79 protein-coding genes are annotated in these 85,242 nt (G+C 69.3%); 35 read left to right on the forward strand and 44 right to left on the reverse strand.

The annotated features are described in order from the left end of the window. Positions 1–486, reverse strand: a 486-nt coding sequence (locus tag AB7F93_RS09325; RefSeq protein ID WP_428302629.1) for a dimethyl sulfoxide reductase anchor subunit family protein, incomplete at its 3' end; no start/stop codon positions are given. A gap of 9 nt (positions 487–495) precedes the next feature. Further along, on the reverse strand, positions 496–1,266 hold the full coding sequence (locus AB7F93_RS09330; protein WP_428302630.1) for a 4Fe-4S dicluster domain-containing protein: 771 nt from the start codon (positions 1,264–1,266) through the stop codon (positions 496–498). Positions 1,267–1,392: 126 nt separating this feature from the next. Between AB7F93_RS09330 and AB7F93_RS09335 the strand changes: the two genes are divergently transcribed. Further along, a complete protein-coding gene (locus AB7F93_RS09335; protein ID WP_428302631.1) occupies positions 1,393–2,571 on the forward strand; it encodes an acyl-CoA dehydrogenase family protein in 1,179 nt (392 codons plus the stop codon). A gap of 11 nt (positions 2,572–2,582) precedes the next feature. Here the strand turns inward: AB7F93_RS09335 and AB7F93_RS09340 are convergent, their stop codons facing one another. From AB7F93_RS09340 to AB7F93_RS09350, 3 genes are all read right to left on the reverse strand, one after another. Next, the gene (locus tag AB7F93_RS09340; protein ID WP_428302632.1) at positions 2,583–5,444 is read right to left on the reverse strand and encodes a molybdopterin oxidoreductase family protein; all 2,862 of its coding nucleotides are present in this window, start codon (positions 5,442–5,444) and stop codon (positions 2,583–2,585) included. Between the two features lie 117 nt (positions 5,445–5,561). Further along, on the reverse strand, positions 5,562–6,902 hold the full coding sequence (locus AB7F93_RS09345) for an aromatic ring-hydroxylating oxygenase subunit alpha (RefSeq protein ID WP_428302633.1): 1,341 nt from the start codon (positions 6,900–6,902) through the stop codon (positions 5,562–5,564). Between the two features lie 66 nt (positions 6,903–6,968). Continuing rightward, positions 6,969–7,160, reverse strand: coding sequence for a YdcH family protein (locus AB7F93_RS09350; RefSeq protein ID WP_428302634.1), 192 nt, complete (start codon positions 7,158–7,160; stop codon positions 6,969–6,971). 89 nt (positions 7,161–7,249) lie between these two features. Between AB7F93_RS09350 and AB7F93_RS09355 the strand changes: the two genes are divergently transcribed. The 7 genes from AB7F93_RS09355 (at position 7,250) to AB7F93_RS09385 (ending at position 14,186) form a co-directional block, all read left to right on the forward strand. Continuing rightward, positions 7,250–8,131, forward strand: coding sequence for an ABC transporter ATP-binding protein (locus AB7F93_RS09355; protein ID WP_428302635.1), 882 nt, complete (start codon positions 7,250–7,252; stop codon positions 8,129–8,131). Between the two features lie 19 nt (positions 8,132–8,150). Beyond that, positions 8,151–9,173: an ABC transporter permease gene (locus tag AB7F93_RS09360; protein ID WP_428302636.1), complete on the forward strand. Its 1,023-nt coding sequence runs from the start codon at positions 8,151–8,153 to the stop codon at positions 9,171–9,173. 30 nt (positions 9,174–9,203) lie between these two features. Continuing rightward, entirely contained in the window at positions 9,204–10,700 is a 1,497-nt protein-coding gene (locus AB7F93_RS09365) for an MFS transporter (RefSeq protein WP_428302637.1), read from the forward strand. A 31-nt stretch (positions 10,701–10,731) separates the two neighbouring features. Beyond that, entirely contained in the window at positions 10,732–11,592 is an 861-nt protein-coding gene (locus AB7F93_RS09370) for an alpha/beta fold hydrolase (protein WP_428302638.1), read from the forward strand. Between the two features lie 22 nt (positions 11,593–11,614). Further along, entirely contained in the window at positions 11,615–12,526 is a 912-nt protein-coding gene (locus AB7F93_RS09375) for a sulfotransferase domain-containing protein (RefSeq protein ID WP_428302639.1), read from the forward strand. 220 nt (positions 12,527–12,746) lie between these two features. Then, a complete protein-coding gene (locus AB7F93_RS09380; protein ID WP_428302640.1) occupies positions 12,747–13,499 on the forward strand; it encodes an FRG domain-containing protein in 753 nt (250 codons plus the stop codon). A 324-nt stretch (positions 13,500–13,823) separates the two neighbouring features. Next, positions 13,824–14,186 (forward strand): hypothetical protein, encoded by a 363-nt coding sequence (locus AB7F93_RS09385; RefSeq protein WP_428302641.1) that lies wholly within the window; start codon positions 13,824–13,826, stop codon positions 14,184–14,186. 517 nt (positions 14,187–14,703) lie between these two features. Here the strand turns inward: AB7F93_RS09385 and AB7F93_RS09390 are convergent. From AB7F93_RS09390 to AB7F93_RS09405, 4 genes are all read right to left on the reverse strand, one after another. Beyond that, positions 14,704–16,119 (reverse strand): hypothetical protein, encoded by a 1,416-nt coding sequence (locus AB7F93_RS09390; protein ID WP_428302642.1) that lies wholly within the window; start codon positions 16,117–16,119, stop codon positions 14,704–14,706. Positions 16,120–16,345: 226 nt separating this feature from the next. Then, entirely contained in the window at positions 16,346–17,062 is a 717-nt protein-coding gene (locus tag AB7F93_RS09395) for an NrdJb (RefSeq protein WP_428302643.1), read from the reverse strand. A gap of 43 nt (positions 17,063–17,105) precedes the next feature. Next, the gene (locus tag AB7F93_RS09400; RefSeq protein WP_428302644.1) at positions 17,106–17,600 is read right to left on the reverse strand and encodes a hypothetical protein; all 495 of its coding nucleotides are present in this window, start codon (positions 17,598–17,600) and stop codon (positions 17,106–17,108) included. A gap of 20 nt (positions 17,601–17,620) precedes the next feature. Further along, positions 17,621–19,771, reverse strand: a complete 2,151-nt coding sequence (locus AB7F93_RS09405; protein ID WP_428302645.1) for an adenosylcobalamin-dependent ribonucleoside-diphosphate reductase — start codon at positions 19,769–19,771, stop codon at positions 17,621–17,623. 499 nt (positions 19,772–20,270) lie between these two features. Here AB7F93_RS09405 and AB7F93_RS09410 point away from each other — a divergent pair, with 499 nt between their 5' ends. From AB7F93_RS09410 to AB7F93_RS09425, 4 genes are all read left to right on the forward strand, one after another. Continuing rightward, entirely contained in the window at positions 20,271–21,395 is a 1,125-nt protein-coding gene (locus tag AB7F93_RS09410; RefSeq protein ID WP_428302646.1) for a cache domain-containing protein, read from the forward strand. A gap of 8 nt (positions 21,396–21,403) precedes the next feature. Further along, a complete protein-coding gene (locus AB7F93_RS09415; protein WP_428302647.1) occupies positions 21,404–22,411 on the forward strand; it encodes a methyl-accepting chemotaxis protein in 1,008 nt (335 codons plus the stop codon). 166 nt (positions 22,412–22,577) lie between these two features. Further along, positions 22,578–23,417, forward strand: a complete 840-nt coding sequence (locus AB7F93_RS09420) for a transporter (protein ID WP_428302648.1) — start codon at positions 22,578–22,580, stop codon at positions 23,415–23,417. Between the two features lie 297 nt (positions 23,418–23,714). Further along, positions 23,715–25,340 (forward strand): methyl-accepting chemotaxis protein, encoded by a 1,626-nt coding sequence (locus AB7F93_RS09425; RefSeq protein WP_428302649.1) that lies wholly within the window; start codon positions 23,715–23,717, stop codon positions 25,338–25,340. A 40-nt stretch (positions 25,341–25,380) separates the two neighbouring features. Here the strand turns inward: AB7F93_RS09425 and yrfG are convergent, their stop codons facing one another. Genes yrfG through AB7F93_RS09450 form a run of 5 tightly spaced genes read right to left on the reverse strand, consistent with a single transcriptional unit; the run spans position 25,381 to position 28,441 of the window. Then, positions 25,381–26,037 carry a GMP/IMP nucleotidase gene (gene yrfG, locus AB7F93_RS09430; protein WP_428302650.1) on the reverse strand — a complete coding sequence of 219 codons (657 nt, stop codon included), beginning with the start codon at positions 26,035–26,037 and terminating at the stop codon, positions 25,381–25,383. After that, a complete protein-coding gene (locus tag AB7F93_RS09435) occupies positions 26,034–26,339 on the reverse strand; it encodes a DUF167 domain-containing protein (protein WP_428302651.1) in 306 nt (101 codons plus the stop codon). Before AB7F93_RS09435 ends, yrfG begins: the two co-directional genes overlap by 4 nt. Then, positions 26,336–26,929: a YggT family protein gene (locus tag AB7F93_RS09440; protein ID WP_428302652.1), complete on the reverse strand. Its 594-nt coding sequence runs from the start codon at positions 26,927–26,929 to the stop codon at positions 26,336–26,338. Before AB7F93_RS09440 ends, AB7F93_RS09435 begins: the two co-directional genes overlap by 4 nt. Positions 26,930–26,939: 10 nt before the next feature. After that, the gene (gene proC, locus AB7F93_RS09445) at positions 26,940–27,755 is read right to left on the reverse strand and encodes a pyrroline-5-carboxylate reductase (protein WP_428302653.1); all 816 of its coding nucleotides are present in this window, start codon (positions 27,753–27,755) and stop codon (positions 26,940–26,942) included. 23 nt (positions 27,756–27,778) lie between these two features. Beyond that, entirely contained in the window at positions 27,779–28,441 is a 663-nt protein-coding gene (locus AB7F93_RS09450) for a YggS family pyridoxal phosphate-dependent enzyme (RefSeq protein WP_428302654.1), read from the reverse strand. Between the two features lie 150 nt (positions 28,442–28,591). Between AB7F93_RS09450 and AB7F93_RS09455 the strand changes: the two genes are divergently transcribed. Further along, a complete protein-coding gene (locus AB7F93_RS09455) occupies positions 28,592–29,629 on the forward strand; it encodes a type IV pilus twitching motility protein PilT (protein WP_428302655.1) in 1,038 nt (345 codons plus the stop codon). Positions 29,630–29,681: 52 nt separating this feature from the next. Continuing rightward, a complete protein-coding gene (locus tag AB7F93_RS09460) occupies positions 29,682–30,869 on the forward strand; it encodes a PilT/PilU family type 4a pilus ATPase (RefSeq protein ID WP_428302706.1) in 1,188 nt (395 codons plus the stop codon). Positions 30,870–30,878: 9 nt separating this feature from the next. On the opposite strand, the gene AB7F93_RS09465 is transcribed toward AB7F93_RS09460, so the two are convergent. The 3 genes from AB7F93_RS09465 to AB7F93_RS09475 are packed head-to-tail and all read right to left on the reverse strand — an operon-like array spanning position 30,879 to position 33,688. After that, entirely contained in the window at positions 30,879–31,832 is a 954-nt protein-coding gene (locus tag AB7F93_RS09465; protein ID WP_428302656.1) for an NAD(P)H-dependent flavin oxidoreductase, read from the reverse strand. A gap of 3 nt (positions 31,833–31,835) precedes the next feature. After that, positions 31,836–32,330, reverse strand: a complete 495-nt coding sequence (locus AB7F93_RS09470; RefSeq protein WP_428302657.1) for an aromatic-ring-hydroxylating dioxygenase subunit beta — start codon at positions 32,328–32,330, stop codon at positions 31,836–31,838. Continuing rightward, complete coding sequence (locus AB7F93_RS09475; protein ID WP_428302658.1) at positions 32,327–33,688, reverse strand: aromatic ring-hydroxylating oxygenase subunit alpha; 1,362 nt, start codon at positions 33,686–33,688, stop codon at positions 32,327–32,329. Before AB7F93_RS09475 ends, AB7F93_RS09470 begins: the two co-directional genes overlap by 4 nt. Before the next feature lie 207 nt (positions 33,689–33,895). Between AB7F93_RS09475 and AB7F93_RS09480 the strand changes: the two genes are divergently transcribed. The 10 genes from AB7F93_RS09480 to AB7F93_RS09525 all read left to right on the forward strand — a co-directional run bounded on the left by AB7F93_RS09480 (position 33,896) and on the right by AB7F93_RS09525 (position 43,268). Next, a complete protein-coding gene (locus AB7F93_RS09480; protein ID WP_428302659.1) occupies positions 33,896–34,693 on the forward strand; it encodes a class II aldolase/adducin family protein in 798 nt (265 codons plus the stop codon). A gap of 188 nt (positions 34,694–34,881) precedes the next feature. Continuing rightward, positions 34,882–35,268, forward strand: coding sequence for a DUF4345 family protein (locus tag AB7F93_RS09485; protein ID WP_428302660.1), 387 nt, complete (start codon positions 34,882–34,884; stop codon positions 35,266–35,268). Next, complete coding sequence (locus tag AB7F93_RS09490; protein WP_428302661.1) at positions 35,268–35,708, forward strand: nuclear transport factor 2 family protein; 441 nt, start codon at positions 35,268–35,270, stop codon at positions 35,706–35,708. The genes AB7F93_RS09485 and AB7F93_RS09490 overlap by 1 nt, the downstream gene beginning before the upstream one ends. A 56-nt stretch (positions 35,709–35,764) precedes the next feature. Continuing rightward, positions 35,765–37,201, forward strand: coding sequence for a helicase HerA-like domain-containing protein (locus AB7F93_RS09495; protein WP_428302707.1), 1,437 nt, complete (start codon positions 35,765–35,767; stop codon positions 37,199–37,201). An 86-nt stretch (positions 37,202–37,287) separates the two neighbouring features. Beyond that, positions 37,288–38,604: an MFS transporter gene (locus AB7F93_RS09500; protein ID WP_428302662.1), complete on the forward strand. Its 1,317-nt coding sequence runs from the start codon at positions 37,288–37,290 to the stop codon at positions 38,602–38,604. Positions 38,605–38,745: 141 nt separating this feature from the next. Continuing rightward, positions 38,746–39,618, forward strand: coding sequence for an FAD binding domain-containing protein (locus tag AB7F93_RS09505; protein ID WP_428302663.1), 873 nt, complete (start codon positions 38,746–38,748; stop codon positions 39,616–39,618). Positions 39,619–39,622: 4 nt separating this feature from the next. Next, entirely contained in the window at positions 39,623–40,108 is a 486-nt protein-coding gene (locus AB7F93_RS09510) for a (2Fe-2S)-binding protein (RefSeq protein WP_428302664.1), read from the forward strand. After that, positions 40,108–42,438: a xanthine dehydrogenase family protein molybdopterin-binding subunit gene (locus AB7F93_RS09515; RefSeq protein ID WP_428302665.1), complete on the forward strand. Its 2,331-nt coding sequence runs from the start codon at positions 40,108–40,110 to the stop codon at positions 42,436–42,438. Before AB7F93_RS09510 ends, AB7F93_RS09515 begins: the two co-directional genes overlap by 1 nt. Positions 42,439–42,445: 7 nt before the next feature. Further along, positions 42,446–42,712 carry a MoaD/ThiS family protein gene (locus AB7F93_RS09520; RefSeq protein WP_428302666.1) on the forward strand — a complete coding sequence of 89 codons (267 nt, stop codon included), beginning with the start codon at positions 42,446–42,448 and terminating at the stop codon, positions 42,710–42,712. Between the two features lie 211 nt (positions 42,713–42,923). Next, positions 42,924–43,268: a C40 family peptidase gene (locus AB7F93_RS09525; protein ID WP_428302667.1), complete on the forward strand. Its 345-nt coding sequence runs from the start codon at positions 42,924–42,926 to the stop codon at positions 43,266–43,268. On the opposite strand, the gene AB7F93_RS09530 is transcribed toward AB7F93_RS09525, so the two are convergent. Further along, positions 43,262–45,211, reverse strand: coding sequence for a putative bifunctional diguanylate cyclase/phosphodiesterase (locus tag AB7F93_RS09530; protein ID WP_428302668.1), 1,950 nt, complete (start codon positions 45,209–45,211; stop codon positions 43,262–43,264). The genes AB7F93_RS09525 and AB7F93_RS09530 overlap by 7 nt on opposite strands. A gap of 216 nt (positions 45,212–45,427) precedes the next feature. Here AB7F93_RS09530 and AB7F93_RS09535 point away from each other — a divergent pair, with 216 nt between their 5' ends. Beyond that, positions 45,428–46,252 carry a thioesterase family protein gene (locus tag AB7F93_RS09535; protein ID WP_428302669.1) on the forward strand — a complete coding sequence of 275 codons (825 nt, stop codon included), beginning with the start codon at positions 45,428–45,430 and terminating at the stop codon, positions 46,250–46,252. Positions 46,253–46,289: 37 nt separating this feature from the next. Here the strand turns inward: AB7F93_RS09535 and AB7F93_RS09540 are convergent, their stop codons facing one another. Beyond that, positions 46,290–47,639 carry an MFS transporter gene (locus AB7F93_RS09540; protein ID WP_428302670.1) on the reverse strand — a complete coding sequence of 450 codons (1,350 nt, stop codon included), beginning with the start codon at positions 47,637–47,639 and terminating at the stop codon, positions 46,290–46,292. A 116-nt stretch (positions 47,640–47,755) separates the two neighbouring features. Here AB7F93_RS09540 and AB7F93_RS09545 point away from each other — a divergent pair, with 116 nt between their 5' ends. Then, positions 47,756–49,480, forward strand: coding sequence for an FAD-dependent oxidoreductase (locus AB7F93_RS09545; RefSeq protein WP_428302671.1), 1,725 nt, complete (start codon positions 47,756–47,758; stop codon positions 49,478–49,480). A 6-nt stretch (positions 49,481–49,486) separates the two neighbouring features. Here the strand turns inward: AB7F93_RS09545 and AB7F93_RS09550 are convergent, their stop codons facing one another. Together AB7F93_RS09550 and hrpB are read right to left on the reverse strand one after the other, a co-directional pair. Next, on the reverse strand, positions 49,487–50,455 hold the full coding sequence (locus AB7F93_RS09550; RefSeq protein WP_428302672.1) for an IS110 family transposase: 969 nt from the start codon (positions 50,453–50,455) through the stop codon (positions 49,487–49,489). A 276-nt stretch (positions 50,456–50,731) separates the two neighbouring features. Next, on the reverse strand, positions 50,732–53,194 hold the full coding sequence (gene hrpB / locus AB7F93_RS09555) for an ATP-dependent helicase HrpB (RefSeq protein WP_428302673.1): 2,463 nt from the start codon (positions 53,192–53,194) through the stop codon (positions 50,732–50,734). 115 nt (positions 53,195–53,309) lie between these two features. Between hrpB and AB7F93_RS09560 the strand changes: the two genes are divergently transcribed. Next, positions 53,310–54,428 carry a fatty acid desaturase gene (locus tag AB7F93_RS09560; protein WP_428302674.1) on the forward strand — a complete coding sequence of 373 codons (1,119 nt, stop codon included), beginning with the start codon at positions 53,310–53,312 and terminating at the stop codon, positions 54,426–54,428. Positions 54,429–54,523: 95 nt separating this feature from the next. Here AB7F93_RS09560 and AB7F93_RS09565 read toward each other — a convergent pair whose 3' ends face one another. From AB7F93_RS09565 to AB7F93_RS09640, 16 genes are all read right to left on the reverse strand, one after another. Then, positions 54,524–55,882, reverse strand: a complete 1,359-nt coding sequence (locus tag AB7F93_RS09565; RefSeq protein ID WP_428302675.1) for a flagellar hook-length control protein FliK — start codon at positions 55,880–55,882, stop codon at positions 54,524–54,526. Positions 55,883–56,001: 119 nt separating this feature from the next. After that, positions 56,002–56,430 carry a flagellar export protein FliJ gene (locus tag AB7F93_RS09570; protein ID WP_428302676.1) on the reverse strand — a complete coding sequence of 143 codons (429 nt, stop codon included), beginning with the start codon at positions 56,428–56,430 and terminating at the stop codon, positions 56,002–56,004. Further along, positions 56,427–57,773, reverse strand: coding sequence for a FliI/YscN family ATPase (locus AB7F93_RS09575; RefSeq protein ID WP_428302677.1), 1,347 nt, complete (start codon positions 57,771–57,773; stop codon positions 56,427–56,429). The genes AB7F93_RS09570 and AB7F93_RS09575 overlap by 4 nt, the downstream gene beginning before the upstream one ends. Then, positions 57,770–58,348: a FliH/SctL family protein gene (locus tag AB7F93_RS09580; RefSeq protein WP_428302678.1), complete on the reverse strand. Its 579-nt coding sequence runs from the start codon at positions 58,346–58,348 to the stop codon at positions 57,770–57,772. Before AB7F93_RS09580 ends, AB7F93_RS09575 begins: the two co-directional genes overlap by 4 nt. Next, the gene (fliG, locus tag AB7F93_RS09585) at positions 58,338–59,342 is read right to left on the reverse strand and encodes a flagellar motor switch protein FliG (RefSeq protein ID WP_428302679.1); all 1,005 of its coding nucleotides are present in this window, start codon (positions 59,340–59,342) and stop codon (positions 58,338–58,340) included. The genes AB7F93_RS09580 and fliG overlap by 11 nt, the downstream gene beginning before the upstream one ends. Then, complete coding sequence (gene fliF, locus AB7F93_RS09590) at positions 59,335–61,032, reverse strand: flagellar basal-body MS-ring/collar protein FliF (protein ID WP_428302680.1); 1,698 nt, start codon at positions 61,030–61,032, stop codon at positions 59,335–59,337. Before fliF ends, fliG begins: the two co-directional genes overlap by 8 nt. 27 nt (positions 61,033–61,059) lie before the next feature. Next, a complete protein-coding gene (gene fliE / locus AB7F93_RS09595; RefSeq protein ID WP_428302681.1) occupies positions 61,060–61,383 on the reverse strand; it encodes a flagellar hook-basal body complex protein FliE in 324 nt (107 codons plus the stop codon). A gap of 3 nt (positions 61,384–61,386) precedes the next feature. Next, complete coding sequence (locus AB7F93_RS09600; protein WP_428302682.1) at positions 61,387–62,733, reverse strand: sigma-54-dependent transcriptional regulator; 1,347 nt, start codon at positions 62,731–62,733, stop codon at positions 61,387–61,389. Next, on the reverse strand, positions 62,730–63,545 hold the full coding sequence (locus AB7F93_RS09605) for a sensor histidine kinase (protein ID WP_428302683.1): 816 nt from the start codon (positions 63,543–63,545) through the stop codon (positions 62,730–62,732). Before AB7F93_RS09605 ends, AB7F93_RS09600 begins: the two co-directional genes overlap by 4 nt. 124 nt (positions 63,546–63,669) lie before the next feature. After that, entirely contained in the window at positions 63,670–65,106 is a 1,437-nt protein-coding gene (locus AB7F93_RS09610) for a sigma-54 interaction domain-containing protein (protein WP_428302684.1), read from the reverse strand. Between the two features lie 150 nt (positions 65,107–65,256). Next, complete coding sequence (locus tag AB7F93_RS09615; protein ID WP_428302685.1) at positions 65,257–65,808, reverse strand: PilZ domain-containing protein; 552 nt, start codon at positions 65,806–65,808, stop codon at positions 65,257–65,259. A gap of 70 nt (positions 65,809–65,878) precedes the next feature. After that, a complete protein-coding gene (fliT, locus tag AB7F93_RS09620; protein ID WP_428302686.1) occupies positions 65,879–66,190 on the reverse strand; it encodes a flagellar protein FliT in 312 nt (103 codons plus the stop codon). After that, complete coding sequence (gene fliS / locus AB7F93_RS09625; protein ID WP_428302687.1) at positions 66,190–66,591, reverse strand: flagellar export chaperone FliS; 402 nt, start codon at positions 66,589–66,591, stop codon at positions 66,190–66,192. Before fliS ends, fliT begins: the two co-directional genes overlap by 1 nt. A 31-nt stretch (positions 66,592–66,622) precedes the next feature. Continuing rightward, entirely contained in the window at positions 66,623–68,038 is a 1,416-nt protein-coding gene (gene fliD, locus AB7F93_RS09630; protein ID WP_428302688.1) for a flagellar filament capping protein FliD, read from the reverse strand. Positions 68,039–68,047: 9 nt separating this feature from the next. Further along, on the reverse strand, positions 68,048–68,389 hold the full coding sequence (locus AB7F93_RS09635; RefSeq protein WP_428302689.1) for a flagellar protein FlaG: 342 nt from the start codon (positions 68,387–68,389) through the stop codon (positions 68,048–68,050). A 130-nt stretch (positions 68,390–68,519) separates the two neighbouring features. Beyond that, the gene (locus AB7F93_RS09640; RefSeq protein ID WP_428302690.1) at positions 68,520–69,971 is read right to left on the reverse strand and encodes a flagellin; all 1,452 of its coding nucleotides are present in this window, start codon (positions 69,969–69,971) and stop codon (positions 68,520–68,522) included. Positions 69,972–70,214: 243 nt separating this feature from the next. On the opposite strand from AB7F93_RS09640, the gene AB7F93_RS09645 reads away from it, so the two are divergent. Both AB7F93_RS09645 and AB7F93_RS09650 read left to right on the forward strand, forming a co-directional pair. After that, positions 70,215–70,913, forward strand: a complete 699-nt coding sequence (locus tag AB7F93_RS09645; protein WP_428302691.1) for a DUF899 family protein — start codon at positions 70,215–70,217, stop codon at positions 70,911–70,913. Positions 70,914–70,976: 63 nt separating this feature from the next. Further along, positions 70,977–71,228 (forward strand): hypothetical protein, encoded by a 252-nt coding sequence (locus AB7F93_RS09650; RefSeq protein WP_428302692.1) that lies wholly within the window; start codon positions 70,977–70,979, stop codon positions 71,226–71,228. 155 nt (positions 71,229–71,383) lie between these two features. Here AB7F93_RS09650 and AB7F93_RS09655 read toward each other — a convergent pair whose 3' ends face one another. The 7 genes from AB7F93_RS09655 to AB7F93_RS09685 all read right to left on the reverse strand — a co-directional run bounded on the left by AB7F93_RS09655 (position 71,384) and on the right by AB7F93_RS09685 (position 78,969). Beyond that, positions 71,384–72,361, reverse strand: coding sequence for an aldo/keto reductase (locus AB7F93_RS09655; RefSeq protein WP_428302693.1), 978 nt, complete (start codon positions 72,359–72,361; stop codon positions 71,384–71,386). Between the two features lie 27 nt (positions 72,362–72,388). Beyond that, entirely contained in the window at positions 72,389–73,825 is a 1,437-nt protein-coding gene (locus AB7F93_RS09660) for a M14 family zinc carboxypeptidase (protein ID WP_428302694.1), read from the reverse strand. 5 nt (positions 73,826–73,830) lie between these two features. After that, positions 73,831–75,348, reverse strand: coding sequence for a M14 family zinc carboxypeptidase (locus tag AB7F93_RS09665; RefSeq protein WP_428302695.1), 1,518 nt, complete (start codon positions 75,346–75,348; stop codon positions 73,831–73,833). 20 nt (positions 75,349–75,368) lie between these two features. After that, positions 75,369–75,956, reverse strand: a complete 588-nt coding sequence (locus AB7F93_RS09670) for a DUF3501 family protein (RefSeq protein ID WP_428302696.1) — start codon at positions 75,954–75,956, stop codon at positions 75,369–75,371. Between the two features lie 3 nt (positions 75,957–75,959). Beyond that, positions 75,960–77,318 (reverse strand): heterodisulfide reductase-related iron-sulfur binding cluster, encoded by a 1,359-nt coding sequence (locus AB7F93_RS09675; RefSeq protein ID WP_428302697.1) that lies wholly within the window; start codon positions 77,316–77,318, stop codon positions 75,960–75,962. A 153-nt stretch (positions 77,319–77,471) separates the two neighbouring features. Beyond that, a complete protein-coding gene (locus AB7F93_RS09680) occupies positions 77,472–77,894 on the reverse strand; it encodes a rubrerythrin family protein (protein WP_428302698.1) in 423 nt (140 codons plus the stop codon). Between the two features lie 157 nt (positions 77,895–78,051). After that, complete coding sequence (locus AB7F93_RS09685; protein WP_428302699.1) at positions 78,052–78,969, reverse strand: LysR substrate-binding domain-containing protein; 918 nt, start codon at positions 78,967–78,969, stop codon at positions 78,052–78,054. Between the two features lie 82 nt (positions 78,970–79,051). Here AB7F93_RS09685 and AB7F93_RS09690 point away from each other — a divergent pair, with 82 nt between their 5' ends. The 6 genes from AB7F93_RS09690 to AB7F93_RS09715 all read left to right on the forward strand — a co-directional run. Then, on the forward strand, positions 79,052–79,843 hold the full coding sequence (locus tag AB7F93_RS09690; RefSeq protein ID WP_428302700.1) for an enoyl-CoA hydratase: 792 nt from the start codon (positions 79,052–79,054) through the stop codon (positions 79,841–79,843). Positions 79,844–79,962: 119 nt separating this feature from the next. Next, positions 79,963–81,336 carry a porin gene (locus AB7F93_RS09695; protein ID WP_428302701.1) on the forward strand — a complete coding sequence of 458 codons (1,374 nt, stop codon included), beginning with the start codon at positions 79,963–79,965 and terminating at the stop codon, positions 81,334–81,336. A gap of 43 nt (positions 81,337–81,379) precedes the next feature. Next, positions 81,380–82,225: a glutathione-dependent disulfide-bond oxidoreductase gene (yghU, locus tag AB7F93_RS09700; RefSeq protein WP_428302702.1), complete on the forward strand. Its 846-nt coding sequence runs from the start codon at positions 81,380–81,382 to the stop codon at positions 82,223–82,225. A gap of 162 nt (positions 82,226–82,387) precedes the next feature. Next, positions 82,388–83,572: an acyl-CoA dehydrogenase family protein gene (locus tag AB7F93_RS09705; protein WP_428302703.1), complete on the forward strand. Its 1,185-nt coding sequence runs from the start codon at positions 82,388–82,390 to the stop codon at positions 83,570–83,572. 14 nt (positions 83,573–83,586) lie between these two features. Beyond that, positions 83,587–84,717, forward strand: a complete 1,131-nt coding sequence (locus tag AB7F93_RS09710; protein ID WP_428302704.1) for an acyl-CoA dehydrogenase family protein — start codon at positions 83,587–83,589, stop codon at positions 84,715–84,717. Further along, positions 84,717–85,242: DMT family transporter (locus tag AB7F93_RS09715; RefSeq protein WP_428302705.1), on the forward strand; the 526-nt coding region annotated here is incomplete at its 3' end. The genes AB7F93_RS09710 and AB7F93_RS09715, both read left to right, overlap by 1 nt.

Here is an 85,242-nt window from a genome sequence, read left to right on the forward strand (position 1 = left end):
CCACGGCGCGCCGGTCGCAAGCGCCATTGCCAGATATCCGGCCGGCACCCAGCGGTTTCGCCACTGCGGGATGGGCTTGAGGCTGGCGTAGATCATGGCCGTGCACAGCACCGTGGCGACGGCGAGCAGCGCCGTTGCCCAGCCGGCGAGCGCGAACAGGCCATCGCCGCGTCCGGCCAGCACCCAGCCGGCGGCGAAGACCAAGGCCGGCGCGTAGGTGGCGATCGACAGCATGCCCTCGCGCGACAGCCACGACGTGCGCCATTGACTCAGCGCCCGCCAGGCGCGCTCGGGATGACCCAGGTGAAACGTCGACGCGAGCAAACCGGCGGTGATCAGCGCGAGCGCAACGCCGAAGCCGACGAGACCAAAACCGGCTGCGAGCGGCAGCGCGCCCGTGACGCCGAGCAGCGCGAGCAGGATCAGCAGGCCGTAGCCCATGCCGGAGGTGACGGTGAACAGGATGACGGAAGCGGCGGGGTGCATGGCGGCGGCTCAGCGGGACAGGACGCGGTCGACCCAGCGCAGCAGGCGCTGCCCTATGTCGGGGTCGCCGTCGGCATTGGCGGCGGCGTCGGACAGCGGCGCGCTCGCTGCCGCGGCGCTGCGCGCGCGCGGCGGCAGGTATTTGTTGACGGGCTGGTAGCCCAGGTCCGGCATGAGGTCAACGCCGCCGCGCTCGGCGACGCGCCTGGAAACGTCCGAGCCGGGATCGCCCAGATCACCAAACGCCCGCGCCGAGGTCGGGCACACCATCACGCAGGCCGGCTGGCGCTCGGCGGGCGGCAGGTTCTGGTTGTAGATGCGGTCCACGCACAGGGTGCACTTCTTCATGGTGCCGCTGGCGTAGTCGTATTCGCGCGCGCCGTACGGGCAGGCCCATGAGCACAGCTTGCAGCCGATGCACTTGTCCTCGTCGACCAGCACGATGCCGTCCTCGCCGCGCTTGTAGGACGCGCCGGTCGGGCACACGGTGACGCAGTCAGGCTGCTCGCAGTGCAGGCACGAGCGCGGAAAGTGCACCGTGCGCGTGTCGCCGCCGCAGCCGGACTGCACGGACGGCCCGGCCTCGAAGGCGTGGATGCGGTTGAACCAGACGCCGAACGGCTCGGCGCCGTAGGGGTTCTCGTCGGTCAGCGGCGCCATGTGGCCGCCGTCGTTCCATTCCTTGCAGGCCACCGCGCAGGCGTGACAGCCGACGCAGGTATCGAGGTCGATCACCAGGCCCAGCTTGCGGCCGGTGGTGTTCTTGGCGATTTGGGTCATGGCGGCGGTTCAGTGGTGGGGCGTTGTGCGGGCGTTGATGCAGGTCAATACGGCCGGCGGACTGGCCGAGCGGTCGTTTGCTAGACTCCGGCGCCATCCAACCAGGGAGTGATCGGAGGAGTCGCAGTGAGCGCAGTAACGCATGAGGAAATGGTCGCCCGCGCCGAGAAGATCGGCCAGCAGGCGGCGCTCGAAGTGCCAGAGGCCGAACGCCGGGGCGGTTTCTCGCTGGCGCTGCGCGACACGGTGCACCAGGCGCAGATTCACAAGCTGCTGCGGCCGAAGCGCTACGGCGGCTTCGCGCTCGGCCCGCGCACGTTCTCCGAGGTGGTGCGCGTGGTGGCGCGCCACAACGCGTCGGCGGCGTGGCTGGTTTACTTCACCGCCCTGCACGAACAGTGGGTGGCGTACCTCGATCCCAAGGGGCGCAAGGAGATTTACGACAGCGACGGCTTCACGGCCGACATCTTCTTTCCCATCGGCAAGGTGGAATACGTCGAGGGCGGCGTGAAGCTGTCCGGCCAGTGGAACTGGGGCAGCGGCGTCAAATGGGACACCTGGATTGGTCTGGGTGCCCTGGTCGAGGTGCCGGGCTTCGCCGGCGGCCCGCAGCCGTGCCTGGTGACGGTCAACACGAGTGAGATCGAGATCGTCGGCGAGTGGGATCCGTTTGGCCTGCGCGGTACCGGCAGCCACACGGTGCGCTGCGCGGACGTGTTCGTGCCCTGGCACCGCGTGCTGCCTCTGGCGCACATCAAGGGCACGGGTCAGCCGATCGGCGGCGACGTCGAAGCCGACGCGCCCATCTACCGCGTGCCGTTCATGCCGATGTTCACGGTCGGCTTCGGCGCCATCGCGGTCGGTGCCGTGCAGCGCATGGCGGAAGAAGTGAAGCAGCGCGTGCACGACCGCCAGCGGGTGCTGTACGGCGTCAAGGAGTGGGAGTCGCCGATCGCGCAGCGCAACGTGGCCGAGTTCCTGACGAAAAAGGACGCCATTGAGGCGCTGCAGGAACGCTACGTGCAGCAGCTCGAAGCCTGGGACGTGGCCAACACGCCGATCGTGTCCGAGGTGGACCGCAACCGGCCAAACGCCTGGCGCTCGTGGATGTGCCGCGAGGCGAGCCAGCTCGCGTTCCGCGCCATGGAGATGCTGGGTGGCGCCGCCACCACGCGCGGCGACGTGCTCGAAATCTACGCCCGGGACCTCGTCATGCTGCTGATCCACGTCGGCCAGCTGTACGACGACAACATGCTGTCGTACGGCCGCGCCGAGTACGGCCTCACGGGCCATCCGCTGCTGTAACACGCGGCCTCTCAGGACGCGGCGCGCCGCCGAAAGCGCGCGCCGCGTTGCAGGCGTTTGGGTGCCGGCGGCAGGCCGGGCGGCACCGGCAGCACCGCGAATTGCGGCTCGCTGTGGGCGGGCGTGTTGGCCTCGGCCGGCTCGATCCGCACGCGCAGGTCAAACCACGCCGCCTGGCCGGTGACAGGATCGCTGTTGGAGTGATCCCCGCCGGGCAGCGTCTCGGCGATCAGGTGGTTCAGCAGAAAGCCCTTGCGCGCCTCGCCGGCGTCGGGGTCGAGGTTCCACGCCCCGGCGCGCTTGCCGATGGCATTCCAGGTCCACACCGTGTCCGGGTTCACGCCGGCCATCAGGCGCACCTGGCACTTGATGCGCCCGTGGTGGCTCGTCACCCACACCCAGCCGTCGTCGACGATGCCGAGGCGCGCCGCCGTCTGCGGGTGCAGGTAGAGGCGATTGCTGCCGAGAATCTGCCGCTGCCAGGCGTTCTGCGAATCCCAGGCGTGGTACATGATCATCGGCCGCTGGGTGAGCGCGTGCAGCGGAAAGTCGCCGCTGGCGAGCGCCGCGCCCTCGAACGGCGGATACCAGAACGGCAGCGGGTCGAAGTAGTGCTCGATGCGCTCGCGGTACTCGGGCGGCGGCGTCACGGCGCCGTGCCCGCGCGCCGCCAGACGAAACTTCTGCATCACCTCGCTGTAGAGCTGGATCACGATGGGTTTCGCCGCGCCGATGAAGCCCATGCGCGCGGCGTACTCCAGGTAATCCCGGTTGCCGTGCTTGAAGTAGCGGGCCTGCGGCGGCAGCTCGTCCTGCCAGAAGCAGCCGTTGTCGATGTAGCGCTGCAGCTGGTCGGGGTTGGGGTCGCCCACGCCGTGCTGGCTGCCGTCCGCGCCGCGCCAGCCGGCCAGCGTGCCGATGCCAGGCCGGCGCTGGTGGTTCACGATGTAATCGGCATAGCCGCCGGGGTAGCGCGCGCCGCCGTCGTCGTTCGTCATGCCGGGCAGGCCAAGGCGCGCCCCCAGATCCAGCAGCACCGACTGGAAACACCGCACGTCGCGGTCCGGCTGCACGATCGGCTGGCGGATGGAATCGGCCGGCCCGTCGGCGCTCGAAATCGGCCGGTCGAGCAGCGAGATCGCGTCCCAGCGTTCGAGATACGTCGTGTCCGGGAGCACCAGATCGCTGTACGCCACCATCTCGGACGCGAACGCATCCGAGTACACGATGAACGGGATGCGGTACTCGCCCGTGGCCGGGTCCCTGTCCGTCAGCATGGCCATGGTGCCGGCGCTGTTCATGCTGGAGTTCCAGCTCATGTTGGCCATGAACATGAACAGCGTGTCGATGGGGTAGGGGTCACCCTTCCAGGCGTTGTGGATCACCATGTGCATGACGCCGTGCGCGGCGACGGGCGCCTCCCAGGAATACGCCTTGTCGATGCGCATCGGCTGGCCGTGCTCGTCGAGCAGCAGGTCGTCGGGGCTCGACACGAAGCCGAGCGGCATGCCCGGCATGGGCTCGCCCGGCTTCACCTGTGAGCGCTTGCCGGACGGCGGCTGCGGCGGCGGCACGGGCCGCGGAAACGGCGCCTTGTAGCGGAAGCTGCCTGGTGTATCCACGGCGCCGAGCAGCGTCTGCAGCATATGCAGCGCGCGGGCGGTGTGAAAGCCGTTGCTGTGCGCGGAGATGCCACGCATGGCATAGAACGATACCGGCCGGCCGACCATGCGCTCGTGCCGGCGGCCGGCCCAGTCGGTCCACGGCTGCTCGATGATCACCGGCTGCTCGAAGGCGGCGCGGGCGATCTCGGCCGCAAGGCCGCGGATGGTGGCGGCGGAAAGCCCGGTCTGTTCCGCCACCGCGTCGGGCGCGTAGGCGGGTTCGAGGTAGCGGCGCGCCAGGTGCTCGAAGGCCGGTACCGCGCCGCGGCCGTCGGCCAGCACGCGCCGGCCGGCCAGTACCGGCTGGGCGTCGGCGTCAAACGCGCTGACGACCGCGCCGCGCGCGCCGCAGTACAGCAGCGGGTTGCCGTCGCCATCCCGGGCGAACAGGCCATCGTCCGCCGCGCCCGGGTCGTCGATCACCAGCCACGGCGCGTTGGTGTAGCGGGCGAGGTACTCGAAATCCACCTGCTCGCTGCGCAGCAGCTCGTGCACCAGCGACAGGATCAGCAGGCCATCGGTGCCGGGCCGGATGCCGAGCCACTCATCAGCAATGGCCGAGTAGCCGGTCTGCACGGGGTTGACCGACACGAACTTCGCGCCGCGCGCCTTGAGCTTGGCAAGACCGATCTTGAGGGGATTGCTGTCGTGATCCTCGGCCACGCCGAACATCATCAGATACCGCGTGTGCTCCCAGTCGATCTCGCCGAATTCCCAGAAGCTGCCGCCGATGCTGTACAGCCCCCCGGCGGCCATGTTCACGGAACAGAAACCGCCATGGGCGGCGTAGTTCGGCGTGCCGAACTGCTGCGCCCACCAGCCGGTGAGCGCCTGGCTCTGGTCGCGGCCGGTGAACAGCGCGAGCTTGCGCGGGTCGGTCTTGCGGATGCCGGAAAGGCGCGTGGTGAGCAGCCCGAGCGCCTCGTCCCACTCGATTTCCCTGAACTCGCCCCGGCCGCGCTCGCCCGTGCGCAGCAGCGGCTTGCGCAGGCGGGCCGGCGAGTCCTGCTTCATGATGCCGGCGCTGCCCTTGCCGCAGATGACGCCGCCGTTGACCGGATGGTCCGGGTTGCCGTCGATGTAGCGGATCTGGCCGTCCTTCAGGTGCACGCGCACGCCGCAGCGGCAGGCGCACATGTAGCAGGTGGTGGTCTTGATCTGGTCGGCGACGACGGGGGAGGTTTCGACGATGGGGTCGGAAAACGGCATGGGTACGCCCGTCCGCGGTGGTCCCGCGGGCTGAAATGGAATGAGCTGATGGCTTGTTAGCTTAAAGCAGCAGGCCGGTGACGGGCAGGGCCGCGCACGCCCGGCCTGGTCGGTGTTTCAGCGCCCCGCAGCGCTGACCAGACGCAGCCACTCGCGGAAGATGGCCGGCAGGTGGGTTTCGTCCTGGAAACTCGGACTGCTCTGCACGGGCTCGATGCCGAGCGCCTGCGCCGCGGCGTCCGCGCCCGGATGCGCGCGCCCGGCGCCGCGCGCGTAGTCCTGCGGGCCGGTGGTGGGCGCGGCGGCAAAGCCGGCCTGGCTCGCCTCGAACTCGGTCAGGTCATCCGGCGTCGCCATGCCGCTGGCGTTGAAGAAATCCTCGAACTGGCGCACGCGAAGGCGCCGCGCGTCCGGCGTCTCGCCCTTGGGCGCCAGGCAGTAGATTTTGACCTCGGTGAGATCGGGCGCCAGCGGCCGGAACACGCGAATCTGCGTCGACGTCTGGTCCATCAGAAACACGTTCGGGAACACCAGCATGTTGCGGATGCGGTCGATCATCCACGACGCCTTGCCGGCGCCGAATTCCCTGGCCAGGCGCTCGCGCTGGCGGGCCAGCGGCCGCACCTCCGGCTGCGCTACGTCCGACCAGGCCAGGATGTGGCCGCTGCCAAGATCGTAGGCACCGCTGCCTAGCGACATGATGCGGTCGTCGGCGATCGAGGCCACGCCCTTGCTGCCTTGCTCGGCCATGCGCCGCGCGATCATGCCGATGAAATTGGCGTGCACGGTGCTCACGTGGTAGCCGTCGAGGCCGTTCTCGGCGTGCACCTTCCAGTTGCCGCGAAAGGTGTACGTGGAGCAGCCGCGCAGCACTTCGAGTCCGTCCGGGGATTGATCGACGAGCGTGTCGATCACACCCGCCGCGGCGGCGAGGTAGTCGCCGAGCGCCGGCACCTCGGCCCTGAGCGAGCCGAACAGGAACCCGCGGTAGTTTTCGAGCCGCGGCAGGGGCTTCAGGTCATGGTTCTGGCGCTCGAACGGCTCCGGGTACGCGCCCGTCTTGTGGTCCTTGATCTGCACGTTGCGCCCGGCGCTGTCGAACACCCAGCCGTGGTAGGGGCAGGTCAGGAACTTCGCATTGCCGCGCTGCGTGCGGCACAGCTGCGCGCCGCGGTGCGCGCAGGCGTTGACGAAGCCGCGAATCTGCCCGTCCTGGCCGCGCATCAGCACCACCGGCTGGCGGCCCATGCTGAGCGTGAACCAGTCGCCCGGCCGCGGCAGCTGGCTCTCGTGCGCCAGGTACAGCCAGCTGCCCTCGAAGATGTGTTCGAGTTCCAGCTCGAACAGGCCGGGGTCGGTGAAGATGCGGCGGTCGACCGCGAACAGCTGCCGCGCCGGGTCGTCGTACAGGTAACTGGCCGGCGCGAGCGGGTTCGGCAGGTCGGTAGGCTTGTTCATCGGCGGTTTCTCCTCGGGGTCTCGAACGGCGGGCTCTGCGGCCCGCTGCGTTCCTGTCGATCGGCTTCAGTCCTGCGCGGCGCGCTCAATCCGCGTGATCTGGTCGCGCAATTCCAGTCGCTTTCGTTTCATGTCCTTCAGTTGCGGCGAGGCGAGGCCCGGGCCGTTTTCGATGTGGTCGATTTCGGCGTCCAGCAGGCGATGCTCGCGCCGCAGCTCGTCCAGCGTGGCGGTTCCGTTCAGGCGAGGCTCTGCCATCGGTCATCCTCCGTTCGGTAATAATCGCGCCGGCCCCGACACGCTAAACCCGCGCTGCGGGGCCGTCCAGTCCCCACCGCCCGGTTGTCATGTCCGCCATCCTCGAAGTCCGCGATCTGGTCAAGGAATACCCCGGCGTGCAAGCGGTGGTGGGGGTGAGCTTCAGCGTGGCGGCCGGCTCGTGCTTCGGCCTGCTCGGCCCGAACGGCGCCGGCAAGACCACCACGGTCGAGATGATGGAAGGCATCTGCCGCCCGACCGCCGGTGCCGTGCTGTACCGCGGCGAGGTGCAGGGCGCGCAGTTCCGCGCCGAGGCCGGCATCCAGTTCCAGTCGACGGCGCTGCAGGACTTCCTCACCGTGCGCGAGACGCTGGTGCTGTTCCACAGCCTCTACCCGCGCCGGGCTGACCTCGAAACGCTGATCGATCTGTGCCAGCTGCGGGACCTGCTGGAGCGCGACAACCGCAAGCTGTCCGGCGGGCAGCGCCAGCGGTTGCTGCTGGCGATCGCGCTGGTGAACGACCCGGCCATCGTGTTTCTGGACGAGCCGACCACGGGCCTCGACCCGCAGGCGCGGCGCAGCTTCTGGAAGCTGGTGCAGGACATCCGGGCGCAGGGCAAGACCATCCTGCTCACCACGCACTACATGGAAGAGGCCTACGTGCTGTGCGACGAGATCGCCATCATGGACCGCGGCCGCATCATCGCGCAGGGTTCGCCGGACGCGCTGCTGGCCGAGCACTTCGAGGACGTGATCCTCACGCTGCCGAAGGCGGACTTTCATCCCGCGGCCGACAGCAGCCTGCCGCTGCTCGACGCCGGCGAGCTGTGGGAGTTGTCGATGCGCGACGTGCCGGCCACGCTGCACGCGCTCGAAGCGGCCGGCGCCAGCCTGCGGCGCCTGCGTATCCGCGAGCGCACGCTGGAAGACCTGTTCCTCGAACTCACCGGCCGCGACCTGCGCGCCTGAACCCGCCGGAGCCTGCACCGTGCTGCGCCGTTACCGTGCCCTCACCCATGCCCGCAACATGGAGTTCCTGCGCGACCGCGCCTCGCTCGGCTGGAACCTGCTGTTCCCGCTGGTGCTGGTGGCGGGGCTTGCGATCATCTTCGGCGGTCCGCCGCGGGCGCTGTTCAAGGTGGCGGTGATCGGCGCCGGCGATCCGGTGCAGGCGAGCGCGCACCCGTTCCTCACCACGCGCTACACGGATTTCTTCGCCCTGCCGGCCGACGGCGAGGACGCAGCCGTCGCCAAGGTGGGCCGCCATCGCCTCGACATGCTCATCGATCTGCGCGCCCCGGCGCGCTACTGGGTGAACCCCGAATCGCCCAAGGGCTACGTGCTGGAGCGCCTGCTCGCCGCCGCCGGCGGCCCGCCGCTGGCGCACGGGGCGGTGCCGGGCAGGCCCATCCGCTACATCGACTTCCTGCTGCCGGGCATCCTCGGCATGAACATGATGTTCTCGTGCCTGTGGGGCGTCGGCTACGTGGTGGTGCGCTACCGCAAGAGCGGATTTCTGAAGCGGCTGAACGCCACGCCGGTGCGGCCGATCGAGTTCATCCTGGCGCAGCTCACGTCCCGCCTGCTGCTGATCATGGGCATCACGCTGGTGGTGTACGTGGGCACGGACTGGGTGGTCGGCTTTCGCATGGAAGGCTCGTATGCGCTGCTGGCGCTGGTCACCACGCTCGGCGCGCTCGCCATGATCGCCATGGGCTTCGTGGTGGCAGCCTTCGTGACCAGCGAGGAGCTGGCCGGCGGGATTCTCAACTTTCTGTCCTGGCCGATGATGCTGCTGTCCGGCGTGTGGTTCTCCATGGAAGGCACGCAGCCGTGGTTGCAGCAACTGGCGCAGTTGTTTCCGCTGACGCACCTGGTCGGCGGCGCGCGGGCGGTGATGCTGGACGGCGCCGGCTGGGTGGATCTCGCCCCGCAACTGCTGACGCTGACCGGCATGACGCTGGCGTTTCTCGCCATCGGCGCGCGCATCTTCCGCTGGCGGGCCGACTGAACGGTGCATGTACACAACGAGGGGGACCGCTTGAGCACATCCACGCATGCGGCGGCTGCCGGCCGCACGCCCAAGGGCATCTGGAAGGTGATCGGCGCGTCCTCCGCCGGCACCATGATCGAGTGGTACGACTTCTACATCTTCGGCGCGCTGGCGCCCGTGATCGCGCCGCTGTTCTACCCGGCCGGCAACGACACGCTGGCGCTGATCGCCTACCTGTCCACGTTTGCGGTCGGCTTTGTGGTGCGGCCGTTCGGGGCGCTGTTCTTCGGCCGCATCGGCGACCGCGTGGGCCGCAAGGTCGCTTTTCTGATCACGCTGCTGATCATGGGCGGCGCCACGGCGCTGATCGGCTTTCTGCCCACGTACGCGAGCATCGGCGTGGCGGCGCCCATTGCGCTGCTCGCCATCCGCGTGCTGCAGGGGCTCGCTCTCGGCGGCGAGTACGGCGGCGCGGCCGTGTATGTGGCCGAGCACGTGCCGGATCAGCGCCGCGGCTTCTACACCAGCTTCATCCAGATCACGGCCACGCTCGGGCTGTTCGTGTCGCTGGCGGTGATCCTGGCCGTGCAGGGCAGCATGAGCGCCGAATCGTTCGCCGCCTGGGGCTGGCGGCTGCCGTTCATCCTGTCGCTGCTGCTGGTGGCGGTGTCGTTCTACATGCGCGTGCAGATGCGCGAGTCGCCCATCTTCGAGCAGCTGCGCGAGCGCGGCATGACGTCCGCGGCGCCCATCCGCGAGGCGTTCACCCAGCCCGCCAACTTGAAGCGAGCATTGGTGTCGCTGTTCGGCGCCACGGCGGGGCAGGGCGTGGTCTGGTACACGGGGCAGTTCTACGCGCTGTTTTATCTGCAGAGCATCCTCAACGTGGGGGGTCTCGCCGCCAACACCATCGTCGCCGCCGCGCTGCTGCTCGGCATGCCGTTTTTCGTGCTGTGCGGGGCGCTGTCGGACCGGGTGGGCCGCAAGTGGCTGATGATGGCGGGCTTCGCGCTGGCGGTGGTGAGCTATCTGCCCATCTACGGCGCCATGCGCGACGTGGCGGGCTCGGAAGTCACCACCGTGCAGTCCAAGGCGCACCCGGTCACCGGCGCGAAGACGCTGACGCCGATGACCGATGCCGGCGGCGCACTGGCGCCGGCGCAAAAGGTGCTGACGGGTCTTGGGGTCGGCGAGGTACTGCGCCACCCGGCGGCGCAGAAGCTGATTGGTCTTGTCTGGCTGCAGGTGCTGCTGGTGACGCTGGTGTACGGGCCAATCGCGGCGTATCTGGTCGAGGCCTTCCCGGCGCGCATTCGGTACACCGCCATGTCGCTGCCGTACCACATCGGCAACGGCGTATTCGGCGGCCTGCTGCCGGTGATTGGCCTGTCACTCGTCGCCCGCACCGGCGACATCTACGCCGGGCTGTACTACCCGATGATCGTGGCTGGTGCGACGCTGCTCATCGGCAGCCTGCTGCTGCCGCAGACGCACGGCACGCGCCTGTGGGACGAAACCGCCGCCCCGGAACCGGCGCGGGATTGACCCCCAGCGCAGGACAAGCCCAGGAGACGCCATGAGCACCCTCCACGAGCGTTGCATCGAGCTTGCCTGCGGGCAGAACCGGTATCTGGAAGCCGGCGACGGCCCGCCCGTGTTGCTGCTGCACGGCATGGGCATGGCGAGCAGCGCGAGCGGCTTCGAGCTGCTCATCCCGCATCTGGCCGGCCAGTTCCGCGTGCTGGCGCCGGACCTGCTTGGCTTCGGGCTCGGCACGCGCACGGTCGAGGCCGGGCCGACCTTCGAGCTCATCGTCGAGCAACTGCGCGAGTTCATGGACCGGCTGGGCCTCGACCGCGCGCACGTGGTCGGCCACAGCCTGGGCGGCTGGGTCGGCAACCTGCTGGCCTACGAGAGCCCGCAGCGCGTGCGGCGGCTGGTGGCGCTGTGCTCGGCCGGGCTCAACGTGCAGCCGGCGGCTGGCATCCGTGCCACGGCCATTCCGACGCGGGCGCAGTGCGAGGCACTGGTTCGCGGCTGGCTGCACGAGCCGGCGCGCGTGGCGGATGCCGACTTCGCGCGGCTGGTGGACGGGTTCGCCGCCGCCGCCAACGCGCCGGGCGCGCTCGTGAGCCTTGACCCGCTGCTCGCCCAGCAGGAAAACCCGGCGCTGCGTGCGCGGTATCTCCTGATGCGCCGCCTGCCGTTCGTGAGCACGCCCACGCTCGTCATCTGGGGCGAGCACGATCCGCTCGAACCGTACCCCGTGTGGAAGGACGAAGCCCCGCGCCTTGCCGGCGACATGAGCCGATGCAGCCGTCCGTGGTCCGCGCCAAACGCGCGCTTCGCCAGCCTGCCGGCCCGGCACTACCCGCACTGGGAACTGCCGGCGCAGACCGCCGCACTGATCGCACCCTTCCTGCTCGAAAACGACTGAACCGCAACGAGGAGACGCACCGATGTCCGCCACCGCCCCCATGCAGCGCCCCCGCTCGGTCGGCGAGATGATGCAGCGCGTCGCCTACATGATCACGCCCGAAGGCATGGGCCGCGCGTTCGCCTTCCAGCCGCGCCCGGACGACGTGTTCATCGCGCCGTTCCCGAAAAGCGGCACCACCTGGCTGCAGCAGATCGTGCACACGCTGCGCACCCGCGGCGACATGGCGTTCGAGGAAATCACCGCCGTCATCCCGTGGCTGGAGCTCGCCCACGACATGGGCATCGACGTGCAGAGCGACCAGCGCGCCACGCCGCGCGCGTTCAAGACGCATCTGACGTGGGAGCAGGTGCCGAAGGGCGCGCGCTACATCCTGTCCGTGCGCGACCCGCGCGACGTGCTGGTGTCGCAGTTCCACTTCTGGAACGGCTGGTTCTACGAGGCCGGCACTGTCAGCATCAATGACATCGCCATGGGCCTGTTCCTGAACCCGAACGTGCCGTTCAGCTACTGGCGGCACCTGCAAAGTTGGTGGCCGCACCGCACCCGGCCGGACGTGCTGATGCTCTGCTACGAAAGCATGCTGGCCGACCCCGAAGCCGCCATCCGGCGCATCGCCGCCTTCATCGGCGTGCCGCTCGATGACGCCCTGCTGCGCCTCACGCTGGAGCATTCATCGGTCGACTTCATGCGCGCCCACGCCCGGCAGTTCGACGACCACCTGGTGCGCGAAACCCGCGACGAAGCCTGTGGCCTGCCGCCGAGCGACACCGGCGGCCACAAGGTCCGCAGCGGAAAGGCGGGTGGGCATGAAGCGGTATTGAGCGACGCCGTGCGCGCGGCGCTGGACGAAGCGTGGCAGCGGGAGATTGCGGGGCCGTTAGGATTGCCGGATTACGCGGAGCTGCGGCGGGCGTTGGATGGGGCAGGGTAGGTGCCGAGCGGCCCGAAATGCATTACACGCGGTGTTGCAAAATTGCAGCGGCGGGTAGGGTGGGCAAAGGCCGACAGGCCGTGCCCACCGATCCGATCCGCCGTTCTTCACGGCTACGAAATGACATTGGGCGGTTGTGCGGATTGGCGATGTTTCGTTACATTCAATACCGCGTGGGCACGCTACGCTTTGCCCACCCTACGGCTCGCTTGAACATGCCATGAATAATTCATATGACACTGTCGGATCACTTCCGGAGTATCTTTCGCGCGTCGAGGAGAGTTACACAGGTAGATATTCTGCCCTTTTTAGAGGTCACCGCTGTGATGACTGGGATTTGACCCCGCGTATTGCTCGAACGAGATTTCGCAGGCGGTACACCTCAGTTCAAGAAGCAGAGCGTCGCATGCTTGACGAATTCGAACGCCAATCAACGCCACATATTGGAAATCGATATATGGCTTCGGCATGGGACCGGCTGGCTATAGCCCAGCACCATGGGCTTCCTACTCGTCTCCTTGATTGGACAACAAATCCCCTTGTCGCGCTGTGGTTTGCCGTTGAGATGCCTCCAGAGCGCGGGAAAGACGCGGCGGTGTGGGCCTTCGATGCGGAAGAATCGGATTACGCGAATGTTGATGAGGATCCTTTTGCCTTGCCCAAGACCCTTATCTATCGACCCAGGCATCTCGACGCGAGGATTGTCGCGCAATCGGGCTGGTTTACCATCCACAAATTCATGAATGAAAAAGGCAGATTTAGTCCATTAAATAAGATTCCGAGTCAGAAGGCTCGGCTTCGAAAGTTGATAATTCCAAAACAGTATTTCGCGGCCCTCCGGCATGATCTTGCTCGCAGTGGGATTTCCAAGGCTACCCTTTTTTCAGACCTTTCTGGGCTTTGCGGCGCTATTACATGGCGCTTCTCACCTCTCGATGACGAGCACGACTATGACTCGTGTTTCGAGCCGTAGCCTGCGAAAGTTAGCCTGTGTAGATGCGGTGAGGCACGAACCGCATCGGTCGAGAATCAATTGTGGGAACACCGCATTTCTGATGACGCGGACCGAGCGACGCTGTGGACTCTGTCCACGGGCGTCCCGTGAAACTGGGCCGCGTGGCGCGCGCAATCGAGTGGCTGTAGTCCCGTTTTGGCCAACACGTGACGCGGATTGTGCAGGCAGTGGATTAGAGTGAAGGCGACCCGATTGTGTTTGCCGGCGCGGCGTGATTCATTCGGGCTCGATCGATGCGGTTCGTTCCTCACCGCACCCTAGGGGCTGGGTGAAATTGGGAGTATGGCTATGCAGTTACTGCGGTACGTCCTGGCAGCTGGTGTTGTGCTTTGCGTGATTGGCCTGATCGTTGCGGTGCCTGGAGGCGAGCGGGAGATCGGCAGAAGTCTATTTATGGCCGGATTTTTTTGCGGCGCAGTCTCGGCGGTTGCGGAGATGTTTGTTGCCGGCGGCCGAAAATTCGGCAAGATGGCGACACCGCTCAAGATTTGCGCCGTGGGTTTTGGCTTGGGCCTGATCAGTGTGTTGGCGCAAGTGGTTCGGGGAGATAGCGGCCGTATTACCGATGCGTTCTTTAACGCTGGAGTGGTCGTTATGGCTATTGGTATTGGCCTTGGCGCTATTGCCGTCGGTGGCCGTCGTTAGCCTGCGTAGGGCGGGGTTAGGCGCAGCCGTAACCCGCCGTCCTGCGTCTCCTCGGATTTCGTCGAACAAGAATTACGCGGAAGGCGGATCGCGATCCGCCCTACGACAATAATCCGCCCGCAGGAATTGCCGGGTGTAGGGCGCATCGATCGCGGTATCACGCTTTGTGGGAGGCCCGCCCTCGGGCCGAATCCTTTGCCCTGTCGGCTCGCGGCGGGGGCGCCGCTGCCACATCCCGTCGGTAAGCCGGCGACTCAGCGGGCGGCGGTTTTGCTGGCATCGGCGATGCGTTGGGTCTTGACGCCGACGCGGGTGACGGGGGCCGGCAGCGGCCGGCAGGATGCGGTGCGGCACGAACCGCATCGATCGAGGCTTTCACGGCCCGCCCAAGTCAACGGGGCGGGGATTGTAAAGAATCGAAGTCCTTTCTCGGCCGGGGCGGTGCTCCGGTTTTGTGCGCCTCGCATCTGCCGCGTGGGCAGGCTTTTGCACTGGTCGCGCTACCGCTCGTTGAGAATTACTGAGCGCCGGTTGCCGGTGGGCGGGAATGCCGCGGATCGAGTTGCAGCATCAGCGGCCTGGGATTGCCATTGCTGTTTGCGGCCCAGCCGACAACGTACAGGCGGCCCGCGTTATCGCGGCTGATGGACCCGTACAGCAGCACGTCCTGGAGGGGTCGCGTGTCGAGCGGGAATGCAGCGGCGACGCCGGTGGTGAGGTCGCGCACCACCCAGGCGAAGGGCTGAGGGCCTTTCTGGTACGCCACCCCAGCAAGCCACGTGTCGCCGCCGAAGGAAAACAGGGACGGGACGTAGGCGGAGCCAGTCGAGTTCATCCAGTCCACACCGCGCACGGTGGCCGGCCCGTCGCCGGTGGCTGTGATTCGGTACAGGTAGCCGGCATGGGTGGCGAACACCATGTCGCCGGATGGCAGGTATGCCAAGCCGACGATGCCGTGATTGGCGCCTGCGGACCTGGAGGGTTCGAGGTAGTGCTCCAGGGGAGTGGCGGCGACTTCCCGAAGCTGGGGGTCGTATTCCACCAGAACAACGCTGGGCTGGTCGGCGGGCTTCGACGCCCGCAGCGCGGCACGCGCGGCCGGCGAGCCGGCGCTGATCTCGCCCGGCGCGGCTGTGGTGGGCGGGACACCTCCTTTCACCCCGGCATCGGCTGGGGTGAGGCGGGGGACGAAGGCGTGGCCGCGCCCGTCCGCGAGGAAATTGCGCGAGATGTGACCGCCGACCGACCCGACCGCCACGCTGTTCACTTTTCCGCTGGCCGTGTCGTACTGATACAGCACGTGGCCCCAGTAGCCGAGGGCGTACATGTAGCGCCCGACGCCGCTGACCGCGACCAGGCCCTGCGGCGCGGCCAGCAGGTGCTCCCACGTGCCCCGCTCCGGGTGGATGCGCCACAGGTGGCCACCCCAGCGCGGCAGGGCGCTGCCGTCGGCTTTCTCGCCCTCTTCGTCCATGGACGCGAAGTACAGCCAGCCGTCCGCGCCGGGGACGATTTTCGAATGGATCTTGACCTGGCCCTCGCCCGCGCGCACCAGGCCGGCGGCCTTGAGTTGGTCGACCACCGCGCCATGGTCTCGCCAGCTGCCCCCGGCCGGGTCGTACTCGAATAGATGGGCGCTCATCCCCGGCGTCTTTGCCGACACGCCTACCCAGATGTGGCCCCGGGCATCGCGGCCCGTGGCGCCCCAGATGCCGTTGGCGTCGTCGATGTCGGGCACGGTGATCTGCTTGACCGCAGGGGCCCGGAAGGGCTCTTCCGGCGCGGCGACGAAGGAACTGCCGGTCAGCTCCGCGTAGCTGAGCGGGGGCGGGCTACTCGCCAGCGTGTGTCGCTGGGTGGCGAGGTAGGCGGCGACCGTCGCCAGGACAGTCAGGGCCCCGACGACCGCGCGGCGCAGGTGTGGAGAACGCATGGCAGGTGGCTCCCGCGATATTGATGGGTCCGGATTGCCGCGCGAGATTCGCAGGAACCCCCGCCGGCCGGCTTCTTGTTTGCTCTTGGGGCAACTCCCGCCGGGGATTTCGCCTCTCCCGCCGTTCGGCACCCCTCACCTTGCACGATTGGATGCTTCCGGCGCGCGGTGCCGGGGCATTCCGCCCCAACGCGGCACCGCTGATTGAATCAGCGCCGCAGTCGCCTCACCCGCATTTCGACTCGCCGCAATTAAGGCAGGTCAGGCAGCCGTCCATCAGGATCATGGCCTTGGTGCTGCACTTGTAGCAAAGCTGGGCGCCATCCGGATAGGTGGCGTCGGACTCGGGGCTGGATTGCCCGGTGCGGGCTTCGAATTCGCTGCGCTTTTCTTCGATCAGTTTCAGTTGCCGGGCGTCGAGTTCCCGGTCCGGCAGCATGCCGATGTAGCGCAGGTGTTGCTCGATGACGTCGCCAATTTCGGCGACCAGGGATGGCATGTAGCGGCCGCCTTTCTTGAAATAACCGCCGCGCGGGTCGAATACGGCTTTCAGCTCTTCCACAAGGAAGGTGATGTCGCCACCCTTGCGGAACACGGCGGACACGATGCGCGTGAGCGCAACGATCCACTGGAAGTGTTCCATGTTCTTCGAGTTGATGAAGATCTCGAACGGCCGGTAGTGCTCGTGCTCGGTGCCGGGGTTGAGCACGATGTCGTTGATGGTCACGTACAGCGCGTGCTCGGTGAGCGGGGTCTTGATCTTGTAGGTGGTGCCGCGCAGGGTGTCCGGCCGCTCCAGCTTTTCGTGCATCTGGATGACTTTGGCCTTCTCCCGCTCGCTGGCGGCAGGGGGTTCGGCGGGCCTGGCAACATCGGCGGGCGTGGCGTCCTCGGGGCGCACCACGCTGAAACCGGTGATCTTGTTGCTGATGCGAATCGTCATGCTCTTGTCTCGCTTGCCATGCCCGCCGATGGATACGTCGGGCTTACTTGGCCTTCTTGGCGGGTGCCTTTTTGGCCGGGGTAGCCGCTTTGGTCGCCTTGGGCGCGGCGGCGGCTTTGACGGGGGCCTTCTTTATGGGCGCCGCTTTGGCAGGGGCCTTCTTTGCCGGCGCGGCCGCCTTGGCGACGGTCTTCTTGGCGGGGGCGGCGCTGACTGCCTTGGCCGGGGCTTTCTTTGCCGGCGCCGGTTTGGCGGCCGCTTTCTTGGCCGGCGCGGCCTTGGCGGCTGCGGCTTTCGGCGCCGGGGTTTTGGCGGCTGCTGCCTTGGCGGGCGCCTTTTTCGCCGCGCCGGCGGCCGCCGCCTTGGGCGCGGCTTTCTTGGCCGGCGCTGCCTTGGCGATTGCCTTCTTGGCCGGTGCGGCCGCTGCCTTGGTGGCCGGCTTCTTGGCCGGCGCGGTGCCGGTTACGGTCTTCGCAGTCTTGGCGGTGGCCAGCTTTTTCGGAGCGGTCGTCGCCGAGGTCGCCTTCGTCTTGCTCATCGTCTATGCCTCCCAGTGCTTCAGAACTTGCCGTAATAGCCTTCTTTCAACGCATCGAACAGGTTGGCGGCGGTGTGCATCTCGCCGTCGTACTCGATTTCCTCATTGCCCTTTGCCTCTATGACAGTACCGTCATCCAGCGAAAAGCGATAGGTGGTGTTCTCCAGATCCTTCTCTTTTACCAGCACGCCCTGGAAGGCTGCGGGGTTGAAACGGAACGTGGTGCAGCCCTTCAGGCCCTGCTCGTAGGCGTACAGATAGATGTTCTTGAAGTCCTCGAACGGATAGTCGGTGGGTACGTTGGCGGTCTTGGAGATGGACGAGTCAATCCATTTCTGCGACGCAGCCTGGATGTCGACATGCGCTTTGGGCGTAATGTCCTCGGCGGTGATGAAGTAGTCCGGCAGTTGTTCGGCGGGGTCGGTGCTGCCCGGGATGGCCCGCGGGTTTACCAGGTGCCGGTAGGCCAGCAGCTCGTAGGAGAACACGTCGACCTTCTCTTTGGTCTTGCGGCCCTCGCGGATGACGTTGCGGAAATAGTGGTGCGCGAAGCTGGGCTCGATGCCGTTGCTGGCGTTGTTGGCCAGTGACAGCGAAATGGTGCCGGTGGGCGCGATGGAGCTGTGGTGCGTGAAGCGCGCGCCGTGCTCGGCGATGGCGTCGATCAGGTCCGGCCGCTCGCCGCCGACGCGCTGCATGTAGCGGCTGTAGCGGGCCAGCAGCACGCGGCCCGGAAGCTTGTCGCCCACCTTGTGGCCGTCCGCGGCCAGTTCCGGGCGCTTGCGCAGCAGGTCGGGCGTGATCTCGAACAGCTCGTCCATGATCGGCGCCGGGCCTTTTTCCTGCGCGAGTTCCACGCCTGCCTCCCAGCCGGCGATGGCCATCTCGCGCGACACCGCTTCGGTGAATTCGAGCGATTCCTCGGAGCCGTAGCGCATGCGCAGCATGGTGAGCGCGGAGCCAAGACCCAGAAAGCCCATGCCGTGGCGGCGCTTGCGGAAGATTTCGTCGCGCTGCTGCGCCAGCGGCAGGCCGTTGATCTCGACCACGTTGTCCAGCATGCGCGTGAACACGCGCACCACCTCGCGGTATTCGTCCCAGTTGAAACGTGCCTCGGGCGTGAACGGCTTCTCGACGAACGTGGTGAGGTTCACCGAGCCCAGCAGGCAGGCGCCGTACGGCGGCAGGCCCTGCTCGCCGCAGGGGTTGGTGGCGCGGATGTTCTCGCAGAACCAGTTGTTGTTGAGGTCGTTGTACTGGTCGATGAGGATGAAGCCGGGCTCGGCGTAGTCGTAGGTGGAACTCATGATGAGATCCCACAGGCGCCGCGCCTTGATGGTGCGGTACACCTTGCAGGCGACGAGGCCCTGGTCGTTCACGATGTAGTTGCGCTGCGTCGGCCACTCGCGCCAGACGATGTTGTCGGCCGTGTGCACGTCAAGACCGTCGGCCGCGGCCTCGTGCTGCGTGACGGGGAAGGCGAGCTGCCAGTCGGCGCCGGCCTTGACCGCCTCCATGAACTCGCGCGTCACCAGCAGCGACAGGTTGAACTGACGCAGGCGTCCGTCCTCGCGCTTGACGCGGATGAAGTCGACCACGTCCGGGTGGCCGACATCGAAGGTGGCCATCTGCGCGCCGCGCCGCCCGCCGGCGGACGACACGGTGAAGCACATCTTGTCGTAGATATCCATGAACGACAGCGGCCCCGAGGTATACGAGCCGGCGCCGGTCACGTACGCCCCGCGCGGGCGCAGCGTGCTGAACTCGTAGCCGATGCCGCAGCCGGCCTTCAGCGTGAGGCCGGCCTCGTGCACCTTCTGCAGGATGTCGTCCATCGAGTCCTCGATGGTGCCGGACACGGTGCAGTTGATGGTGGACGTGGCGGGCTTGTAGGCCCAGGCGCCGGCGTTCGACGTGATGCGCCCGGCCGGGATGGCGCCGCGGCGCAGCGCCCACAGGAAGCGCTCGTACCAGTGCTCGCGCAGGTCCGGCGCTTCGGAGTCGGCCAGCGCGCGCGCCACGCGCTGGTAGCTCTCGTCCACGTCGCGGTCGATGGCCGTGCCGTCCTTCGCCTTCAGGCGGTACTTCTTGTCCCAGATGTCCAGCGAAGCGGGCTGTACCGGGACGTCTGCGCTGCGCGCGGGGGCGTGGATGGCGACCACCTTGTTCATCGCGATGGGGGCTCCCTGGGGTTCGGTCGTGTATGTGCTGTATCGGGGGCACCGTGACAGCGAATGCCGGACACAACATCTTGTGAAGGCCGGAGAACCTTACGGGCCCGCCGACGGGCGCGTCAACAGGCGCGAAAAAAAAATTTTTTATATTTAAAAATCAATTAGTTGTTTTTATATCTCAACAGGCACCCAAGATTACGCCCAGCACAACCGCCGCCGGTTACAAAATGCCTTTTCACGCAAGATGTTGTGTCTGCCCTGGGCAAACCCGAGCCGCGGGAAATCCTGATCACGCTCAAGGTTGGCGCATCGATCGCCGACATAAGCACCGTCAGTTGGGCGCTCCATAAACGTTCCGCCGCGAACACCTGGGCCAGGTGTTTGCCGAGGAACCTCGCCGCCCGGCGACGCGCGCCGGACATCTGCTCAAGATCGCAGACGTGTTTCGGTCGCCAGCGCCGCACACCAGCCAATCCAGGGACCAGGAGGCTTACCGATGTCCGTTTACGCAAACCTTTCCCTGTCGCGCAAGATTCCCGGCCTGGTGGCGATCGCCGCCCTGCTGGCCGTTGTTGCCGTAGGGATGGCCAGTTACTTCCTGGCTGCATCGGCCTTGCGCCACGCCGCGGACGAGAAATTCACCGCGCTGGTGCAGGCGCGCCACGACGCGCTCGCGTCGTATCTGGGGTCCATCCGTGAGGACGCGGTGGCGATCGCCGCCAGCGGTCAGGTAGCGGACGCGCTGGCCGCCTATCAGCAGGGCTGGGGAGAACTGGCCGGCAGTGGCGACGCCACCGCGGCGCTGCAAAAGCTCTACATCGATACCAACCCCAACCCCGTCGGCGAGAAGCACAAACTCGACGCCGCCGGCGACGGCTCGGCCTACAGCGCCGGCCATGCGCGCTTTCATCCCTGGTTCCGGCAGTTTCTGGAGGCGCGCGGCTACTACGACGTTTTCCTGATCTCGCCGGCCGGCGAGGTCGTGTACACCGTGTTCAAGGAGCGCGATTTCGCCAGCAACCTCGAACACGGCCCCGGCAAGGACACCGGCCTTGCCGAGGTGTTCCGCAAGGCGCGCGCCGGCAGCGCGGGCACCATCGCGTTCAGCGACTTCGCCGCCTATGCGCCGAGCAATGGCGCGCCGGCCAGCTTCATCGCCACGCCCATCGTGCGCGACGGGCAGGTGCTGGGCGTGCTGGCGTTCCAGATGCCTGCGGGGCGCATCAGTCAGATGATGCAATCCTCCGCCGGCATGGGCGAGAGCGGCGAGACCTACCTGATCGGCGCCGACAAGCTGATGCGCAGCGATTCGCGTTTCGCCAAGGAGTCGACCATTCTGAAAACCAAGGTCGATACCGACACGGTCAAGGCGGCGCTGGCCGGCAACATCGGCTTTGCCGACATTCTCGACTACCGCGGTGTGCCGGTGCTGTCCGTGTACCGGCCGATCGATTTCGAGGGCGTTCGCTGGGGCATCATCGGCGAAATCGACGAGGTCGAGATGATGGCGCCGGCCCGCAGGCTGCGGAACATCGCGACGCTGATCGGCGCCGGCATCCTGGCGGTGGTGGTGGTCGGCGTGTTCGTTGCCCGCGGCATCAGCGGCCCGTCGTCGGCCTGACGGGCACGATGGGCCGGTTGGCGGACGGCGACCACGGCGTGGACATTCCGGGCACCGGCCGTGGCGACGAGCTGGGCCGGATGGCCCAGGCGGTGCTGGTGTTCAAGGAAAACATGATCCGCGCCAAGGAAGCGGAGCAGGCGTTCGAGACGGCGCAGCGCGAGGCGCGCGCACAGACCATGGAGCAGCTGAGCGTCGAGTTCGACCGCGAGGTAGGCCTGATGATGAACTCGGTGGCCTCGGCGGCGACCGAAATGCAGGCCACGGCATCCTCCATGACCGCGGCGGCGGACGAGGCCAGCGCGCAGGCGACGGCGGCTGCGGTGGCGTCCGAGCAGGCGTCAGCCAACGTGCAGACGGTGGCGAGCGCCGCTGAGGAACTGTCGGCGTCCATCGCCGAGATCAGCCGCCAGGTGAGCCACTCGGCCGAGATTGCGAGCAAGGCGGTCACCGAAGCCGAGCGCACCAACGTGCAGATTCAGGGCCTGACCGAGGCGGCGCAGCGGATTGGCGATGTGGTGCAGCTGATCACGGACATTGCCGGTCAGACCAATCTGCTGGCGCTGAACGCGACCATCGAGGCGGCGCGGGCCGGCGATGCCGGCAAGGGCTTTGCGGTGGTGGCGTCGGAAGTGAAGAACCTGGCGAACGAGACCGCCAAGGCGACCGAGCAGATCACCGGCCAGATCACGGCCGTGCAGCACGCGACGCGGGAGGCGGTGACGGCGATCCAGTCGATCGGCAGCACGATCGGCCAGATCAGCGAGATCAGCGCCATGATCGCGGAAGGGGTCGAGCAGCAGGGCGCGGCCACGCGGGAGATTGCGGCCAACGTGGCGCAGGCGTCGGCGGGCACGTACGAGGTGTCGTCGAACATCGGCGGCGTGAGCCAGGCGGCGTCGTCGACCGGCGCGTCGGCCAAGCAGGTGCTGGGCGTGGCCAACGAGCTGTCCGAGCAGGCCGAGCTGCTGCGCGGCAAGGTGGTGCACTTCCTGTCCGGCATCAAGGCGGCGTAAGCGCCGCTGTCTGCGGCCCGGTTGGGCCGGGCCGCAGTGATCTTGTGCCCGCGGAACCGCGGGCCGTGTTCATTGGTACGTTTTCCCCGTTGCGGCGCACGCCGGCACGCCATACCGCGTGCGGGCTGGTGGCCGCGCCCCCACACACGTGTTTCATGGAGTGAATATGTTCAACACAGCCCCGACGTTGCGTTCCGCGGCTCCCCGCGCCCTGAAGTCGACCGGTGCCGTAGCCGCGGCAGGCGCCTTGTTGCTGGCGGCGGCCTGCGCACAGGCTGACGACATCGCAACCGACCGGCCGGACTTTGTCGAGTCGAGCGACGTGGTCGGCAAGGGCGTGTTCCAGATCGAGACCAGCTTTGCCTACGAGAGCGACCGGAACGACGGCGTGCGCACGCGCGTGCGCAGCACGCCGACCCTGCTGCGTTATGGCATCAGCGATACCGTGGAGCTGCGTGCCGAAACGGACGGCTACCTCCACGAGCGGGTGCGCGCGGGCGGCGTGAGCGATACCGAAAGCGGTGCGGCCGACGCGTCGATCGGGCTGAAGTGGCACCTGCAGGATGGCGATGCCGCCGGCCACCGGCCCGCGTTGGCGCTGCTGGCGCATGTTGATCTCGAATCGGGATCGGCGGCCTTTCGCGCGCCGGCCGAGGTGCCCTCGCTGCGCGTGGTGGCCGAGTGGGAACTGCCGGGCGATGCCGCCTTTGGCGTGATGGGTGGCGCGGCCTACGACAAGGACGAGCTGCGCGACGATCGTTACTGGAGCGGCATTCTCGCCGCGACCTATAGCCGCCCGCTGATTGGCGCGCTGCGCGGATTCGTGGAAGTGGCCGGGCAGGCGCTGCGCGGCGAGCGCCGCGGCGGCGATGTGGTGACCTTCGACACCGGCGTGACCTACGCGCTGAGCAGCGACACGCTGGTGGACCTGTCGGTGAACCTCGGCCTGAACGAGCACACCCCGGACCGCGCCATCGGCATCGGTTTCTCGCACCGCTTCCGGTGACGCCGTCGCCCGGTAGCCCGGTAGCCCGGAGGGCTTCCTGGCGGCCTGCTGGCGACACCTGACCGTCCAACGGCGCCCAGCCCGGCGGCGCTGCATGCCGCCGGGTACCGCGTTTCACCGCGGGACTCAAGCGTTCCGTTGGATGGTCGATAGCTCGAACTTCAACCCACTACCGTCGGTGCCGCTTTGCGGCGCCAACCTGACGCCAACCTGAATTGATAGGAAGTCCTCATGCCGTCCAGCACCAACGCCGCAGCGCTCGCCCGGCGCAGTTTTATCAGCACGTTGTCTTTGAGTATGCGGATCGGTGCCGGCTATGGCCTGGCGCTGACGATGCTGCTGGTCATCAGCTGTGGCAGTTACATCGGGCTGCGCGGTGCGGCCGAGCAGTTCAAAGAGTTCGAGGCGACGCTTGCGGCCCAGGGGACGGCCACGGAAATCGACATGGAGCTGCTGCAGGTGCAGACGCTGGCGCGGGAGTTCGCCCATGCCGGCGATCCCAAGGTGCTGGCCGAGGCCAAGGATCACCTGCGTGTTTTCGCTCAGCACCTCGAAGAGGGCGAGAAGCTGTTCAAAACCGCCGAGGAACGGGCCCTGCGGGACGAGCTGGCTGGAGACCTTGTGGTCCTGTCGGGCAAGCTGGACCAGTTGCGGGGCGGGCAGGCGGTGGATGAGGCCGCGAAACAGCAACTGCTGGCGTCGGTCGATACGGCGGAAATGATCGACGACTCCGAGCAGATGCAGGAGATCATCAAGGCCCGAGCGAAGCACAGCGGCGAAGACACCCGCGGGTCGCTTGCGCGCGCCGGCACGGTGATCGTGATCCTCGCGACGATCGGCACGGTGCTGAGCCTGCTGATCGCCTGGACGGTCGGCCGCAGCGTGTCGCGGCCCGTCGTCGGCCTGACGGGCACGATGGGCCGGTTGGCGGACGGCGACCACGGCGTGGACATTCCGGGCACCGGCCGTGGCGACGAGCTGGGCCGGATGGCCCAGGCGGTGCTGGTGTTCAAGGAAAACATGATCCGCGCCAAGGAAGCGGAGCAGGCGTTCGAGACGGCGCAGCGCGAGGCGCGCGCACAGACCATGGAGCAGCTGAGCGTCGAGTTCGACCGCGAGGTAGGCCTGATGATGAACTCGGTGGCCTCGGCGGCGACCGAAATGCAGGCCACGGCATCCTCCATGACCGCGGCGGCGGACGAGGCCAGCGCGCAGGCGACGGCGGCTGCGGTGGCGTCCGAGCAGGCGTCAGCCAACGTGCAGACGGTGGCGAGCGCCGCTGAGGAACTGTCGGCGTCCATCGCCGAGATCAGCCGCCAGGTGAGCCACTCGGCCGAGATTGCGAGCAAGGCGGTCACCGAAGCCGAGCGCACCAACGTGCAGATTCAGGGCCTGACCGAGGCGGCGCAGCGGATTGGCGATGTGGTGCAGCTGATCACGGACATTGCCGGTCAGACCAATCTGCTGGCGCTGAACGCGACCATCGAGGCGGCGCGGGCCGGCGATGCCGGCAAGGGCTTTGCGGTGGTGGCGTCGGAAGTGAAGAACCTGGCGAACGAGACCGCCAAGGCGACCGAGCAGATCACCGGCCAGATCACGGCCGTGCAGCACGCGACGCGGGAGGCGGTGACGGCGATCCAGTCGATCGGCAGCACGATCGGCCAGATCAGCGAGATCAGCGCCATGATCGCGGAAGGGGTCGAGCAGCAGGGCGCGGCCACGCGGGAGATTGCGGCCAACGTGGCGCAGGCGTCGGCGGGCACGTACGAGGTGTCGTCGAACATCGGCGGCGTGAGCCAGGCGGCGTCGTCGACCGGCGCGTCGGCCAAGCAGGTGCTGGGCGTGGCCAACGAGCTGTCCGAGCAGGCCGAGCTGCTGCGCGGCAAGGTGGTGCACTTCCTGTCCGGCATCAAGGCGGCGTAAGCGCCGCTGTCTGCGGCCCGGCTGTGTCGGGCCGCAGCGATCAGTGCTGTGGCAATACTTGCCCGAAGCTGAGCAGCATGGGCAGGTCCGGCAGGTGCTGGGCCTGCGCCTTCGAGTCCGGCTGCGCCACGGCCAGCACGTGCCCGATGCCGTAGTCGCGCGCAGCGCGCAGCACGTGGGCGTTGTCGTCAACCAGCAATGTTCGCGCCGGGTCGAAGCCGAGTAGGTCCTGTAGCCGCGGCCAGAAGGCCGGGTCCTCCTTGGGTGCGGCGAGATCGTGGGCGCAGACGATGGTGTCCAGCCAGGCGTCGAGCCCGGTGCGCGCCAGCTTGAAATCGAGCCCGCTGCGGTGCGAGTTGGTGACCAGCACGCGCCGCTTGCCGGCTGCCAGCAGCCAGTCCAGGAACTCCGGTACCTGCGGGCGAAGGCCAATCAGGTGAGCAAGTTCCGTATTCAGCGCCGCCACGTCGAGCTCCAGCAGCTCGCTCCAGTACGCCATGCAGTAGAAGTCGAGCGTGCCGCGCCGGCGCTCGGCCTGTGCATGGATCGCCTCGCGCGCGGCGTGCACGTCGAGCCCGCGCCGCGCGCCCCAGGTGCGCGGCAGGTGCTCGAACCAGAAGGCGTTGTCGTAGTGCAGGTCGAGCAGCGTGCCGTCCATGTCGAGCAGCACGGTGTCGATGGCGGTCCAGTCGATCACGCGGCGGTCTCCAGCAGACTCGACAGACGCGGCGCGAGTTCGTCGCCGGCCGCGATGCGGATCGACTTGCGCCGACCCGTCTGACCGCTCGCCACGTCGATGGCGCCGCGCGGCAGGCCGAGCCGGTCAGCCAGAAACGCGACCAGCGCCGCGTTGGCGGCGCCGTCCACCGGCGGGGCGGTCAGGCGCAGCTTGAGCCGCCCATCGTGCAGGCCGGCCAGTTCCGTGCGCGCGGCGCGTGGCTGCACCAGCACGTCGAGCACCCACACCGCGCCCTGGCGGCGGTACGGCGCGCCGTTCACAGGCCCTGCACCATGATCCGTGCCGCTAGCACGATGAACGGCTGTACCAGCAGGATGTTGGCGAGCTGTATCAGTACCAGCGCGATCAGCACCGACCAGTCGAAGCCGCCGGTCGGCGGGATGATGCGCCGCAGCGGCGCCAGCAGGGGCTCGGTGAGTTCATCCAGCAGTCGCAGCATTGGGTTGTAGCCGCCGCCCGAGGCCACCACCCAGCTCGCGATGGCGCGCACGATGAGCACCGCGCTCAGCGTGAGTGCCAGCAGCGCCAGGGCCTGCGCGGTCGCCATGAGCACGGCGCCGGCAAGGCCCGGTACGTAGCCGCGGATGGCCGACAGCACATACACCTCGATCAGGTGCACCAGAAGCAATACCACCACCAGCGCCGGTTCGATGCGCGCGCGCCACGGCAGCACGCGGCGCAGCGGCGCCACCAGCGGTTGCGTCGCCTTGTAGACGAACTGCGACAGCGGATTGCGAAAGTCGACGTCCATGGCCTGGAACAGCAGGCGCAGCAACACCACGGCGGCGTAGAGGCCAAACGCGGTCTGCACCAGGAACAGCGCGGCTTGCGTCAGCGGTGAGTAGACCATCGGCACGATCTCAGGACTGCCGCGCCAGCTCGCCGGCGCGCCGGTGGGCCGCCGTGAGCGCGTCCTGAAACAGCCCACCGAGCCCACCCGCCTGCAGCACTTCCAGGGCGGCCTGCGTGGTGCCGCCCGGCGAGGTGACCTGCGCGCGCAGCGTGGCCGGCGGGTCGGCGCTGTGCGTGGCCAGCACGGCCGCGCCAAGCGCGGTTTGCAGCGTGAGCTGGCGCGACACGTCAGGCGTCAGACCCAGCGCCACGCCGGCCTGCTCCATGGCTTCCATGACGGCGAAGAAATACGCCGGTCCGCTGCCGGACACGGCGGTGACGGCGTCGAGCTGCGCCTCGTCCTGCACCCACAGCACGCTGCCGACCGCGCGCAGGATGCGCTCGGCCTGCGCGCGCTGCGCGGCGCTGACGCGAGCGTTGGCATGCAGGGCACTTATGCCCTGACGCACCAGCGCCGGCGTGTTCGGCATGCAGCGCACGACCGGAAAGTCACCACCGAGCCAGGCGTCTATGTCCGCTTCGGTAACGCCAGCGACGATGGACACCACCAGCGGGCGGTGCGCTTCAAAGTGCCCGGCGAGGCCTTGCGCGACCGTGCGCAGCACCTGCGGCTTGACGGCCAGCACCAGCACGCCCGCGCTGCTGGCGAGGGCCTCGCCGTCGGCGGCGGTGCGAATGCCCAGCTCGTCCGTCAGTGCGGCGCGGCGGGCGGCGTCGGGTTCCGCAACGGCGAGTTCCGCCGCGGGCGTGCCGTCGGCGATCAGGCCGCCGAGCAGCGCCCGGCCCATATTGCCGCCACCAATAAAAACGATTTCGCCAGCCATAACGACAGTCCTTTGTATCGACATCAGCGCCGCGTCGGGCGCGGTCCGAACAGGGCCGTGCCAACGCGCACCAGCGTGGCGCCCTCGGCGATGGCGGCCTCCAGGTCAGCGCTCATGCCCATCGACAGCGTGTCGAGCGGGAGGCCCTGCCCGCGCAGCCGATCCAGCGCCTCGCGCAGCGCCCGAAACGGCCGCCGCTGCGCGTCAAGCTCGCCGGCCGGGGCCGGCAGCGTCATCAGGCCGCGCAGGCGCAGGCCGGGCAGGTCGGCCACCGCCCGCGCCAGCCCGGCGACGTCTTGCGGCGCCACGCCGGCCTTGCTGGCCTCGCCATCGATGTTGACCTGCACGCACACGTTAAGCGGCGGCCGCTCGGTGCCGCGGGCGCGTGACAGGCGCGCCGCCACCGGCAGCGAGGCCACCGTGTGCACCCAGTCGAAGTGCCGCGCCACCTGCGCTGCCTTGTTGCCCTGCAGGGCGCCGATGAAGTGCCATTCGAGGTCAAGATCCGCGCACGCGTCCATTTTCAGGCGCGCCTCTTGCACGAAATTTTCACCGAACCGGCGCTGGCCAAGTGCGGCGAGGGCGCGGATGCGGTCGACCGGCTGCGCCTTGCTCGCCGCCACCAGCGCCGCGCTGCCGGCTGCACGCCCATGCTCCTCGACCGCCCGGCGCAGGCGATCGTCCACCGCATGCCAACGCGCGGCAAGATCACCTAAAGAATTTGCAGTAGCGGCAGATGTAATGGCATAACCCCCGAGCAATGCACCGGCAAGTTTACCAGCCGCGCTGCATCTACCCGGCCGGGCCCTGCGGGCCAACAAGAGGCGTTCTTGCGCATGGATATTACGGAGCTGCTGGCGTTCACCGTCACCAACAACGCGTCCGATCTGCACCTGTCGGCCGGAATGCCGCCGATGATCCGGGTCGACGGCGACGTGCGGCGCCTGGACCTGCCGGCGATGGACCACTCGCAGGTCCACGACATGGTGTACGACATCATGAACGACCGCCAGCGCAAGGACTATGAGGAGTTCTACGAGACCGATTTCTCGTTCGAGATTCCGGGCCTGGCGCGCTTTCGCGTCAATGCCTACAACCAGCAGCGTGGCGCGGCGGCGGCGTTTCGCAACGTGCCGAACAAGATTCGCACCCTGGAAGACCTCGAAGCGCCGCAGAATTTCAGCGAACTGGCCATGCTGCCGCGCGGCATCGTGCTGGTGACCGGCCCCACGGGTTCGGGCAAGTCGACCACGCTCGCGGCCATGGTGGACGAGAAGAACCGCGCCGAGTACGGCCACATCCTGACCATCGAGGACCCGATCGAGTTCGTGCACGAAAGCAAGCGCTGCCTGATCAACCAGCGCGAGGTGCACCGCGACACGCACGGTTTCAGCGAGGCGCTGCGCTCGGCGCTGCGCGAGGACCCGGACACCATCCTGGTCGGCGAAATGCGCGATCTGGAGACGATTCGGCTGGCGCTGACCGCCGCCGAGACGGGTCATCTCGTGTTCGGCACGCTGCACACGAGCTCGGCCGCCAAGACCATCGACCGCATCATCGACGTGTTCCCGGCCGGCGAGAAGGACATGGTGCGCGCCATGTTGTCCGAATCACTGCGCGCGGTTATCGCCCAGACGCTGCTGAAGCGCATCGGCGGCGGCCGCATCGCCGCCCACGAGGTGATGATGGGCACGCCGGCCATCCGCAACCTGATTCGCGAGAACAAGGTCGCGCAGATTTACTCCGCCATCCAGACCGGCCAGGGGCACGGCATGCAGACGCTCGACCAGTGCATGCAGAAGATGGTCGCGCAGCACAAGATCAGCCGCGAGGACGCCGCCGCGCGCGCCGTCAACAAGGAGCTGTTCCGCTGACGCGAATGCGTCCGCGCAACGCCCTGCCGCTCACCTTCGGAGTTCCGTGATGATCGATTTCGCCAGCCTGCTGCAGACCATGGTCGAGCAGAACTCGTCCGACCTGTTCGTCACAGCGGGCGTCGCCCCGAGCATCAAGACCCACGGCGCCGTGAAGCCCGTCACCGACCAGAAGTTCTCCAGCGAAGAGGCACGCGAGATGTGCTATGGCGTGATGAACGAGCGCCAGCGCACGCAGCTCGAAAACACCATGGAGTGCAATTTCGCCATTTCGGCGCGCGGCATCGGCCGGTTTCGCGTCAGCACCTTCATCCAGCGCGGCAACGTCGGCATGGTAGTGCGCAAGATCGAGACGCACATCCCGACCATCGAGGACCTGCAGGTGCCGCCGGTGCTCAAGGACATCGCCTTGATCGAGCGCGGTCTTGCCCTGATGGTGGGCGGCACCGGCACCGGCAAGTCGACCACGCTCGCGGCCATGGTGGGCTACCGCAACCACAACAGCACGGGCCACATCATCACCATCGAGGACCCGGTCGAGTACCTGCACGACCACGGCGGCTGCATCGTGACGCAGCGCGAAGTGGGCGTCGACACGATGTCGTTCGAGGAGGCGCTCAAGAACACGCTGCGCCAGGCGCCGGACGTGATCCTGATCGGCGAGATTCGCAGCCGCGAGACGATGGAACACGCTATCGCGTTTGCCGAAACCGGCCACCTGTGCCTTGCCACGCTGCACGCCAACAACGCCAACCAGGCGCTGGACCGGATCATCAACTTCTTTCCCGAGGAGCGGCGCGGGCAGCTGCTGATGGACCTGTCGCTGAACCTGAAGGCCATCGTCTCGCAGCGCCTGCTGCCGACGGTGGACGGCAAGGGCAGGCGCGCGGCGGTGGAGGTGATGCTGGCAAGCCCGCTGATCAGCGAGCTGATCCGCAAGGGTGCGGTGCACGAGATCAAGCCCATCATGGCGCGCTCGAACGAGCTCGGCATGCGCACCTTCGATCAGGCGCTGCACGCGCTGTACGCCGAGGGCTCCATCACGTACGAGGACGCGATCGCCAACGCCGACTCGGCCAACGACCTGCGCCTGCTGATCAAGCTCGAAAAGGATGGCTCCGCCGCCAAGCTGGCGCAGGACGCGCAGAAATTCGCCCTCAAGGAGCTGCCGAAGGAGGAGCCGGCGCCGATCGTTTTCAGCCGGCCGCTGTCGATGGCTCCGCGCCAGGGCGAGGGCTAGCCTTCCGCGTCAGCGGACACGGCCGAGCGCCGCCTGCGCCTCGGCCATGAAATCGCGCACGACGTCCGCGGCCGGCTTCACGTCCCGCACGCCGCCGCAGCTCTGGCCGGTCGGCAGGCAGCCGCGGTCCGGATCGTCGCTGGTGCCGAACATGTCGAGCACGCCCTCACGCAGCGACACCTCCATCTGCTGCGGGAAGGGCAGGATCTCGGCTTCGCGCCCGAGCCACGAATCCGTGTACTGATTGCGAAAGCCGCGCATCTGCTTGCCGCTGTAGCAGCGCGTGAGCGTGGTGTCGCTGGCCTCGGCGGCGACGATGCGCTGCTTCCACGAGTCAAGCGCGTGCGCCTCGTCGCTCGCGATGAAACGCGTGCCCATCACCACGCCCTGCGCGCCCATGGCGAGCGCCGCCACCAGCTGGCTGCCGTGCGAAATGCCGCCCGCCGCCAGCACCGGCGTGTCGCCGGCCACCGCGACGACCTGCGGAATCAGGCTGAAGGTGCCGATGTTGCCGGTGTGCCCGCCGGCGTCGGTGCCCTGCGCAACCATGAAGTCCACACCGGCCGCGGCCACCTTCCTCGCGTGCCGCGGCGCGCCCACCATGGCGCCGATCTTCATGCCGGCGGCGCGAAGGCGCGGCAGCAGCTCGGTCGGCATGCCGAGTGCCGACAGGAAGATCGGGCAGCCTTCGTCCAGCATCACGTCGATCTGCGCGTCGAACACGCCCGGCATCGGAACTAAAAGATCTAGTGCCCACGGCTTGTCGGTGAGCGACTTGATCTCGCGGATGTGCTCGCGGATCTGGTCGGGTTCAAGGCCCGCGGCGCCGTACACCCCAAGCCCGCCGGCGTTGCTGACCGCGGCCACGAGCTTCGGCCACGACACCCCGCCCATGCCGGCCAGCACCACCGGCAGCTCGATGCCGAGCCGTTCGCACACAGGGGTTCGAAACGCAGTGCTCATGGGTCACACCAGGTAGAAGTCGAGCAGGGTCGGGATGTAGTCGTTCAGCACGCTGATGGTCTGCCGCGCGACGCGCCAGTCGTTGCCCTCGCGGCGCAGCGTGTGCCGGTAGTGGCCGAAGAACGCGTCCGATTTGGCGCGCCAGTGGTAGTCCACCCGAAAGCAGGCGAACAGCTCAATGCCGTCGTCGCCGGCCGCGTCGACCTGGATGTTGGAGATCGCGTGACAGGTGCGCGGCATGGGGTCCGACGCCACCGACGTGCCGGACTCGACGCGCCACACCCGGTCCGCCAGACGCGAGCGCAGGTCGTAGTAGATCAGCGACACCTCGCGGTCCGGGTCTTCGGTCTGGCGCTGCTCGCTCACCCAGGCCGGCACCCAGTACTGGCAGTCCTCGGTGAACAGGGCGAGCCAGTCCTGCCAGCGCCGCTCGTCGAGCAGCCGGCCCTGGCGGTACAGCAACGCGCTGCCGGTGGCGAGCGCCTGCTCGGGGCTCATGCCGACACCTCATTGGCAAGACCCGCCTTGATGCGCCGCGCCCATTCCCGGTACGAGCCGTGGAACACGGTCTCGTCCTGCATGTCCGAGCGGCCGCTTGAGGACGTGAGCGGCGTGATGCCGATCTGCCGCGCGAAATCGTCCGGCCCGCGGATGACCTGCGCGAGACCCCGCAGGTGCCCCAGGCCCACGTCCGGGGCGCTGCGCGCGCGAAGGCCCACCTGCACCGACTCGTACACGCGCGAGTCGTCCGGCGTGGCGAGCCCGGTCGGGTTGAAGAAGTCCTCGAACTGGTGAATGCGCAGCTTGCGCGCCTCGGCGGGTTCCCCCTTGGGGCCGACGCAGTAGCTGCGCATCTCGGTCCGGTCCACCGACAGCGGGCGCATCACGCGCATCTGGATGCAGGCGTTGCACGAGAACTGCAAATTCGGGAACACGGTGAAGTTGATGGTCTTCAGCATCATGTCGGCGCGCTCGCGCCCGACGCGCGCCACCAGCGCGTCGTACTGCCGGTACAGCGGGCGCACCTGCGGGTTGGCGGTTTCGATCCAGATCGCCGCGTGGCCGTTCCCGAACGTGTAGCTGCCGGACGGGATGGCCGGCTGCACGAAGTCCGCGATGTCGATGTTGCGAAAGCTGCTGCCGCCGCTCGCGCGCGACGCCGCGATGTTCATGAAGCTCGGGTGCGTGGACGTGAGGTGGTAGGCGTCGAGGCAGTTCTCTAGCTGCATCTTCCAGTTGGCGTCGAACGTGTAGTACGAGCGGCCGGGGATGACCTCGGTGCCGTCGGCCGACTGGTCGACGATCATGTCCAGGAACACGCTGATGCCGGCAAGGTGCTCTTCGAGCGGTGGCACGTCGGGATTGAGGCTGCCGAACAGAAAGCCGCGGTAGTTGCCGAAGCGCGCGAGCGGCGGCAGCCGAGTGTCGGCCTGCTCGAAGTGCGACGGGTACGCGCCCTGGGCGCGATCCTTCACCAGCACGCAGTCGCCGCGGGCGTCGAAGGTCCAGCCGTGGTAGGGGCAGACGTGGAACTTGCGGTTGCCGGATTCGCTCTGGCACACCGCCGCGCCCTTGTGCGGGCAGACGTTCAGGAACGCGCTCAGCTTGCCCTTGTCGTCGCGGTGCAGCAGCACCGGCTGGCGGCCGATCCACGTCGCGAGGTAATCGAGCGGTTTCGGCACCTGCGTTTCGTGCGCCAGGAACACCCAGTGGCGCTCGAACACGTAGCGCATTTCGAGTTCGAACAGCGCCGGATCCCGGTACACGTCGCGGTGGACGTCGAACACGCCGGCCGCGGGGTCGTCGTGCACCAGGCGGTCAGGCGTCGGCGGGGCGCCTTCATGGATGGCATTCATTCGGATTCTCCTCGGGTGCGGCCGGCGCTTTCGCGCGGCTCGGCTTGGTCTTTGTCAGGCGCGGGCCATCCCTGGCGCCGTCACTTTAACGATCGTAAGGTTGGACCCGCAAGCAGGCCGTGTGCGCGCGCCGCGCAGCGCTATGCTTGCCGGCCGCCGGGCACGGATGCCGGGGCGACACGCCAATCCAGACCCGAGGAGAACGTCATGAACCAGCCGCGTGATTTCGAACTGCCGGTCGGCATCCGCCCCGACCAGTGCTCGCCCGAGGAATGGCAGGTGCGCACGGAACTGGCCGCCGCCTACCGCCTGACCGACCGCTTCGGCTGGTCGATGCTGATCTTCAACCACATCACCGCGCGCGTGCCGGGCAAGGAGGATCACTTCCTCATCAACAACTTCGGCCTGATGTACGACGAGGTCACGGCGTCGAACCTGGTCAAGATCGACCTCGACGGCAACGTGGTCGGCGACTACGCCGGCGAGGTGCGCATCAACCGCGCGGGCTACGTCATCCACAGCGCCATCCACGCCGCCAGGCACGACGTGCAGTGCGTGATGCACACCCACACCGTGGCCGGCGAGGCGGTGGCCAGCATCGAGCCCGGCCTGCTGCACGTGAATCAGGATTCGATGCAGCTCACGGGGCAGGTGGCCTACCACGACTTCGAGGGCCTGGCCGTGGACGACGGTGAGAAGGCGCGCCTGGTGGCGGACTTCGGCGACAAGAAGGTGCTGGTGCTGCGCAACCACGGCATGCTCACGGCCGGCAACAGCGTCGGCGAGGCCTTCATGCTGATGTGGCTGCTGGAGCACGCATGCCGCACGCAGGTGGCGGCGCTGTCCATGGGCCAGCCGCTGCACGGCTCGCAGGACATGCTGACGCGGATTGCGCAACTGGTGCCGCAGCAGCAGCACTTCATCACGCCGACCGGCCTCGGCGGGCTGCCGTTCCGGTCGCTGATGCGCTGGCTTGATCGGCAGGATTCCAGCTACCGCAATTAGTGGATGCCGAAAAATTCCCTCCATGGAATTTTTCAGCTCGCGCTGCGCGGTACACGCCCGCGCAGCGCTCCCTGATCAATGCCTGGCGGCAGTGATTCAGGTCGGGGCATGCTGCCCCGAGGGCGAGGTCTTGGATAACTCCGCGCCTCGCTAGCGATTTCTCGGTACTTTCACAGGGAGGAGTGGACATGGCGCTTGCCAGATTCGTATTGATCGTCACCGGCGTTTCGTTCTTCGGCTACGCCGTGGCGTGCTTTTTGTACCCGGTCGAGGTCGCCGGTCGATTCACGGGCTACGGCCTCGAAGCCGCCGCCGGCATGGTCGAGGTGCGCGCCATGTACGGCGGCCTGCAGGCGGGTTTCGGCGTGTTCTGCCTGCTGGCCGGGTTCCGGCGCGAGTGGACGCGGCCGGGGCTCGCGGCCATCGCCTGCGTGATGGGTGGTCTCGTGCTCACGCGCTGCATCGCCATGGGTATCCACGGCCCGGCGGGCGCCAATCCGGGTGCCGCGATCTACGAGGGCATCACCACGGCGCTTGCGCTGCTCGCGCTCGCGCGTCTGCCGAGGACTGTCTGATGACGCGGCTGATCGGACTTGCGCTCACGCTGCTGTGCGGCGGTGCCCTGGCCGACACGACGCAGGACGTGCTGGCGGTGGACCGGGCGCGCACGGCCGCGCTGATTGCGGCGGATCGTGCCGCGCTCGACGCGACGCTCGCCACGCAGCTGCGCTACGTGCACGGCAACGGTCTGACTCAGGACCGTGCGGCGTACCTCGAAACCGCCGTCAACGGCGCCATGACGTACACCGACATCACCCCCTTGCAGCAGCAGGTGCGCGTGCTCGCGCCGCAGGTGGCGCTGCTGACCGGCAGCAATCGCGTTGCCGTGCGGCTGGACGGCAAGCCGCTGCAACTCGACGTGCTCTACACCGCCGTCTACGTGCAGGAAGCGGCCGGTTGGAGGCTGACCGCCTGGCAGTCCACGCCTGCGCCCAAGCCGGAGGCCGGCCAGTGACGCAAATTGCTGTCGGTGGGACGGCGGCCGGACAGGCGGTTGGGCTCGACCTTGCCATGGCCAACCGACACGGCCTGATTGCCGGCGCCACCGGTACGGGCAAGACGGTGACGCTGCAAACCCTGGCCGAGGGCTTCTCGCGCGCCGGCGTGCCGGTGTTCCTGGCGGACGTGAAGGGCGACCTGTCCGGCCTGTCGCAGCCCGCGCAGCCGGGCGAGCGCATCACGGCGCGTCTGGCAGAGCTTGGCGTCACGGACTTCACCCCGCGCGGCAACCCGGCCGTGTTCTGGGATCTGTACGGCAAAGCTGGCCATCCGGTGCGGGCGACCGTGTCCGACATGGGGCCGCTGCTGCTCGGCAGCCTGCTGGAGCTGAACGACACGCAAAGCGGCGTGCTGTACGCCGCCTTCAAGGTGGCCGACGACCAGGGCCTGCTGCTGCTGGATCTGAAAGACCTGCGCAGCCTGCTGGCGTGGGTGTCGCAGAACGCGGCGAGCCTGCGCGCCGAGTACGGCAACCTCAGCGGCGCCAGCGTGGCGGCAATCCAGCGCCAGTTACTGGTGCTGGAGCAGGACGGCGCGGAGGAGTTCTTCGGCGAGCCGGCGCTCGACCTTGCCGACCTCATGCGCACGGACTTCTCCGGCCAGGGCGTGGTGAGCGTGCTCGACGCGAGCGCGCTCATGCCGCGCCCGCGCCTGTACGCGACCTTTCTGTTGTGGCTGCTGGCGGAGCTGTTCGAGCGCCTGCCGGAAGTCGGCGACGTGGACCGGCCGCGGCTGGTGTTCTTTTTCGATGAAGCGCACCTGCTGTTCGACACGGCGCCCAAGGCGCTGCTCGACAAGATCGAGCAGGTGGTGCGCCTGATCCGGTCCAAGGGCGTCGGCGTCTACTTTGTCACCCAGAACCCGCAGGACATTCCGGACGCGGTGCTGGGGCAGCTCGGCAACCGCGTGCAGCACGCGCTGCGTGCCTTCACGCCGCGCGACCGCGCCGCCGTGCGCGTGGCGGCGCAGAACTTTCGCGCCAATCCGGGGCTCGACGTCGAGACCGTCATCACCGAGCTTGGCGTCGGCGAGGCGCTGGTGTCGGTGCTCGACGCGCGCGGCCAGCCGACGCCCGTCGAGCGCACGCTGATCCGCCCGCCCACGTCGCGCCTCGGTCCGCTCACCGCGCCAGAGCGGGTTGAGCACCTGACGCGTTCACCAATGGCCGGCCGTTACGACACGCCGGTCGACCGCGAGTCGGCGCATGAACTGCTGGCCGCGCGGGCTGCGGCAAGGGTGGCCCTTGCACCGGAGGCTGCTGAAGCGGCGGATCGCGGCGCCGCCGAGCGTGACAAGACCGAGCGCGAACCCGCGCCCCGGCGCCGCGGCCGCGAACCGGATTCCCTGCTCGAAGCCACCGCCAAGAGCGCGCTGCGTGCCGTGGGCAGCCAACTCGGCCGGCAGCTGGTGCGGGGCGTGCTGGGTTCGTTGCTGGGCGGGCGCCGCTGAGCTGACGCGTCGCGGGCAGCGGCCGGCGGACGCGTACCGGCCGGCTGCTATGCTGCGGCGCGCAAAAAACAGGCGGGGGAGGGGCTATGTCGGTTGGCGCGCGCGTCGATTTGCCGCAGTGGTTCGATCAGGCGCGCTTCGGCGCCTATCAGGTGCGCGTGGTCGTGCTGTGTTTTCTGGTCACGACCTTCGACGGTTTCGATACCCAGGCGATCGCCTTCACCGGCCCGGCGCTGGCACAGGCGCTGGGCGTGGGTCCGCGCGGGCTGGCGCCCATCGTGACCGCCGGCGTGGCCGGCATGGCGCTGGGTGCGGTGCTGTTCGGGCCGCTTGGCGATCGCTACGGCCGGCGCGCGGCGGTGCTGTGGGCCACTGCCGTGTTCGGTGTCTTCTCGCTATTGACCGCGTTTGCGAGCAGCATCGAGCAGCTGATGGTGCTGCGCTTTCTGACCGGCATCGGCATGGGCGGTGCGGCGCCGAACGTCTACACGCTCGCTTCGGAGTTCTCGCCGGCGCGGCATCGGGGCCTGGTCATGCTGGTAGCAGGGCTCGGCTTGCCGGTCGGCGCGATTGTGGGCGGACTGATCGCCGGCTCGGTGATTCCGGCCTGGGGCTGGCAGGGCGTGTTCATCCTCGGCGGCGCGGCGCCGCTGCTGTTCTTGCCCCTTCTGTGGGCGTTGTTCCCGGAGTCGCCGTACTACCTTGCGCGGCGCGATCGGCAGTCCGCGCTGGCCGCCATGCTGGCGCGGGTTGCGCCGAGCGCGCCGCCCGCCGCGGACAGCGTGTTCACCCTGCCCGAGGCGCCCACGCGCGCTGGGGCAAGCGCCCTGCTGTCGCCGGCATTGCGCCACAACACGCTGGCCATCTGGGGCACGTATTTCTTCAACTGGGTGGCCTGGTTCGGCCTCGTGCTGTGGATCCCGTCCGTCTTGACCGCGGCCGGTCTTCCCAAGGACCAGGCGGGGCTCGCGACTGTCACGCTCAACGGCGCGGCGCTGGTGTTCATGCTGCCGCTCGCCTGGCTGCTGCCGAAGCTGCCGGTGCGGCGCGTCATCCTGTGGCTGCTGGCGGGCGCGGTGGTGGTGTCGCTGCTGCTGGCGCAGGCCGGCAGTCGCTGGGGGCTGGTGTTCGCGCTGGTCGGGCTGAGCGGTTTGTTCGTCGGCGGGCCGCAGATCGCGCTCAACTACCTCGCGGTGTCCATCTATCCGACCGCGGTGCGCGCCAGCGGCGTCGGCTGGGCGATCGGCATGGGGCGGGTCGGCACGGTGGTCGGCGGCGCGGCCGGTGGTTTCGTGCTGGAAGACTTCGGTCCGCGCGGCTTTTTCATTGCGCTGGCGTTGCCGCTGCTGGCGGCGGGTCTGGCGGCACTGGCGGTGCGCCGCGCGGACGCCGGCCCCCGGTGACAACATCGGCGACAAGTTGCTAGAGTCCACCGCCCGTGTGGCGTTGTCCGCCGATGTCTTTGCCGCGGCGGCGTTGCCCCATTCAGAACAGCCCTGCAGCCGGCGGGGTCCCGCCCAACACGAGAAGGAGATCACTCGCCCATGCACAGCTTCGAGTACGCAGCGCCCACGTCGCTGGGCGAGGCGGTCAACCTGCTGGCGGGGGCGCGCGGCAATGCCCGCGTGCTGGCCGGCGGTACCGACCTCATCGTCAACATGCGCGTCGGCCGTCGCAAGCCGGGTCTGGTGGTGGACGGCAAGCGCATCCCGGAACTGAACGAACTGTCCGTGACAGCGAGCGGCCTCACAATCGGCGCCGCAGTGTCCTGCCGGCGCGCCTATGAGCACGCCGAGGTCGCCAGGAAATACCCGGCGCTGGTCGATTCGATGAGCCTGATCGGCAGCGTGCACATTCAGGGCCGCGCCACGGTCGGCGGCAACCTGTGCAACGCGGCGCCCAGCGGCGATGCCATCCCGACGCTGATCGCGCTCGGCGCCGTGGCCCGGGTGCTGGGCCCGAAGGGCACGCGCGAGGTGCCGGTCGAGGATTTCTGTGTGGCGCCGGGCAAGACCTGCCTTGCCGACGACGAGCTGCTGGTCAGTGTGCACATTCCGGCGCCGGCGGCGAACGCCGGTGCGGCTTACCTGCGCTTCATCCCGCGCAACGAGATGGATATCGCCATAGCCGGCGTCGGCGCCGGCGTAGTGCTTGATGCCGCCAAGCAGAATTTCGTCTCGGCGCGCATTGCCCTGGCTTCAGTAGGTCCGACGCCGATCTTCGCCCGCGACGCCAGCGCGCTTTTGGCCGGCAGGCCGGTGAGCGAGGACAGCATTCAGCTGGCCGCCGACGCCGCCCAGGCGGCGGCGAAACCCATTACGGACATGCGCGGCACGGTCGAGCAGCGCAAACATCTGGTCAAGGTGCTGACGGCCCGCGCGCTGCGCGGCGCCATCCAGCGCGCCAAGGGAGCTTGAGGTCATGGCGAAGAAAACCCACGTAGAGACGACGCTCAACGGCGAGCCGCTGGAATTCCTGGTCGAGCCACGGCAAAGCCTGCTCGAATCGCTGCGCGACGTGGTGCACATGACGGGCACCAAGGAAGGCTGCAACGATGGCAACTGCGGCGCGTGCAGCGTGCTGCTGGACGGCGTGCTGGTGAATTCCTGCTGCGTGCTCGGCGTCGAGGCGCAGGGCCGCACCGTCGAGACGGTCGAGGGGCTCGGCACCGCCGACAAGCTGCACCCGTTGCAGCAGGCGTTTCTGGAAGAGACGGGCATGCAATGCGGTATTTGCACGCCGGGCTTTCTGATGGCGGCCAAGGCGCTGCTGCAGCAAAACCCCAATCCATCCGAGGATGACGCGCGTCTGTGGCTGGCCGGCAACCTGTGCCGCTGCACTGGCTACGACAAGCTGATCCGCGCTGTTCTGAAGGCCGGCAAGGTCATGGCTAAGGAGGCTGCGTAATGAGTGGTCCAATGAACATGGAACCCGAATACAAACCCCGCAAGTGGCGAGTGCTGGGTACCACCCCGGTGCGCCGCGACGGCATCGACAAGGTGACCGGGCAGGCCAAGTTCGGTGACGACGTTCACCTGCCGGACATGCTGCACGGCAAGGTAGTGCGCAGCCCGCACCCGCACGCGCGCATCAAGCGCATCGACACCAGCAAGGCGCTGGCTGTGCCGGGCGTGAAGGCGGTCATCACCGGCGCCGACTTCCCGCCGCTGAATCAGGCGGTAGTGGCCGCCGGCGAAGGCGGCAGCGTGAGCATGCAGGACATCGCCGACAACTGCATCGCCAAGCACACGGTGTTCTATGACGGGCACGCCGTGGCCGCCGTGGCCGCCGACAGCCCGCACGTCGCGGAAGAAGCCGCCGCGCTGGTCGAGGTCGAGTACGAACTGCTGCCGTTCAACCTCGACGTGCGCGAGGCGGTCAAGCCGGGCGCCACCGTGCTGCACGAGGACTTCGTGCCGGGTGCGTTCCTGTTCCCGACCCAGAAGGCGCTGCCGAACGCCGGCCGCCTGCAGCTCGCGTCGGGCGATGTGGAGCAGGGCTTCAAGGAGTCCGACGTCATCGTCGAGCGGGAATTCACCACCGCGACGGTGCACCAGGGCTACATCGAGTCGCACATCACCACCTGCCGCTGGGACAGCGACCAGCACCTGACGGTGTGGACCTCGACCCAGGGCGCGTTCGCCATTCGCGACTTCCTGGCCTCGATCCTGAACATGCAGCTGTCGCAGATCCGCGTGATCCCGATGGAAATCGGCGGCGGCTTCGGCGGCAAGGACGTGGTGTACCTGGACCCGCTCGCGGCGATGCTGGCCAAGAAGACCGGCCGCCCGGTGAAGATGGCCATGACCCGCGCCGAGGTGCTCAAGGCCACCGGTCCCAGCTCCGGCACGTACTGCCGCGTGAAGATCGGCGCCAAGAAGGACGGCACGCTGGTCGCGGCCGATCTGTATTTCCTGTTCGAGGCCGGCGCCTACCCCGGCGGCCCCATTGCGCCGGGCGCGCTGTGCGCGCTCACGCGCTACAACATCCCGCACCAGCAGATCGACGGCTACGACGTGATGGTCAACAAGCCGAAGATCAAGCCGTACCGCGCGCCGGGCGCCACACAGGCCAACTTCGTGGTCGAGGTGGTGATCGACGAGCTGGCCGAGAAGTGCGGCATCGACCCGATCGATTTCCGTCTCAAGAACGCCACCAAGGCGGGCGACCGGCTGATCATCGGCCTGCCGGTGCCGCCCATCGGCACCGTGGAAATGCTCGAAGCGGTCAAGAAGCACCCGCACTACACGGCGCCGCTGGTCGGCCCGAACCGCGGCCGCGGCGTGTCGTACGCGTTCTGGTTCGGCGCCGGCCTGACCTCCAGCTGTGAACTGCACGTCAACGTCGACGGTACCGTGAACCTCGCGACGGGTTCCGCGGACCTGTCCGGCACGCGCATGACGCTCGCCATGCAGGCGGCAGAGGCGCTCGGCATTCCGCTCGACGACATCAGCTCCAGCGTGTCCGACACGGACTCGATCGGCTACACCTTCCAGTCGGTCGGCAGCCGCACCACGTTCGCCACCGGCTACGCCATCATCAAGGCGGCCGAGAAGGTGATCGAGCAGATGAAGCACCGCGTGGCGATGATCTGGGAAACCGACGTCGCCAACGTGGACTGCACCATCGAGACCGCCGGTGTGTCCGACTTCGTCGACCGCAACGACCCGCATCGGCGGATGCACTTCAAGCAAGTGGCGGCGCGCATGGACGAGACGGGCGGCCCGGTGTCGGCGGACTTCACCGCCAACCCGCACGGCGTCGGCTTCCAGATTGCCGCCAACCTGGCAGACGTCGAGGTCGACCCGGAAACGGGCAAGGTGCAGATTCTGCGCTTCACCGCCTTCCAGGACGTCGGCAAGGCCGTGCACCCGGACTACGTGGCCGGCCAGATGCAGGGCGGCGCCGTGCAGGGTCTCGGCTGGGCGCTGCACGAGGGCTATTGGTACAACAGCGAGGGTCGCCTGGCGAACTCCAGCCTGCTCGACTACCGCATGCCGACCTCGCTCGACGTGCCGATGATCGACACCGTCATCCTGGAGACGCCGAATCTGGGCCACCCCTACGGCATCCGCGGTGCCGGCGAGGTGCCGATCGTGCCGCCGCCGGCGGCGATCGCCAACGCCATCTACCGGGCGGTCGGCGTGCGCATGACCACGCTGCCGATGTCGCCGGGCGCGGTGCTGGAAGCCCTGTGGGCCAAGGAAGGCAAGCCGGCGTCGGTCAAGGTGGCCTGACGACGCGATGGCGAGCGTCTGGATCGCGGCCACCATGCAGCATCTCACGGGGGGTGAGGCGGTGGTCCAGGCGCCGGGTCGCACGGTCAGGGAACTGGTTGATCGGCTCGATGAACGCTACCCCGGCATGAAGGCGGCGGTCGTCCAGGACGATGGCCGCCTGCGGCCGGGCGTGGCGGTGGCGGTGGACGGATACGTCACCAGCCTCGGCCTGTTTCAGCGCATCGAAGAGCGCAGTGACGTGCAGTTCGTGCCCGCCATCGGCGGTGGGTGATCTGCCCGGCGCTGCACGTTCTGTTACGGCGCGGCCTTTGCGGCTAGCGCCTCTGTGGTTTCGAATCCGGCTGCGCCGGATTTTTTTTCTCTCCACGGCCCTGTGGCTCGCAGCGTGCGGCCATGCACCTTTGCGGCCGGGCGCCCCTCTAACCAGTCTGGTCGCGCCGCCTGCTGGCGACAACAGTCTGGCAGCAGAAATCGCCGCGTCCATGATCGGCCAGCCCTATCGGGCGGGTGGCATGGCCCCGGGCGAAGGTTTCGATTGCAGCGGTCTCGTGCACTACGCCTATCGCGTGCTGGGGTTCGACTTGCCGCGGACGGCCGCCACTCAGCAGGGCGCCACCACGCCGGTGCCCGCAGACAAGGCGGCAGTCGGCGATCTGCTGTTTTTCCGCCTGGGCGGCGGCATTGACCACGTAGGCATCTATTACGGCGATGGCCGCTTTGTGCATGCCCCGTCCCGTGGCAAGACGGTGATGCTGAGCCGCCTTGATGAAAGCTACTGGCGTCAGCATCTGGCTGGCGTCGGCCGCCCGGTGCCGGTCTTTCAGTGAGCGGTCGGCAGCAGGCCTTCCAGTAATGCCGGCGTGTTGACCAGCGTTGGCAAGTCGGCCGCGGATACCGGCGCGCTGAGCAGAAAGCCCTGGCAGTAGTCGCAGCCACGATCGCGCAGGAACCGGAGCTGTTCGACCGTCTCCACCCCTTCCGCGACTACCGACAGCCCGAACGTGCGGCCGATGGCGATCAGCGCGTCCACCAACTGCGCGGTCAACGTGTTGTGCGGCAGCTCGGCCACCAGGCTGCGATCCACCTTGAGGCTGCGGATCGGCAGGCTGCTGATGTTGCGCAGCGACAGCATGCCCTGGCTCACGTCGTCGACCGCCAGGTGCACGTCGGTCGCGGCGGTCATGTCGCCGAGCGCGCGGCCCATCTCCTGCGCCATCACGCTCTCGCTCACTTCCAGCCGCACCGCGGCGCTGGTGAGGCCATGGCTTTGCAGGATGCGCCGGAAGCGGCCGGCGAAATCGGCGCGGCGCAACTGCACTACCGACACGTTGGCGCACAGGAAAAACTCTTCGCCGAGCGCCCAGCGCCACTGCGCCAGCTGCTGGCACACGTGGTCGAGTACCCAGTCGCCAATGCCGGTGATCAGGCCGCTGGTTTCGGCGACGTCCAGGAACTGGCCCGGGTGCAGCATGCCCTGACGCGGCCGGTGCCAGCGCAGCAGCGCCTCGGCGCCGACGAATCGACCCTGCCGCAGATCGAGAACCGGCTGATACAGCACCTCGAACTCGCGGCGCAGCAGCGCCTGCTCAAGACCCGCCGCCAGCTCCTGACGGCGCTGGGTGACCACGTCGGCGTGACCGGATGCCAGGCGAAACGTGTCGCGGCCGCTGCGCTTGGCCTCGTACATCGCCTCGTCGGCGGCCTGCACCAGGCCCGCGGCATCGCTCGCGTGGTCCGGATACACGGCAACGCCGATGCTTGCCCCCACGCGCACGAAACGCCCGGCTGCCTGAATCGGTTGCACCAGCGCCGCCAGCACGCGCTCGGCGATGCGGCTCTCGAAGCCGGGGGGGAAACTCTCGGCCACCATCACCAGCTCGTCACCGCCGATCCGGGCCACGAGTTCCCCGGCGCGGGAGACCGTCAACAGACGCTGGGCGACGCCCACCAGCAGCGCATCACCCGCGGCGTGGCCAAAGGTGTCGTTGATCTGCTTGAACCCGTCGAGGTCGAGATACAGCACGGCCACCCGACCGCCGTCGCGGTCGGCGCGCGCAAGCGCCGCCTGCAGCTCACCGCGCATGCGTTCCTGATTCACGAGGCCGGTCAGGGCATCGTGCTCGGCGCGAAACGCCAGCGCACGGGTTGACGCGCGCCGGTCGGTCACGTCCCGCAGGGTGATGACGGTCATAGCCGCGCCGTGACTCGCGCCAGCGGCGTGCCACTCCAGCAGGCGCCCGTCAGGCGTCAGCCACTCACCGTGGCCCGGACCATTCGGCGCGAGGTCGGGGTTCAGTGGCGCGTCCGGTTGCAGCGCCAGCCCCAGTCCCATCAGCTGGCGCGCGGCCGGATTCGACAGCACCACCCGCCGGTCGGTGTCGACGAGCAGAACGCCATCCGGGGTGTTTCTGAAGGTGTGATCGAGCCGCGCCTGCGCCACCGCGGCCACAAACTCGTCATCGCTGAAATCCCGGCGCCACAGCAGCGCGCCCGAGATGGTCGCCACATCGGGCAGGCCGTAAATCTCCTGACGGTCGGCCAGCACCAGGATGACGGGTAAGCGAAACGCGAGGCTTGCGAGGTCGAGACCGGGTATCTCGCGCGTCAGTTCATCGAGCGACTGACCGGCGAGCAGGGCAAGGTCGAATTGCCCCCCGCCCAGGCTTGCCTCGAAACTCAAGCCGTCCACCGGTTCGACCTGCCACGATCCGCGGCCGATGCCCTGCACGCGTCTTGCCAGGCTGTCGCCCCACGCGGCGGCCGTATCCATGAGCAGGATGCGGCAACGATGGCCCGGTCCTTCTAGCGACGACAATGCGACTCCCCGGTCGAACCTGAAGCGAGTGTTCCGAAATCAAGCGTGTGCGGACGCTCTGCCGCTGCGCCGGCAAACGCCCTGCTGGCACAATGAAAGCCATTGTCGGGCACCGCCCGACCCTGCCATTGGCCGCAAGGCCAAGCCGCCGCTAAACCCGAGGAGCCCCGCATGTCGCAGGCCAGCCCAAGCCGATTCCAACGCGACAGCGAGGTCGTCCCCGCTGGCGACGGCGCCTTTCAGGGCACCCTGTCCGCCGGCTGGGCCATCGGCGCCGTCCCGAACGGTGGCTACGTCATGGCCGTAGCGGCGCGAGCGCTCGCCGCAGCGGTCGACCGCCCGCATCCGGCCAGCATTACCGGCCATTACCTCGCGCCCACCGAGGCGGGTCCGGTGCAGATCGAGACCGAAGTCGTGCGCCGGGGCCGACGCCTCAGCGTCGCGACGGCACGGTTGATCCAGCAAGGCAAGGAACGGGTACGGTTTGTCGGTGCCTTCACCGACCTCGCCGAGGCCGAGGGCCTCGACCTCGCAACAGTATCACCGCCTGAGATGGTGGCGGTGGAGCAATGCGCGCCGATGGCCGAGCTGTCGCCGCGGCCGGTAGCGATTCACGACAACTTGCTGGCGCGGCTGGATCCGGCGAGCGCCACGCACTGGCAGCGCGGCGACCCCGACACCGACGCCGCCGTCGACGCCTGGCTCGGCTTTGCGGACGGCAGCGACCCGGACGTGTTCTCGCTCGCGCTGTTCGCGGACGCTTTGCCGCCGCCCTTGTTCCGGCGGGTCGGTTTCAGCGGCTGGGTGCCGACCGTCGAGCTGACCGTGCACGTGCATCGGGTGCCGGCGCCGGGCCTGCTGCGGGCGCGGTTCTGCACCCGCCACGTCACCGGCGGCATGCTGCACGAGGACGGCGAACTTTGGGACAGCAGCGGCCGGCTGGTGGCGCTGTCGCGCCAGCTCGCCATCATCGGCGGGCAGCGCCCGGGCGGCTGATCGACGCTGCTCGGGCGAGCGCAAGCCCCGGTTACGGCTACAGCCGGCCGGGGCGATTCAGGCCAAAACACAGCCACGTCAGCACCCCCGCCACCGCCAGCGGGCCGGCCAGCACCGCGAAGTAGCCGGACAGTCCCCAGCCGGCGATCAGGCTGCCGCCGACGAGTGCGCCGAGCACGCTGCCGACGCGGCCGGCGGTGATGGCCCAGCCGACGCCGGTGGCGCGTATGGGCGTCGGGTAGAGCTCCACGCACAGGTAGTTGAGCGCCACCTGCGGGATGACGCCGCAGACGGTGAACGCCACCACCAGCACCGCGATCACGCTCCAGTGCGTGCTGGCCGCGGCCAGCGCGCCGGCCATCAGCGTGCCGCCCGCGAACAGCCACACCATGCAGCGGGCAGCGCCGACGCGCTGGATGACCACCGCGGCAGGCGCGAACGTGACCAGCGCCGTGACGCCCATGAGGGCGCCGATCTGCGACGCGCGGGCGATGTCGAGGCCGGCGTGCGTCAGCGCCGTCGGCAGCCACAGCAGGAACAGGTACCAGGTGATCCAGTTGAAGAAATAAACCACCCAGATGGCGAGCGTGGCACGCCGGTAGCGCGGCGCAAGCAGCTCCCGCCCGGAGGCGCGCGCCGCGGGCGGCTCGGTCAGCACGAAGTGATCGGTCGGCCGGTACCGCACCTCGCCGACGATGCGGTTGAGCGTCCTCGCCACCGCGCCGTTGTTGCGTGGGCCGCCGCTGACCAGAAAGCGGATCGATTCCGGATACACCCACGCCAGCCACGGCAGCACCAGCAGCGGCACCACGCCGCCGACGATGAACACCGCCTGCCAGCCGTGCAGCGGTGCCAGCCACGCCGTGAGCAGCGCGCTGATCGGCACGCCGATGCCGACGCCAAGAAAACCCACCACCATGGCTGTGTTCCGGTGCCGCGCCGGCGCGTACTCCGCGAGCAGCGCCACCATCACCGGCTGCGCGCCGCCGATGGCGATGCCGGCGACGAAGCGACAGACCATCAGCTCGAACAGGCTGGTCGAGGCCGCCGTGGCGAGCGCCGCCACGCCGAACACGGCCACGCTGAGCACCACCGCCAGCTTGCGGCCCCAGCGGTCCGCCACCACGCCGAGCAGCAGCGAGCCGAGCCCCATGCCGACCGTGCCGGCGGCGAAGATGTTGCCCATGGCCGGCAGGCCGATGCCCAGATCCGCCGTCAGTGCCGGCGCCACGTAGGCGATGACGCCGTTCTCGAAGCCGTCGATCAGGCCCACCAGCAGGCACAGCGCGACGACCTGCCACTGGTAGCGACTGAAGCGCGCGCCGTCGATCACCGCCATCACGTCGACCGGAGTCTGCGGCGCAGCGTCGAGGGCGGGCGTGTTCATGCTGCGGTACCGGCCGGGTGGGGTCTGGCGCGCCGCGATCGTAGACCAGTTACGGCGTGGGTCGCTGGCGGGATGGGCCGTGCTTTACTTGCGGCTCACCAGGGGAGGGGACCCACATGACGCAGGAAGATCTGCCGGATGTCGGCCGGCGTCGGTTGCTCGCGGGCGGCGCAGGCGTGGCCGGACTCGGCTTGCTGGGTGCGGCGCCGGTGCTGGCGGCGGACCGCGTCGATCACTGGGATGCCGAAACCGACGTGCTGGTGGTCGGCACGGGCGCTGCGGCGTCCGCAGCGGCCATCTTTGCCCGCGAGGCCGGCGCCGCCGTGGCGATGGTGGAAAAGGCCGACTACTTCGGCGGCACCACCGCCAAGTCGCAGGGCGGTTACTGGATTCCGAACAACCACCTGATGCGCGCCCGCGGCCTCACGGACGAGCGCGCGGCGGCGCTGCGCTACATGGCGCGCCTGTCGTATCCCGAGCTGTACAACCCGGCCGATGCGCGCCTGGGCCTGGCATCGGACGACTTCGGGCTGATCGCGACCTTCTACGACCACGCCGCCCGTGTGGTCGAGCGGCTGGAGGCGCTAGGTGCGCTGCACAGCACGTTCTTCCCTGGCGGCGCGGGGTACGAGTACATGCCGGACTACTACGGCGCGCGGCCGGAAAACGCGGCGCCCTTCGGTCGCATCCTGTCGCCGCGCCTGCCGGACGGCGCGCCCGGCATGGGCGCCGAGATCGCGCGCCAGTTCGAGGCGGCGGTGCGCTCGCGCGGCATCGAGGTGCGCTTCGGGCAGCGCGCGGTGCGTCTCGTGCAGGCGGAAGGCGGCGCGGTGGTGGGTGTGGAGGTGGCTGGCGCGGACGGCAAGACGGCGCGCCTGCGTGCCCGGCGCGGGGTGGTGTTCGGCACCGGCGGCTTCATCCACAACGCGCAGTTGCGGCGGCGCTTTCTGCGCGGGCCGGTGTATGGCGGCTGCACGGTGCCGGCGGCGCAGGGCGATTTCATCCCCATCGCACAGGCGGCGGGCGCGCAGCTCGGCAACATGCAACACGCCTGGTGGGCCGAGCTGGTGTTCGAGCAGGCGGTGGTGAACTCGGCCGTGCCGATGAACGTGTTCGTGCCGCCCGGCGACGCGATGGTGCAGGTGGACCGCACCGGCCGGCGCTACGTGAACGAGAAGTTCGTCTACAACGAACGCGCGCAGCTGCACTTCGTGTGGGACCCGCAGCGTGCCGAGTACCGAAACCTGCTGACCTTCATGGTCTACGACCGGCGCGTGGCGGAGCAGTTTGCCGGCATGTTCCCGCTGCCGCAGGGGCCGGCGCCGTACGTGATCGAGGGTGCCGATTTCGCGGCGCTCGGCGCGGCCCTCGCAGCGCGGCTGAAACAACTCGCGCCGCACACCGGCGGCTTTGCACTGGCGGACGATTTCGCGGCGCAGCTTGGGAAGACCGTCACCCGCTTCAACGGCTTTGCCGCGAGTGGCAAGGATGTGGATTTCGAGCGCGGGCAAACGCCGGTCGAAAACTACTTCCACAACATGTATCGCCCGCCAGGGCAGACCAACCCGTCGCCCAACCCGACCATGCACCCGCTGGCGGACTCAGGCCCGTACTACGCCATCATGCTGTGCGCCGGCGTGCTGGACACCAAGGGCGGCCCGCGCATCGACAGCCACGCGCGGGTGCTGGACGCCTTCGGCGCGCCCATCCCGGGCCTGTACGGCGCCGGCAACTGCATCGCCTCGCCGGCCGCGCAGGCCTACTGGTCGGCCGGCGGCACCATCGGCCCGGCGCTCACCTTCGGCGCGCTGGCCGGTGAGCACGCGGCGGGGCGGGGGTAGATACTGTTATCCGGCCATCGAATGCAAGCTGGGATCGAACGGCCGCCCGGAGCGGAGCACGCCGTAGGCGACGCACAGCAGCTTTCGCATCATGGCGCCGAGGATCAGCATCGGCGGCTTGCCGGCGGCAGCCAGGCGCTGTTTGAGCGCCCGGCCCCAGGCGGTGCGCGTGGTGGCCACCATCGCCGGCATGTACAGGGCCTTGCGCAAGCGCGCGTGGCCCACCTTCGACAGCCGCGGCTTGCCCCGCACGCTCGACCCGGACTGATGCTGGCGCGGGTCGAGCCCGGCGTAGGCCACCGCCTGTTTGGCGCTCTCGAACCGCAATGGGCCGCCGTAGTACGCCAGCAACGCCGCCACGGTCCGGTCGCCCAGGCCCGGGATGCTGACCAGCAGCTCGCCCTGGCCGCGCAGGCCGGGGTCGTCGTCGATGGTCCGGCGGATGGCCGTATCGATGTCCTTGATCGCCTGTTCGAGGTGCGCGAGGTGCGCTTCGATGCCGGCACGGACGGCCGCATCGGACACCGGCAAGCGGTTGCGCTCCTGCGTGCGCATGGCATCGAGCGCCTCGCGGCGGGCGACCAGGGCGCGCAAGGTCCTGACCGACACCGGCGGCGCCTGCCAGGGCGGCGGGCACTGGGCGGCGCAGAAGTCCGCAATCAGGCGCGCATCGATGCGGTCGGTCTTGCTGCGGACCAGGCCCGCTCCGCCGAAGGCCTTGATCTGGGCTGGATTGACCACACTGACCGTGTGCCCGGCGTCGGCCAGGAACTCGGCCACCGCTTCCCAGTAGGTACCGGTGGCTTCGAGACACGCGTGGACCTGCGAGACCCCGTGCGACACCAACCACTCACCGAGCACGCCGAACCCGGTCGGCGTGTTCTCGATCACCTTGCTGCGCCACTTGCCATCCGGGCGGCGCAGGGCAACGTCGAGCTTGGCTTTCGAGACATCAATGCCGAGGATGTGAGACATACGGACCTCCTTGTGACTCCACGCGCATCGACCTTGTGTATGCGGGCTGTCGGCCAGGCCGGGCCCCAGAGACTGTCCGGTGTCGAGCGGGGAGACAAAACGCAAGGCCGGCGCAACATCTACGCTGCGGGCTCAAGGCCCCAGGGTGGGCACGGCGTCCGGCCTTGCGAACACTCTACCCGTCGGGTGACGGGCAAATACAAGGGTGGGCAAAGCGCAGCGTGCCCACGCGGTCAACCAGCCGGCGTGGGCAGGGCCTGACGGCCTTTTCCCACCCTACAGTTCGCGTCGCCGCGGAGCCGGCGGTGCGGCGGCGATCGGGTCTTCCGGCCACGGGTGTTTGGGGTAACGGCCGCGCATCTGCTTGCGCACTTCGGCGTAGGCGCCGCGCCAGAAGCCGCACAAATCGGCGGTCACCGCCAGCGGCCGGCCGGCTGGTGAGAGCAGGTGCAGCACCAGCGCCACGCGCCCGCTGGCCAGGCGCGGCGTGTCGCGCTGGCCGAACAGGTCTTGCAGGCGCACGGCGAGCACCGGTGCGTCGGCGGTGTAGTCGAGGGCGCGGGTGCGGCCGTTGACGGTCAGCTCGCGCGGCAGTTCGGCGTCGAGGCGGCGCGTTTGTGCGTGGTCAAGCTGCGCCGTGAGCGCGGCGTGGAGTGGACCCGCCGCGAGATCATCGAGGCGCGCGACGCCGGTCAGGAACGGACCCAGCCAGTCGCCGAGGCGCGCTTCGAGCGCGGTGTCGGTCAGATTCGGCCAGCCGGCGTCAGGCTCCAGGTGGCGCATCAGGGCGAGGCGCGCGCGCAGTTGCCGGTCGGCGTCGCTCCAGGGCAGCGCCGCCACGCCGCGGCGGGCGATGGCGTCGAGCAGCGCGGCGGTCATGGCCGCGGAGGAGGGTTTCGGCAGCGGCTCCTCGGCCAGCACCAGCGCGCCCAGGCGTCGCACGCGCCGTGCCTGCACAGCGCGGTTGTCGGCATCCATGCGCACTTCCTCGGCGGTTTCGATCTGGGCGCCGAGGGCGGTTTCGAGTTCGGCCTCGGTGATGGCCGCGGCAAGGCGCACGCGCGCGTTGTCGCCCACGTCGTCGAGTTCGGCCACGACCAGGAAGGCAGCGCCCGCGAGCGCGTCCGATTCGTCGAGCACCGCGCCCCGGCCGTTGGCGAGGCGATAGCTGCCGCGGCTGCGACGCTGGGCGATGCGGTCCGGGAAGGCCAGCGCCAGCAACGCGCCCGCGCTGCTGTCGGCTTTGCGTTCCGGCAGGCGGCGCTGCAGGCGCTGCGCGAGCCGCTGCACGGCGTCGAAGGCCGCGCGGTCCACGTCGCCGCCCGGCCGGCGGCTGCGCAGCGCGGCAAGGCGCAGCTCGACGTCCGCCGGCAGCGGCTGCCCCGGCGTGCGGCGCAGGATGTCGCGCTCGGCGAGCAGCGCGGCGAGCAGGCACGCGTCTTCGGTCGCCCCGGCGAGCAGCAGGTGCGCGAGCCGCGGCGGCAGACCAAGACCCGCCATGGCCCGGCCGTGGGCGGTGATGGCGTGGCCCGCGTCGAGCGCGCCGAGTGCGACCAGCAACTGCCGCGCCTGCGCCAGGTGCGCGGCCGGCGGCGGCGAAAGGAACGCCAGCTCCGCCGCATCGCGCACGCCCCACAGCGCCAGTTCCAGCGCCAGCGGCGCCAGGTCCGCCACGGCGATTTCGGGCGCGTCCTGCGCCGGCAGGCGCGCGTGCTCGGCCTCGCTCCACAGGCGGTAGCACACGCCGGGTCCGAGCCGCCCGGCGCGCCCGGCGCGCTGTGCGGCCGCCGCCTGCGACACCGGCACGGTGACGAGGCCATCCATGCCGGTGCGCGGGTTGAAGCGCGTGTGGCGGCTGAGACCCGAGTCGATGACGGCGCCGATGCCGTCGATCGTGAGGCTGCTCTCGGCGATGCGCGTGGCGAGCACGATCTTGCGCGTGCCGGGCGGCGGCGCGGCAATCGCCGCGTCCTGCGCGCGTGGTTCGAGGCCGGCGTAGAGCGGGCAGACGACCGCATCCGCCGGCAGGCCGTCGCGCTCCAGGCGCGCGGCGAGGCGGCGTATCTCGGGCGTGCCGGGCAGGAATACGAGCAGGCTGCCGGCAGTTTCGGCAAGCACGCGGCGGATGGCAGTATCGAGGCGCGCCTCGATCGGCGCCTCGCCCGGCAGGTATCGGAGGTCAACGGGGTAGCTGCGGCCCTCGCTCGTGACCCGTGGCGCGCCGCCCAGCAGTGCCGCCACGGCGGCGCCGTCGAGCGTGGCGCTCATCACCAGAAGGCGCAGTTCCGGGCGCAGCAGCGTTTGCGTCTGCACGGCCAGAGCGAGGCCAAGATCGGCCTGCAGGCTGCGCTCGTGGAACTCGTCGAAGATCACGAGGCCGTAATCCGAAAGCGCGGGATCGGCCTGCAGCAGGCGCGTCAGGATGCCCTCGGTGACGACCTCGATGCGCGTGCGCGTCGACACACGCGTTTCGAGCCGCGTGCGGTAGCCGACGGTGTCGCCTTCGGCCTCGCCGAGCAGGCTCGCCATGCGGCGGGCGGCCGCGCGGGCGGCGAGACGCCGCGGCTCCAGCAGCAGGATTTTCTCGCCCGAAAGCCACGGCGCGCTGAGCAGGTCGAGCGGCACGCGCGTCGTCTTGCCAGCGCCGGGTGGCGCCTCCAGAACCAACGATGCGTGCCCGGCGAGCGCGGCGCGTAGAGCGGGTAGTGCCGTTTCAAGGGGCAGCGGTGGCGTCGACATGCGTGAATGCTAGCAACCCGCACCCGGCCGATTGACACGGCAGGTGCGCTCGCGCACATTGCCGAACGCTCGATCAGGACCGGTCGGCACCCCACGGACGACGAGGAGAAAGGTCATGGATTACCTGCGGTATTACCTCAACTGCCTGCTGCCGATTGCGGCCATCGCAGGCTTTATGCTGGACGGCCAGTGGGTGTGGCTCGGCGTCGGCACGCTGCTGCCGCTGCTGGTGATCGACGCACTGTCGCCGCAGGACTACGCGCCGCGCAACATCAAAAACGGCGCGCTGGCGGATGTGGTCATCTACGTGCAGATGCTGCTGGTGCTGGCGACGTTCGGCGCGTTCGCCTGGCGCGCGCATGTCGGCTTCGATCCGGCGCTCGGCAGCGTGCAGCCGTGGCTGGCGAGCGCGCTCGCGCTGGTGTGGATTGGCCTCATTGCCAACGTCGGCGCCGCGCACGAGCTGATGCACCGCCACAACCCGCTGGCGGCCTTCATCGGCAAGCTCGGCTTCGGCATCATCGGCGCGCCCAACCGGGACATCTCGCACACCGTCACGCACCACCTGTACTTCGACACGGCGCGCGACTTCGACACCGCCCAGCGTGGCGAGTCGGTGTACCGCTTCGTGCCGCGCTGCATCGTCGGCAACACGCGCGACGAGTGGGACTACGAGCGCCGTCGTCTCGCCGCGCAGGGCCACGGCCTGTGGCACTGGAAGAGCCAGATCGTGTGGGGCGTGGCGCTCACCGTGGCCGTGCTGGCCGGCATGTACTGGGCCGGCGGCGTGCCGGCCATGCTGGTGCAGGCGGCGGCCATGATCGGCGGGCGCATCCTCGGCGAGGCGCTCAACTACCTGCAGCACTTTGGCCTGCTGCGCGTGCCGGGTCAGCCGATCGAGGACCGCCACACCTGGAATCACCTGTCGGCGGCGACGCGCATCCTGGGGCTCGAAATCACCAACCACGTCGAGCACCACCAGGACCCGGACCGGCCGTTCTACGCGCTGGTGCCCCGCCAGAAAGGGCCGCAGATGCGCAACATCCTGCTGTGGGGCATCGCGGCGTTCTTCCCGCCGATCTGGAACCGCGTCATCCAGCCGCGCCTGAAGGACTGGGACCTGAACCACGCCAACGCCGACGAGCGCGCGCTGGCGCGTGAGGCCAACCGCCGCGCCGGCTGGCCGGACTGGCTGGGCGACGTCCCGCAGGCAGCCGTGGCGCAGGCGGCCTGACACCTCGTCCAGAAACCGATATACCCAAAAAAAAGCCGCCGTCACCCACCCGGGTGACGGCGGCTTTTTTTGTGCCCGGGCGGGAAAGCGATCAATCAGGCGTAGGCGTCGACCAGCCCTTGCCCGACCACGCGCGCGGTCTGCAGGGGCAGGCCGTCGTCCATGTCCGCGCCGCGCGAGCGTTCCCATCCCGGCTGGCCGCCGGAGCCCTGGGCCTGCTGCTGCGCCGCCTGGCCATCGCCAGCCGGCTGGTGCGACACCGTCGCCTGGCCGAGTTGCAGGCCCTGTTGGGCGAGGAGATCGCGCAGTTGCGGCAGCGACTGCTGCACCGCTGCCGCCGTGCCGGCGTGCTGGGCGCTGAAGCTCACCTGCGCCGCGCCGTCGCCGATGCTGAGTCGCACCTCGACCGGGCCAAGATCGCGTGGGTTCAGTTGCAGGCGCGCCTCGTGCAGTCCGTCGCGCACCAGCCACAGCACGCGCTCGCCTAGCTCCGGGCCGAATTGCGGGCTGCCGGGGCTGGCCACAATGTGGAAGTCGGGCAGCGCGCTGGCGGGCGCGTCGATGCCGGCCGTGGGCGGTGGCGGTGCCGCATGACCCGAAGCTGCTGCCAGAGCGGGCGCGCCCAGCGCGGTGAAATCGGGCATCGGCTGCGAGGGCGGGGTGGCGGCAATCAAAGGCGCCGAGCTGGCCGGCGCGGTAGCGGCCTGCTGCGGTGCGTCGCTGCCCGCCGTGGTGATCGAAGTGGGTGCTGCGGCGGGTGCCAGGTTGGTCGACGGCGTGTCGGTGTCTGGCGTTGTGGCGTCTGTCGATGACACCTTGCCGAATAGGCCAAAGGCGCGGCTCGCAGCCGGCCGGTCGAGTACCACCTCACGTGCGTGCTGCGTCGCCGCGGCGGCGATGGAGTTGCCGTTGCTGTTGCCGGACGGCGCGGCGGGCGGCAGTGTCGGCGCGGCCAGCGGCGCCGCCGGCGGTGTGGCGACTGATTCCGCCGCGCTGGGCGCGGCCGGCGTGTCGTGCTCGGTGTCGGCTGCGGGGGATGCGTCCGCCAGCGGACCGGACGGCTCCATGGGGCCGGTCGCGGTGACAGGCTCGGCGGCCGCCGCAGATGCCAGCGGTGGGTCGCCCGCCCGGGCGGCCTTGCGGCTGGCCGCGATGTCGTGGAGCGCGGTCGAGATCGCCGGCGCCTGTGCCGCCATCAGCGGCATGGTCGAGGCGTCGTCACCGTCACCAGCGGGCAGGCTGCCGGCGGTCGATGTCGCGGGCGCCTGCGCGGGTTCTGTCGGCTGTGCGCCATCCGGCAGCGTTTTGCCGTCTGCTGGTGGCGAGGTCTTGCCGTCTTGTGGCGCCATCGCGCCACGCAGCGTGGTGGGGAACGCCGCCTTGTCGCCGCTGTCCCCGCTCGGGCCCGCGCCCGCAGGGGCTGCGCTGGCGATGATCGGTGTGACTGTCTGCACGATGTGTTCTCCGAAACGGTGCCGCGTCCGTGCGCGCGGCGACGTCGTTGACTGCCCTCAAAGCACACGGCAGGCCAAGTGAAAGCCGGTCGCACATGCGCCGCCCGGCCGCCGCGTGCCTAGACCCTGCCGGCGCGGGCATTGACCCAGTCGTCCAGCGCCCGTTGCTCGCGCCTCTCGGCCTGGTGCTGCGCCTGTGCCTGGTAGCGGTCGATCAGGCGTCGCAGGCCCTCGCTGCGCCGGGACTCGCGCTGCACCTGCTCGCGCGCCAGCGCACGGGCACGCTCGGCAGCCTCGATGACCCGCTCCTGAGCCAGCGCGAGCTGCTCCAGACGAGCCACGAATTGCTGGTGCTCGCGCAGCGTTGCGACCGGCACGCCACCGCCGTGAACCCGCTCGCGGTACTCGCCGGCGTAGCGGTGCAGGTCGCGCAGGCGTGCGGTCTGGGCAGTCACCTCGGTCTCGCAGGCAGCGAGCTTGCGCCGCGCCTGCTGCTCGACTTCCATCAGGCGTTGCAGGATCGGCCGCAGGCGCGCCGCGCGCGTCATGTGCCAGCCCCGGCGAACAGTGCTGCAAGCCCGCTCTGGCTGCTGGCGAAATCGACCCCTTGACGCAGATCCTGGCGCAGGAAATCAAGCAGTTGTGGCTGGCGCGCAATGGCTTCGTCGAGCAGCGGGTCGGCGCCGGCCTGGTAGGCGCCCACGGCCACCAGATCGCGGTTCTGCCGAAACGTTGAGTAGAGCTGCCGAAAGCGCCGCGCGGCGGCGAGCTGCGGCGGCGTCGCGAGCTCCACCATCAGACGGCTGACCGACGCTTCCATGTCGATGGCCGGGTACAGGCCGGTCTCGGCGATGTCGCGGCTGAGCACGATATGCCCGTCGAGGATGGCGCGGGCGGAGTCGGCAACCGGGTCGTTCGGGTCGTCGCCCTCGGTCAGCACGGTGTAGAAGGCGGTGATGGAGCCGCCGCCGGGCGCGGTGCCGGCGCGCTCGATCAGCGCCGGCAGGCGCGCGAACACCGACGGCGGGTAGCCCTTGGTGGCGGGCGGCTCGCCGACGGAGAGCGCGATCTCGCGCTGCGCGTGGGCAACGCGTGTCAGCGAGTCGAGCAACAACAGCACCGACAGACCCTGGTCGCGAAAGTACTCGGCGATTGCCGTCGCCAGCATGGCGCCCTGCAGGCGCTGCAGCGCCGTCGTGTCTGCCGGTGCGGTAACGACCACCGCCTTTTTGAGTCCGTCCTCGCCGAGGATGGACGTGACGAATTCGTTCACCTCGCGTCCACGCTCGCCGATCAGGCCCACGACCACCACGTCGGCGGCGGTGTAGCGGGTCATCATGCCGAGCAGCACGCTCTTGCCGACGCCGCTGCCGGCGAAAAGACCGAGCCGCTGGCCCCGACCCACAGTGAGCAGCGAATTGATGCTGCGCACGCCGACGTCGAGCGGCTCGCGGATCGGCGGGCGGCCGAGCGGGTTCTGCGGCGTGCCGGTGAGCGGTACGTGGCCCGCGGCGCGGATCGGACCCTTGCCGTCGAGCGGCCGGCCGGCGCCGTCCAGCACACGGCCGAGCAGCCCCGGCCCGACCGGCGCCAGCGCGCCGTGGCGCAGCGGCAACACGCGTGCGCTCGGACCCAGACCGTTGATCGGGTCGATGGGCATCAGCGACATGAAGTCGCCGGAAAAGCCCACCACCTCGGCCTCGATGTCGGCGACACCCGGCTGGCGCACGAGACACCGGCTGCCGATCACCGCGGACAGGCCGATCGCCTCCAGCGTGAGGCCGACCATGCGCGTGAGCTTGCCCTCCACCTGCACTGGCGGCGGGGTCAGCAGGGCAGCGGCGCGGGCGTCGAGCCGGCGCGCGATCCGTTGTTGGAGGGCCGCGCTCATGCCTCGCCTTCCATCAGCCGCGAGAACACCTCGCCGAGGCGTGCTTCGAGCGTGAGGTCGACTTCCGATGACTCGGTGACGATGCGGCAGCCGCCGCGCGTGAGGCTGGTGTCGGCCACCAGTTCCCAGCGCACGTCGCTGCGCCCGCGCGGGCTGATGCCGCGCACGAGATCAAGATCGAGCGGATTGAGGTGCACGCTGATCTGCCGGGCGGCCGGCGGCAGCGCCGCCACGCCCTCGCGCACCAGCTCGCCGATGCGCTGCGGCACCGCCGTGAGCTCACGCCGCACCACCTGCCGCGCCAGCGCGCAGGCCAGCTGCAGCAGGTTGTCGTGCAGTTCCTGTTCCAGTGTCGCCAGTGGCTGCGCCAGGCTGTCGAGCACGGCAGTCAGGTGCGCGGACTCCGCAGCGAGCGCCTCTGCGGCGCGCGCTCGGCCATCGGTAATACCTTCGGTAAGACCGGCGGCGTAGCCCTCGGCATGGCCGGCCTCGCGCGCCTGCTCGACGCGCGGATCGACCGCCTGCGGGCGGATGGGGCTCACCGCCTGCCAGCGCTGGAACGGCTTACTCGACAAAGTCGTTGCCTCCCTTGCCAAGACGGATGGCGCCGCTTTCGGCCAGGCGCCGCGCGGCCGACAGCATTTCCTTCTGCGCCAGCTCCACCTCGGCCAGGCGCACCGGGCCGCGCAGCTGCATGTCCTCGCGCAGCATCTCGGCGGCGCGCTTGGACATGTTCTTGAAGAAGCGGTCGCGGATCACCTGGTCCGCGCCCTTGAGCGCCACCAGCAGCACCTCGGACGTGATCTCGCGCAGGATCGCCTGCAGGCCCTTGTCGTCCACGTCGACGAGGCTCTCGAACAGGATCAGGTTGTCCTGAATCTGCTGTTCGAGCTCCTCGTCGGTTTCGCGCAGCTCCTCCAGCACGCCGTTGCCGAGCGCCGGATCAAGCCGCCCGACGATGCCGGCGGCGATCTTGACGCCGCCGACGCGGGACGATTTGGTATCCCCGCTGCGGTAGAAGTGGTGCTCCAGGATGGCCCGGACCTCGGCGAGCGCCCCCGGCTGCAGCTCGTCCAGCGTCGCCACGCGGGTGACGATGTCGGTGCGCTGGTCGGCCGGCAGCAGCGCCAGCACCAGCGCCGCCTGCTCCTGCTCCATGGAGGCGAGCGCCAGCGCCACCACCTGCGGGTGTTCGTCCTTGAGCACCGCCGCGATGGCCTTCGGGTCCATCCACTTGAGGTTGCCGAGCGTGTCCTCGTCCTGGTCGAGGACGCGGTCGAGGATGCCGCGCGCCTTCTGCTCGCCGAGCGCGGTCACCATGACGTTGCGCAGGTAATCCTCGACGCCGACCGTCAGCATGGCGTCGCTCTGGATGGCGAGGCCGAACTCGGCCAGCACGCCGTTCACCTGGTCGCGGTTGATGTCGCCAAGGCGCGTCATGGCGGCGCCGATGCGCTGCACCTCTTTCGGCTCCATCTGGCGCAGCACGTCCGCCGCCTTGCGCTCGCCAAGCGCCAGGATGAGGATGGCCGAGCGCTCGGTGCCGCTCAGTTTCTTGACCTCAGGCATCGGCGGCCATCCAGTTGCGCATCACCTGCATCACCCGCTGCGGGTCCGCCTGGTGCACGTCCGGCAGTGGCGGTTCGGCCCCGGGGGCGGCCAGACGCGGCGCCGCGGTGGTCAGCTCGGCGGCCGGCGCGGGCAGGGCGGTGCTGCGGGTCGGTCCGGCCTGGGCGATCACGGCTGCGCCGGCCTGACGCACGCTGCGCAGCAGCGGGCGCAGCACGCCGAGCAATACGGCCGCGAGCGCCCCGGCCCCGAGCAGCAGGCGCACCGCCTGCCACACCCAGGACTGCTGCCACACCGGCGCCGGCTCGGCGGCGGGCACGGGCTCGGTGGGCGCGAAGGCGGCGTTGATCACGTTGATGCTGTCGCCGCGCTCGGCGTTGAAGCCGACCGCGTCCTTGACGAGCGCCGTGTAGCGGTCGAGTTCTTCCTGGCTGCGGGCCTCGCGGGTGTCCTTGCCTTTCTTGTCGGTGCCGGTCCGGTCGTCCACCACCACCGCCACCGTCAGGCGCTTGACGCCGCCGCCGGCGAGCTTGCTGTGACTGATGGTGCGGTCGATCTCGAAGTTGCGCACCGCACGGCGGCTGCTGTCCACCGGCCGTGCGGCGGGTGCGGCGGCCGCCGGCGCTCCGGCCGGCGCGGCACCGGGCGCGGGTGCCTCCGCGGTAGGCGTATCCGAAGTGTCGGTCGGTGCCGCCGCGGCGAGCGTGCCGCCCTGCGGCGGCTGGTTGCTGAGCGTGCCGGGCACGCCACCGGCGCTGCTGCCGGTGCCGGCGCCGGATTGCGATTCCTCTTCCTGGCTGCTGCGCAGCACGGCGCGGTTCGGGTCGTACTCCTCGCGGGTGCGCTCGGTGACCTCGAAGTCCACCTCGGCGCTGACCTTGGCGCGCACGCCGCCCGGGCCGACCACGGCCGCGAGCAGGTCCTCGATGCGCCGCACGTAGTCCTGCTCCAGGCGCCGCGCGTAGTCGTACTGCTCGGCCGAGTGCTCGATGCCGCGCTGCCCGGCGGGGCGCGTCAGGAGGTTTCCGGATTGATCGACCACCGTGACCTCGGCGGGATTCAGGTCCGGCACGCTGGAGGACACCAGGTGCACGATGGCCGCTACCTGGCCGTCGTCGAGCGTGCGCCCGCGGTACAGCTGCAACATGACCGACGCGCTCGGCTTGTCCCGCTCGCGCACGAACACCGACCGCTCCGGAATGGCCAGGTGCACGCGCGCCTGCTGCACGCCGGCCATGGCCGTGATGGTGCGCACCAGCTCGCCCTCCACGGCGTGCTGGTAGCGGGCGTTTTCCATGAAGCTGCTGACGCCGAACCCCGGTTCCTGGCCGAGCATTTCAAGCCCGCTGCCGGAACCCTTCGGCAGGCCCTCGGCGGCCAGCTTCATGCGCGCCTCGTGCACGGCGGTGGACGGCACGCGCACGGCGCCGGTGGCGGCGTCCAGGCGATACGGGATGGCGGCCTTCTCCAGTGCGGCGGCCACCTGGGCGGTGTCGCGCTCTTCGAGGCTGCCGTACAGCAGGCTGTAATCCGGCGTGCGTGCCCACAGGACGATGCCGAACACGCTGGCGATGCAGGCGGCCAGCGCCACCAGCAGCACCGCCTGGCGCGACGCCGGCAGCTTGATGAAGCCCTGGATCAGCGCCGCCGGCCCGCCGGCGGGCGCAGTTGGAGTGGTCGAATCGGCCATGGTGGTTCAGTTCCCGCTAAATCCGGATCAAATCTGCATGTTCATGACGTCCTGGTAGGCCGCCAGGAGCTTGTTGCGCACCTGCACGGCGGCCTGGAAGGACACGCTCGACGTCTGATTGGCGACCATCACCTGCGCCAGGCTGACCTTCTCGTCGCCGGCCTCGAAGCGCGTGGCGAGATCACCGGCCGTGGTCTGGGCTTCGTTGACCTGCTTGACCATCTGGCCGAGCAGCGCGCTGAAGCTGTCGGCGCCGTCGGCGACTGGCTTGACCGGCTGTGTGCCCTGGTCGAGCTGCGTGCGCAGCGACCGGATCTGTCCCAGCACGGCGTCGATCTGCATGTTGGACATCGCTCAGTCCTCGTCCCGTGGGTGGCCCGCCGCCGGCACGTCGAAGCCGGCGTCGCGCAGTTGCGCGAGCTTGTGGCGCAGCGTGCGCTCGCTGATGCCGAGCTGCGCCGCGGCGGCACCCCGCCGGCCGCCGCAGGCGCGCAGCGCTGTGAGGATCAGCTCCGCCTCGCGGCTGCGAAGATCGCGGTCGAGCTCGCCGGTCGGCTCCGCGGCTGGCGCCGCGACAACCGTCGTGCCGCCCAGCAGGTGGCTTGCCTCGATGGCGCCGGCGTCCGCCAGGATCAGCGCGCGCTGGATCATGTTGTCGAGCTCGCGCACGTTGCCGGGCCAGGCGTAGCCGACCAGCGCGCTCGCGGCGGCGTCGGCGAGCACCGGCGCCGGCGTGGGGCGGCGCCAGTGGCGTGCGAGCAGGCGCCGGGCGAGCGGCAGGATGTCCGCCGGACGCTCGCGCAGCGGCGCGATGTGCAGCGGGAACACGGCCAGGCGGTAGTAGAGGTCTTCGCGAAAACGCCCGGCGGCGACTTCGGCCTTGAGATCCCGGTTGCTGGTGGCGAGCACGCGAAGATCAAGCGCGACGGCCTGCTTGGCACCCAGGCGCTCCACCTCGCGCTCCTGCAACACGCGCAGGAGCTTCGCCTGGAGACCCAGCGGCATCTCGGAAATCTCGTCCAGCAGCAGCGTGCCGCCGTTGGCCTGCTCGAACTTGCCGGCGTGGGCGTTGCTGGCGCCGGTAAACGCGCCGCGCTCGTAGCCGAACAGCGTCGCCTCCAGCATGTTCTCGGGAATCGCCGCGCAGTTGATGGCGACGAAGGGCCCGGCGGCGCGCGGCGACTGGCGGTGGATGTAGCGCGCCAGCACTTCCTTGCCGGTGCCGGACTCGCCGGTCAGCAGCACGCTGACCTCGCTGTGCGCCACGCGGGCGGCCAGCGCCAACAGTTCCTGCGAGCGCGGGTCTTCCGCCACCGGCGCGTCGATCTCGTCCGCGGCGGCGGGCAGCAACTGGTTGACCAGGCCTACCAGCGTGGCGGGCTCGAAGGGCTTGGCGAGGTACTCGACGGCGCCGTCGCGCACCGCCTGCACGGCGCTGCGGATGGTGCCAAACGCCGTCATCAGCACCACCGGCAGGTCCGGGCGGCGCCGGCGCAGCGCGTGCAGCAGCGCGGTGCCGTCCATCGGCTGCATCTGCACGTCGCTGACCACCAGCGCCGGGCGCTCGCGCTCCAGCAGCGACAGCGCCGCCATGCCGTCGCCGGCCGGCAGACTGCGATAGCCGGCGAGATCGAGCGTCGCGCACAGCGCCTCGCGCAGCGCCGGATCGTCCTCCACCACCATCACCGCGGCGTGGCTCATGCGGCCACCGGCGTGGTGATGGCCGGCCGCACGGCGTGCGCCGGCAGCGACAGTTCAAACCGGCAGCCGGTGTTGCTGTCGGCAAGCCGCAGCTCGCCGCCGTGCCGCTCGACGATGCCGCGCGCCACGGCGAGACCAAGCCCGGTTCCGCCCGGACGGCCGGACACGAACGGCTCGAACACCCGCGCGCTCAGCGCCGCGGCGATGCCGGGCCCGTTGTCCACCACGGCGAGACCCAGCCGTCCGCGCGGCGCGGCCGTGCGTTCCACGGTGACCGTGTCAGCGCCGGCCTCGAAGGCGTTAAGGCACAAATTGGCGAGCGCGCCCGCCAGGTTCTCGACGCTGCCGGTGAGCCACATCGCGGCGCCTTCGGCCGGCAGGCGCAGCGTGGCGCCGGCCGGGCGGCGCGGCTCGACCGTCGCGGCGAGCGCGTGCAGCAGGTCGGTGAGGGCGAAGCGGTCGTGGCCCACGTCGGCGCCGTGCGCGTAGGCCAGCATGTCGGCGACCAGGCATTCGAGCTGGCGCAGGCGCTCGACCAGGCGATCGGCAAAGCGCGCCCGGTCGGCGGCGTCGAGCGGCGTGTCGCGCAGGTGGCAGGCGTACACCAAAGCGGTCGCGAGCGGCGTGCGCACCTGATGTGCGAGGCCGGCCGTCATTTCGCCGAGCTGCGCCAGCGGGCGTTGGCGCGTCAGCTCCTGCTGCAGCGCATCGAGGCGGCTTTCGAGCTGGCGGTACGAGCTGCCGAGCGCTCCCGACAGGTGGTCGAAGGCGCTGGCGTCGCGAGCGAGTTCGGCGAGCGGCAAGGCCGGCATGGTGGCGGTCCGGATCGTGGCGACCCCGCGAATGGGGTCGGTCGACCGGGCCTAAAGCAACCGCCGTACCAGATAAATTTGTCTAGTTAATTCAGCTGGTTGAAAAAATTGAACCGGCCAGACGTCAAAGATCCGACGCTGTGCCCGCGCGCTGCAGGCCGTACTTGCGCATCTTCTCGACCAGCGTCGTTCGGCGCATGTTCAGCAGCTCCGCGGCGTGGGCGACCACGTCGTTCGCCTCGGTCAGCGCCTGACAGATGTAGCTGCGTTCAAGGCCTTCGAGGTAGTCCTTGAGATTGATGCCGGCCGCCGGCAGGCGGGCCGCGGCACCGTCGAGCGCGGTGCTGTCGGTCGGCGGCGGCAATGGCAGGTCCGTCTCGCCCGCGCTGTTGAGGCTGTCCTGCGCAGCGCGGCCCTGGCGCAGCCGCGCCGGCAGGTCGGCGGCCCCGACCGGCGCTTCGCCGTTCATGATGGCCATGCGCTCGATGACGTTGGCGAGCTCGCGCACGTTGCCGGGCCACGCGTAGTCCGCCAGCACCGCCAGCGCGTCGCGCCCGACGCGCACGTTGATGCCCTTCTCGCGCGCGATGCGCGTGGACAGCTCCTCCACCAGCGCCGGGATGTCCTCGCGCCGGGCGCGCAGCGGCGGCAGCTCGATCGGGAACACGTTCAGGCGGTAGTAAAGATCCTCGCGAAACGTGCCCTCGCGGATGCCGGTTTCCAGATCCCGGTGCGTGGCGGCGATGATGCGCACGTCGGCCTGCATGCTGCGGTTGCTGCCGACGCGTTCGAACACGCGCTCCTGCAACACACGCAGCAGCTTCACCTGCATCGGCAGGCTCATGTCGCCGATTTCGTCCAGGAACAGCGTGCCGCCCTCGGCCGCCTCGAAGCGCCCTTGGCGGGCGCTGATGGCGCCGGTGAAGGCGCCCTTCTCGTGCCCGAACAGCTCGCTTTCCAGCAGATCAGCCGGGATGGCGCCGCAGTTCACCGGCACGAAGGGCCGGTTGGCGCGCGCCGACTGGAAATGGATGTTGCGCGCCACCACTTCCTTGCCGGTGCCCGACTCGCCGAGGATCAGCACGTTGGAATCCGTGCGCGACACGCGCTCGATCAGGTACTGCACGCGCTCCATGGCGTGGCCGCGACCGACCAGCCGGTACACCAGGCCGGTGTTGGCCGCTCCGGTGGCGCGCTCGCGCACGAAGCGCGCCCGGTCGAGCGCCGCCGACAGCGCGTCGTACTGCAGCGGCAGCGGCACGCTCGCCACCAGCGCCCGGCCGAGCGCCGTCTGCCAGTCGGCATCGGCGCCCTGCGCGTCCGGCACCAGCAGCACCACCACCAGGCGCGGCCAGCGCGCGCGGCAGGTTTCGAGGATGGCCAGCGCCGGCTCGCGCGGGCCGTGCTGGAACAGCAGCAGCGCCAGCGGCGGCGTCTCGGAAGCAATGTCGTCGAGGCAATCGGCCGCGACCGGCTGGTAGCCCAGGAAATGCAGCAACTGCTCCGGGGCCGGCGAGAGCGCCTGGGGAGACGGAGCCAGCACCAGACAGTCGCGAACCATGCGTGGGAGTTCCGATCGACGGGCGCAGGGGGGCGCGAACGAACGGCCACTCCCTGCACGCGGACGTTGTAAACGCCTGCATGGTGGCGAGGCCGGCGGGGAGTGTCAAGAATGTGGCGCTGGCCGCGGGGTGCGATTCCGGGTGCGGCGTCAGGCCGGCCGCCGCGCCTGCGCCACGGCGCGCCGATGCTGGCGAAAGATATAGCGCTCCAGCGCGTCCGTGAGCTGCGGGTCGAGCCCCTGGAACTCGGCCAGTACCTGACCATCCGACAGCGCGCGCAGCAGCGCCGGCAGTTGCAGTGCCACCGGCAGTGTCGGGCGCACATACAGGCTCACCTGTCCCGGCCCGGGCGGCAGGTTGGCCTGCCACAGCACGCCGCGCAGGCCAAGACGCACCGGGCGCGGCGCGGGTACCGTCAATTCCCGCGTCAGCCACTGACCGACCAGGCCGAGCAGCAGGTCGAGCTTGTGGTCGAGCCGTTGCAGGTGGGCGGCGAGTAGCGGGTTCTCCTCGGGCAGCGGGGAGGGTTCGTCGAGGCCGCCGAGCAGGCCGAGCAGGGCGGTCGCGCGGCGGTTCAGGTCCGCAAGTTCCAGCCCATCGGTCAGCGCGGGTGTGGCCTGCCAGACCACCGCCAGCGGCTCGCTGTGGCTGAGGCTGCCGGCGAGCGGATCGTTTGGGTCGGCTGGGGTGTCGGGCGACATGGGTGTGCTCCCGCGCCGTGTGCGCGGCGCGCCGCTTCGGCCGTAGCGGCCGGCGCACAGGGTAGCGCCGTCAGCCGGCCATCGCCTGCGTGGCGTAGGCGTTGTGCATGCGCTGCCCGCCGCGCAGGTCGCGCAGGGCGACCGCCGTCTGCTGGCGGGCGGCGTGAGCGCGCTCGGCGAGCCGTCGATCGGCCGATAGGATTTCCCGCAGGGCATCGACGGCGCCTGTCTCAAGACGCGCGGCGCCGCCGGCGAGCGCGGTTTCGAGCGCCGCGTGGCGTGCCCCGGCGAGCGCCGCGACGGTGCCCCAGTCCTCGGCGTCGGCGGCCACCCACATGGCGGCCGTCAGCTCGATGGCCGCGTCGAGGCCGGGTGTGTGCATCAGCCGTTGGCCGCGGCGGGCTGCGCCGGGTCGATGGTCCGCCAGGCGTCGGCGAGCGTGCCGAGCAGGCGGCCGGCTTCGTCGAGGGGTTCGGTGCGGTTGCTGGCGTTGGCCTCACCGAGGCGGCGCAGGATGTAGTCGTACAGCGCTGCCAGGCGGTCCACCAGATCCGGCGCGGCGGCCCGGTTCAGGCTGCCCGCCAGCTCGCCGACGATGGCGATCACCGCCGAGATGAGCTCCCCCTTGGGCGCCAGCTCGCCGCGTTGCAGGTGACCCTTGGCGCGGGCGATGCGCTCCAGCGCGCCGTCGAACAGCAGCGCGGTCAGTTGATGCGGCGTCGCTTCGGTGACGCTGGACTGCACCCGCACGGCGGCGTAGTGCTTCAGGGCGGCGTGGGACATCCAACCAATCTCCGTAGGGGCCTGGGCCTGCCTACTTATCGGACGAGTTGGCGCCGGGTAAAGCGGCTAATTGCTGGGTGAGGAAATTTCCCGTCGACGAGATCTGCGCCAGCAGGCCATCGAGCGCGTTGAACTGCTTGCGGTAGCGGTCTTCGAGCAATTCGAGGCGTTGCTCCAGCGCCGTACGCTGCCCATCGATGTCGCGCAGACGCCGGTCGATCCCATCCGTGCGCGCCTTGATCATGCCCCCGGCGGTGCTGAGGTAGTCGTCCACCACGTCCGTGAGGCGGCCGACCAGCGCATCGTCGCCTTGCAGCAGGCCAGCCAGGGCGCCGCGGTCGCCGCTGAGCGCGGCATCGAACTTGGCGCCGTCGAGCGTGAGCTTGCCGGTCGAGTCGAGGCTAAGACCAATGTCGGCGCCGGACTTGAGCGCTCCGCTCGCGCCCGGTAGCGGGTTTGAGAGCACCCGTCGCAACTGGCTTTCGATGTTGCGCAGCGCGGGTTCGCCGATCAGCACGCCACCCCTGCGCGTGGCGGTGTTGTAGCCGCCCTGCTCCTGCACCACCTTGTGCAGGCCGTTGTAGGCGTCCACGAGCGCCTGCATCCTGCCGCGCACCGAGCCGGTGTCGGCGCTGACGGCGAGCGTGACCGGCGCGGTGGTGGTGGCCTTGAGGTTCAGCGTCACGCCGCCGAGCGCGCCGGTAACCGTGTTGGTGGCGCTGGCGTAGGTGAAGCCGTCCACCTTCACCACGGCGTCGGCTGGCGGCTCTTTCTCGGTCAGGCCGTTGGCGAGGCCGCCGGTTTCGTACTGAATGGCGGCCAGACCACCATCACCTCCGGTTTGCGTTAGGCCGATGGTGTTGGCAGCACCGGTCTTGCTGGAGGTGAGCACAAGATAAGTGCCGGCCGGCTCGACGCCGCCGGTGCTGGTGACCAGCGTGGCGGTCACGCCGAGCGGCTTGCCGTCGGCATCGCGCGCGGCATTGATGGCGTCGCGGATGCCGGACAGGGTCTTGTTGCTGTCGTCGATGGTGATGGCGGCGCTCTTGCCGCCGAGCGCCAGCGTCAGCGTGCCGGTGCCGACCGCGGCGTCCGGTCCCGAGAACGCGCCCGAGGCGAGCTTCTGCGCCTTGGCCAGCGCGGTCACTTCCACAGCGTAGCTGCCGGGCGCGGCGCTGGCCTCGGCGCTCGCGGTGTAGCGGGTGTCGTCGGCCGAGGTGGCCCGGTAGGCCGTCAGCAGGGTTGGCGAGTTCAGGCCGTCGAGCGCCGATTTCACCTTGTCGAGCGCGCCGCGCAACTGCCCGAAGCCGGATAACTGCGCCTGCAGCGTCGCTTCCTTGCCGGCGAGTCGCGTCAGCGTCGGCGTGCGCTCGGCGTCGATCAGCTTGCTCACCAGCCCGGCCACGTCGAGGCCAGAGCCGATGCCTGCGGAACTCAAGCCTGCCATGGCGGTCCGCTACGCCTGCTCGCGCAGCATTTGGCCGCGCGTCGAGTCACGCGCCGTGTGCATTTCCAGCACGGGCTGGCTCGGAATCTGGCGGATCAGGGTGCCGGTTTCGGCATCCACCACGCGCACCACGGTCAGGCCGGTGGTCTCGTCCACCCGGAAGCGCAGCTCGCGGTGCAGCGACTGCACCCGATCGTCGATGTGCGTGACGGCGGGCGCGCGCACGTTTCCGCCCCCGGTGTCGCGGGCCTGGTCCGCAAGCTCCTCGGTGGGCTTCTGCAGTGCGCTGGTCGGGGCGTGAAGCGACGTCACGGTCTGGCGCGCGGGGGCGGAGTCGAATCGAATTTCCATGAGCTCATCCTCGGTTCTAGCGAGTGGCCGACGGGGTCGGCAGCCCGTTTCGCGGGCACGCCAGACGGCGGGTCGAAGGCTTGCTTCGACCCGCCGCTGGTTGTCTGCAATGCGCGTGTCGCGCCCACCGTTACCGCAGCAGCGAGAGCACGTTCTGCGACTGCTGGTTGGCCTGCGCCAGCATGGCGGTGCCGGCCTGCTGCAGGATCTGAGCCCGCGACAGGTTGGCGGTCTCGGACGCGAAGTCGGCATCCTGGATGCGCGACCGCGCTGCCGCGACGTTCTCCGCCGTGGCCTGGCCGCTGGCCACCACCGAGCTGAAGCGGTTCTGCACCGCACCCAGCGAGGCGCGCAGGTCATCCACGAAGGCCAGCGCCCCGTCGACCACCGCCAGCGCGCTGCTGGCGCCGGTCTGGGTGCCGATGTTGATGGCACCGACCGACGCCAGGGTGCTGCCGACCGTGCCGGCCGTCAGCAGCTCTGTGCCGGAGCTGGTGCTCACGCTGAACGCGGTGGAGGAGTTGAACTCCACCTTGCCGCCAACCGCGATGCTGTCATTACCGCCCTGGGTCAGGGTGACGCCTTCGGCGACCACGGTCGAACCCGCCGTCGAATGGTTGAAGTTGCCGATGCGGATGTCGTAGCCGTCGGCGCTCTTGATGGTGAACGAGGCCTTGTTGCTGGCCAGTTCCGCCGTCAGGCCAGTGGCCGCCGTCTTGGCGTTGATGGCGTCCGTCAGCGCGCTCAGATCCGCGGTGCTGCCGACCGTGGCCGAGATCGCCACCGCCGAGCCGTTGGACCCGTACAGGTCGAAGGACACCGTGCCGGCCGCGCTCAGCGTGGCGAAGGACACCGAGTTGGTGGCCGTCGAGGTCACGCCGGTGGTCACGCTCTGCGCGTTCACGAGGTCGGAGATGGCCTTGGCGGTCTCGCCACCAGCCAGTGCGATCGCCGAGCTGCCGGTGGCACCCGACACGGTCAGCGTCTGCGCGCCGAGGCCGTTGTTCGCGGGCGGAGCGGCGGCGGCGGCCAGCGCATCGCCGATGTGGCTCTGGCTGGACGCCTGGTTGGAACCAATGTCCGTGGCCTTGGCGCTACCGATGCCGAAGCTGATCGTCTGACCCGCGTAGGCGCCGATCTGGAACACGCCATTGGCAAACGAGCCGTCAAGCACGTTCTTGCCGTTGAACTGGGTCTGCGTCGCGATGCGGCTGATTTCCGCGGACAGCTGCGACACTTCCTTCTGCAGCGAGGCCCGGTCGGCGGCGCTGTTGGTGTCGTTGGCGGACTGCACGGCCAGCTCACGCATGCGCTGCAGGGCGTTGGTCACCTCGCCCAGCGCACCTTCCGCCACCTGGGCAATCGAGATGCCGTCGTTGGCGTTGCGCACGGCCTGGTTAAGGCCACGAATCTGCGCGGTCATGCGGTCGGCGATCGACAGGCCGGCAGCGTCGTCCTTCGCGCTGTTGATGCGAAGGCCCGACGACAGGCGCTGCAGGGAGGTCGCCAGGTCATTCTGGCTGCGATTCAGGTTGCGCTGAGTGTTCAGCGAGTTGATGTTGCTGTTAACGATCTGCGGCATTGGAATGCTCCAGTAATGTGAGTTGCGTTACCTGGGCCGGCGGCCGGGATTGGCCGTTGGTCCTCTCCAGGAACCCGGAGACTGGCTCCGCTTCCGCGCTGTGTATCGGCGATCGCTTTACGGAGCTTGAGAGCCGGCTTGCAAAAAAGTTGTGCAGCGGCTAAACGACGGTACGGCCGGCGTTCTGATGCCGCCGCGAAGGGTCTAGTCAGGCCGAGACGGCACCTGCCAGGAGGTAGAGACATGGGAACCTTGCACGATCGCCACTTTCCGAACGAATCGGCGACCTATCGCTCGGCACGTGACGCGCTGTTGAAGGCAGAGGCCGCGCTGCGCGAGCAGACCGAGGCGGTGGCGGCGCTGCGCCGCGCGCTGCCGCCTGGGGGAGCGCTGCCGGACGACTACTGCTTCACGCAGGCGGTCGACGAGCGGTCGGTTCGTTTTTCTGAACTGTTCCGGGCGGGCCAGGACACGCTGGTCGTCTACAGCTACATGTACGGCCCCACGGCCAATGCGCCTTGCCCGTTGTGCTCCTCCATGCTGGATAGCCTGGACGGCGCGGCGCCGCACATTGGCCAGCATCTCAGCCTCGCGGTGGTGGCCAAGGCGCCGGCGCCCCGCCTCGCCGCCGTGGCGCGCCAGCGCGGCTGGCGGCACCTGCGTCTGCTGTCGAGTGCAGGTACCACCTACAACGCGGACTATCTGGCCGAGGACGCCGCCGGCAACCCGTGGCCGATGCTGAACGTGTTTCGCAAGACCGCCGCCGGCATCCACCACACCTGGGGCAGCGAGCTGTTCTACGCCGCCCGCGCACCCGGACAGCACACGCGCCACGTGGACAGCCTCTGGCCGCTGTGGAACGCGCTCGATCTGACCCCCGCCGGCCGCCACCCGACCTGGCTGCCGGCGCTGGCCTACGACCCGCCGCCGCATGTTCCGTAGTGAGACGCTGTCCGTCATAGTCGGAGGGGGCAGCGGGTGCCCGCAACACCGTCAGGAGGAATCATGGCCAGGTCCAGAACCACGTTTGCACTCGCCGTTGCGGCAGCCGCCGCCGGGCTCGCCGCGATCGCGGCGGTGACGGTCTTTACCCCCGCCAATGCGGACGCCGGGCTCGCGCCGTGCGCGTGTTCGGCGCCGGTGGAGCTGCTGACCGGCAACCTGCCGACCTCGCCGCGCGCGTCCATCACGCACTGCGAGTGCGGCGCGCAGAGCTGCGCGGTGCTGAACAACCAGGCGCTGGAGTGCGCGAAGTAGCGGCCGTCGGTTGACGACGGCCGGTTGGTGCAAGCCAGGGATGGCTTGCGCGCCGATCAAGCACATCACGTGCTGGATCGGCGGAGGCCGTCGCGGACCTGTGCCGCGACGAGCCGAGTTGGAAAAGGGCGGGACTGCCCTTTTTCAACAGCCAGTTAGCGAAACGACGCGAGATCCGGCTCCGCCTGCCAGTGCGGGGTGACCGGGCCCAGCAGCTCGGCGAGCGCGGTCTGGTCCGCGTCGCTGAGGCGCCATTGCCCGGCGGCGACGTTGGCTTCGAGCTGGGCCGGGCTCATCACGCCGGCGATGACGCTGCTGACGGCCGGTTGCGACAGCAGCCAGGCAAATGCGAGGTCGAGCAGGCCGTGGCCGCGCGCGGCGGCGAACTCGCTCAGTTGCCCCAGCAGGCGCTCGTTGTCCGGCGTGCGAAGCCGCGTGACGGTAGGACTGCCGGCGGCGCCGCGCGTGCCGGCCGGGGCCGGCTGGCCGGGTTGGTACTTGCCGCTCAGCAGGCCCGCGGCGAGCGGAAAGTAGGGCAGAAAGCCGATGCCGTTTTCGGCGCAGAACGGCAGCAGTTCCAGCGTCGCGCCGCGCACCAGCAGGCTGCACTGGTGCTGCGCGGTGGCGAACGCCGGCAGGCCAAGCCGCGCGGACTCGCCGAGCGACTGCGCGTGGCGCCACGCGGCGTAGTTGCACTGGCCGATGTGGCGCACCTTGCCTTCGCGCACCAGCGGGGCGAAGGCCTCCAGGATGTCCTGCGCGCTCGCCTGCGGCTGCGGGAAGTGCAGTTGCAGCAGGTCGAGGTAGTCGGTGCGAAGACGCCTGAGGCTGGTCTCGCAGTGGCTGCGGATGCGCCGGGCGACGGTTTCGCCGTCGGCGAGGTTCAGCAGGTGGCATTTGCTCGCCAGGATGACCTTGTCCCGCCGGCCGGCCAGCGCCTCGCCGAGGAATTCCTCGCTCTTGCCGTCGTTGTAGATGAAGGCGGTGTCGATGAGGTTCACGCCCAGGTCGAGCGCCCGGTGCACGGTGGCGACGCTGGACGGCAGGTCCTGCCGCGGCGGGCCGAATACGTTGCCGCCCAGGCCGACGGCCGACACGGTGAGGCCGGTATTGCCAAGCGGGCGGTATTCCATGGGTGGTCTCCTCGCAATCGAACAGGGTCAGGCCGCGCGCGCAATGAAACTGGCCTCGCCCGGCACCAGCAGGCGCGCGTAGGCGGCGTAGCGGAACACGCTGCTGGCCGATCGCGGGTCGAGCAGCAGCGGGAGCAGACGGCGGTCCCGGCCGGATGGTGCCACGCGCAGCGCGCCAGCCGGGATGGCGTGGATGTGGTGCCGCTCCTCCCGCAGCACGCAGGCGGTGGCGGGTTCGTCGCCGCCGGCGTATACGCCGCTGATGACGGCCCGCTCGATGGGCTCGGCGAGCGTCTCGAAGGCTAGGCCGTGGCGCGTCAGCAGCGCCGCGAAGCGCTCCGTGTGGTCGGTGATGTAGTAGCCGGCAGTAGGGCGCAGCAGGTCGTGCGCCGCGACCGCACGGTGATCGGCAAAGGTCGCCTCGATGCGCATGCCGTTCGCCCGCTCGCGCAGCGGCAGCGTGAGCGTGGCGTCCGCAGGGTCGCGCCAGTAGCGGGCGTTCAGTGGAAACTCGCGGTCGTCCGGTTCCTGCGCGGCCAGTGCCTGTGCGGCGGCGATGGCCGACGCGTGGTCGCGCACGCAGTCCAGGAACACCTCCATGCACAGGCGCTGCTTTTCCACCCGCGAGCCGATGTCCCGAAACGTGGCGTACTGGCCGGCCTTCGGCTCCATGGGGGTTTCGAGCAGCACGGCAAGCGCGCCGCGCAGGCCGGCCTTGTTGCGAAAGGTGCGCGCCGTGAGGTCGCCGTGCGTGACCGGCTGCGCGAGCGACTTGATCTCGCCGATGTAGCGCTGCGCCGGCAGGCCCCGCGCCTGGGTGTCGGCGATGAGCTGCGGCAGCAGCGTGGCGGAGGCGAACTGGCGCAGTGGTTCCGGGATCGCCGGCAGGCTGGCGACGTCGAACTGCGCCTCGAACGCCGTGAGGTAGCCCGCCGCGCCGAGCGTCTTGCGCTTGAGCACCGCCTGCTCGTGCGCGTCCAGCACCACGGCCGGCGCCCAGCGGCGCACGGCGGCGTCGAGCGCCTGGCTTTCCGGCTGCTCCAGCAGCACGAAGTCGCGGTTGATATTCGCCGCGTTGCCGTTGCGCCAGGAATCGCTGTCGCGCCCGTCCGGGTTGGCGTTCGGCACGATCACCAGCTCGAACGTGTCGAGCCAGTCGCGCCGGTCGCCGAGCAGCGCATCGCGGGCGAGGCCAAGCAGCGCCTCGCAGCCGGCGGCTTCCGACGCGCCGTGGATGGAGCCGACCAGCATTACGCGCAGCTTGCCGGGCGCCACGCGGCCCGCGTCCGCAAAGCCGCACAGCAGCGCCGGCAGGTCGCGCCCGCCGGCCGAGCGGCCAAGGCTGACGGCCGTGGCGAGTTCGCCGGCCGCCGCCGCCAGCGCGCGCAGGTACCCGCCAACCTGCGCCGAGTCCGAATAACGCGCAGACGCCTGCATTTCGAGCGGGGTGGGCAGGTGGACCACGGCCGTCAGCGCAGATCCTGGTACACGAAGAATTCCTCGCCCGGTGCGATCCACGCGGCGTACTCCGGATAGCGAAACACGCTGCTGATGGAGCGCGGGTCGAACAGCAGCAGCGCCAGACGGCCGGCAGGCTGGGCGAGGTCGACGCGCAGGCTGCCGGCGGGCAGGGTTGTCGGCGTCGAGGCTTCCCGCACTGCCGTACACCGGCCGAGCGCGCTGGGGCGCGCGGCAAGGCGCATCGCCCGCACCGTGTGGCGGAGCTGCTGGTCGAGCACCGTGTAGGCGACGCCGTGGTGATCCAGCAGCTCCCGCAGCGCGTCGGTATGGCGGGTCACGATCAGCGCGCCCGGCACGTGCACCCGGTCCGCGGTGACCCGCTGGCGGTGATCGGCAAACGCCAGCGGCTCCAGCGCGCGGGTGTCGAGCCGGCGCAGCCGAATGGACACGGTGGCCTGTGCGGGCGTTGGGCCGTAGCCGGCAAACAGTGTCAGCGTGCGCGGTGGTGGCGCCGCGCGGGCGGCCAACACCTGCTCGCGGATGGCCTCCCGGCGCGCGTGCACTTCGGTCAGAAAGCTGCGGATGCACAGCCGCTGCCGGTCCACGCGCACGGCGATGTTGCGGTAGGTCGGGAAGACGTCCGTGCGCGGGTCGAGCTTGGTCTCCACCAGCACCGACAGCGCGCCGCCGAGCGCCGCCGTGTTGCGGAAATTGCGCAGCGTGAGCCCCCCGTGCGTCACGGCCTGGCGGGTGCTGGTGATCTCGCCGATGTAGTGGTTGGCCGGCAGGCCGCCGGCCGACACGCGCGCGATCAGCGCCGGCAGCACGGTGTGCTCGGCGTACGCCTGCATCGCGTCCGGCAGCGCCGGGTTGTTGGCGATCTCGAACTGGGCGTCGAAGTCCGTGAGGTAGCCCTCGCGCGCCAGCGTCTCGCGCTTCAGCACGGCCGACTCGTGCGTGTCGAGCGCGGCGTCCGGCGCGTAGCGGGCGAGCGCCTGCACCAGCGCGCGGCTCTCCGGCTGCGACAGCCGCACGAAGTCGGTATTGATGTTGACGCGGTTGGCGTTCGAGCGCCGGTGCAGGTCGCGCCCGTCCGGGTTGGCGTTCGGGATCATCACCACGTCGAGGTCGTCGAGCAGCGGGCGCAGGTCGCCGTCGATCAGATCGCGCGCGATGCCGAGCAGCGCCTCGCCGCCGGCGGGTTCCGCGCCGCCGTGCTGCGAGCCGACCAGCAGGACCTTCAGACGCGGCCCGGCTGGCTCGCCGGGTGGTGCGGCGAGGACCAGCGCTTCGAGCGGCCGGCCCTCCACGCTGCGCCCGAACACGTCCTTGCGGGCAAGGCCCGGCGCGCGCCTGGCGAGCGCGTCGAGATAGCGGGAGATTTCGCCTGACGTGCTGTAGCGGCGAAAGTCGGCGGCTTCGAGCGGTGTCTGCCGGGCGGGTGCGCAGGCTGCGCTGCCGACAGCCACCAGCACCAGCGCGGCGAGCGTACCCGGGCGAAGAAGCCTGCGGCGGCGTCCGCTCACGGCCGGCGCAGTGCGTTCGGTCAGCCGTCGAGATCCGCTACCAGCGCCGCCTGCGTTGCGGCCGGCAGCGGATCGATGTCGACCGTCATGTTCGGGTGGTCTATACCCGCCGCGAGCGTGGCGCCGGCCTTCAGCGCCGCAATCATGGCCGGCGTGAACTCGAAGCGCAGGAAGTGCACCGACGAGGTCTTGTCGTCGTTCTCGCGGTCCATGTCCTCGTCGGCGATGGCGTACACCGCCGCGTGGCCGGCCACGCGCAGCCACACGCGGTCCTCGACGCCGATGAGTTTGGTCAGTTCCCGGCGCCGCTCGGCCTCGTCCGCGTACTCGATCATGAACGTGGCCTTGAGGTTGCTGCCATCCGGGATCAGCGGGTTGTAGGCCTCCAGCTCTTCCTCGATGCCGCGCGCCTCGAAGATGCGCTCGATGCGCAGCATTTCCTGGATCTGGTATTGCACCGTGAGCCGGTCCTCGAAGGCCGCCGTGGCGTGCGGGCCGAGTTGCAGCAGGCGGTTTTTCTTGTGCTCCAGCACGCGGGCGCGAAACGCCGCACGCTGCTCGGCGTACTGCTCCAGCGACATCAGGTCGTTGCGGGTGAGTTTCTGCATGGCTCAGATTCCGTAGGCGAGACGCAGCAGTTGCAGCGGGTGCGATGACGGTTTTCCGTTACCGACGCCGTGCTCGATGTGTTTGCAGGCGATCGGGCAGTCGCTGGCGTAGTGGGCGGGGTCGGCTTCACGGACCCGGTTGAACACCGGCGTGCCGATCTTCACGGCAAACGGATAGGTTTCCGCCTTCACGCCGTACGTGCCGTCGTGGCCAGCGCAGCGCTCGATGGCGACGACTTCGGTGTCCGGCACCAGCTGGAACACCTCGCGCGTCTTGAGGCCAATGTTCTGCACGCGAAGGTGACACGGCGGGTGATAGGCCACCTTGCCGAGCGACTGCTTGAAGTCGGTCTTGAGCAGCCCGTCCTTTTGGCGGGCGATGAGGTACTCGAACGGGTCGTAGATGCGCGCGGCGACCTTCTGCACGTCGGCGTCGTCCGGGAACATCAGCCGCAGTTCCTGCTTGAACATCAGCACGCAGGACGGCACCGGCGCCACGATGTCGAAGCCCTGGTCCACGTAGGCGGCCAGCGCCGGCAGGTTGTGCTGCTTGAGCTTCTCGACCGATTCGAGGTCGCCGAGTTCGAGCTTCGGCATGCCGCAGCAGCGGCTGTCGTCGGCCAGCGTCACCGGCAGGCCGTTGTGGCGGTAGATGGCGGCCAGATCCTCGCCGAGCTCCGGCATCTGGTTGTGCCCGTAGCAGGTGCCGAACAGCAGCACCTTGCCGGTGGTGGTGGCGCCGGGCGTGGGCGTGAGCGCGGCGTTGGCGCTGTCCTGGTCCTTGAAGCGGCGCGCGAGCGGCTTGCTGGTAAACGGCGGCAGCACGGCGTCGGCGTGGATGCCCATCACCTTTTCCATGGCCTTACGGGCGGGCTTCAGACGATTGACGGCGTTGACCGTCTCTGTCACCACCGGGATGCCGGCCAGCTTGCCGGTCAGATCGGTCGAGGTCAGGAAGCGGTCCCGGAACGACGCGCCCTTGGTCTTGAACTTCACCGCCTTGGCACGCAGCATCAGGTGCGGGAAGTCCACGTTCCACTCGTGCGGCGGCACGTAGGGGCACTTGGTCATGTAGCACAGGTCGCACAGGTAGCACTGGTCGACCACCTTCCAGTAGTCCTCCTTGGCGACGCCGTCCACTTCCATGGTCGAGGATTCGTCGACCAGGTCGAACAGGGTCGGGAAGGACTGGCACAGGCTCACGCAGCGCCGGCAGCCGTGGCAGATGTCGTAGACGCGCTCCAGCTCCTCGAACAGCGCCGTCTCGTCGTAATACTCGGCGGTCTTCCACTCGATGGCGTGCCGGGTCGGGGCTTCGAGGCTGCCCTCGCGGCGCGGCGAACGGGACTCGGTATCGGCCATGGGTGATGCTCCTGTCGTGCAGGCTGGGGTCGGATTGGGCGAAATCTGCATTCAGCGGCATCGTGCCGCGGCCTTGTCGCAAGGCAACGCGGCATTGCGCCGCGCACATATCGGGAGGCGGGGACCGTCGCCGGCCCCCGCACCCGCCCGGGCTCAGGAGCCCAGGGTGTCCAGAGCCTTCTGGAAGCGGTTGGCGTGCGAACGCTCCGCCTTGGCCAGGGTCTCGAACCAGTCGGCGACCTCGGAGAAGCCTTCCTCGCGCGCCGTCTTGGCCATGCCCGGGTACATGTCGCTGTACTCGTGGGTCTCGCCGGCGATGGCCGCCTTCAGGTTGTCGGCGGTGCCACCGATCGGCAGGCCCGTGGCCGGGTCGCCGACGGCTTCCAGGTACTCCAGGTGGCCGTGGGCGTGGCCGGTTTCGCCTTCCGCGGTGGAGCGGAACACGGTGGACACGTCGTTGTAGCCCTCGACGTCCGCCTTGTTGGCGAAGTACAGGTAACGACGGTTGGCCTGCGATTCGCCCGCGAACGCGGCCTTGAGGTTGCCCTCGGTCTTGCTGCCCTTCAACGTAGCCATGTGATGACCTCCTGCTGTGATGACACCGTTTCGGTCGCCACCGGCATGGTGGCTTCCTCACGGTGACGGATGGTAGCGGGGCAGGGTGGGGCTTGGAAGTTGAATTTTCCAATGCCTTCGATAGTGAATGTCTATCGAGCCCCGGCCCGCCTGGATTCTAGCCCAAAGCCGGTGACGCGCCGGTTGCGGCCGGCGCGCATTCGGCGATTGCGCCCGCCAGCAGTTCGATCGCCTGCGGCCGGTAAAAGTCGGCCCGCACGGCAAGCGCCACCTGCCGGTACGGCGCCGTGCCGCGAAACGGCCGCACCGCCAGCAGCGCCCGGTCGCGCGGCGATTCGCCTAGCGCGCCGACCGGCAGCACGCTGATGCCGGCGCCGCTTGCCACCATGTAGCGGATGGTTTCGAGCGAGCCGCCTTCGAGCCGCTGACCGGCCTTGTGGCCGAGCGCCGGGCACAGCGCCAGCACCTGATCGCGAAAGCAGTGCCTGGGGCCGAGCAGCAGCACGTTCTCGTCGCCGAGCTGCGCCGGCCCAATGCGCGCCTGCGCCGTCCACGGATGCCCCGGCGGCAGGGCGACCACGAATTCCTCCCGATACACCGGCCGCACGTCGATGTCCGGCGCCCGGTACGGCAGCGACAGCACCACGGCGTCGAGCTCGCCACGCTGCAGGCGCGCGCCGAGTTCGTCCGTGTAGTTCTCCTCGATGATGAGTGGCATACGCGGTGCGCTCTGGGCCAGACGGGGTATCAGCCGCGGCAGCAGGTACGGGCCGATCGAGAAGATCACGCCCAGGCGAAACGGCCCGGCCAGCGGATCGGTGGCGTTGGCGGCCAGCGCGCGGATGGTCTCGACGTCCGACAGCACGCGCCGCGCCTGCTCCACGATCTGCTCGCCGACCGGCGTCGGCTGCACGTGGCCCGGCAGGCGCTCGAACAGCGTCACACCGAGTTCGTCTTCGAGCTTCTTGATCGCCACCGACAGGCTCGGCTGGCTCACGAAACAATGCGCGGCGGCGCGGCCGAAGTGCCGCTCGCGCGCCACGGCGACCACGTAGCGCAGTTCGTTCAGGGTCATCGGGGCTCGGCTTTGGGGGCGGCAAGGGGGTTGCGGTATTGTGCCGGCCCCGTCTCATTTCCGGCCCCCCGCGAGGTCCGCCATGAACCATCCCGACCCTGCCATCACGCCCGTGCTGCTGGTCGAACGCGACGCCGGCGGCGTGGTGCGACTGACGCTGAACCGACCCGCGCAGCGCAATGCCCTGTCCGAAGAGCTGCTGCGGGCGCTGAAGGCCACGCTCGGCGAACTCGCCGCCGATGCCGGCGTGCGGGTGCTGGTGCTGGCCGGCGCCGGGCCGGCGTTCTGCGCCGGGCATGATCTGAAGGAACTGCGCGCACTGCCGGACGAAGCCGCCGCCGGCGCGCTGTTCGCGCTGTGCGGCGAGGTGATGCTGGCCCTGCGCCGCTTTCCGCACCCGGTGATCGCGCAGGTGCATGGCGTCGCCACCGCCGCCGGCTGTCAGCTGGTGGCGAGCTGCGATATGGCGGTGGCGTCCGACCACGCGCGCTTTGCGACGCCGGGCGTGAATATCGGACTTTTCTGCAGCACGCCGGCCGTGGCGCTGACGCGCAACGTGGCCTACAAGCACGCCATGGAGATGCTGTTCACCGGCGAGCTGATCGACGCCGGCACGGCGCAGCGCATCGGCCTCGTGAACCGCGTGCTGCCGACCGGTGACCTCGACAGGCACGTGCGCGAACTCGCCGCGCAGATCGCAAGCCGCCCGCCGGCGGTGCTGACGCTCGGCAAGGCCGCCGTGCAGGCGCAACTCGGGCTGAACGAGGCCGACGCCTACGCCCGCATGGGCGCCGTGATGGCGCAGAACCTTCTGATGGCCGAGGCCGTGGAGGGTATCGACGCCTTTCTCGAAAAGCGCCCGCCGAACTGGTGACGCGTGCCCGGGCACGCCCGGCACACACCCTCTGAAACCGGCAGGGAGGCCGGCTTCCTCACCCGCACGGAGCGCGTATGACGGCCGCGGCGATGCATCGCCGGGCCAAGGGAGCAACGATGAAAAGGGGTATCGCCCTGGCAGCACTGTTGGCGCTGTCGCCCATCACGCACGCGAGTGACGCCTACGTCGACGAAGTCCTGAAGGCGCTGGAGAAAAAAGGCCTGCTGTCGGCGCAGGAGGTGCAGGACATCAAGGTCAATGCGCGCGAGGCGGAGCGTCAGGCGCAAGCAGCGGCACCGCAAACGGCCGCGACGCCTGCGCGACCCACCCCGTCGCCGGCCCGGCAAGTGGCCGCCGTGCTGCCCAAGCCGCCCGAGGCCCTGCGTGCCTGGGGCCGTTTGCAGCCGCGCTACACCTACATCCCGGCCGGCGATGGTCTCGACGGCACCAACTCGTTCACGTTCCGCCGCGCGCGGGTGGGTCTCAAGGGCGCGCTGAACGAAGACTTCTACGCCTACACCCAGTACGAGGCCGCCAACGAGACGCCGGCGCTCGCCAACGCCGACAGCCTGCTCGATGCCTGGATACGCTACAGCGCGTTCGACGACACGATCGGCGACATCATCGTCGGCCAGCAGTTCCTGCCGGGCTACGGGCGGGCGCCGCAGTTGTCGGCCAGCGTGGAGCGCAAGTTCACCGAGTTCCTCGGCCCCGGCACCGCCGGGCGGGCGCGCGGCATCATCGTCGAGCGCGGCAAGCTCGGCGCGCCGGAAACCTTCACCGACGGCGCGTTCGGCGACCGCCTGCAGTACGGCTTCGGCGTGTTCAACGGGCCGGACGTCAACACCAACAACGACAACAACGAGCTGCTGTACGGCGTGGTGGCGGCGCTGACGCCGCTCGGCATGACGGTGGAGGACGAGTACGAGATTCGCGACCTGCCGTTCAAGTATTTGCTCGGCGCGGGTTACTCGTGGTCACGCGACAGCGGCAGCGCCGACGCGCGCGTGCAGAACACGCTGCTTGGTCGCCCGGTCACGCTCGACAACGCCTGGTTGCAACTGTTCGGCGAGTTCCACGTGCGGCGTTGGTTCGGCTGGGCGAGCTGGACGCAGTTCGCGTCCGAGGACGGCGACGGCCTGACCCTGTCGCGCGCCGACGGCGCGCTCGACGACCGTTTGCGCTCGCGCGCCTGGACGGCCGGCTTCACGCGCACCTTCCCGCTGGCGCGCGGCCGGCACGTCGCGCTCGGCCTGCAATATCAGCAGGTGGACAACCAGCACCCGTCGCGCACGCGCTTCATGCGCATCCTCACCGGCAGCTCCGCCGACGAGCTGGCGCGCGGCATGGACGAGGGGCAGGTGTTCCAGTTGATGGCCACCTACATCTTCAACCCCAACATCCGCCTGCTGAACGAGTACGCCTGGTTCGATGCCGAGCACGGCGTGGACTACGGCGGGCTGGTCAGCCAGTTGCAGGTCGATTTTTGATCAAATTCCCGAACCGACCACCCCGCAGCACCCGGAGACGCCCGTGACCGACCAGCCCTACACCCCGCCCCGCGTCTGGCAATGGGAGCAGACCGCCGGCGGGCGCTTTGCCAACATCAACCGCCCCGTCGCCGGCGCCACGCACGAGGCCGAGCTGCCGGGCGGCAAGCACCCGCACCAGATCTACTCGCTCGGCACCCCGAACGGCCAGAAAGTCACCATCCTGTTCGAGGAACTGCTCGCCGCCGGCCACGCCGACGCCGAGTACGACGCCTGGCTCATCAACATTCTGGAAGGTCAGCAGTTCGGCAGCGGCTTCGTGGCGGCGAACCCCAACTCCAAGATCCCGGCGCTGGTGGATCACAGCACCGCGCCGCCGACGCGGGTGTTCGAGTCCGGCGCCATCCTGGTGTACCTGGCGGAGAAGTTCGGCGCGTTCCTGCCGAAGGCCGGCGCTGGCCGGGCCGAGTGCCTGTCGTGGCTGTTCTGGCAAATGGGCGCCACGCCGTTCCTGGGCGGTGGTTTCGGGCATTTCTACGCCTACGCGCCGAGCAAGCTGGAATACCCCATCAACCGCTTCGCCATGGAGGTCAAACGCCAGCTCGACGTGCTGGACCGGAACCTCGCCGAGCGGCGCTACATGACCGGCGGCGAGTACACCATCGCCGACATGGCCATCTGGCCCTGGTACGGCGGGCTGGTCCTGAACGACCTGTACGAGGCCGCCGAGTTCCTGGCCGTGGACAGCTACGCGAACCTGGTCCGCTGGGCGCGCGATATCGCCGAGCGCCCGGCCGTGCAGCGCGGCCGGCGCGTGAATCGCATCATGGGTCCGGAGGCCGAGCAGATGCGCGAACGGCACGGGCCGGAGGATTTCGAGCGGCCCTGAACCGAGCGCCGGGCAGTCTGGGGTGCACGGAGCGGCTCGAAGTCGGCGTGTCGGGTAGGCCCCGGCAGTTTGCCCGCCGGCGCCCATACTGCCGCCCCCTTACAATCCGGCGCACACGTCAGCCCGCAGCGGCCGGCGGCCCGGACCCGCAGGAGGAGCGGCATGGATCTCGATTTCTCGCCCGAGGACGAGGCGTTTCGTGCGCAGGTGCGCGCGTTCCTGGATGAGCATTACCCGGCCGACATCCGCCGCAAGGTGGAGCTCGGGCTGGCACTGGCCAAGGACGATTACGTGCGCTTTCAGCGCCTGCTGTACTTGCAGGGCTGGATCGCGCCGTCGTGGCCGGTGGAGTTCGGCGGCTGCGGCTGGTCGGCGACGCGGCGCTACCTCTTCGAGGACGAACTGGCCGCCGCGGACACGCCGCGCATCATGCCGTTCGGCCTGAAGATGCTGGCGCCGGTGCTGATGGCGTTCGGTACGCCCGCTCAGCAGCAGCGCTTTCTGCCGCGCATCCTGGCCTCCGAGGACTGGTGGTGCCAGGGCTACTCGGAACCGGGCGCGGGGTCTGATCTGGCCGCGCTGCGCACGCGGGCGGAACCGGTCGACGGCGGCTATCGCGTCAGCGGTTCCAAGATGTGGACCACTTACGCGCACTACGCGGACTGGATGTTCGCGCTGGTGCGCACCGGCAGCGGCGGCAAGAAGCAGGAGGGCATCTCGTTCCTGCTGATCGACATGCGTACCAAGGGCGTGTCGGTGCGGCCGATCGTCACCATCGACGGCCTGCACGTGGTCAATCAAGTCTTTCTGGAGGACGTGTTCGTGCCGGCGGATTGCCTGGTCGGCGCCGAGGGCAAGGGCTGGACCATCGCCAAGTTCCTGCTCGGGCACGAGCGCAGCAACATCGCCGGTGTGGCGCGCAGCAAGCAGCAGTTGCGGCGCCTGAAACGCATCGCCACCGAGCGCGGCCTGCTGGCCGACCGGCGCTTCGCGGACCAGGTGGCGCGGCTCGAAATCGACCTGCTGGCGCTGGAATACACGGACCTTCGGGCGCTGTGGGAGGAGTCCGCCGGCCACGCGCCAGGGCCGCAGGCCTCGCTGCTCAAGGTGCGCGGCACGCAGATTCAGCAGGCGCTAACGGAACTCCTGATGCAGGCGGTGGGGCCCTACGCGCTGCCCTACGACGTGAAGGTTCTGAAGCTCGGCTGGCAGGATGCCCCGCCGGTCGGGCCGGACTACGCGGCGCCGCTCGCGGCGAGCTACTTCGACACCCGCAAGACCTCGATCTACGGCGGCTCGAACGAGATTCAGAAGAACATCCTCGCCAAGGCCGTGTTCGGCCTGTAACGGAAAACGCTCACATGGACTTTGCCCTGTCGGAATTCCAGCAGCTGTTGAAGGAACAGGCCGAGCGCTTCGTGGAGCGCGATTACGGCTTCGAGCAGCGGCGCACGATCATCGCCGCCGAGCCCGGTTTCAGTGCGGCGCATTGGCAGACGTTTGCGGAACTCGGCTGGCTCGGCCTGCCGTTTGCGGAAGAAAACGGCGGCTTCGGCGGCACGGCGGCTGATCTCGCCATCCTGTTCGAGGTGTTCGGTCGTGGCCTCGTGGTGGAGCCGTACCTGGCGACGGTGCTGGGCGGGCTCGCCGTGGAGCGCTCCGGCACGCCGGCGCAGAAGGACGCCCTCCTGCCGGGCGTGATCGCCGGCACGCACCGGCTGGCGCTCGCCAGCACCGAGACCGGCGGCCGCCCCGGCGCGCTGCACGTGGCGACCCAGGCCAAAAAGGTGACCGGCGGCTGGCAGCTTTCCGGCCACAAGGCGGTGGTGCTGCACGGCGCCAGCGCCGACACACTGCTGGTGAGCGCGCGCAGTCACGGTGCGCACGATGCGCCGGGCGGCATAGGCCTGTTTCTGGTGCCGGCCAAGACATACGGTGTGACGCGCCGAGGCTACGCCACGATCGACGGCCTGCGCGCCGCCGAGATCACGCTTGACCGCGTGGAGCTCGGTGACGATGCCTTGCTCGGCGAGCCGACGGCCGGCTACGCGCTGCTCGACGCGCTGCTCGACATCGCGGCGATTGCCGGCTGCGCCGAGTCACTCGGCTGCATGCAGGCGCTGATCGACCGCACGGCGGAGTACCTGCGCACGCGCGAGCAGTTCGGGCGCCCGATCGGCGAATTCCAGGTCCTGCAGCACGCGCTGGTGGACATGTACATGGCCGCCGAGCAGGCGCGCTCGATCACCCTGGCGGCGGCAATGAAGGCCGGCGCGCCGGTGCCCGAGCGACAACGACTGGTCGCCGCGGCGCGGCAGGTGTGCGCCGACGCCGGGCGCCTGGTCGGCCAGACGGCGGTACAGCTGCACGGCGGCATCGGCGTCACCGACGAGCTCGACGTGGCGCACTACTTCAAGCGCGTGACGATGCTGCCGGCGTGGTTTGCCGACAACGGTCAGCCGCTCGATCGATTCCAGGCCGCTGCCGCCTGATGGCGGGCTCGAATGCGACGCTGTCGCCGCGCGCGGCGGCGGGACTGTTCGCGCTGATGGTGCTGCTGTGGGGCGTGAACTGGCCGGTGATGAAGGTCGGCTTGGGTTACATCCCGCCGTTTCACTTCGCGCTGCTGCGCCTGACGCTGGGCGCGCTCACCATGTTCGCGGTGGCGGCGCTCGCCGGCGAACTTCGCCTGCCGGCGCGTCAGGACTGGCCGGTGGTGCTCAGCATGGGTCTGGTGCAGATGTGCGCCTTCATGGTGATCGGCTTCATCGGCCTGCTGTACGTGGGCTCCGGGCGGGCGGCGATCCTCGCCTACACCACGCCGCTGTGGGTGCTGCCGCTGTCGGTGTGGGTGCTGCGCGAGCCACTCAGCCGGCCCAAGCTGCTGGCCTTTGCGCTCGGCATTGCCGGCGTGGCGGTGCTGTTCAACCCGCTGGGGTTCGACTGGTCCGACCGGCGGGTGCTGTTCGGCAATGGGCTTTTGCTGTTCGGCGCCGCGCTGTGGGCGGTGCAGATCG

The organism is Immundisolibacter sp., from assembly GCF_050250495.1.
Taxonomy (GTDB): Bacteria; Pseudomonadota; Gammaproteobacteria; order Immundisolibacterales; family Immundisolibacteraceae; genus Immundisolibacter.

Bases quoted from the DNA above. Each gene is read 5' to 3' on its own strand.
- AB7F93_RS09680 (WP_428302698.1), bottom strand. From the start codon at position 77,894: ATGGCTACGTTGAAGGGCAGCAAGACCGAGGGCAACCTCAAGGCCGCG.
- hrpB (WP_428302673.1), bottom strand. From the start codon at position 53,194: ATGTCGACGCCACCGCTGCCCCTTGAAACGGCACTACCCGCTCTACGC.
- AB7F93_RS09560 (WP_428302674.1), top strand. From the start codon at position 53,310: ATGGATTACCTGCGGTATTACCTCAACTGCCTGCTGCCGATTGCGGCC.
- AB7F93_RS09525 (WP_428302667.1), top strand. From the start codon at position 42,924: ATGATCGGCCAGCCCTATCGGGCGGGTGGCATGGCCCCGGGCGAAGGT.
- AB7F93_RS09675 (WP_428302697.1), bottom strand. From the start codon at position 77,318: ATGGCCGATACCGAGTCCCGTTCGCCGCGCCGCGAGGGCAGCCTCGAA.
- fliD (WP_428302688.1), bottom strand. From the start codon at position 68,038: ATGGCAGGCTTGAGTTCCGCAGGCATCGGCTCTGGCCTCGACGTGGCC.
- AB7F93_RS09405 (WP_428302645.1), bottom strand. From the start codon at position 19,771: ATGAACAAGGTGGTCGCCATCCACGCCCCCGCGCGCAGCGCAGACGTC.
- AB7F93_RS09550 (WP_428302672.1), bottom strand. From the start codon at position 50,455: ATGTCTCACATCCTCGGCATTGATGTCTCGAAAGCCAAGCTCGACGTT.
- AB7F93_RS09415 (WP_428302647.1), top strand. From the start codon at position 21,404: ATGGGCCGGTTGGCGGACGGCGACCACGGCGTGGACATTCCGGGCACC.
- AB7F93_RS09490 (WP_428302661.1), top strand. From the start codon at position 35,268: ATGACGCGGCTGATCGGACTTGCGCTCACGCTGCTGTGCGGCGGTGCC.
- AB7F93_RS09645 (WP_428302691.1), top strand. From the start codon at position 70,215: ATGGGAACCTTGCACGATCGCCACTTTCCGAACGAATCGGCGACCTAT.
- AB7F93_RS09340 (WP_428302632.1), bottom strand. From the start codon at position 5,444: ATGCCGTTTTCCGACCCCATCGTCGAAACCTCCCCCGTCGTCGCCGAC.
- AB7F93_RS09685 (WP_428302699.1), bottom strand. From the start codon at position 78,969: ATGACCCTGAACGAACTGCGCTACGTGGTCGCCGTGGCGCGCGAGCGG.
- AB7F93_RS09670 (WP_428302696.1), bottom strand. From the start codon at position 75,956: ATGCAGAAACTCACCCGCAACGACCTGATGTCGCTGGAGCAGTACGCC.
- AB7F93_RS09540 (WP_428302670.1), bottom strand. From the start codon at position 47,639: ATGAACACGCCCGCCCTCGACGCTGCGCCGCAGACTCCGGTCGACGTG.
- AB7F93_RS09400 (WP_428302644.1), bottom strand. From the start codon at position 17,600: ATGAGCAAGACGAAGGCGACCTCGGCGACGACCGCTCCGAAAAAGCTG.
- AB7F93_RS09520 (WP_428302666.1), top strand. From the start codon at position 42,446: ATGGCGAGCGTCTGGATCGCGGCCACCATGCAGCATCTCACGGGGGGT.
- AB7F93_RS09615 (WP_428302685.1), bottom strand. From the start codon at position 65,808: ATGTCGCCCGACACCCCAGCCGACCCAAACGATCCGCTCGCCGGCAGC.
- AB7F93_RS09480 (WP_428302659.1), top strand. From the start codon at position 33,896: ATGAACCAGCCGCGTGATTTCGAACTGCCGGTCGGCATCCGCCCCGAC.
- AB7F93_RS09605 (WP_428302683.1), bottom strand. From the start codon at position 63,545: ATGCCGGCCTTGCCGCTCGCCGAACTCGCTCGCGACGCCAGCGCCTTC.
- AB7F93_RS09530 (WP_428302668.1), bottom strand. From the start codon at position 45,211: ATGGATACGGCCGCCGCGTGGGGCGACAGCCTGGCAAGACGCGTGCAG.
- fliS (WP_428302687.1), bottom strand. From the start codon at position 66,591: ATGTCCCACGCCGCCCTGAAGCACTACGCCGCCGTGCGGGTGCAGTCC.
- AB7F93_RS09455 (WP_428302655.1), top strand. From the start codon at position 28,592: ATGGATATTACGGAGCTGCTGGCGTTCACCGTCACCAACAACGCGTCC.
- AB7F93_RS09500 (WP_428302662.1), top strand. From the start codon at position 37,288: ATGTCGGTTGGCGCGCGCGTCGATTTGCCGCAGTGGTTCGATCAGGCG.
- AB7F93_RS09420 (WP_428302648.1), top strand. From the start codon at position 22,578: ATGTTCAACACAGCCCCGACGTTGCGTTCCGCGGCTCCCCGCGCCCTG.
- AB7F93_RS09545 (WP_428302671.1), top strand. From the start codon at position 47,756: ATGACGCAGGAAGATCTGCCGGATGTCGGCCGGCGTCGGTTGCTCGCG.
- AB7F93_RS09385 (WP_428302641.1), top strand. From the start codon at position 13,824: ATGGCTATGCAGTTACTGCGGTACGTCCTGGCAGCTGGTGTTGTGCTT.
- AB7F93_RS09345 (WP_428302633.1), bottom strand. From the start codon at position 6,902: ATGAACAAGCCTACCGACCTGCCGAACCCGCTCGCGCCGGCCAGTTAC.
- fliF (WP_428302680.1), bottom strand. From the start codon at position 61,032: ATGGCCGATTCGACCACTCCAACTGCGCCCGCCGGCGGGCCGGCGGCG.
- AB7F93_RS09395 (WP_428302643.1), bottom strand. From the start codon at position 17,062: ATGACGATTCGCATCAGCAACAAGATCACCGGTTTCAGCGTGGTGCGC.
- AB7F93_RS09465 (WP_428302656.1), bottom strand. From the start codon at position 31,832: ATGAGCACTGCGTTTCGAACCCCTGTGTGCGAACGGCTCGGCATCGAG.
- AB7F93_RS09610 (WP_428302684.1), bottom strand. From the start codon at position 65,106: ATGGTTCGCGACTGTCTGGTGCTGGCTCCGTCTCCCCAGGCGCTCTCG.
- AB7F93_RS09535 (WP_428302669.1), top strand. From the start codon at position 45,428: ATGTCGCAGGCCAGCCCAAGCCGATTCCAACGCGACAGCGAGGTCGTC.
- AB7F93_RS09650 (WP_428302692.1), top strand. From the start codon at position 70,977: ATGGCCAGGTCCAGAACCACGTTTGCACTCGCCGTTGCGGCAGCCGCC.
- AB7F93_RS09425 (WP_428302649.1), top strand. From the start codon at position 23,715: ATGCGGATCGGTGCCGGCTATGGCCTGGCGCTGACGATGCTGCTGGTC.
- AB7F93_RS09515 (WP_428302665.1), top strand. From the start codon at position 40,108: ATGAGTGGTCCAATGAACATGGAACCCGAATACAAACCCCGCAAGTGG.
- AB7F93_RS09495 (WP_428302707.1), top strand. From the start codon at position 35,765: ATGGCCAACCGACACGGCCTGATTGCCGGCGCCACCGGTACGGGCAAG.
- AB7F93_RS09505 (WP_428302663.1), top strand. From the start codon at position 38,746: ATGCACAGCTTCGAGTACGCAGCGCCCACGTCGCTGGGCGAGGCGGTC.
- AB7F93_RS09330 (WP_428302630.1), bottom strand. From the start codon at position 1,266: ATGACCCAAATCGCCAAGAACACCACCGGCCGCAAGCTGGGCCTGGTG.
- AB7F93_RS09710 (WP_428302704.1), top strand. From the start codon at position 83,587: ATGGACTTTGCCCTGTCGGAATTCCAGCAGCTGTTGAAGGAACAGGCC.
- AB7F93_RS09690 (WP_428302700.1), top strand. From the start codon at position 79,052: ATGAACCATCCCGACCCTGCCATCACGCCCGTGCTGCTGGTCGAACGC.
- AB7F93_RS09655 (WP_428302693.1), bottom strand. From the start codon at position 72,361: ATGGAATACCGCCCGCTTGGCAATACCGGCCTCACCGTGTCGGCCGTC.
- AB7F93_RS09375 (WP_428302639.1), top strand. From the start codon at position 11,615: ATGTCCGCCACCGCCCCCATGCAGCGCCCCCGCTCGGTCGGCGAGATG.
- AB7F93_RS09390 (WP_428302642.1), bottom strand. From the start codon at position 16,119: ATGCGTTCTCCACACCTGCGCCGCGCGGTCGTCGGGGCCCTGACTGTC.
- proC (WP_428302653.1), bottom strand. From the start codon at position 27,755: ATGGCTGGCGAAATCGTTTTTATTGGTGGCGGCAATATGGGCCGGGCG.
- AB7F93_RS09600 (WP_428302682.1), bottom strand. From the start codon at position 62,733: ATGAGCCACGCCGCGGTGATGGTGGTGGAGGACGATCCGGCGCTGCGC.
- AB7F93_RS09635 (WP_428302689.1), bottom strand. From the start codon at position 68,389: ATGGAAATTCGATTCGACTCCGCCCCCGCGCGCCAGACCGTGACGTCG.
- AB7F93_RS09570 (WP_428302676.1), bottom strand. From the start codon at position 56,430: ATGACGCGCGCGGCGCGCCTGCGGCCGATCCTGCAACGCCTGATGGAA.
- fliE (WP_428302681.1), bottom strand. From the start codon at position 61,383: ATGTCCAACATGCAGATCGACGCCGTGCTGGGACAGATCCGGTCGCTG.
- AB7F93_RS09350 (WP_428302634.1), bottom strand. From the start codon at position 7,160: ATGGCAGAGCCTCGCCTGAACGGAACCGCCACGCTGGACGAGCTGCGG.
- AB7F93_RS09475 (WP_428302658.1), bottom strand. From the start codon at position 33,688: ATGAATGCCATCCATGAAGGCGCCCCGCCGACGCCTGACCGCCTGGTG.
- AB7F93_RS09695 (WP_428302701.1), top strand. From the start codon at position 79,963: ATGAAAAGGGGTATCGCCCTGGCAGCACTGTTGGCGCTGTCGCCCATC.
- AB7F93_RS09575 (WP_428302677.1), bottom strand. From the start codon at position 57,773: ATGAGCGCGGCCCTCCAACAACGGATCGCGCGCCGGCTCGACGCCCGC.
- AB7F93_RS09410 (WP_428302646.1), top strand. From the start codon at position 20,271: ATGTCCGTTTACGCAAACCTTTCCCTGTCGCGCAAGATTCCCGGCCTG.
- AB7F93_RS09470 (WP_428302657.1), bottom strand. From the start codon at position 32,330: ATGAGCCCCGAGCAGGCGCTCGCCACCGGCAGCGCGTTGCTGTACCGC.
- AB7F93_RS09380 (WP_428302640.1), top strand. From the start codon at position 12,747: ATGAATAATTCATATGACACTGTCGGATCACTTCCGGAGTATCTTTCG.
- AB7F93_RS09705 (WP_428302703.1), top strand. From the start codon at position 82,388: ATGGATCTCGATTTCTCGCCCGAGGACGAGGCGTTTCGTGCGCAGGTG.
- fliT (WP_428302686.1), bottom strand. From the start codon at position 66,190: ATGCACACACCCGGCCTCGACGCGGCCATCGAGCTGACGGCCGCCATG.
- AB7F93_RS09370 (WP_428302638.1), top strand. From the start codon at position 10,732: ATGAGCACCCTCCACGAGCGTTGCATCGAGCTTGCCTGCGGGCAGAAC.
- AB7F93_RS09355 (WP_428302635.1), top strand. From the start codon at position 7,250: ATGTCCGCCATCCTCGAAGTCCGCGATCTGGTCAAGGAATACCCCGGC.
- fliG (WP_428302679.1), bottom strand. From the start codon at position 59,342: ATGCCTGAGGTCAAGAAACTGAGCGGCACCGAGCGCTCGGCCATCCTC.
- AB7F93_RS09640 (WP_428302690.1), bottom strand. From the start codon at position 69,971: ATGCCGCAGATCGTTAACAGCAACATCAACTCGCTGAACACTCAGCGC.
- AB7F93_RS09440 (WP_428302652.1), bottom strand. From the start codon at position 26,929: ATGGTCTACTCACCGCTGACGCAAGCCGCGCTGTTCCTGGTGCAGACC.
- AB7F93_RS09485 (WP_428302660.1), top strand. From the start codon at position 34,882: ATGGCGCTTGCCAGATTCGTATTGATCGTCACCGGCGTTTCGTTCTTC.
- AB7F93_RS09510 (WP_428302664.1), top strand. From the start codon at position 39,623: ATGGCGAAGAAAACCCACGTAGAGACGACGCTCAACGGCGAGCCGCTG.